We start from the raw sequence: 109,986 nt of genomic DNA on the forward strand, positions 1-109,986 counted from the left end.
TTCCCGATCCCTCCATTTCTCCAAGGCAGCAGCATGCCACCAACGGTTCGGTGAGGGGCGGGCCATCCCATAAGCATTCGCTCAACGCGGCGTGCGCCGATCCGGCGCGCGGGACGACAATACGACCGGGGGGACTTGATGATCACCAAGCAGTCATTCTTGAGGCTCGCGCTCGCTGCCACGATGCTGGCCGGCATCGCCGTGCCGGAGGCGCTCGCCGCCGGCGGCGACCTGATCGGTGTCGCCATGCCGACCAAGTCGTCTCAGCGCTGGATCGACGACGGCAACAACATCGTGAAGCAGCTGTCCGCCAAGGGCTACAAGCCGGACCTGCAATACGCCGACGACGACATCCCGAATCAGCTCGCCCAGATCGAGAACATGCTCACCAAAGGGGCAAAAGTCCTCGTGATCGCGTCGATCGACGGCACGACGCTCAGTGACGTGCTGTCGAAAGCCAAGGATGCCGGCGTCAAGGTCATCGCGTACGACCGCTTGATCAAGGGAACCCCGAACGTCGATTTCTACGCCACGTTCGACAACTTCCAGGTTGGCGTGCAGCAGGCCAACTCGATTGTCGACGCGCTCGGGCTGAAGGACGGCAAGGGCCCGTTCAACATCGAGCTGTTCGGCGGCTCGCCGGACGACAACAACGCCTACTTCTTCTACGACGGCGCGCTGTCGGTGCTGAAGCCGTATATCGACGCGAAGAAACTGGTCGTGCGCTCTGGCCAGGCCGGAATGGACAAGGTCTCGACCCTGCGCTGGGATCCGGCCACCGCCCAGGCACGCATGGATAACCTGCTCTCGGCCTATTACGGCAGTGCCAAGCTCGATGCGGTCCTGTCGCCCTACGATGGCATGAGGCACATGAAAGTGAGCCCTGCCGATCGTTTGTTTGCAACAACTTAGCCTAGCTGCAGCCCCCGCCCGTCCAAGCGCTGTCCAATAAGCCCATGTGGACTGAGGTGGAATGCCCTGCCCGCACGGGATGCGCGAGCGGCGTCTGCCAGGGAGCGATACCAACCCCGCACCTAGCGATTGAAACTTGCCGACCTTGCCCACCGTAGATTGCCTATCCATCCCAATGGAGAGGCGTTGCGTTGGTCGTGTTGAGTTTGGTCTGTTTGGTAGCCGGTACAGCCTTCGCGGGGGCCTCGTTGGTGTCCGAACGGCTGAAGATTATCTTTGAGGTTGCGAGCGGTATCCTCTTCCTCGTTGGCCTCTGCATACTTGGCTTAGGACTGCCATTGTTCCGCTAGGCCATCCACAACGTCCCATTGTTTGCAGGGTGCCGGTCATAGGTTGTCGACGAGTGGACCAGATGGCCGTATTTTCGACTGTCGACTCTCCAGCCGACCTTCCACGCCCGTCCCGAAGTACCCCTCAAAGCGCAGAGGGGCGGGCGTGGATGCTGCCTGGAGGCCAGCAACTCAACGTCAACCTCTCAGCGCTATCGTGTCTTCGTCGGGGCCCCCTCTCGACCTTCCACGTCCGCCGACGGTTTCACTTCGACGGTGGCGGCCCGGCGGGCGTGGATGCAAGGGGATCGCGAATTGCTACCCCCTAAGCTCACCGAGCTTTCGCCAACGTGGCGACTCCTCGGTCGAGCAAGTGGCAGAGTTTGCCACTTGAACCGATGCAAGCGCAGACTTTGCGAGTGCATCCGTTGCAGGCGCCAAGTTGGCATCTGCACCCGCTGGTGTGGCCAACCGGGCCATTACGTTTGGCTTTGCCAGCAACCGACAACCTGTCAGTTGCTCACCCTCGCCGCATCGAGGCCATCGACGGCAGGTCCGCCCGAGCGGCTAGAGCCTCGGCTCGTCGCACTCGCTCCCGGGATCGAGCGAACGCTGCATCCCCGTCCCGGTACAGCATGTCAGATCGGGCGAGATCGAAGCGGGCGAGCCGGAGCATCCGGACCGCGAGGAAGGCGTAGATCACGCGCATAGCACCTCCTTCGCCAGCCGGCTGATGTCCCTCAGAGCGTCGTTCTCGTACTGGCCGAGCGTCATCCCGATCCGATGCTTGAGCAGCATCGCCGGAAGGCTCACCATCGGCAGATCCATGAAGGGCGAGACGATTTCATCGACCTGATTGTCGAGGGCATCGGCTGGCTCACGGGCCATGAGATAGGCCTGCCATTCCGGACTGACTTCGATCCGTTGGTGAGCTTCCTTCTGTGCGGCCATGTCGAAGATCCGCGGATCCGGACGTGGATGCGCTGCCTCGGCAACGGTGTAGAGCCGGGTCGCTTCGGCCCAGAGCCGGTCATACTCGACCAGCTTCGGCAGCAGCATCGGCACAAGGGTCAGGAACCGGGCCTCGTGGTCCGGCAGGCCTCCGGATCCTGAAGGCAGGGCCATGACGGCCCCACCTGCGAGCGGGGCGACGAGGATGGCACCGAGCGCGGCGCGACGGGTGGAGGGGGTCATCGCGACACCTCCCGCAAGCCGCGCGACATGACGAATGCCGCGTTCCAATCTTCTTTGACCCGCTTCGCCACCGCCTCCATGGCGGAGCCGACAACCTGCACGCCCTCACGGTCGCAGTTGTCGGAGGAACCGAGGTCATAGACCACGGTCGCCCAGCGTAGCAGATCGGCTACGTCGCTCTCCATGTCGGAGATGAGGTTGGCCAGGTTATCTCGGCGATGATCGCGCTGGCTCATAAGCAGCCCCCGTAGCCCGGGAAGCCCTGCTCACCGATCGCGGCGAGGTCGGCGATGCCGTTGTCGTCGGTCAGGTCCTCGGCGTCATGACTGTCTTCGAGGTCGGCATCGCCAGCGAGCGCATCGAGCAGGGCCAAGTCCGCCTCGATCCGGTCGGCGATCTGGCGTCGCAGCTCACGAACTCGCTGACGGTCGGCATCGGCGAAGAAGCTCGCCAGACCGATCTGGATGTCGGCGATGGCCAGGTCAGCTGGATCAACGGGACGGCAAGCCCTTAGGGCCTGTGTAACCGGTCCTACCTGTGGTGAAGGCAAGCGGGGGCGTTCACCGCCGCCGAAGGGCGGTGTAGGGTGGTGGATAGCCATGTGACGGAGATCCCAGACGTTGCAGGGTCAGGGCCGGGAGGAAGTTACCGCTTCCGCTCGGCCTGCCTTTGTGATTAAATGTAGTCAGACAGCATGTCAACTACATTTAATGGACGCCATGGGCCGCCCACCTGTCGACACCCCCAAGTCCCTGCCGGTGTCCCTCCGGTTGCCGCCTGAGGTGAAAGCGGCTGCTGAGAAGGCCGCCAAGGACGACACGCGGTCGATGTCCAGCTTCATGGAGAAGCTCCTCACCGAGCACCTGAAGGCGAAGGGCTACCTAAAATGAGGCCGGAGCCCCTGGCGGTAGGTTTGGGCGTCATGGTCGTGACGGTGGCGTCGATCCGGCTCCTCCACGATGCGGGCTATCAGAAAGCCGGCCTCGTGATCCTGTTCATCTCACTGCTCTCCGGCGGCCTCATCACAGTGCTGGGAAGAGCGCGACCGAACTGATGGCTGCGTTCTCACAGGACGATGACTGCGATTATGAGCACTCGTCGCTATCTGGCCCGTTCACCCGCGACGGTGAGACGATCGACGTAGAGATCTACCGGTTCGCAGGCACTCAGGATCCCTGGCGGCTGGAGGTCTTTCATATGTCGCACGGAACCACGCAATGGCAGGAGCGCTTCGCGACTGAGGAAGACGCCTACCGGGCTTTCATGGCTATGGTCGAGGCGGATGGTATCGCTTCGTTCGCCGGCGCTTCCCCGAAGCTTCGTCACTGACCCCATCCGCCGCCTCGTGGAAGCGGCGCTGAAGGCGGAGCGGTTACAGCGTCTGGTTAGACGACGCGGGCCGAACGGGCGCGAATGCCAAATTCCCCGCTAGCGCGGCCACAAAGGCATCACGATCAATCGGCGCGGTGTGCCAATATGCGGTCATCAGGGCATTTAAGCGCTCACCGGGGTTACTAGACCTTCTGGCATCCCGGATGCGCCCTTCTGCCTTGCGCATGGCTTCAGTCACCGAGATATTTTCAGACATGGCGATTATCCGTGCCGACTGTCCACATTGCGGGACCCAACAGCTTGGGATGAGAGTCACTCATGCCTTTGAATGGCCGGTGACAAACTCTCGAAAGATGATGCCGAACCGATCGGCCGAAGAGCTTCGGTTGTCTGCCTCGGCTTATTGTTCGGAATGCAACCGTCCTGTTGGCTTCGTCCTTCGAATGAATGACCCGAATGCAATGCATCAAAATTTGACGCACATCCGTGATCGCTTAGTCAGAGATGAGACTGGCATTTCGCCTCTTGATCTGACCTTGGAGGAAACGCATCCTGCCACATCGCCGTACCGTATACCAGATAGTCTTCCCGAGAACGTCGCAGAAGATTTTAGGCAAGCAGAGCAAAACTATCGTCTGCATAATCCCTCAGCGGCGTCGGCAATGTACGGCAAGGCGCTTGAAACCGGTTTGAAATGGCGCTTCCCAGGCATTGTTGGAATGCTCGACAAGCGCATTAAAAAGCTTGTCGAAGATGGCCTGCTACCCTCAGAGATCGGAGATTGGGCGCATCAAGTTCGCATCGTCCGCAACGACGCTATTCATGATGAAACACCAGTTTCGGAGGGCGACATGGAGGATGCCCGCAACTTCGCGGACTCTGTTCTCCGTTACGTAATAACTCTGCCGACCGCGGTTGCAACCCGTCGAGGCAAGCCACCGGAGTCCATCCTCCCTGGTTGGAAAGACGTATCCGCTGATGCTTGAGACCTCTGAGTCGTCCAGCTGAGGTGGGCATCAGGTCTACACCGTCGCCGACTGCGCGTTCTGCAGCGCGAGGCTGTGCATGTTGCCGAACGCGCTCTCCATGATGCGGGCGGCATGCCGGGGGTTCTCGGCCCCGTTGATCGTGGTGTTCTGATTGAACGTCTGGTTCACCGACTTGCTGGTGGCACCCCCGTTGTTCACCACCGAGTTGGCGCCGGGCGGCAGGGGCGTCATCGCCTTCATCGCGTCGAAGTCCGGCATCTGCATCATCCGAGGCACACCAGGGATATGGATCTGCGGTGCAGCGGTCGAGCCGTCCGCGCCCTTCACCTCGATCTTTGGCGCCTTGAGTTCGATCGGCCGCCGATCCGCCGGCATCGTGGATGCCTTCGGGTCAACCTTGCGCATCAGCTCAACAGCGGTCGCATTTTTAGCGCCAACGAGCGACGCCCACTCGTTCTTGAGGCCCGTAGGATCGGCGCCACGCTGACGGGCGAGATTGGCACCGACACGATCCTGTAGCTTCTCGTCGTACAGGTCCGAACCCTTCAGGCCGAGCTTTTCCCTTTGTGCCCGGAGCGTCGTCCGCACGACCTGGTAGCGGCCGATGGCACTGCTGTTCCAGCGATTGGACGGATGGTTGAGCATCCCCGTCTGTAAGGCGTCGATTTGGTCGAGGGTCAGCTTCGTCAGATCCTGCTCCTTGCCACCGGGTAGGAGCAGGCCGTTCGCCAACGACGTGTTGTAGCCGCCGCCAGGGGCCTTCGCCGTGCCCTCGGATCGGGCGATGTGATCCAGCACGTCCTTGTAGGCGCCAGGATTGGCCGCCACGCCCCCAGACTGGTCTCCGCGCATCGCACGTGCTGCACGGGCGCGAAGGCCGCCACGGGCGTCCGCAGGCGCATTCGGGTCCGGCTTGCCACCGAGGATCGTCGGGGCGTGCCGCTCGTACCAGTTGCGCTTGTCCTGCACCGGCCCAGCGCTCGCACCCGGCGTGGCCACGACGCCCGGCGGAATGGGCTGCCCGGTTCGCATCGCGTCGAGGATTTGGGCGGTGCGCTGCCCGTTCCCCAGCACGGTGTTGGTGCCCGACGACCACGACAGGAAGCGGGCGATCTTCTCGATCCCGCTGGCTATGCGGTCCACGTTGTCGGCAAACTGCCGCATGCGGTCGCCGAACGCCTCCCACTTCTTCATGAACTCGTCGCCGTTCGAGCCGGTGAACAGCTTCAGCAGGTCGCCGAGCTTCGTCGCCAGCCAGATCGCCGCGTTGGAGATGCCGGTCAGGATCTCGTCCACCTTGCCGGGGTTGGCCGCGATCCAGTCGTTGAAGCCTTTCAGGATCTTCTCAAGCGCTGGCGCCAGGCTCACCATGAGCTTGTCGCTGAGCGCGGAAATCGTTGCCTGTAGGCGCGTCATGGTCCGCTGGAACGCCATCGAGGCTTCAGCCGACTTGGCCGAGTCGATCCCGAGCGCCTTGGTGGTGGCGTTGTACTCCGCGCGGAATTCCTTGATCTTGGCAGAGTACTGCGTGAGGAGCTTGAAATCCTCTTCGCTTATGCCGGCGATACCAGCCTTGCGGAAATCGACATCGTACTGTCCTGAGTTCGCTTTGTCCGCGAAGTCCAGAAGCTGTTCCTCGGCGGGCTTGGTCATGTCCACGCCCAGGCTCTGGACGTAGGACTTCACGCCCTGGTTCTCGCGGATGGCCTTGGAAAAGCTCTCGACCGCGCCGATGGCCTGCTGCGACGTGCCACCGACCTGCTTGAACGCGTAGGCCAGTGAGTTGAGTCCCTGGATCGAGCCTCCGGTCCGCTGAGACACGAAGCCGAGGTGGTCGAACGACTGCGCCACCCGGCTCGTGGCGTAGCCCACCGCGGTCGCCATGGCGGTCGCTGCCAGCGCCAGCTTCGACATGCCGGCCATGAAATCCTTGTGCCGGGCGTCCCGCTTCCGGGCGGCCTCCTGCTCGGCCTTCTCCTTCTGCTCGGCGGCAGCGAGTGCAGCCCGTGCCTCCTTGAGGTTCGTCTCCATCGTCAGCTTGGCGATGTCCTGCTCGGTCTTCGCACCCGCCCAGCGGGCGTCCTCGATCCGCTTCTCGGCGGATTTCACCGCAGCCTCGTAGTCAGCGATCGACTTCTTGGCGGTGTTGAGCTGGGCGGTGTTGACCTCGAACCCGAGGGCGACCGCGAAGGATGAGAGCCAGTTGTCGGCCATGGTCGTCCCCTCAGTGTAGCTTGTTCATGGCGGTGCGGATCTCGGCCGGCACCAGGTCGCCGCCTCCTTCGATCCACCGCTTGACCGTGAAGCCGAGGGCGCTGCCCATCAGGAGCTGCATCACGGCGCCATCGATGTCGGGGAAGGCAGGTTCCGGATCGCCCTTGGGCCAGACCTGGTGCCACTCGCCGCCGACCTCACGGGACAAGGTCCCCAGGCTCGCGCGCTCGATGATGTCCGTGTCGTCGTCGGAGAGCTTGCCCCAAGCGCCGAATACGGCTTGAGAGATCTTGATCATGTCGATGTTCGGCCGCAGTGCCAGCCGCGAGCCAGCAGCCAGCACAAGTGGCAGCGCCTCGGCGATCAGCGGGGCGAACCGGCGCTGGATCCGGGTCTCCGTCTGGGCCTTCATGCCGTCGAAGCGGTACCGGTGTCCGGCAATCTCGAACTCGGGCGCCATGGTCTAGCTCTCCAACTGTGCGGTTGCAGCGCGCAGGACCAGGCCGCGCAGCCGCTCAAGGCTTTCGGGCTCAAGGCCACCCGTGACCACGAAGGCGGTCAGCACCGACACGGCAACCTGTGTGCAGATCTCGTCATCGGCCTCGATGCCGTAGTGACCGAGGCCGACCCGAACGCCCTTCATGGCGCCGTCGAAAGAGCGCGGCTCAAGGTAGTCTTGGCTCTCACTGTCCATTGGTTGGGTATCCGATCCCTCTGGCGGCCATGGCGTAGGGGACTGACCCGGCGCTCAGCTTCACGCAGATGAAGTTGGTGAAGGACGGTTCACCTCGGGTGTCCCCGATGTGGCCGTTGTAGATGACCTTGTACCTTCCATCGGCCGCGATGCCGTAGAGATCCAAAAGCCTGTTGTTCGGCTCGCCCGTAATACTCGGATCGTACTCAGCCGCCTGGATAGATTTCTGATCGATCTGGACGACGCGCCCCGGATAGATCTCGCCATTCAGCAGGCAGACGCCCTCGATGCCGTTGACCGTCTGCATCGGCAAGCCAACCAGGCCCGTCTTGCTGTTCAGGACGATGTCACCGCCAGGCAGTGCATTCTTGTTGCCGAGGATCTGTAGCTTGCCCTGCTGGATTGACCACGAGGTCCCCGTCGCAAAAGCGATCTCGCGCAGATGGGTCTTGGCCCCACCATGCAGCGCGCAGCCTCGGGAGAACTTGGTCTTGGACAGCGCGTCCTTATCGATGTAGCCAATGCCGGCGCCGAGTTCCTTCATGGCATCCGCGCAGACCATGGCGCGATCATAGTAGGTGTGACCGGCAGACAAGGTCTTGTTCACGACGGCGAAGTTGCGCGGGCCGCTCTTATCGGTTGCCAGGATCGCCAGAACCTTGTCAGTGACATCGGCGCGGAGGTTGCGGGCTTGCTGGATCTCGCCCTTGAACAGCACGTAGGACTGACCGGTCACGTACCCGGCCGACACCGTCACGGTCTTGCCCCTGAAGAAGGCCGGATGGGTGCTCTTGTCCGCCAGATTGAAGATGCCGATCCGCGCCACGTTCGGCGTCGAGGTGTCCGCCATGGTGATCTCGAACGTCATGCGCAGGCCCTGCCCGCCGTTCTCGTCGCCACGGTAGGTCCAAGTCGCGCCGCCTTCGATCTCGACGGACATGTTGCGCAGGTACTGCTCAGACATCTCGCTTTCCCAGGAGGTGCCCCCGGCACGGCGTGCGCGCCGGAGGCTGTGTTGGGCGCGGGATCGAACATCGGCTGCTCGTCCCGTCTGCCGCCGGTTATTTGGAGAGCGCCACTCAGCGGCTGGGCGCCGTGCGGGTGAAGCTCACCCCGCACTCGCTGCGCGGCCGGTTCCCTCGCCCTGCGGGAGATCCCGGTGATCGCACTGCATTCAGGCAGCCGACCGCGGGGGCGGTTCGGCAAACACATCCTCCGGCATGGGCAGGCGGGCATCCGGATCGGAGGCGAGCCGGTCGCGAGCGGCCTGCCAGGGGCACGGCAGCGCATTGGTGCTGCCCGGCGAATAGCCGTCGCCGGGATCCGAGAGCCCGAAGGTGGCGTTGGCCGCCCGCCGGAGCATCGTCACCCGGGGCTGCAGCTGCTGAAGCTCGTCCAGCAAGGCGGCGCGGGCTGGATCGGCCTGCAACACGGCCGCGATCGCCTCATCGACATCCATCCGCGCCATCATGCACGGCGTGTCGAGCAACTGGATATCGTCCAGCAGCGCGGCTTCGGCCTTCCGCGACTGGACAAGCTCGGCGTTCACTTCGGCCAGTTCGGCACGAACCGTCTCGGCCATACCTTGATCGCCGACTTCGCCACGCAGGAGGGCTTCCCGGCGCGCGACCTCGCTCATGCCGCCCTCAGCACGGCGAAGATCGCCCTCCAGCGTGTCGCGCCGGCTCCAGATCGACCAGCGCCGTTCCTCTAGAACCTTGACCTCGGCGCGCTTGGCTTGGACCAGCGCGGCCCGGCGGTCGCGCTCGGCTATCGCGTCGGCCAGACGCTGCCGCGCGGGCGAGCGTGCCGGCGAGATCAGGGTGAGTGCTGGTTTCGCCATCGCTCAGTCCCCCTTGAACATATTGGGGAACGCCTTGCTGGCGGCGGCACGCTCGCTGGCCGTCATCGGCCGGCTCGGCTGCTTGGAGTGGATCACCTTGCCGGGCGGCACGGCACCGACTGCACTGCCGTCGCTGAGCCGGAACATGTCGGGCGTCAGCGCAACGATGGCGTCACGATCAGCGGCAATCGACATCAGGCCGCGCTTGTTCACGACGCTGTAGCCACGGGCCTGGCAGTCCATCGCCAGGATCTGCCGACCCTTGATGGCCGCATCGGCCGCCATCTCCTTCGCCGGCACGCCCTTCGCTAGCATATCGTGGAGCGCCAGCATGTCCTCGTCAGGGATCTTGCCGATGCAGAACTCCAGAAGGCGTTCCATGGTCTCAACGTTCATTGGTAGATCTCCTCAGTTGCTTGGCGGGGTCCACGGGACGAAGTTCGAGGCCGGCACATCGCTCGGCTTCTCGGTGACAGGGTACAGCTCGACCACACCGCCATCGGCCGGGTTGCCGGTCACCTGCGCGGCCGGGGCCCAGGCGGGCGACATGAGGTTCCCCGGCTGGACGATGGCGAAGTATCGCTGGTCGTTGGCGACGCCGGTGTAAGCAGCGGCAGGCCAGCGCCGGCAGGGACGGCCGTCGATAATCAGGGACTGTGCTGAGTAGAGGCAGACGCGATAACCCATAGTCAGTCTTTCACTCTCGAATATTGCGGCTCGTGACGACGTACTGGAACGACCGGCGATATTGTCCGGTATCCAGCAATGGCTTGGTGCCTGTCCGGCCGCGCCGGAGCCGCCCCTTGATCGTGCGCTCGGCGAGAGGCGCGAAGGCGCCCTCCGTGATCTGAGCCTGGACGGCGTTGACCGCGAGAATGCCGATTGCGTGCAGAGCCTTCTCGGGAGCCGCGAGGTCGCCGAGGAAGGCCGCCTTCAACCCGGCCTGGTATCGGGCGTGGGCCTGGTCGAGGATCGACTCGACGCCCGGCACGAGGTGCGGGCGGGCGGGCAAGTTTGTTTCAGGGTCGCCGTGCTCGAAGCGGTAGCCCAGCACAGCGTTGCTGATCGGCGCCTCGCCCTTCTCGGCAGCGTGCATGCTGTCGCCAGGAATGCCGATGACCACACGCTTGCTCAGCTCGCGAACCAGAGCCTTGGCGAACGGGTCGAGCGGGCCGGTCTTCTTCGTGAGCTTCGAGGTGATCGCCATGATCAGATCGTGCTCCCGTAGCGAAGGCGGCCGCGCGATCCGGGGGATCCGAACGCCGCTGCGATCTCGGGGGTGACGACGAGCGGCTTGGCCTTGCTGCCGATGCCGACCACCGCGCCGGCCACCGCATTCGCGAGGTCGTCGTGGGCGCCGGGAGCATGGTCGATGCTGTCCCGGCCGCCGCGGGCCGTGCGGCGCTCCAGGGTGATGAGCTGCGTCACCAGCAGGGGCACATCGAGGAGATCGACTTCGCCGCTGTTCAGCTTCGGCAGCAGGTCGAGGTAGAGCGCGCTCTTGGGCTTCTCGGCCGGCAGATAGCTGATGCCGTGGCGCTGGAACGCCTCCTTGGGCCACTCGCCCGCGTACCGGTCGCCGACAAGCTTGGTCAGGCGGTAGCGCTTCAGCAGGTCCGAGAACTCCGCGACCACCGCCTCAGGGCTGAACGGGGCCTTGCGCTCGCGGACGGCGTCTAGAACGATGCGGTCATCTTCACGGTGGACGATCGCCATCGTCATAGAGTCCGATGCGCCGCCGCTCGGATCCGCGAACGCATAGTAGGAGACCTTCGACAGGGGCGCCCGCTCGACAACACCACGCGGGATCGCGGCCTCGACCACCTCGCGGGTGATGAAGCTCTCAACGTCGGATCGGAACTCGGCCAGGTACTCCGCCGACGCGCTGGGCAGGTCTCGCTCCAAGGCCTCGTCGATCAGCCGCTGCGGCACGCTGGGGTTCATGGTGCGGGTCGCGGCACGCCATACCAGCGCGGGTGCGTCGTCCCGACCGTGGTAGCGCTGGAAGGCATCGTAGAGGGCGCCACGCCGCGCGTAGGGGCTGCTGGCGCACAGCATCATCCCGTTGGGGATCGTCGCCATCGCCGGGCGCAGGGCGTCCAGGATCTCGTAGTCGGGGCTGGCAGAGGTGTCGGAGGGCCAGAACGCCAGCTCGTCGCACAGGGCAGCTGCTAGGGTCCGACCGCGGACGGCGCGGTAGGAGGAGGTCCCGACCTCGATGGTGACGCGGTTGGTGAGGTCGAACTCGTCCGCCGTCTCCCGCTCGATCATGCGGGCTAGCATCGGCACTTCGGTCAGCAGGCCGCGGATGTACCGGAAGATGGTCCGAGCCTGCCGACGGTCCGTGGCGATGATCAGGATGGTCGCCCGCTCACCCGGGGCGAGGTACTGGCGATAGTCCCGGAAGCAGGCCAGATAGACGGCGATCAGGGCCAGCACGAAGCTCTTGCCGGCGCGGCGCCCGCAGATGAGCCAGGCTTCGGTGGAAGCGGCCTCAGGAGCCTCAGAGCGGCCCGTACAGGCCTGGTAGGTGGTCGCCTCGGCCTCGGACAGCGGCAGCCCGAACAGGGCGCCCACGAAGCTCCTCCAGGCCGACCAGGTCTCGGCGTCCTTGAACCAAGGCCCGAACAGCTTCGGGTCGGACATGGCCTTGAGCAGGTTCATGCTGCCGGCCTCGCGTCGATGTAGTCGCGTAGGTCAGGCGTCACGTCCCGGGGGCGGCGCTGCAGGCCGATGGCCTCCAGGAGTCGGCGCAGGTTGCCTGAAGTCCGCGAGTAGAGGTCGAGGGCATCGGCGTTGGCCTCGCCATCACTGGCGAACCGCTCCTCCATCCGCTCCAGCTCGACGGTCAACGTGGCGATCCGGCGAACCAAGCTCCTCTCCGCCGCGGACACCGCTGCGTCACCGCCGAGGTCTGAGAGGTGCAGGGCCATGAGGTCACGCATGCGACGCGCCCAAGCCGAGCGGCCGTCTGCGATCGTCAGCAGCGATGAGCCGTTCGTGACCCGGCTGCGATGTGCCGGCGAAAGTGCTGCGATGTGGGGACTATCTGCCACCGAACCACGTGCCTTATTGGACATTGGTTGGGTAAGATAGTGTAGATCGATCGCTAAGTCATTGGTGCGTAACGGTTCACTGCGATCCACTGAAGTGTTTGTTTGCCATGAGACGGCAATGCTTCGATCTCGGCAGCTTAAATCCGCGATTTTGACCTGATCTCGCGCCCCTAATCTCCGAACCACCCCCCTCCCCTTCAACCGACCGGACAAACCGGACAAAACGGACAAATGTCCCGGATGTCCGCTGTCCGTTTCCGGACGGACAGGACAAGGACACTAGGGAGTGTCCTGTCTGTCCGGTCTCGGATGTCCGGTTAGTCCGTGTCCGGCTGAAGCCAGAGGTGATCCACACCGTTGAGGGCCACCGACCCGATGAGGCTTCGGTTCAGACAGGTTTCCACCGCGCGCTTGAAGGCCTTGCGCTTCGCTTCCGCCCGCTTGGCTTCGTCGTCGCCATCCGCAGGGTAGATCGTGCTGAACCCCAGCTTCACCGATTGAAGGGCCACCGCACGCACCTCGGCACCCTCCTTGCCGAAGGGCCATGCTCGGATGCCATGTTCGTCCAAGGCGGTGGTCAGGGCCTGCCGAAAGACCTTGAGGGACGTGGGCCAGCGCTCTTTGGCGACCGCCGTCGCTGCGGCTGAGATCCGATCCGTCTGCCAGTTCACGATGCACGTTGTGATTGGCTCACGGTCGTAAGTCTCACCGACGGTGATCACCTCCAGTGCGTAGGGGATCTCGTAGCCGCACCGCCCTCCCCGCACCTTCCGGATTGCCATGCGAGTGTTGCTGATCGTGCCGGCCTCGTCCCGACTGGCGAGCATCGCCAACACCACGTCGGCGGCGGCTTCCTTGGCTGATGAGCCACGGGTGCCGGTCTCGACCGCCTTGCCGAAGTGATCGACGCCCAACACGAAAGCGCCGGTCTGGTGGCTCAGCGCTTCCATGGCGTTCATCACCCGCTGCGTCTCGGCGGCTGAGTTCTCGTCCATGAAGCCGGCGCCGGCCGCGACGGTGTCGATCACGATCAGGGCCAGCGGCAGGTCGAACGCCTCCAACAGGTGCTCGGCAGCCATCTTAGCCACGGTGACGAGCTGCGGCACGGCGTCGGCGTCGAGCAGGCGCGGGCACTCCTCGATCCAGGCGAACGGCAGCCGGTCCGGTGCGTCCGGCCCGAGCTTGCCTTGAACGATGCCCCGCAACCGGATCGGGATCTCGAAGGATCCTTCCGGCGCGATGAACAGGACACCGCCTTGCCGCATCACCCGCTTCCCCGCGAAGGGGCTGCCGGTCATCACGGACGCGCTGAGGTCGAGGGCCCCGAAGGTCTTGCCCCCGCCCCACTGGCCCGCCAGCAGTCCCTTGCCGGTCTCGAAGACGAGGTCCCGCACGAGCCAGGCCCGGTCGGCATTCGGGTCCGCGTCGCCGTGCCAGCGGATGCTGATAGCCGAAGTGGCTCGGGAGGCACCGCCCTCCTGTCGCTCAGTCCGCGGGCGCAGGCGCTCGATGGTATAGGCTGGCTCAGCCATGCCGGACCTCCATGGCGATGTCGTTGAGGTCGGCGCCGGCAACGGTCGAGCGGACGAGGAACACCTCCCGCCCGGCGCGGCGCCACCGATCGGCACACAGTTCGGACGAGGCATGCCCGGCCGGATCGTCGTCCACCGCGATCCAGAGGCATTCGATACCGGGCAGCGCCGGGAAGCTGGCGATCCCGCCCGCGTTCAGGACTGACCACACAGGTGAGGCGCCGAATTCTGGGACGCACCGAAGCGAGAGCGTCGTCTCGATCCCCTCGCCGATCCCGAGGCAGGTGGTCACCTCTTCGTCGGGCGTGAGTTTTACGGCGCCGCCGCCAATCGGCCCGAGGGCGAGGCGATCCTTGCCGTTCACCTCGACCTTCTGGCCGTCGAGGCTCAGCGCCGTACGGTGGACCGCCTGTGGCTCGTTGGTGACGATGTTCCGCACCAGCGCGACCATCGCCCGGGTCCGGTTCCCCGCGAAGGGACAGCCCGGATGAAACCGCAAAACCTCGTGGACATCGTTGACGAGGTCGAGGCCGCGACGAGCGAGGTAGCGGGCGACTGGTGACTCAGCCGGCTGCCGGGCTTCGCGCCAGATCCGCAGGGCGAGCGCCGAGCGGTCGGAAGCGGTAGGGGATGGTGTTTCACCACCCCCCTCACCCTGTTCCGGCGCCGGAACAATTCGGGAGGCGCCGCCCAATTCAGATCCGTTCGCCGGCGAACGGTTTCTCCCGGCGCCGGGAGAATTGAAAGTGTCCACCTTGTGAACACTTTGAAGCCCAAGCCGATCGCGAACGAAGTCCCGGCAGGCCCCGAAGTCGTCGCCGGCATGGCTGTGCAGGGTGAACCCGCCCGGCGCCGAGGCGTCGAACAGGATGCTGAGGGAGCGGTCCTGGCGGCTATGGTACGGGCCGGGGCAGAGGATGCCCCGGCCGACCACTTCGCCACCGAGCGCGCGCGCTGCGGAGCGAAGGTCCATCATGCCGAGCCTCCCTGATTGTGGAAGGCCTGCATTGCCCAGGTGAACCGATCTCCAGCCGCCGGGATATGCGCCGTGAGCGCATTCATCGCGGCAACCCCAGCGCCGGCATACTCGCGGTCGACGAGGTCAGGCGTCGTGGTGATGCCCTTCCCGACCTCTTGGGCCATACCGATCAGGCCCTGAGCGACGAAGTGCGGCGCGATCAGCACCGGTTCGCCATCGGCCTCGACCGTGTGGCAGGACTCCTTCCAGCTCTTCAGGAGCGCCGCTTTCAGGGCACGGCGCAGGTCGCGTGGCAGCGCGAGCGCCGCCAACAGTTCTTCATGGGCATGCCACGGCATGTCGGGGCCATCCGCTGGCCCACGGAAAAAGCGGACCGCGACGCCGTTGATGGTAGCAATGTGGATGGGACTGGCGGCCGTGATCATGCGCAGCCTCCCCGCAGGAAAGCCCGGGCCTCCACACGGCTCGCAAGCACACCAATCACCATGCCCTCACGGTCGAGGACTGCGGTCAGGGCGTTGGCGGGATGACGGCGGGGTGTTATATCGGAGGTGTCGGTCGAGCGAGCGACACTATCCGAGGGACGTGAGCGCTGGCCGGCGCTCCGTCCCTCAACTGTTTTCAGGGGCATGGTGCTACGCAGCCTCCTTCTGAGTGGCAGCTTCAGCGGCGCGCCGGAGCGAAGCCGGCAGCGGGGTCTCTTGGATGCTCAAGCGCCAAGCGGCTTCATCTTGCGGGAAGATGATGACTCGCCGTCCGATGCGGGTTGTTTTCGGCGCGCGGCCGATGGCCAGAAGATAGAAGTAAGAACTCTTGCCGATCTGATTGCGGTCGCAGAACTCAGAGACGGTCAGGGCCCGCGTGTCGTCTGACCGGATGACCTGAGCTGGACTGGCGACCGACGCGGCGGCGGTCTCCGTCTGAAGACGAATACTTGTCCGAGGCATTGGCTAACTCCGCAAACCCACGGAAGCCGTGGTGGAGTTGAGTTAGCCATCGCCAATCTCCCGCCGGAACGGAAGTAACAAAAATTCTTATTGGAGCCCCCTCAGTTACTGGGGGCACTCCGCTCCGGCGGCAGGTTCTTGCACCAATCGCGGACGCTTTCTTTCAGCTCGTCAATCTCGTCGTCGAGGTCGAGGCTGACAGCTACAAAACGAGCGACTGCTGAATGAGGGAAGTTGCCCGGGTCCGGATTGAAGAGGTCGCGGATCATCGTCGCAACCATCCGGGCATGCCCTCTCTTCTGATCAGAGACGTTCGGAAGGCGACGACCAAGGACTCGCGGATTGCTATTCATTTGCCGCATCTGACCTTGATCTTGGAAGTACTCTTCGACAAGGCGAAGAGCCGCAAGTAAATTGTCTCGTCCTTGGATCGTGATGTCAGAGGTGGGCGCTTCTTTGCACAGCCTAGCAGCATCCAAGAAAGGCTGCGCTAGTTTTTCGGCTTCGCTCTTGGTCCAATACGTCCTTTGAGGCTGATGAACCTCAATCATGACTTGGTAAAATAGGGCTGCAGACTGGCGGTCAAATGGTGTTAAGGCGCCTATGTCTCTTCCATAAGCGTCAGGAGAAAGACCTGCGCTGATCTTTGAAATCCGCTCCTGCATATCTGCTGCTTCAGGTACGCGCCGCAAATCTTTCCATGCCTGCTCCATTCGCGGGTCGGTCAAAAGCCGCACGGCAACATCGTTGGTCAGACCCGCTACGTCCTGCATCGCCTTGGCCCCGAGTGGCACCCATGTTGGAATGGAGACCTTTCGGCTCATCCGACGCTCCGAAGCTGCGTCGGTGCGGGTGTGACCAATGACACTGCTGCAAGCGCTGCCAACTCATCCAAAGCCGTGACGATGTAGGCCGAGTAGTGCGCCTCGATCATCGCGGTGGATGTGTCGTGGAGCGCAGCGACGAGGCGAACCGGTAGGTTGGCCCGGAGGCCGCGAACGATGCTGCTGTGCCGGAGCGCGTAGGGCACGAAATCCCGGGGCAATTCGGCTCTGTCCAGGATCGTCGCCCAAGCGGCATGCATCTCCGTGGCATTGGCCCAGAGGACGCGGCCAGTTTTCACAAACTTCCCTACCGTCACCAGTTGCCACCGAGGGCGCATGAGCAGCGTCTCTGTCCCGCGACGGCCAACCAGTGCCGGGCGCAGCGCGGCGATCACGTCGGGAGCGACACGGACCCCGATGTGGGAGGTGTGGCGGGTACCGGTGCCCTTGCGGCTCACAGGTACCATGAGCCGGTTCTGCTCGACCTGCACGTCCGCGACGGTCATCCGGGTGACCTGCGAGAACCGAAGGCCGGTCGCTGCCAACACAAGGACAAGGCGATAGAGATCGCCGTCCCATCCCCCGTTGGCATCTATTTCAACGGCGGCTGCGACGATCCGGCGAACATCGGCGTCTGGCAGGATCTGAGCTTCACGGGCGATGGGCGCGGAGGATGGCTCCGCCGTCAGGCCGTTGCGGATTGTCATGCTGATCGTTGCAGGCAGTTGAGCTGCGTGCCGCCGAACGACGGCGTTCAAAGCCGCCCGGAAGTCATTGGTGATGCGGCGGACGCTTCCGTCCTTCAGCACCGTGCCAGCCCCCGACCGCCACGTCTGTAGGTCATCGACCGAGAGCGCCTGTAGGGCTTTGTCCGCGATCCCATTCGAAAGCACATGCCTGGTTAGCCGCGAGCGAGTTTGCCGCCGCAGAGCGAGTCCGTTCCTATTCTTCGCCTCGCGGGCCTCGCATACCTCAATGTAAGCTAGGATGGCGCTGCGCACGCTGATCGCCGGGCCGAGTGCCGCGATCCGCTCCGCTTCTTCCACCTCCTTGATCCGCCCGCGCGCCCGGTCCTGCGCCTGCTGGAAAGTCAGGATCGTCGTGCCGTTCGCCGCCAGCCGATCGTCGGCCCGGCCGAGCGCCTCGACTGCGTACCGCTCGTCCCCGAGGTAGCGGCGGGCGACCCAGGTGCCTCCGGTCTTGCCCTTGCGGTAGCCGAGGTGAAGCCCGCGATCGATGGCCCGGAAGTAAGGTTTCGACTGCAGCTTCAGTTTCGCTCGCGCAGTCGGGCTATCCAGAATGGTGTCACGGACGCGCTTCGTCATCGACCACAACCTGTCCAATTTCCGTCCAATATGCAGGAGTGGACTTGCGTGAACAAGGGAGGATTACAGCAAGCTAAGTTATAAACTGCAGAGGAAAGCAGTGGACCTTAGTGGATCTACATTTTTCCCTACGATGGCATCTCGATCGGCATCATCTCGTCGCTCAAAGGCGTCGGCTACGGCTCCGGCAGCCTGAAGATGCCGGTGGTCAGCGGCCAGGATGCCGAGCTGCAATCGGTCAAGTCCATCATCGCCGGCGAACAATACTCGACCGTGTTCAAGGATACGCGCGAGCTGGCCAAGGTGACTGTGGCGATGATCGACGCCATCGAGAACGGCAAACAGCCCGAGGTGAACGACACCAAGACCTACAACAACGGCAAGAAGATCGTCCCGTCCTTCCTGCTGAAGCCGGTCGTCGTCACCAAGGACAACTGGAAGCCGGTCCTCGTGGAAACCGGCTACTACACGCTCGACCAGCTGAAATAAGCGCGGCGGGGCCGGGGTCCGGTCCCGATCGATCCTGGCCGATGCCGGCATCCCCGGCATCGGCTGCCGACATCTGAACGACGAGCCGGAATTGGTCGCATGCAGCCCGTCCTCGAAATGCGAGGGATTACGAAGACATTTCCCGGCGTCAAGGCGCTCTCCGACGTCAACTTGACGATCCGGCCGGCCGAGATCCATGCCCTGGTCGGGGAAAACGGCGCCGGAAAGTCGACGCTGATGAAGGTCCTGAGCGGGGTCTACCCGCACGGAACCTACGAGGGCGAGATCCATTACGAGGGCCGCCTCAGCGCGTTTCGGGACATCTCGGACAGCGAGCGCGTCGGGATCGTCATCATCCACCAGGAACTCGCGCTGGTTCCGTTCCTGTCGATCGCCGAGAACATCTTCCTCGGCAACGAGCCGGCCCGGTTCGGCATCATCGACCGGGACCGGATGTTCAGCCGGGCGGTCGGCCTCCTGAGGACCGTGGGGCTCGAGGAGAACCCCGAAACGCTGGTCACCCATCTCGGCGTCGGCAAGCAGCAGCTCGTGGAGATCGCCAAGGCGCTCTCGAAGAAGGTGAAGCTGCTCATCCTCGATGAGCCGACCGCGAGCCTGAGCGAAAAGGACAGTGACGCGCTCCTGCGCCTGCTCGTAAGCTTTCGGGAACAGGGTATCGCGTCGATCCTGATCTCCCACAAGCTCAACGAGATCTCCAAGGTCGCCGACCGGATCACGGTTCTGCGCGACGGCACCACGGTCGAGACGCTGAATTGCCGTGACGGCACCGTCGATGAGGACCGAATCATCCGGGGCATGGTCGGCCGCGAGATGGCGAACCGGTATCCGGCCCGCGAGCCGCGGCTCGGCGACGTGATGCTGGAGGTGCGCAACTGGACGGTGCACCACGCCGTCCACGCCGACCGGGCGGTGGTGCGCAACGTCAGCCTCACCGTCCGCAAGGGCGAGATCGTCGGGATCGCCGGCCTGATGGGCTCGGGCCGCACCGAACTCGCCATGAGCCTGTTCGGCCGCGCCTACGGCCAGGGCATCTCGGGCCAAGTCCGGATCGAAGGCCGGGACGCCGACGTCTCGTCCATCGGCAAGGCGATCGCGGCGGGCATCGCCTACGTCACCGAGGACCGCAAGCAGCTCGGCCTCGTGCTCGACGAGACCATCACCAAGAACACCACGCTGGCGAACCTGCCGGGCGTGTCCAGGGCCGCGGTGATCGACGAGGACAAGGAGCGCGGCGTCGCCACCGACTATCGCGCGAAGATGCGCATCCGCTCCTTCGGAGTCGCGCAGCAGACCGTAAACCTGTCCGGCGGCAACCAGCAGAAGGTCGTGCTGAGCAAGTGGCTGTTCACGCACCCCAAGGTGCTGATCCTGGACGAGCCGACTCGGGGCATCGACGTCGGCGCCAAGTACGAAATCTACGCGATCATCAACGAGCTGGCCGAGGGCGGCAAGGGCGTGCTGATGATCTCGTCCGAGATGCCTGAGCTACTCGGCATGTGCGACCGCATCTACGTGATGAACGAGGGGCGTTTCGTGGGTGAGTTCCAGCGCTCGGAGGCGAGCCAGGAGGCGATCATGCGCGCGATCATGCGCTCGAAGGAACTGAACGGATGACCGAGACCTCTGCGGCCAAGACGATGCCCCCCGGTCCCGAGTCCGTCCCGGACGCCAAGCCCGCTGCCGATGCGCGCGCCAAGCGCGGCTTCCTGGGAACCTCGCAGTTCCGGGATTACGGGCTGGTGATCGCCCTGCTGCTGATCACGCTGTTCTTCGAGTACACGACGAACGGCGTGCTGTTCCAGCCGCTCAACCTGACCAACCTGATCCTGCAGAACAGCTACGTCGTCGTGATGGCGCTGGGCATGCTGCTGGTCATCGTGGCCGGCCATATCGACCTGTCGATCGGCTCGATCGTCGGCTTCGTCGGCGCCCTGGCGGCCCTGCTCATGGTGCATTACGGCATCGACCCGTTCACCGCGACCATCGTGTGCCTCGCGGTCGGCGCCGCCATCGGCGGCCTGCAGGGCGCGTTCGTGGCGTATCTCGGGATCCCGAGCTTCATCGTCACCCTCGCCGGCATGCTGGTGTTCCGGGGCCTGACGCTCGCGCTGTTGCAGGGCGCCTCGATCGGGCCGTTCCCGGAGGTGTTCCAGCTCCTTTCCAAAGGCTTCCTGGTCAACTTCGCCGGGCCCTGGACCGCGATGCTGATGGGGCTCGTGCTCGCGCTCCTCCTGCTCGGCATGAACTGGCAGCGCCGCGCCGTTCAGGTCCGCCACGGAAGCTCGCCGGACAGCCTGGCCTCGTTCATTGCCCGCAACGGCATTATCACCGCGGTGATCCTGGCCTTCGCGTACCAGATGAGTTCGTATCGCGGCCTACCGAACGTGTTGCTGGTCATGTTCGTGCTGGTGATGATCTACCGCTTCGTCACCACCCGCACGACGATCGGGCGGCGCATCTACGCGCTGGGCGGCAACATCAAGGCCGCACGCCTGTCGGGCATCAAGACCGAGCGGCTCACTTTCCTGACCTTCGCCAACATGGGTGCCCTCGCCGGGCTCGCCGGCATGATCTTCGCCGCGCGCCTCAACACCGCGACCCCGAAGGCCGGCGTCGGGTTCGAGCTCGACGTGATCGCGGCCTGCTTCATCGGCGGCGCCTCGGCCGCGGGCGGCATCGGCAAGGTTTCGGGGGTCGTCATCGGGGCGTTCATCATCGGCGTGATGAACAACGGCATGTCGATCCTCGGGATCGGCATCGACTACCAGCAAGTCATCAAGGGTATCGTGCTGCTCGCGGCTGTCTGCCTCGACGTCTACAACAAGAAGAACCGGGCCTGACGCGACAAGGCTGCTGCTCCCCGGCGGCAAGGGCTCAAGACGTCCGCCCAGGCTGCAGGTCGTCGCTGCGCTCCGGCTGGGTTGGCGGGGCGGGGGGCTGCACGACCTGGGCCATGAGCAGCCGGTGGGGCTGCGGTCCCGACAGCGGGTCGATGGTTCGCGGCTCGGGCACCGGCGGACGCAACGGCGGCGCGGGTGTACGCCGCGTCGGCCTCTTCGGAGCCGGCAGCGCGGAGAAGCCGACACACAGGACGAGGCACGACAAGCCAGTCAGGACACCCTCCACGGAGGGGTCCGTGCGAGTCATCAGATAGCCAAGGCCGCCGAGACCCGAGCCGGCGGCCAGGATGCGGGAGAGCGACGGGTAGGCGGGCATGCCCGACGGTCGCGTCCGCGTCCTTGCCGGGCGGTCAAACCGATCCGTTCAATTGTCGCGAGCCGGCCGGCCCTGCGCCGAGCGCATGCGCAGCACCGGTTTGCGGGAAGCGGTTCAGGTCTTGCGCGCCACCGTGAAGCGGGCGGCGTCCCGCAAGGTCCGGGCGCCCTCGCCCCAGAGCGCCACAGCATCCTCGCAGACGCCGACCAGGCGGTCGCACTCGGCCCGGGCGCCGTCCAGGCCCAGGCGATCCACCAGGGTCGCCTTGCCGGCGTCCTTGTCCTTGCCGGTGGCCTTGCCCATCGCCTCGGGCGAGGCTTCCCGGTCGAGGATGTCGTCGGCAATCTGGAACGCCTGGCCCAGTGCCAGACCATAGCGCAGCAGCGCCGCCCGCTGACCCTCGTCGGCCCCGCCGACGATCGCGCCGGCTTCCACCGAGAAGGCCAGGATTGCGCCGGTCTTCATCGCCTGCATCCGCAGGGTGTCGTCCACGTCCATGGTGGCGGCGCCGAACCGCCCTTCGGCGGTGAGGTCGAGGAGCTGGCCGCCGACCATTCCGCCGAGGCCTGAGGCGCGGGCGAGCCCGAGCACGAGGTCGGCGCGGATTCGCGCGTCCGGCTGCCAGGTCGGGTCGGCGACGATCTCGAAGGCGAGCGTCTGCAGCGCGTCGCCCACCAAGATGGCGGTCGCCTCGTCGTAGGCCTTGTGCACCGTCGGCTTGCCGCGGCGCATGTCGTCGTCGTCCATGGCCGGGAGGTCGTCGTGCACGAGGCTGTAGCAATGCACCAGTTCGACACCGGCGCCGGCCGCGAGCGCTGCGGCCTCCGAGCCACCGAGCATCCGGGCGGTCTCGATGGCCAGGAACGGGCGCAGGCGCTTGCCGCCGCCCAGCACCGCGTGCCGCATCGCCTCCATCAGGCGCGGCGGCCGGGCGATCTCGCCGGGGCCGACCTCTGGTCCGAGGCGCTCGACCAGGAAGGTCTCGACCGTCTCGGCGACCTGCGTCAGCCTGTGGGAAAACCCGGCGGCGGGAGTGGCCGTCTTGACCGAACCGGTCTGAGCCTGCGTTGAGGGTATCGAGGTCATCGGGCGCTGCGTCCGGTCTTGGCCTGGCGAAATCAATCGGGCGTCGCTTTGCGCGGAGATGAAATCAAGATCAACCGAACCGGACCCAGGCGGATCGCGGCGGAGCGCGCCTTGCCACGCGCTCGCCCGAGGCGGTCCCGCCGTGTGCGCCGGATCGTGGGAGCGCTCCTGCTGCTCCCCGCCGTCGGATTCATCTCCACGCTCACGCTGGCGCTCGTCTATAGCGCGGTGACGCCGCCGTCGACTCTGATGCTCGGACGCTGGTTGACGCTTCAGCCCGTGAGCCGGGATGCGGTGCCGCTCTCGGCGATCGCGCCGGCGCTGCCCCAAGCGGTGATCGCCTCGGAGGACCAGCGTTTCTGCCTCGATTACGGCGTCGATTTCGGGGCCATCCGCGAGGTCGTGGAGGACGAGGATTCGCCGAGCCGAGGCGCCTCGACCATCGCCATGCAGACGGTGAAGAACGTCTTCCTGTGGCCGGGCCGGTCCTACATCCGCAAGGCGTTCGAGATCCCGCTCGCGCTGGCGCTGGACGCCCTCTGGGGCAAACGGCGGATGATGGAAATCTATCTCAACATCGCCGAATGGGGCGACGGCATCTACGGCGCGCAGGCGGCGAGCCGCCACTGGTTCGGCAAGGACGCGAGCCGGCTGAGCCGGGGAGAAGCCGCCCTTCTGGCCGCCGTGCTGCCGAACCCGATCACCCGCAGCGCCGGCCGCCCCTCCCCCGGGGTCCGCCGCCGCGCCGCGCAGATCCAGGCCATGATGGGACAGATCGAAGGGCTTACGGGCTGTCTCCGGCGATGACGGTCTCCCGTGCTTCGGTGCTGGTCCTGATCGACGCAAGCATGCGCCGTCGCAAGAAACCGCTGACGGGGCGGATCAGCAGCCAATACGGCATGAACTTCAGCCGCGCGGCGCGGCTCGCGCAGAAGACGCGGGTCTCGGTGACGAGCCGGGTCCGGCCGTCGGGGTCACGCCGGGTTTGGAAGGCAAGGGCGAGTTTCGCGATGTGCGTCGCATCGCAGGCCACGAACGCGGCGTCGTCGGCGATCGTCTCGAGCCCGTAATCCGGTCGCCAGAACCGGCCGACCAACCCATAGACGATCTCGCTCTCGCTCCGGCCGAGGAGCGTGAAGTCGTCGAAGCCGAATTGCGGACGCACCGCATCCGGCTTGCCAAGGACGCGCATCGGCCATTCCCGCAGGCCGATCATGAGCCGAAAGAATCGATCCGAATCCGGTCGATAGGCGGCAACGCGGTCGAGGATCGCGGCAGGTTCGGCAGCCACCAGGCAGGCATGCATCTCGCTGAACTGGTAGGTCGGCAGGTATCGGTCGAGGAGGCGCATGCCGGTGTCAGGTAGCGTCCGCTGAATGTGTTTGAGCCGATCGTCCCGCACAGTCATCGCGAGTGCAGCGAAGCGACCAAGTACAGCGCGCGCTCCCCGAACAAGGCGCTATCCTCGCTTGCTTCGCTGCGCTCGCGATGACCGCGTCGGTCGCCCCAAGCCGATCAATCGGAGACCACATTGGCCGCCAATCCTGTGCGTCCGGCTGGTTGCGTTCGACCATACAATCGTCGCCGACGCGTGGCCAATTCAAGAAAAAAGTATCCCGGCGCCCGCCCGGCGGCACCAGTACGCGGCTGCGGCCGATCTTGAGGATATCGACACGCCGTACGTCGACTGGAAAGGCCACAGCTTCAGGAAGCAACACCAACGGATCGTGATCGCAGGTGTGGACAGTCGAACCGGCCATGGGCATCCCCGATTCGCGAAATCAAACCCCATCTATGAGTGATCGGACGCCATGCGGGAACAAGGCCGTACCGGGCGGTAGCAGCCTCCGAATCGGCTCTGTAAGAGAGGCGCCAGAACCACGACATCCGGGACCGACCGACCATGAACGACGCCGTCTACGACCTCACCCTCGAGCGCATCGCCCTGATTCGCCGGATGGTGGTCGCCTGGAACGGCGCCGAGCCCGGCGCGCCGATGATTCACCCGGAGGCGCCCTACGGCAGCCACGACCGGGACGGCGACATCGCCAACGTCACCGGGGACGACGACGGCGCCGAGGAGGAGCATCGGGCGCTCGAGGATGGGATTGCGGTTTTCTCGCAGAACGCGAAGCTCAAGCCCGGCCGCTACCAATACCACAACCCGCTCGCCAAGCTGGATTGCGCGGCGATCACCGACGTCTTCCGGGATGCCGCCACCGGCGAGACGCCGGAGCACATCACCTTCGCGGTGACGGACGCGCATCTCGCGCTGATCCCGCAGCTCAACCACGTCTGGGACGCGGAACACGGCGTGCCGCGCATCGACCTGGAGCGGCCCTATGGCGGGACGGGACCGTACACGCACGCCATGGGGCAGCACATCGGCGGCGCCACCGATGACGACAGCCTGGCCCGGCTTCACCGCGAGATGCAGCCGGCCTTCCAGATCTTCCTGCGCTACGCCGATCTCGGGCCCGGCCCGTTCCGCAGGAATGCCGCGTCGGTCTGGGAGCCCGCCTGAGCGAGGCCCCCGGGGGCCGCTCAGGCGTCCCGCTTCTTGCGCTGCGCCAGGGTGCGCAGCCGGAGCGCGTTCAGCTTGATGAAGCCCGCGGCGTCGCGGTGATCATAGGCCACGGCGCCTTCCTCGAACGTCACGAGGTCCTGATCGTAGAGCGAGTGCGGGCTCTCGCGGCCGATCACGTGGACGCCGCCCTTGTAGAGCTTCAGCCGCACCGTGCCCGTGACCTTTTCCTGGCTCTTGTCGATCAGCGCCTGGATCATCTCGCGCTCAGGCGAGAACCAGAAGCCGTTGTAGATCAGCTCCGCGTATTGCGGCATCAGCTGGTCCTTGAGGTGGGCCGCACCACGGTCGAGCGTGATCGATTCGATCGCCCGGTGGGCCGGCAGCAGGATCGTGCCGCCCGGCGTCTCGTACATGCCGCGGCTCTTCATGCCGACGAAGCGGTTCTCCACGAGGTCGAGCCGGCCGATGCCGTTGTCGTGGCCGAGCTGGTTGAGCTTGGCCAGCAGGCTCGCGGGCGACAGGGCCTCGCCGTCGATCGAGACCGCGTCACCCCTCTCGAACCCGATGGTGATGATGGTCGGCGTGTCCGGCGCCTGCTCCGGGGAGATCGTCCGGGAGAAGACGTAGTCCGGCACCTCGACGGCCGGATCCTCCAGCACCTTGCCCTCCGAGGAGGCGTGCAGAAGGTTGGCATCCACCGAGAACGGGCTCTCGCCGCGCTTGTCCTTGGCGATCGGGATCTGGTGCTGCTCGGCGAAGGCGATCAGCTGCTCGCGCGAGCGCAGGTCCCACTCGCGCCAGGGGGCGATCACCGTGACGTCGGGCTTCAGCGCGTAGTAGCCGAGCTCGAACCGGACCTGATCGTTACCCTTGCCGGTGGCGCCGTGGCAGACCGCGTCGGCCCCGACCTTCTCGGCGATCTCGATCTGCTTCTTGGCGATCAGCGGCCGCGCGATCGAGGTGCCCAGCAGGTACACCCCCTCGTAGACCGCGTTGGCCCGGAACATCGGGAACACGTAGTCCCGTACGAACTCCTCGCGCAGGTCCTCGATGTAGATGTTCTCGGGCTTGATGCCGAGCAGCTCCGCCTTGCGGCGGGCGGGCTCCAGTTCCTCGCCCTGGCCGAGATCGGCCGTGAAGGTGATGACCTCGCAGCCGTAGGTGGTCTGCAGCCACTTCAGGATGATGGAGGTGTCGAGGCCGCCGGAATAGGCCAGCACCACCTTCTTCACGGGGCTCTTCGCGGGATCGGACATGCTGGTTCCGGAACTGGTGCAGGGTGTCGGCGGCTTATCGCGGGCATCATCGGCCTGCAACCGGCGTGCCGCCTCGCGCGTAGCCTGTTGCCGGACGATCGACAGCGTTTCGCCTCATGACGGCCTTGCGGCCGTGTGAGGTACGGCGCGGCGCGGGCATTGCCTGATCCCGGCCGCACGAGAGCATCGGAGAAGCGAAATCTATGGCGCGCCAGCCAACCTTGGAGTTCTGGTACGAATTCGCCTCCTCGTATTCCTATCTGGCGGCGATGCGGATCGAGGCGGCCGCCGCCGATGCGGGCGTGACCGTGCGCTGGCGGCCGTTCCTGGTCGGGCCGCTCTTCGCGGCGCAGGGCTGGACGACGTCGCCGTTCAACCTCTATCCGGCCAAGGGCAAGAACATGTGGCGCGACGTGGAGCGCGAGGCCGCCCGACTCGGCCTGCCGCCGCTCACCCGTCCGGCCCAGTTTCCGCAGAACAGCCTCAGCGCGGTGCGAGCCGCGGTCTACGGGCACGACCAGGATTGGCTGGTGCCGTTCTCGAAGGCGGTCTTCACAGCGAGCTTCGCCGAAGGGCGCTCCATCGCCGAACCGTCCGCGGTGGTCGAGATCCTCGATTCGCTCGGTCTCGACGGCACCCAGACGGTGCGTGCCGCCGCCGGCGAGGCCAACAAGACCCGGCTCCGGGTCAGCGTCGAGGAGGCGCGGTCCCGCGGCATCTACGGCGCCCCGACCTTCCTGGCCGATGACGGCGAGCTGTTCTGGGGCAACGACCGTCTGGACCAGGCCCTGGCCTGGGCGGTTGGCGACCGCCCGGCCGGGATCCGGTAGGGCGGCGTTCACGAACCGGCATCATCTGTCGGCGCAAGTTCCTGTTCCGGCCCCGCTCCGGCCGAACGATCCCCTCTGTCCCGCACGGATTCCATGGCGCTGTCCCGTCGTCACCTCATCGCCGCCGCGGCCGGCGCGTCCCTGGGCGCCGGGCTCGGGCACGCGGCCGCGCAATCCTACGGCCAGCGCGTCGCGGTGACCGGCGATGATGGCCGGCCGGTCGCGAACTCGATCCTGCCGGGTGAGATCACCGGGCAGATCCCGGACCTGCGCGGGGTCACCTATGCGGGGCCGCGCGAGGCCCAGACCACGCTCTACGAGTTCTTCGACTTCAACTGCCCGTACTGCCGAAAGGCCGCGGCCGATGTGGTGGCGTTGCACGAATCGGATCCGGACCTGCGTGTCGGCCTGGTCAACAATCCGATCCTGTCGCCGCAATCCGCTCAGGCCGCAAAGGTGATGCTGGCCGTCCAGCGCAAGCTCGGCGCTGCGGCGGCCTGGGGATTCTACCGGACGCTGCTGAGCAAGCCCGGTCGCATCGACGGACCCGGCGCCCTGACGGCCGCGGCCGCGCTCGGCATCCCGCAGGCGGACGTCGAGGCGATCGCGGACAGCGAGGAGGTCCGGCTGGCGCTCAAGAGCCAGATGCGGATGGCAGCCGACCTCGGCCTCTACGCGACGCCCTCGTACGTCCTGGGCAACAGCGGGATCCTCGGTCACCCCGGCGCCAACGCCATGGCGAAGATGATCGCCAGCACGCGGCGGTGTGATCGCCTGGCCTGCTGAAGCCGGCTACGTCACACTTCCGCCGCCGTAGCGCGCAGAGCCGCGCCGGTCCGTGTTGCGTGCGGCCATGCTGGCATGCTAGGCGGTCGCCGCGCCACAAGGGCTGGTCCTGGACCGTTCCCATTGCTGGCGCGATCCCACGTCCCGAACGGTATCCGCACCGTGCTCCCGGCCGGAGCGCGCGGATCGGGCGGGCAACAGAGAAGAGAGCGACGGGTGGCGCAGAACGGTTCCGAGGCTGGTCCCCTGGTCGCAGGCGTGGCGGGCCGGTACGCTTCCGCCCTCTTCGAGCTCGCGCGTGACGAGCGCCAGGTCGACGCAGTCGCCGAAGCACTCAATCAATTCGATGGCCTGCTGAAGGAGAGCGCGGACCTGCGCCGCCTCGTCCGCAGCCCGGCCTTCACCCCCAACGAGCAGGTCGCCGCCATCGGTGCCGTGCTCGACCGCGCCGGGATCGGCGGACTGGCCGGCAACTTCATCCGGCTCGCGGCCTCGAACCGGCGCCTCTTCGCCCTGCCGGGCATGATCCGCGCCTTCCGGTCTCTGGTCCAGGACTTGAGGGGCGTCGTGCGCGCCGAGGTGCGGGTGGCCGAACGGCCGTCCGACGCGCTGATCGAGGAGATCAAGGCGTCCCTGCGCGACATCGCCAAGTCCGATGTGGACGTCGATCTGGTCATCGATCCGAGCCTGATCGGCGGCCTCGTCGTCCGGATGGGCTCGCGCATGATCGACGCGTCCCTGAAGACCAAGCTCAACGGTATCCGCCTCGCGATGCGGGCCGCGCGTTAAGCGCGCCCCCATCCGATCCGAACATGCACTGACGATTTAGCGACAGAGGCCGAGTATGGACATCCGCGCCGCCGAGATCTCCGCGATCCTGAAGGACCAGATCAAGAACTTCGGCGAAGAGGCCGAGGTCTCCGAGGTTGGGCAGGTCCTGTCCGTTGGTGACGGCATCGCCCGCGCCTACGGCCTCGACAACGTCCAGGCCGGTGAGATGGTCGAGTTCGAGTCGGGTGTGCGCGGCATGGCGCTCAACCTCGAGCAGGACAACGTCGGCATCGTGATCTTCGGCTCCGACCGTGAGATCAAGGAAGGCCAGACCGTCAAGCGTACCGGCGCCATCGTGGACGTGCCGGTCGGCAAGGGCCTGCTCGGCCGCGTGGTCGACGGCCTCGGCAACCCGATCGACGGCAAGGGTCCGATCGAGTCCACCGAGCGTCGCCGCGTCGACGTGAAGGCGCCGGGCATTATTCCGCGCAAGTCGGTGCACGAGCCGATGGCCACGGGCCTGAAGGCGATCGACGCCCTCATCCCGGTCGGCCGCGGCCAGCGCGAGCTGATCATCGGCGATCGCCAGACCGGCAAGACCGCCATCGCCCTCGACACCATCCTGAACCAGAAGCCCGGCCACGCCGCCGGCGGCGACGAGAAGGCCAAGCTCTTCTGCATCTACGTGGCCATCGGACAGAAGCGCTCCACGGTCGCCCAGTTCGTGAAGGTGCTCGAGGACCAGGGCGCCCTGGAATACTCGATCGTCATCGCCGCCACTGCCTCGGACGCCGCGCCGATGCAGTTCATCGCGCCGTTCGCCGGCTGCGCCATGGGCGAGTATTTCCGCGACAACGGCATGCACGCCGTGATCGTGTATGACGATCTGTCCAAGCAGGCCGTCGCCTACCGCCAGATGTCGCTGCTGCTGCGCCGCCCGCCGGGCCGTGAGGCTTATCCGGGCGACGTGTTCTACCTCCACAGCCGCCTGCTCGAGCGCGCCGCCAAGATGGGCGACGCCGCCGGCAACGGCTCGCTGACCGCGCTCCCGGTCATCGAGACCCAGGCCAACGACGTCTCGGCCTACATCCCGACCAACGTGATCTCGATCACCGACGGCCAGATCTTCCTCGAGACCGACCTGTTCTACCAGGGCATCCGCCCGGCGGTGAACGTCGGCCTCTCGGTGTCGCGGGTGGGCTCCTCGGCCCAGACCAAGGCGATGAAAAAGGTCGCCGGCAAGATCAAGGGCGAGCTGGCGCAGTACCGCGAGATGGCGGCCTTCGCGCAGTTCGGCTCCGATCTCGACGCCTCGACCCAGCAGCTCCTGAACCGCGGCTCGCGGCTCACCGAGCTCCTGAAGCAGCCGCAATTCTCGCCGCTGAAGATGGAAGAGCAGGTTGCGGTGATCTACGCCGGCGTGAACGGCTACCTGGACAAGCTGCCGGTCAACAAGATCCGCGCGTTCGAGGACAGCCTGCTCAGCACGCTGCGCACGAAGCATCAGGACCTGCTCGGCGCCATCGCCACCTCGAAGGACCTGTCGGACGAGAGCGCCGGCAAGCTGAAGAGCGTGGTCGAGGGCGTGGCCAAGTCGATCGGCAACTGATCCGACACGAACCTTGCGACCTCCCCGCGTACGGTGGGGAGGGACGGGGTTGGACGCCGGTGCTGACCGCACCGTCGGGCGCTTGACCCGGCACCACCCCCACCTTCGGCTCCTTCCCACATGGGGGAGGAGAGGCCCTGGAACGGATCTGGACGCGGCCCGATGGCGAGTTTGAAGGACCTGCGCAACCGCATCACCTCGGTGAAGGCGACGCAGAAGATCACCAAGGCCATGCAGATGGTCGCGGCGGCCAAGCTGCGCCGGGCGCAGATGGCCGCCGAGGCCGGCCGTCCCTTCGCGGAAAAGATGGCCCAGGTGCTCGGCAACCTGGCGGGCAACCTGGTCGGTGGCGTGGGCGCCCCGAAGCTGCTCTCCGGGACCGGCGCCGATCAGACCCATCTTCTGGTCGTCTGCACCGGCGATCGCGGCCTCTGCGGCGCGTTCAACTCCTCGATCGTCCGCTTGGCGGTCCGGGAATACATTCTGAAGCTCACCGCCGAGGGCAAGACCGTCAAGATCATGACGGTCGGCAAGAAGGGCAACGACCAGCTGCGGCGCCTGTATCGCGACCAGATCGTCGAGAGCATGGATATCCGCGGCAACCGCCCGGTGGACTACGAGTTCGCCGCCGAGATCGCCAGCAAGATCCTGACGCGCTTCGAAGCCGGCGAGTTCGACGTCGCGACCCTGTTCTACTCCGAATTCCGGTCGGTGATCTCGCAGATCCCCACCGCGCAGCGGTTGATCCCGGCGGAACTGCCGGCGGTCGATACCTCTGCGAAGGCTGGGATCGGCAACGCCGCGCTGGAATTCGAGCCGTCCGAGGAGGCGATCCTGGAGACGCTCCTGCCGAAGAACCTCACCGTGCAGGTCTATCGGGCGCTCCTGGAGAACGCGGCATCCGAGCAGGGGGCGCGCATGAGCGCCATGGACTCGGCAACCCGCAACGCCGGCGAGATGATCAAGAAGCAGACGCTGATCTACAACCGTACGCGTCAGGCCATGATCACCAAAGAACTCATCGAGATCATCTCGGGCGCGGAAGCTCTCTGAGGCACCGCGACCTGAACGCACAGCTTGAAGGGTAGGTTTACAATGGCGAACACCGCAATCCCCGGCGCCGGCTCCAACAAGGTCGGCAAGATCATCCAGGTCATCGGCCCCGTGGTCGACGTGCAGTTCAGCGACGGCCACCTGCCGGAGATCCTGAACGCCCTGGAAACCAAGAACAACGGCGCCCGCCTCGTTCTCGAAGTCGCCCAGCAGCTCGGCGAGAGCACCGTCCGCTGCGTCGCCATGGACACGTCCGAGGGCCTCACCCGCGGTCAGGAGTGCACGGACACCGGCGAGCCGATCAAGGTTCCGGTGGGCATGAACACCCTCGGCCGGATCATGAACGTCATCGGCGAGCCCATCGACGAGGCTGGCCCGGTAGTGTGTGACACCTACCGCGCCATCCACCAGCCGGCCCCGTCCTACGCCGACCAGTCGACCGAGGCGCAGATCCTGGTGACCGGCATCAAGGTCGTCGATCTGCTCGCCCCCTACGCGAAGGGCGGAAAGATCGGCCTGTTCGGCGGCGCCGGCGTCGGCAAGACCGTGCTGATCATGGAGCTGATCAACAACATCGCGAAGGTGCACTCGGGCTACTCGGTGTTCGCCGGCGTCGGTGAGCGTACGCGTGAGGGCAACGATCTCTACCACGAGATGATCGAGTCCAAGGTGAACCTGGACCCGAAGGAGAATGGCGGCTCGGCCGCGGGCTCCAAGTGCGCCCTGGTCTACGGTCAGATGAACGAGTCGCCCGGCGCCCGCTCGCGGGTCGCGCTCACCGGCCTGACCATCGCGGAGCAGTTCCGCGACGAAGGCCAGGACGTGCTGTTCTTCGTGGACAACATCTTCCGCTTCACGCAGGCCGGTTCCGAGGTGTCGGCGCTTCTCGGCCGCATCCCGTCGGCCGTGGGTTATCAGCCGACGCTCGCCACGGACATGGGCGCGCTGCAGGAGCGCATCACCACCACCAACAAGGGTTCGATCACCTCGGTGCAGGCGATCTACGTGCCGGCCGACGATCTGACCGACCCGGCGCCCGCCGCCTCGTTCGCCCACCTCGACGCCACGACGGTGCTGTCGCGCTCGATCGCCGAAAAGGGCATCTACCCGGCCGTGGATCCGCTGGATTCGACCTCGCGCATGCTGTCGCCGGCCATCCTCGGTGAGGAGCACTACGACGTCGCCCGCCGGGTGCAGCAGACCCTGCAGCGCTACAAGGCGCTCCAGGACATCATCGCGATCCTGGGCATGGACGAGCTGTCCGAGGAGGATAAGCTCACCGTCGCCCGCGCCCGCAAGATCGAGCGCTTCTTCTCGCAGCCCTTCTCGGTGGCCGAGGTGTTCACCGGCTCGCCGGGCGTGCAGGTGCAGTTGGAAGACACCATCAAGGGCTTCAAGGGCCTGGTGAACGGCGACTACGACGACCTGCCGGAGGCTGCCTTCTACATGGTTGGCACGATCGAGCAGGCTCAGGAGAAGGCCAAGAAGCTCAAGGCCGCGTAAGGCCCGCCAACCCCCTCCCCCTCGCGGGGAGGGGCCGGGGTGGGATGGCCGCGGCGAGGCTCGCCGGTGCTGCCCGAACCACCCCACTTCCACCTGCGCCCCACGATGGGGCGGAGAGCGCGTTGCGGTTCCGGGATCGTCCTGAGATGGCCACCTTCCACTTCGATTTCGTCGGCCCCGAGCGGACGCTGTATTCCGGCGAGGTGACGGCCGTTCAGCTCCCCGGCACCGAGGGCGAGATGACTGTGATGCCGGGCCATGCCCCGGTCCTGACGTCCTTGCGGGTCGGCGTCATCGTGATCACCGAGAGCCAGGGCAGCGGCAAACGGATCTACGTCCGCGGTGGCTTCGCCGATATCGGCCCGACCGCCGTGACCGTCCTCGCCGAGCGCGCCGCGCCGATCGAGGAGCTCACCCACGAATCCCTGGACCGGGATATCGAGGCGGCCGAGTTGCAGCGCGACGCCACCGAAGATCTGCAGAAGCGCGAAGATCTGAACGGCCAGATCGTGCAGCTCCAGGAGACCAAGGCGCTCCTCAAGCTCTGAGAGAGAACGCGCGGGCACTCGCCAGCGCGCGCTCCAGCAGCTCGGTCCTCGCCGCGGTATCGGTCGGGCAGCCGCGCTCCAACCAGAGTTCCCGGGCCGCTGCCAATCCACGGCCGATGGCCGGACCTGCCGGGAGGCCCGCGGCCACGAGATCCGCCCCCGCGAGCGGGAAGCGCGGCGCACCGCCTGCACCGCTCAGCGAATCCAGCGCTTGCCGCGCCTCATCCTCCATGACAGGCCGGGGCTCGCCCGACACGATCGTCAGCGTTTCCTTGAGGAGCGGCAGGCCGTGCTCGGCCACGAGCGCCCGGGCCGTGAGTGGGTCGATGTCGGCGCGACCGTGGAGGTCTGCCAGCGCATCCGCGTAGCCGCTGAGCAGCGCGTGCTCCTGCTTTGACAGGCGCAGCCGTTCGCGCAGCCGGTCGACATCGTGCCGCCCGCCGACCGAGAGGGCCGCGAGGCGCATCACCGGCGAGAGCGCTGCGGCGAACGCCCGATCCAGGCGCCCCAGTTCTGCGACGCCGCCGGTGATCCGCTGAAGGAGCCCGGTGGCGCTCAGGACTGCGACCATTTGGGTGCCGTTGCGGGCAGCCAGCAGTTTCACGAATTCGGCCCGGACCCGCTCGCGGGACAGCCGGTCGAGGGCGTCCCGGGCGGCGACGCAAGCGGCGAGCCCCGCCTGATCGGGAGGGCCGGCGCCAAATCGGGCGTGGAAGCGGAAGAAGCGCAGGATCCGGAGCGCATCCTCGTGGATCCGGGTCCCGGGATCGCCGATGAAGCGCACCCGCCCGGCCTTCAGATCGGCGAGACCGCCGACCGTATCGTACAGGCGCCCGTCGGCTCCCAGGGAGAGGGCGTTGACGGTGAAGTCGCGCCGCTCGGCATCCCGGGCGAAATCGCCACCGAACCGGACCACCGCATGGCGGCCATCGGTCTCGACATCCTCGCGCAGGGTCGTGACCTCGACCGGCCCGTCCTCTGTCACCAGGGTGATCGTGCCGTGCTCGATCCCGGTGGGCACCGCCTTGAGGCCTTGCGCCTTCCGGGCGGCATCCATCACGGCGTCCGGCAACAGCGTGGTCGTGAGGTCGATGTCGGCGGACGGGCTGCCCAGCAGCGCGTCGCGCACGCAGCCGCCGACCAGGCGGGTCTCGGCGTGCGGAACATCGAGTGCGGCGAGTGCCCGGCGTACGCCCGGCTGGCCCAGCAGGGCCGCGAGCGCGCCGTAATCGAGGGCGGCCTGGCTCACTTGAAGCCGCCCGGTACCAGACGGCCGTTCTCCATATGGGTCGGCACGTAGCCGCCGGCCCTGCGCTCCGAGAACAAGCCCTCGTAGACCAGCGTCCCGATGACGATGGCGAGGCCGGCGAGGACCAGACGGACGAGGTGCGGGTCCCAGTGCACCCGGCGCATCGGGTTGCGGCCCACGAGCACCAGGTAGGCCATGAACAGCACGAACGGGATGAGGAAGAGGCCGAACTCTTCGATGAGGCGGCGCAGCATGATGGTCGGTTGCCTTATCCCGCGGGGTGGGGGCCGGTTTCCGGGTAGAGGCGCTCCCGGAGGTTGTTCAGGATCCCGGCGGTGACGCCCCAGATCAGCCGGTCCTCGAAGGTCAGGGCATAGTACCGGCGGGTGCGTCCCTGCCAGACCCGCGCCTGCAGAACATAGCGGTCCCGGTCCATCAGCACCGGCATCGGCACCTCGAACACGTCCGCGACCTCGCTGGGGTTCGGCGTGAAGGCGGCGTCGGCCGGGACCACGCCGATCACCGGCGTGACGAGGAACCCTGTGCCGGACAGGTAGGGGTCGAGATAGCCGAGCAGGCGGACCGAGTCGGGTGCGAGCCCGATCTCCTCGTGGGCCTCCCGCAGGGCGGCGTCCGCGGGTCCGGGATCGGCCGGGTCGATCTTGCCGCCCGGCAGCGCGACCTGCCCGGAATGGTCGCGCAGGTTGGCCGCCCGCTGGGTCAGGACCAGCCTCAGGCCGTCCGTCCGGAACACCACCGGCACAAGGACTGCCGCCCGCCGGTGCGGCGGCGGCGGGATCACCGCGCTGCCGTCCGGGTCGAGACTGTGGTCCCCCCGGGGATTCGAGGTCGGGTCGTCCGGGCCTGGCGGGTCCGGGGAGAGGTGGGACGCGGCGCGGGCGAGGAATTCGGCGAGCGGGTCGCTCACGCGGCCTCGGCCGGGGCGATCGTGTGGAAGGTGCCGCCGGCCCAGAGGCCGAGCCAAGGCCGCCCGTCGATCACCCGCTCCTCGGCGAGTTCCACCAGATCGTAGGTGAGCGCGCGGGTGACCAGGGCCGAGAGCCCGCGCCGGACATGAAGATAGGGCTTCAGAGCCCCATCGGGCTCCTGCTCGAAGCGCAAGGCATGTTCCGAATCGACGCTCACGAGATCGTCGACATTGGTCCGGAACGAGATCCGCCGGTCCTCCCCGCCTCCGTCCACCGCCATCTCGACGGCCACGAAGGCGGCGTCGTCCACGGTGATGCCGACGCTCTCCACGGGGGTCACCAGCACCGTCCGCCCATCCGGCTCGCGCCGCAGGATGGAGGCGAACAGCTTCACCATCTTATCCCGGCGGATCGGCGAGCCGTTGTGGTGCCAGGTGCCGTCCGCGGCGATGCGGATGTCGATGGGCCCGCAATAGGGCGGGTTCCATGTCTCGACCGGCGGCAGCCCACGCTTGGGCAGGTCGCCCAAGGCGGCGCCGAGGCGGCTCAGGGTCGGGTCGGGGGCGGGATCCTCACTCATGCCGGTTACAGATAGCGTCCCGGGGGCCCGGCAACCACGGGTGCTTTCCTGCCTTCTGCCGCTGACTGTCGTCGTCATCGTTCATGCGGGCGCCAGGATCCACAGGGCCGAGGGATTTCGATCCGTCGGCCGCATCCCGACGCACGCCGGGGCGTGCGCATCAGGCTCAGGTGGAGAAGGGACATCCAGCCTCATGCGGTTCCGCATCTGGTTGGCGTCGGCCCTCACCCGCGTTCAGGCCGGCCCCGCCCCCTGCGTGTTCACATAGACCGCGTAGAGCGACTGGCTCGCGGTCATGAACAGGCGGTTCCGCTTCGGGCCGCCGAAGGTGAGGTTGCCGCAGACCTCGGGCAGGCGGATGCGGCCGATCAGCTTGCCCTGCGGCGACCACACCGTGACACCGTTGTAGCCGACCGCCCGGCCCGCGTTGCTCGCGACCCAGAGGTTGCCGTCGACATCGGCCCGCATGCCGTCCGGTCCGCACTTCACGCCGTCCACGACGCAATCCGAGAACAGCCGCTGGTTCGACAGCTTGGGGCCGTCCCCGACATCGAAGGCGTAGATCTCGCCCTTGCCGCCGGCTCCGGTATCGCCGGGGCCTTTCCCGGTGGAGGACAGGTAGAGCGTCTTGTGGTCGGGCGAGAAGCACAGCCCGTTCGGATTCGGCACCTGCGCGTCCGTCAGGATCTGGTCGATCCGGCCGGTCGGGTCGATGCGGTAGAGCGCGTTGGGGAGCGCGCGCTTGCCGACGGCGATCCCGGCCGCCTGGCCGAGCCGTGGATTGATCCGGCCCTGCGGGTTCGAGGGGCCGCCCGCCTCGTCCGGCATCCCCTCGTACAGGAGACCGCCATAGGGCGGATCCGTGAACCAGTACGATCCGTCGGCGTGCTGCTCGACGTCGTTGGGTGAATTGAACGGCTTGCCGTCGAAGCGGTCGGCCAGGATCGTGGCTGAGCCATCGAGCTCGTAGCGCACCACCCGCCGGGTGATGTGCTCGCAGGAGATCTGGCGGCCCTGGCGATCGAAGGTGTTGCCGTTCGAGTTGTTGCTGCGGCTGCGGAAGACGCCGACATGCCCGTCCTCCTCGAGCCACCGCATCTGGCGGTCGTTCGGGATGTCGCTCCAGATCAGGAAGCGGCCGAGGCTGTTCCATGCCGGCCCCTCCGCCCAAAGTGCGCCGGTCCAGAGGCGGCGGATGGCGCTGTTGGGAACCACGTAGGGGCCGAAGGCCGGATCGACCGTGATGACGTCGGGATCGGTGAAGTAGGTGGTCGGGGCCGCGCCGGGACGAAAGTCGCGGGGCGGGTCGGTCACGGTGCTCGGCGGCTCCGGCTGACCGAGAGCCGCCGTGGTCGAGGCAAGGGCTGCGCCAGCACCGACGAGCATCGCGCGACGGGACGGTCGCGCGAGTCCAGTTCTGACAGCGTCATCCTGTGATTGCCGCACGATAGTCCTCCCCGTACGCCGACCGATCGTCGATCTAACTCTTGCCGATCTCGGCAGTATGACTGGGACCGCGTTTCGATCAACCGGGTTTGCGGCGCAGGATCTTCCAAACACCGTCTGCTGTCGCCACCAGGCGCGGGCCTTCGCGTATCTCCCCGCGCATGAAGACCAGGGAGCCGGTGCGCTTCACCACCCCGGGGTGCACGGTGAGCCAGTCGCCGAGGCGGCCGACATCGATGAACTTCATCTCGAGCTGGATCGTCACGCAGTTGGCGCCGTCGGCGGCCCGCATCGCGGTCTCGCCCAACGCGCGGTCGGCGAAGCTCATCAGCATGCCGCCATGGACCACCCCGATCAGGTTGGCGTGCTTCTGCTCCGCACGGAACGCGTAGGCGCCGTCCGCGGCGCGGACATGGAGCGGGCCGACATGGGCGATGAAACCCTCGTCCTCCACCAGCGCCCAGCCCTCGGATGCAGGATCGAAGGGTGTCGGGTCAGTCGCCATTGCGTCTCGTCCCTCGTGTCGTTGAAGGGTATCGGGCCTGCCGAAACTCAGGTGCCACGGGGCTTTGCCCGCCGGGTCGGCGCCTCGGCCAACGGGTCTTCCGGCCAGGGATGGCGCAGGTAGCGCCCGCGCATCTCTGCACGCACCGCCGCCCAGGAACCGCGCCAGAAGCCCGGCAGATCCCGGGTGATCTGAATCGGGCGATGCGCCGGCGACAACAGGTGCAGCACGAGGGGACGGCCGCCCGCGGTGGGATGGCGGTCCAGGCCGAACAATTCCTGCACCCGGACCGCCAGCACAGGCTCGGCCTCGGTGTAGTCGACCGGGATGCGCGAGCCGGTCGGCACCTCGACATGGGTCGGCGCCTCCCCGTCGAGCCGGCCGCGGAGCTGCCAGGGCAGCAGGCCCTGGAGGGCGCCGCCGAGGTCGTCCGGGGTGATCGCCGCGAGGGAGTTGCGTCCGACGAGCGCCGGCGCCAGCCAAGCTGCGGCACTGGCCCCGAGGGCGGCGTCGGAGAGATCCGGCCAGGTCGTATCGCCCTCGGCGGCGTGCAGGAACTGCACGCGGGCCCGCCATTGCGACAGTCCCGGCGTCCAGGGCAGCCGATCGATCCCGAGGCCGACGATGCCGCTGGCGAGGATCTCCGCGGACGCGGTGTCGGCCGGGACAGGCAGCGGCCGCTCTCCGAGGCTGACCGCACCCAGGCGCCGGACCGCTCTGGCCCGCAGGGCGGCGGCCTGCGAATCGAAGGTCACCTCGGTGCGCGCCTCGATCCGGTCGGAGAACAGCCTCTCGATCGCGTCGGCACCGATGGAAGCCGCCGCCAGGATGCGAGCGTTGCCGGCGGCGCCGGCCAAGTCGGCGATGACCAGGTAGGTCTCCCGGGCGAGTGGACTCGCCGGATCGAGTCGGCCGGCGCGGCCGCTCGCCATCACGAACTCGCCCTCCCGTCCCCGGGCTCGGGCGACCCGGTCCGGATAGGCCAGGGCGAGCAGCAGGCCGGCGGCTTCCGGGGCGTAATGTTGCGCGCCGCCAGCGATCCGCGCCCAATTCTCGGCCAGGCGGCGCATATCCGCGGCCCGGGCTCCTCGGTCTCGCCGGAAGCGCTCGACCCGCTCGTCGAGGTCGATGCCGTCGCCGCCCAGCCCACGTTCGACCAGAACTGCCGCGAGATCTGCGGCGGCGCGGGCGTGGCCGGTTCCGGCCGCCGCCGTCACCATCCGGGCGAGCCGGGGCGGCAACGGCAGGGCGCGCAGTCGCGTGCCGACCTCGGTCAGGCGACCGTCGGCGTCGAGCGCCCCGAGGGCGGCCAGCATGGTGCGGGCCTCCGTGAGCGCCGGGGCGGGCGGTGGATCCAGAAAGGCGAGCCTGCCCGGATCGGTCACGCCCCAGGCTGCGCAGTCGAGCAGCAGGCCGGCGAGGTCCGCCGAAAGGATCTCCGGGCGGGTGAACGGCTCCAGCGCGTTGGTGCCGGCCTCCGACCACAGCCGCCAACACAGCCCCGGCTCGGTCCGCCCGGCCCGCCCCCGGCGCTGGTCGACCGAGGCGCGCGACGCCCGGGCGGTGACCAGCCGGGTCAGGCCGAGGCCCGGCTCGTAGACCGGCACGCGGGCCAAGCCGGAATCGACCACGATCCGGACGCCCTCGATGGTCAGCGAGGTCTCGGCGATGCTGGTGGCCAGCACCACCTTGCGGGTACCGGCCGGCGCCGGCGCGACGGCGCGGTCCTGCTCTGCCGGGGTGAGTGCGCCGTAGAGCGGGGCGAGCTGGACCTCCGGCCCGATCTTCGCGGCCAGGATGTCGTGCGTCCGCCGGATCTCGGCCTGTCCCGGAAGGAACACCAGCACCGACCCGGGATCGGCCCGGAGCGCCCGCAGCGTGACCTCGGCCACCGAATCCTCGATCCGCCGGTTCGGGTCGCGCTCGGCGTACCGGGTCTCCACCGGGAAAGCCCGACCCTCGGACGCGACCACGGGGGCGTCGCCGAGCAGCCGCGCGACGCGGGCGCCATCCAGGGTCGCGGACATGACCAGGATCCGCAGATCCTCGCGCAAGCCGCCCTGTGCATCGCACGCGAAGGCTAAGCCCAGATCGGCGTCGAGGGACCGTTCGTGGAATTCGTCGAACAGCACGGCCCCGATGCCCGCGAGCTCCGGATCGTCGAGGATCATGCGGGTGAACACGCCCTCGGTCACCACCTCGATCCGGGTCCGCGCCGAGATCTTCGAGCCGAGCCGCACCCGCAGGCCGACCCGTTCGCCGACCGGCTCGCCCAGGGTCTGCGCCATCCGGGCGGCGGCGGCCCGGGCCGCCAGGCGGCGCGGCTCAAGGAGGATGATCTTACGCCCCTCGAGCCAGGGGGCGTCGAGCAGGTCGAGGGGGACGCGCGTGGTCTTGCCGGCGCCGGGGGGCGCTACCAGCACGGCGGCATTCCGGGCGGATAGCACCCGACGCAGTTCGGGGAGTGCGGCCTCGATCGGCAGCGCGGAGGTTGGACCGGCCATCGCCTCCGCTGATGGCCCGGCCCGGCGCGGGGCGCAACCGCCCGGCGCTCCCCCGTGACGCCGAGGCGCGATCGAAACCGATCGGCCGCCCCTGCCCTGGCCGGCGCCGCAGGCCGAGGCGAACGTACGCGTAACGATTTGGGAGTGAAACGATGCGCATCCGCCTCGCCGCCCGCGCCCTGGCGCTCGCGGCCCTGTTCCCCACCCTCTCGATCGCGGCCGAAGAGCGCCTGCCGACCATCCCGCCGCAGGTTTATACGCCCGAGCAGAAGCAGGCCGCCGAGGCGTTCGAGCAGGCCCGCGGCAAGCCGCCGTTCGGCCCGTTCCAGCCGCTGATGCACTCGCCCGAGGTGATGACCCTCGCCCGCGCGATGGGCGACTATCTGCGCTTCAAGCCCAAGATCGGCACGACGCTCTCGGAACTGGTGATCCTGCTCACGGCCCGGCGCTGGACCCAGGATTACGAATGGTATGTCCACGCCCCCATCGCCGAGAAGGCGGGCATCGTCCCCGAGATCGTCGCGGCGATCCGCGATGGGCGCCGGCCGGCCCGGATGAGCGAGGACGAGACGATCGTGTACGACTTTACGACCGAACTGCAGGATACGCGGCGCGTCTCGGATACCACCTACGCCCGGGCGGAGGCCCGGTTCGGGAAGGCCGGTATCGTCGATCTGGCCGCCATCTCGGGCTACTACACCTTGCTCGCCATGGAGCTGAACACGGCACGCTATCCGATTCCCCAGGACGGTCAGCGCCTCCCGAGGCTTCCGGAGTAAACAGGGTTCTCCACAGCGCTCCGGCATCCGGATCCCCGTTATCCACAGGGTTTGCCGACGCCCTCGCGCGTTGGCGGCCATGCGTTGACGAAGCGTTAACCCTTCTGAATTGTTCTCCCTTCGTTCCGGCGTGTGACGAAGGAGACCCCGATGCTGACCCAGGCCCTTGCTGCACAGGCGGATCATGCCTGTCCGGTCGACGCGATCAGCCGCGCCTATCTCAGCTTCACCGGCGGCGATGCCGTTATCGCGCTCCGCTGCGCCATCGCCGACGCCCTGTCCGACCTGATGGAGGCCGAGCGGCGCACGCGCGAGCGCAGCCGCCTGATTTCCCGGGGCTACGTCCGAGAGGCGCCGATGGTCGCCGTCGGGACTGAAAGCTGAACGGTGGCTGCAGGCGGACTTCAGAGCCGATGCAGCGACGCCCAGGCATCCTGTCTCCTGTGATCGGGATCGCCCTGGTGATCCCGCGCTTCATTCGGAGTCAGGCCATGAAACGGATCGCTGTGCTTTCGGCCGCCGCGCTGATCGGCGCGGGGACCCTCGCATCCACGACCGCCGAGGCACGCGGCGGTGGCGCCGTGGTGGCCGGCATCATCGGTGGCTTGGCGGCCGGTGCCCTGATCGGTGCTGCCGCCCAGGCCGCGCCGGGCTACGGCCACGCGTACGGCATCCAGGACGACGGCTACGCCCCGATCCCCGTGGTCGTCCGGCCGCGGCCGGCCTACCGCGCCTACGACGCCGTCGAGCCGGTCTACGCGACGCGACGCGTGGTCACCTACGAGCGAGTCCCGGTGGGCTACGGTCACCGCCGCTGGCGCGACGATGCGGATTACGACGACGAAGGCGGCTACGGTCGCCACCTCGGTGGCGACGATCGCGGCTGGTGAGGACGGGACGGCGCGACGATCCCGGCGGGCGACCCGAACGGTGATGTCCGGATCGGCCCGGGTGCCGTGGCACCGGAACGGTCTCGTCCCGCGCGCCCGTCCGTCGATGGCTACGCCTGGTCCACGGAACCGATGCAGGGCACCGCTGCGCCGTGGTCGCGTACCCGATCGGGGGCGGGTCGGGTACGAGTACCGACTCAATCCGGACTGACCCAACGGCATCGGCGATTCCATGCTTGTCCATGAAGGCGAGACGCGCACCCGCGATGCCGACCTGACCCTGTCCTGGTCCCTGGCGGCGGTGGCCGGCGCCCTGAATACGGCGGGCTTCTACGCCGTTGGGTTCTACGCCTCGAACATGACCGGCAACGTGTCGGCGATCTCGGACCGAGCCGGGACCGGCGACCTGATCCTCGCCGCCCAGGCGCTGCTCCTCGTCATCCTGTTCGTGCTGGGCGCCGCGACCTCGACTCTGCTGATCCGCCGGCGCCGGCGCCACGCCCCCTCCGGGGCTTACGCCTACGGCATCCGGGCCGAGGCCCTCCTGCTTGCTGCGATCGGTCTGGTCGCACTCCCCATGGCCGAGCCGGCGCGGGGCGAGGCTCTGGTGTTCGGCCTGAGCTTCGTCCTGGGCCTGCAGAACGCCGTGGTGACGAAGATCACGGATGCCCGGGTGCGGACCACGCACGTCACCGGGATGATCACCGATATCGGGATCGAACTCGCGCGCTGGCTCGATCGCAAAGCCGGCGATCCCCTGGCGAAACGCCACGACCCCGACAAGCTGCGGCTTCACCTGATGACGGTCGGCGCGTTCCTCGGCGGTGGCCTCCTGGGTGTGGTCGCGTACCGCGCGATCGGCGTCGGGCTGCTGTTCGCCGCCGCCGCGATCCTGGCGCTCCTGGCGGCCCCCACGATCGGCCCGCGCCGCTCGGCCCCGGCCGAGTGAGCGCGTCGTCGCGCGGGCCTCAGGCGGTGATGTCGAGAAGCTGGCCGCTCATGCGGTCGGCGGTGCGCGCCACCGCGGCGTTCAGGGCGAAGGATGTCCGCGACCCGATCAGATCCGCGACGGTGCTCGACAGATCGACCTGCGCGGCGGGCGGCAGTGCCGCATCGCCGACCGGTACGCCGATCTCCGCGATGCGCTGCGCCGCAGTCCCAAGCCGGTCGGTGGCCCGGGTCATCCCGGTGGTCGCGGTCTGAAGCGCGTCGATCATCGTGGGCTCTCCTCCCACCGATCCTCGCACGGACTCGAGAGACAAGGGTTTCGCGGATCGATCAAATGCAACGGATTGCGCCGATCTCATCCGCGCAAAGTCGACGGTCGATCGGCGTTGGTATGCGGGTTGCCCGTGCAAGTTCGTACGGGATCGGCCGACCCGAGCCGAACCGGCCTGTCACCATCCGCAATTGGGCATGGGCGGCTGCGGCTTGGCCAAGGCCGCCTTCTCGATCGCCACCACCGGCCCCCAGGCGTATTTCTGCGCGTGCGGCGTGACGTTGGCGAACAGGCAGCCGAGCTGGAAGTGGCTGGCGCCCATCTCGCCCGAGAAGCCCATGCAGTCCAGGAAGGTCCAGGTTTTCGGGGCCGGAATCATCGAGCGCCAACGCGGCATCGCCACAGGCGCGCAGACCTTTACGGCCCCGGTGCCATCGTCGGCGTTCAGGGCGCTGTCGGGCGTCTGCCCCCGGGCCGGGGCGGCGGCCAGACTCGCGACGAGCAGGGCGGCCAGGATGGCGCGGCGTGATCTGGGCCGGGTCCATAGGGGTGCGTTCATCGGTCAGTGCATCGTCCGCCACAGGGTCGCGAGGATCGCGAAGCCGATCACGTTGTACAGGATCGCCCAGATCCAGACGCCCATCACGGCGCGGCTCGGCTGCCGGGGGCGCTGACGACCGAGGCGCAGGCGATCCCGATCCTCGGGCGTCGGCCAGATCGCGCTCTTGGGCGCTCTCAACAGCCGGGTCAGGGCGTCGGGCAGATCGGTGCCGGGCGGTCGTTCGCCGCTCATGACGGCCTCCGATGCGGCGGTGGGACAACCGGCACCTGCGGCCGGGGCTCGACCTTCTAAGGGCAGCCGGCCGGCGTCGGCAATGCGCCCGGTCGCCGCCTACAGCACCGTCCCGGGCGCCTCGGGATAATACTGGTAGGCCCAGGTCTCCGAGAGAAGGCGGTCTCCATCCTTGAGCTGCAGCCGCATCTCGATCGGCTGCGGCCCTTCGGCGTAGACCTTCAGGAAGACGCGCCAGGGACTCGGTTTGCCGTAGGGCGCCCAGGTCGCCCCGACCTCCTCCGCGGTGCCGCGGGACAGCGTGAGTGCCACCTGCGCCTTCTCCGGGTCGCGGCCGGCCAAGGCCGCGCCCTCGAACGCCAGCACGAATTGGCGCACGAGGTTCGCCCGGCCAGGCCGCCGGTCCGCGTCGGACAGCCAGGACGCCTTGGTCGCCCGCGTCGCGACGCAGCGGGCGAGATCGGTGGCGACCGGCTCGGCCACCGGCCAGTGCAGGCGATAGGCAAAGCTGCGCTCGGCACCCGCGGCGGGCGGGTCGGCCGGGACCCACATGGCGCCGATGTTGTCGTCGGTCTCCTGGTGCGTCGGGATCTCGACCAGCTGCACGCTGCCCTGTCCCCAATCGCCCTGGGGCTCCACCCAGATGTGGGGGCGGTTCTCCTCGAAGCCGTCGTCGATGTAGTTGTCGAACGCCCGGTCGCGCTGGAGCAGGCCGAACCCCTTCGGCGACGTGTCCGCGAAGGCGCTGACGCTGAGGCGCGGCGGGTTGTTGAGCGGGCGCCAGATCAGCTCGCCGGTGCCGGTCTGCATCAGCAGGCCATCGGAATCGTGCACCTCGGGCCGCCAGTCGCTGGCGAGGAACCGGCTCATCCCCTCCGAATACCACAGCATCGAAGTCAGGGGCGCGACGCCGAACCGCTCGACGGCCTTGCGGATATACAATGTGCAGGCGACGTCGATCACCACGTGCGGCTCCTTCCGCGCGGTGAACCGGTAGGCGCCGGTCAGGCTCTGGCCTTCGAGGAGCGCCAGCACCGAGACCGCCCCGTCCGCGGCGGGGGAGACGTAGAAGCGGGTGAAGACTGGGAATTCTTCCGGTTTCCCCGGCCCCGCCGCCGTATCGATGGCGATTCCCCGAGCCGAGGCGCCGTACTGTGCCCCGTCACCGGCGGCGCGAAAATAGGAGGCGCCGAGGAATGCCAGCCAGTCGCCGTCGTCACCGAGCCGGCCGGCCGGGACCTTCTGGAAGCGTACGCCGGCAAAGCCCGAGCCGTCCGGCAGATCCTGGCCGGGATTGCCGGAGGGATAGGCGAAGAGATCGCGCGAATACAGTACCTCCCGGGCCTGGCCGCCTTCCAGGGCGAAGATCTTCACCGGGTGACGGAAGAAGTTGCCGAGGTGGAAGAAGGTGACCGGGTACGGGCTCTCCGGGAACAATGCGTGCGCTGGCGGGTAGCGGATCTCCTGAAGCGGCCCGTAGGTCAGCGCGTCGAGGGTCGGCGACGGGGGTGCCTCGTGGGGCGGCATGTAGGGACGATCGCGCAGTGTGCGCGCCAGATCCTTCAGGCGTTCGAAATCCATCGGCTCCGGCGGCGCCAGGCGCGGACCGCCGGATGCGGCCTCGGCTGATCGCGCGAGCGGCGAGAGGGCCAGCAGGCCTACGGCTGTCAGGGCGCGTCGCGTGATCAAGCTGAAACCTCCGGGAATCGCCCCTCCGACGACCCGCCGCGTCCTCTAGCCACGCTGGAATGAGCGCGCCATTGACGGCTCAGCCGGCTGAGGTTCAGCTTCGCGGGCCGCAGGCGTTGGTCGGACCGTTGGTCTCCCAGAGCGCAGCACCGCCGCCGGGCGCGCATTGGCCCGGCAGCGCCAGCGTGATCAGCTTGGACAGCGTGCGGTCCTCATCCTCCCCGTAGCCGATCTCCCCGACCATGCGGCCGGTCTTGTCGAACAGGCCGACCGTGGCGGAATGCTCCATCGTGTAGTCGCCGCCCGGGACCGGCACGCGCTTGTAGGCGACGTGGTAGGCATCGGCCATGCGGGCGACCTGATCGGGCGTCCCGACGAAGCCGCGAATCCTGGGATCGAACGCGGTCAGATAGTCCCGCAGGCTGTCGGGGGTGTCCCGCTCCGGGTCGAGCGTGACGAAGACCACGTTCAGCCGGTCTGCGTCACGCCCCATGCGGCCGAGTGCGCCGGACAGGGTGGACAGCGTCGTCGGGCAGACCTCCGGACAATGGGTGAAGCCGAAGAACAGGGCCGACGGCTTGCCAAGCAGGTCAGCCTGGCTCACCGGGCGCCCGTCGAGATCCGCCATCGCGAAGGACCCGCCGACCCGGCGCGGATGGCTGAACCGCGATCCCTGCTGCAGGACGATCGCCCCCGTCCCGGTAACGACCAGGGTGACGATGGCGGCGGAGGCGATGAGGGCGACGGGACTCGGTGCCATGCTCGAACCTGCGACGGGTGCGTCGGTCGTCGCAATATGGGGTCTGCCACACCGCGCGCGAAGACTCTGCGGCGAGGCGGACGTCATCGCCGAGCGGGAACCCGCCTCGGGAAGCCCGGTTTGCGGTACAGGGGCGGCCAACGCGCCTCACGCCCGGACCGCAGAGGGCCGCGGCGTTGAAATCCTCACGGTCGCAATGACTTGAGCGGGTCCCTCGATGCCGGCCTGCTCGGGCACCTGGCAGGAGAGCCGCCCGACATGGCCCAGCAGATCCCGGTCGATCCGAAGGCCCGCGCCGATGATCCGGCCCGTGACGCAGAGCGGGACGATTCCACGCACGCCATCACGGCCGACGTCGCGTATCGGCGGCTCGTGCTGGTCAACACCGTGTTCGTCGGCGCGCCCGGGGCGGGCGATCGCGGGTGGGTACTGGTGGATGCGGGCGTGCTGGGCGCGAAGGGCGCGATCAAGGCCGCCGCGGAAGCACGGTTCGGCGCGGGCGCGCGGCCGGCCGCGATCGTGCTGACACACGGCCATTTCGACCATGTCGGCGTGCTGGAGGATCTCGCCGCGGAGTGGGACGTTCCGGTCTTCGCGCATGCGCTGGAGCGTCCGTATCTGGACGGCAGCGCCTCCTACCCGACCCCCGATCCGAGCGTCGGCGGGGGATTGCTGGGTCGCCTGTCGCCGCTGTACCCGACGCGGCCGGTCGACGTGTCCGATCGGTTGCAGGATCTGCCGGCCGACGGGTCCGTTCCGCCGATGGGTGGCTGGCGCTGGATCCACACGCCCGGGCACGCGCCGGGTCACGTCTCGTTCTGGCGCGAGGCCGACCGCACCCTCATCGCCGGCGATGCCTTCGTCACCACGGCGCAGGAATCGGCCTATGCGGTGGCGACACAGGAGCCGGAACTGCATGGGCCGCCCATGTACCTGACCCTCGATTGGACAGCTGCGCGCGACTCGGTCCGGACCCTCGCCGCTCTCGAACCGGAGCGCGTCATCACAGGTCACGGCCGTCCCCTGGAGGGACCCGAGATGCGGCGAGCGCTCCACGCCTTGGCCGACACGTTCGACGCTGTCGCCGTTCCGAAGCAGGGTCGCTACGTGGAAGAGCCGGTCAGGGCCGCGGACGGCTCGGCCTACGCCCCGCCGGACTAACTCGCCCCGCACGCGCGCGAACGAAACTGCCGACGATCCCGATGCTAGAAGATGTCGCCCCGCGTGCTCGTGTTCGCGATGGGCGGAACCGATATGGTCGGAGTGGCCGGACTTGAACCGACGACCCCCTGTCCCCCAGACAGGTGCGCTACCGGGCTGCGCTACACTCCGACGCCACATGGGCACGGCGCTCTTAGCCGTCGCGCTCCGCCCGCGCAAGCCCTCCGTGCCGGATCGTCGACCCTGGCCCTCCCCGGCCGGGGCGGTTACGGGGAGCCTCCGCTCCGCGTCTCACCACGCCGAACGCTCGCGCCACGCCCTCGAGGACCATGACGGACCGACCGATCGCCTTCGATCTCACGCGCCTCGTCACACGCCTGCGCCATGCCAGCCCGTCGGGAATCGACCGGGTCGACCTCGCCTACGCGCGCTTCTATCTGGGGCGGCCCGGACCGGCCGTCGGCATAGTCTCCACGGCGTACGGACCGCGGGTGCTCGACCGGGAGCGTGCCCTCGCCATCGTCGACGCGGTGGCGGCGGGCTGGGTCGAAGACCGGGACGCGCTCTCGGATCCGGTCTATCGCGGTCTCGCAGCGCGGCTCGGCGCCCCGCTGGCCTCCGCCCCGCCTGCGCAGGCCACCCCGGTCGAGGGTGTGCAGCGCCGTCGGATCCAGGCCCGGACCGCGGCCGACATCGCCGCGCGCGGCCGGTCGCTCGCCGCCCTGCCCCGCGACGCGCTTTACCTGCACACATCGCACCTGCGCCTCGACAACCCGCGCCGATTCGATTGGCTCTACGACCGGCGCGACGTGCGCGCGGCGTTCTTCGTCCACGACCTCATCCCGATCACCCATCCGGAATACGGGCGTGCCGGCGAGGCCGACCGGCACCGGCTCCGGATGCGCACGATCGGCCGGCACGCCGCCGCGATCCTGGTCAACTCCGCCGATACCGGCGCCCGCACCCTCGACCATCTCACCACCGAGGGCTTCGGACGCCCACCCGTGGCGGTGGGGCATCTCGGCGTCGAGCCCGCCTTCGGGCGCGCGGGGCCGCGCCTCCAGCCCGACCGGCCGACCTTCCTGGTCTGCGGGACGATCGAATCCCGCAAGAACCACCTGCTGCTGTTCCAGATCTGGCGGCGGCTCGCCGAGCTGCACGGCGCCGCGACGCCCCGCCTCGTCGTCGTCGGGCGCCGGGGCTGGGAGGCCGAGAGCGCGATCGACATGCTGGATCGCTGCCCCGGCGTGCGCGCCCACACGGTCGAGGTCACGGGCCTTTCCACACACGGCCTGGCAGCACTGTCCCGCAGCTGCACCGCGCTGCTGATGCCCTCGTTCACCGAAGGCTACGGCATCCCGATCGTCGAGGCGGCGGCCTCCGGTCTCCCGGTGGTGGCCTCCGATATCCCCGTGCACAGGGAGATTGCCGACGGCTTCGCGCTGTTCCGCGATCCCCTCGACGGGCCGGGCTGGGCCGACGCCATCGAGAACCTCGCCCGACCCGACGCCCCCCTGCGCGCGGAACTCGCCGGGCGCCTCGACGGCTACGTGCCGCCGACCTGGGACGCGCATTTCGCGGCGGTCGGCCCGACGCTCGCGGCGATCTGACGGGAGCGAGCCGGTCACCGCGAGTTGCGCGGCCCCGCCCTGACGAATAAGGGAAAGCGTCAGTCCATAGGGCTGGCCCTAGGGTGGACGGAACGGAGATCCGCCGATGCAGGTGGTCGACCTCGATCGTGAAACGGTCAAACGCGGGTTGAGCGACGGCACGATGCTGGTCATCGACGTGCGCGAAGACCACGAATACGAGGCCGGGCACATCCCCGGCGCTGTCCTGCATCCGCTGTCCACGTTCGATCCCCAGGCCGTGGCCGCCCTCATCGCGGCGGACGGCCGGCGGCCGGTCCTGTCGTGCGGGTCCGGCGTTCGTTCGGTCCACGCGCTGATGGCTGCCCAGCAGGCGGGCGTCGACATCTCCGAGCACTACAAGGGCGGCTTCAAGGATTGGTACGCCGCAGGCGAAGCAATCGAGTAGCTCGCCGAAACAATCCGGCCGTCCCGGGCCGTGATGTGCGCTCTCGCACAATAAGCAATCGGGCGCGTAGGTTACGGCGCGTCTGACAAGGACACGTCGTCAAGCTCGGTTCGACCGACGGGTCGGCCAACGGACAGCAGGACCCGATGCGCAGCCGGCTTTCCAGCCTCTTCCCCGTGCTCTCCGGTCTCGCGGCCGGCTTCCTGTTCGCGGGGCCGCTCGCCCCGATCGCGTACGCCCAGGCACCCGGCGGTCCGCCGCCGAAGGTCACCGTGGCCAAGCCGGTGGTGCGCGAGATCGTCGAGCAGGATCAGTATACCGGCCGCTTCGATGCGATCGATTACGTCGAGGTCCGGGCCCGGGTGACCGGCTACCTGGAGAAGATCAACTTCATGGACGGCCAGACCGTGAAGAAGGGTGATCTGCTGTTCGTGATCGACCGGCGCCCCTACAAGGCGGCCCTCGAGCAGGCCCAGGCCGCCCTCGCGTCCGCCAAGGCGCGCCAGACGTTCTCGCAGACCGATCTCGAGCGCGCCCAGACCCTGTCGCGGAGCGGCAACATCTCCGAGCAGGTCACCGATCAGCGCCGGCAGGCGTCGCTGACCGCCCAGGCCGACGTCGACAGCGCCCAGGCGGCACTGAACAACGCGCAGCTCAACTACGACTTCAGCGAGGTGAAGGCCCCGGTCAACGGCCGGATCAGCCGCCGGCTGGTCACCGAGGGCAACATCGTCAGCGCCGACCAGACCATGCTGACGACGATCGTGTCCCTCGACCCGATCTGGTTCAGCTTCACGGTCGATGAGAAGTCGTTCCTCAAGTACCAGAACAGCCTCGGCATCGGCATGGGCCAGACCCAGCAGGGCAAGGGCGTGCCGATCATGATCGCGCTGTCGGGCGAGGCGAAGCCCACCCGCAAGGGCACCCTCGACTTCGTCGACAACCGCGTCGACAACGCCACCGGCACGATCCTGCTGCGCGCCACCGTCCCCAACGCCGACCAGTTCATCAAGCCCGGCCTGTTCGGCATCGTCGCGATGCCGGCGACCAAACCGTTCCAGGGCGTGATGATCCCCGACGAGGCGGTCGCGGCCAACCAGGACAAGCGCATCGTCTACGTGATCGGGCCGGAGAACGTGGTCCAGCAGAAGGACGTGGTGCTGGGCCCCAAGGTCGATGGTTACCGGGTGATCCGCAGCGGCCTGAAGGGCGACGAGACCGTGGTGGTCAACGGAGTCGCCCGCATCCGTCCGGGGGCCAAAGTCACCCCGGAGACGGTCGAGTTGCCCCCGAGCAAGACGTGAGCCTGACCGGCTCGACACGACTGCATTCGTGCGCGCCGCGCCGCGTGCGCCGCACCGACGACGCAGGGCCCCGACCGGGTGACCGGCGGGCCTCAGAGGTTTGACCGATGCGTTTCGCCCACTTCTTCGTCGACAGGCCGATCTTCGCGTCCGTCACGTCGATCATCTTCCTGATCCTCGGCTTCGTGGCCTACGAGAGCCTGCCGGTCTCGCAATATCCCGAGATCGTGCCGCCGACCGTGACCGTGCGCGCCTCCTATCCGGGCGCCAACGCCGAGACCGTGGCCGCTACGATCGCGACGCCGATCGAGCAGGAGGTCAACGGCGTCGACAACATGCTGTACATGACGTCGTTGTCGACCAACGACGGCAACATGCTGCTGACCGTGACCTTTAAGGTCGGCACCAACCTCGATATCGCCAACGTGCTGGTGCAGAACCGGCTTTCGGTGGCGCAGCCGCGCCTGCCGCCGGACGTGCGCAACCTCGGCGTTACGGTGCGCAAGGCCTCGCCCGACCTGATGCTGGTCGTGCACCTGCTCTCGCCGAACAAGACCTACGACCAGAACTACCTGGCGAACTACATCTACCTGAACATCCGCGACGAGCTGCTGCGCCTCGACGGCGTCGGCGACATCACGGTGTTCGGCGGTAACGAGTACGCCGAGCGCATCTGGGTCGATCCGAACAAGCTCGCCGCCTACGGCCTCTCGGTCACCGACGTCACCACGGCCCTGCAGGAGCAGAACGTGCAGGTGGCGGCCGGCCAGCTCAACGGCCCGCCCGCCGCCAAGGGCGAGGCGTTCCAGCTCGTGGTCCAGTCTCAGGCGCGCTTCAAGACGCCTGAACAATTCGCCGAGGTGATCATCAAGGCCCAGGACGGGCGCCTCGTCCGGGTCAAGGACATCGCCCGCGTGGAGATGGGCCAGAAGGATTACACCACCAACTCGTACCTCAACGACACGCCCGCGGTCGGCATCGGCGCGTTCCAGCGGCCCGGCACCAACGCCCTGGAGGCGGCAAGCTCGGTCAAGCAGGTGATGGAGGTCGTCAAGAAGAACTTCCCGCCGGACGTCGAGTACCGCATCGCCTACAACCCCACCGAGTTCATCGAGGAGTCGATCCAGGAGGTCTACAAGACCCTGTTCGAGGCGGTCGGCCTCGTGGTCATCGTGGTGCTGGTGTTCCTGCAGAGCTGGCGCACGGCGCTGATTCCGGTGATCGCGATCCCCGTGTCCCTCATCGGTACCTTCGCGGCGATGGCGGCTTTCGGCTTCTCGCTCAACAACCTGACCCTGTTCGGGCTGGTGCTGGCCATCGGTATCGTGGTCGACGACGCCATCGTCGTGGTGGAGAACGTCGAGCGCAACATGGCCGAAGGGCTTTCGCCCGGCGATGCCGCCCACAAGACCATGGACGAGGTCGGCGGCGCCGTCATCGCCATCGCGCTCGTGCTGGCGGCGGTGTTCGTGCCGACGGCGTTCATCCCGGGCATCTCGGGCCAGTTCTACAAGCAGTTCGCGCTCACGATCGCGGCCTCGACCCTGATCTCCGCGTTCAACTCGCTGACCCTGTCCCCGGCGCTGTGTAAGCTGCTGCTCGTGCCGCATCACGCGCGCAAGGAGCCGAAGTTTTTCCTGACCCGGTTCGTGAACTGGCTTGCCAACGGCTTCAACCGCGCCTTCGACGCCACGTCGAACGCCTACGGCCGCTCGATCCGTGTCTTGACCGGCGGGATCGTCGGGCTCGGGGCGATGCTTCTGGTCTACGCGGCGGTGATCGCCGGCACCCTGCACCTGGCGCAGACGACGCCAACGGGCTTCATCCCGGACCAGGACCAGGGCTACCTGATCGGCGTCGTCCAGCTTCCCTCCGGCTCGTCGCTCGACCGCACCACGGACGTGATGCTGCGCGCCGCCAAGCAGGCCCGGACGGTCAAAGGCATCGCCAACGCCGTCATCATCGCGGGCTTCGACGGGGCGACCTTCACCAACACCACCAATGCCGGCGTGATGTTCCTGACGCTCACCGGAGCCAAGGAACGCGCCGGCGAGGGGCGCAGCGCCGCGGTGCTCACCGGCGAGGTGCTCAAGGCGACGTCCGACATCCAGGAAGCCCGGGTGATCGTGATCCCGCCGCCGCCGGTCCGCGGCCTCGGCAACGGCGGCGGTTTCAAGCTGCAGATCGAGAGCCGCCAATCCTCGGAGATCGGGCCGCTTATGGCCGCGGCCGGCGAGGTGATCGCCCAGGCGAACCAGAGCGCGGACGTGCAGCGGGTGTTCACGACCTTCGACAACGCGACGCCGCAGCTCTTCCTCGACATCGACCGCACCATCGCGCGGATGCTGAACGTACCGCTCGCCAACGTGTTCTCGTCGGTCCAGGCGGATCTTGGCGGCACCTATGTGAACGACTTCAACACCCTCGGCCGCATCTACCAGGTGCGCCTGCAGGGCGATGCCGCCTATCGTTCGTCGATCCAGGACATCTCGCAGATCAAGGTGCGCTCCTCGACGGGGGCACTGGTGCCGATGGGTACCCTCGCCTCGGTGCGCGACGTGACCGGTCCGCAGATCGTCCAGCGCTTCAACCTGTACTACTCGGTCCCGATCCAGGGCGTGGCCAAGCCCGGCGTTTCGACCGGTCAGGCGCTGACCGCCATGGAGGAGATCGCCAAGAAGGCGCTCCCCGACGGTTATTCCTACGACTGGACCGAGATCGCCTACCAGCAGAAGGCCGCGAGCGGGACCGCCGGCGCCGTCTTCGCCCTGGGCGTGCTCCTCGTCTTCCTGGTGTTGGCCGCGCAGTACGAATCGTGGGCCCTGCCGCTGGCGATCCTGCTGGTGGTGCCAACCGGCGTGCTCGCGGCGCTCGCCGGTGTGCAGTTCCGGGGGCAGGACAACAACATCCTGACCCAGATCGGCCTGATCGTGCTGATCGGCCTCGCGGCCAAGAACGCGATCCTGATCGTCGAGTTCGCGCACGACATCGAACTGCGTGAGCGCCGGGGCCCAGTCGAGGCGGCGGTGGAAGCCTGCCGGCTTCGCCTGCGCCCGATCCTGATGACCGCCTTCGCGTTCATCCTCGGCACCCTGCCGCTGGTGATCGCCACCGGCCCCGGCGCCGAGATGCGCCAGGCCCTGGGCACCGCGGTGTTCTTCGGGATGATCGGTGCGACCTTCTTCGGCTTGTTCCTCACCCCGGTCTTCTACGTCGTGATCCGCCACTTCTCGCTCTGGCTCGGCCGCCTGCGGGGCAAGTCCTCGCACGGTGACCACGGCGGGGCTGCCCCCGCCCACGGCTGAGGCGTCCCGCCGGCCGTCGGATCGAGAGAGCCGCGCATCCCACAGCCGCGCCCGACCCTGACCGGTCGGGCGCGGCTTCTTTTACGAGGGCCCTACGCTTCGGTGTATGAGCTTGCCATGCACCTCCTCGGCCGCCTGATTCTCGGAGCCTTCGCCCTTCTCCTGGCCGTACCGGCCGGCGCGGGGATCCTCGTACTGGCGCTGCTGATCGATCCGACCGCGAATGCCTGGCTCACCGGCGGTGCGCTCGCGGGCGTCGACATGGCCCTGTCGGACCTTTCGGCGGGCCTGCCGCCGGAGGCGCTGGTTCTCCTGGTCGCCGGTCTCGCTCAGGCGCTGTTCGTCGTGCTGTTCGTGCCGCCGGCCGTGGTCGGGTTTGCAGGCGAGGCGTTCGGGCGCCGCAGCCTGCTCTGGTACGGCGCCGGAACCGGACTGCTGACCGCCGCCCTCCCCTGGCTCGCCCGCGGCGGCGTGCGTCCGGCGGCCAGCTCGGATCCGGGGCTTCTCGCCGCAGAAGCGCGCCTGACGCTGATCCTGTTCGTCGTCGGCGCGAGCGCGGGCCTCGTCTACTGGCTGGTTGCAGGACGCGGCGCAGGGTTCTCCCGGCGCCCCGCACAGGCCGCAGGCGGATGATCGTTCGGGGCAGGTTGCCTAACCGGGCGCGCTTGGCCGCTGACGCCTCTGCGCGCTAGAGGAGGACCGCCACGAAGCGGATTCCGATGCTCGCCCTGCGCTCCCTCGCCTTCAACGTCTGCTTCTACGCCATGACGACGCTTCTGGCGTTCGGCGGCCTGCCCACGCTGGTCTCCCGCCGCGCTGTGTTACGGCTGGCCCGCCTTTGGAGCCGGCTGACGCTGTGGCTGCTGCGCGTGGTCGCCGGCATGAAGGTCGAGTTTCGCGGGCTGGAGAACATCCCGGAGGGGCCGCTTTTGATCGCGGCCAAGCACCAGTCGGCCCTGGAGACCCTGGCGCTCTGCACCGTGTTCCCGGAATTCGCCTACATCCTGAAGCGTGAGCTGCTGCTGATCCCGCTGATCGGCTGGTACCTGTCGCGCAGTGGCATGGTGGCGATCGACCGCTCCAAGGGCGCCCGGGCGATGAGCCTCATGAATGCGGCTGCCGCCACGGCGATCCAGGAGGGCCGCCAGCTCATCATCTTCCCCGAAGGCACCCGCCGTGCCGTCGGAGCGCCCCCCGCCTACAAGCAGGGCCTGTCGCACCTCTACATGGCCCTGAAGGTGCCGTGCGTGCCCGTGGCGTTGAACACGGGCCGGTTCTGGTCTCGCAACAGCCTCATCCGCCGGCCCGGAACCGCCGTGATCCACTTCCTCGAACCCATCCCGCCGGGCATGGGTCGCCCGGAGTTCCAGGCCCTCGCCCAAGAGCGGCTGGAGGCCGCCTCGAACGCCCTCCTGGAGCCAGACGCCGCGGGATCGACCATGGGGGCGGAGCAGCCCGCCTCCGCGGCTGCCGGGCACACCGCGGCGGCGGCCCAAAGACGCTGACGAGCCCGGCCTCGACGGACCGGCTCAATCGGCTTTGAGCCGGTGCTTCGGTCGATCTGCGTCGCTTGTGGATAACGTCGCCCGATACCACATTCCTACTCAGGAATGTTGTGCTTGACGCCTGTGGATATCGCGCGGTAGGTTGGAACAAATGGCGAACAGAAGAGCCCTGTCCTGGTCGGCCGCGCTACGCGACCTGAAGGACGATCGCACGCGGAGACAGGATGTGCGTGAAGAGCGCCTCAAGACGACCGCAGGCCTGCGCGGCACGCCGGCCCTTCCGCTCTCGGCATGGCGCGGGCATTCCGGCCGTCGCTACGTGGTCGGGATCCATTCGGCCGGTGCCTTCGACCTCGACGAGATGGCGGAGGCGGTCGTGATCGCGGTGCGTCGCGACGATACTGGCATCGCCGAGATGGTCTCGGTGGCGACCTCCAACGAGAGCCCGCGCGACCACCTCCGGAGGACCTGGCTCGACCGGGTTCGGAGAAGCGGCGCCACCGAGCTGCACGTGCATCGCCTCGCCGAGGGTGAAGCCGAGCGGGCGGCGATCGTCAGCGACCTGCGGTTCGACACGATCGAGCCGGCCCAAGTCTGAAGCGGGATCTGCCCCGGAAGCGGCGTTCCCCGCGGCGGATCGGTGGTCGACTGGTCGATCGATGCCGGCGCTGCCCCAGTTTTGCCCCGTGCATGGCTTCAAGGCGGAGCCTGCAAGCCCTCTGAGCGGGGCGGAGACGGGAAACAGGACGCATGACGCAGGATCGGACGCGGCCGGACGGTGCGGCGCAGGCTTCCCTGACACGAACCGCACGACGGTTCCGGCTCGGATTGTTCCTGCCCTACGTCCTGCTCGCCCTGATCGTCGTCGCGTGGTCGGTTGGCTGGTTCTGGCTGCGGGGACGCGCGGCGACGGAGATCGACGGCTGGATGACCCGCGAGGCGGCGGCAGGGCGCACCTGGACCTGCGCCGACCGATCCCTCACCGGTTACCCGTTCCGGATCGAGCTGCGCTGCAACGCGGTCACGCTGGAGCGGTCGGACGGCCGGTTCCGCCTCGGTCCCTCGACCGCGGTCGCGCAGGTCTACCAGCCGCGCCTGGTCCTGTTCGAGAGCGCCGGGCCGTTCCATGTCGAGCAGGGTGCGCTGACCGGCGATGCCGCCTGGAGCAAGCTTCAGGGGAGCGTCCACGGAGCATCGGACGGCTTCACCCGTGCCTCGCTGGTGGTGGATAGCCCGAACGTCACGGTCACCGGTGCCGATCCGGGCCCGATCGCGGTGTCAGGTCAGCACTTCGAACTGCATGCGCGGCCGACCCCCGGCCGCTTCGACTCCGAAGGCGCGGTCGACGTGAGCCTGCGGCTCGCCCAGGCCGCCGTACCGCAGCTCGACGCGCTCACCGGCAACCCGGCCCCCGCCGACCTGTCGCTCGATGCGACGCTGACCCAAGCGACGGTGCTGCGCACCGGGCCGGTGCCGCGGGAACTCGAGCGCTGGCGCCAGGCCGGCGGCACCCTCGACCTGACGGCGCTCTCGTTGGCCAAGGGCGCCCAGCGCGTCCAGGCGAAGGGCACGCTCGCCCTCGACGACGCGCACCGCCCCGTCGGACAGCTCGATCTGCGGGCGGCCGGCGTCGATGCCCTGGTGGGCAGTGTGGTGGGCCAGCGCTTCGGTTCGGAGAAGGGCGCGCTGGTCGGCCAGCTCGTGGGCGGCCTCCTGGGCCTGGGCCGGCGGCCTGAGCCGGGCGAGGCGCAGGGCGAGTCCGCGCCGCTCAAGGCCCTGCCGCCGTTGAAGCTCGTCAACGGGCGGGTGGTGTTCAGTGGGTTCCCGATCCCGAACGTCTCCCTGCCGACCCTGTACTAGATCGGCTATACAACGCCCATGTCCGCTCCGATTTCACCGGCCCGCGTCAAGATCTGCGGGCTCAGCACGCCAGCTACCCTCGACGTTGCGCTGAAGGCTGGCGCGGATTGGATCGGACTCGTCCACTTTCTTCGCAGTCCCCGCCACGTAGACTTCGCGCAGGCTTCGCGTTTATCGGCGCAAGCCCGCGGCCGGGCCCACCGCGTGATCCTTCTCGTCGATCCGGACGACGCCCTCGTGCGGGCTGCGGTCGAGGCCGTCGATCCGGATCTGATCCAGCTGCACGGTCGCGAGAGTCCGGAGCGGGTGGCGGCGATCCGGGCGCTCGCCGGCCGGCCGGTGATGAAGGCGATCGGCGTCGCGACTCGGGCCGACCTGGCGCCGATCGCGGCCTATGCCGGCGTGGCCGACCGGATCCTGCTCGATGCCAAGCCGGCGCCGGACGCCGCGCTCCCCGGGGGCAACGGACACCGATTCGACTGGACGATCCTGGAGGGTGCCGATCTGCCCGACGGGACCATGCTGTCCGGGGGACTGGACGCCGGCAATGTCCGGGATGCACTGGCCCGAACCGGCCTCGGTGCCGTTGACGTGTCGTCGGGCGTCGAATCGGCGCCCGGGCAGAAGGATCCGGACAAGATCGCGGCCTTCCTGGCCGCGGCGCGGTCCGCCTCCTGAACGCTTCCGCTCAGCGTGGCGCCGGCAGGGCGGTACGGCCCGTATTGGGGACCGTGTAGGCGCCGTTTTGCGTCTCGCTATCCGGGGCGTAGGCGCGCAGCCGGTTCGCCTCACGCTCGTACCGGGTCGCCTCGCGGCGGTGGTGGCGCACGTTCGCGCGGGTCTTGCCCTGGCCGAGCCACGTGAAGACCCCGCCGACCACGATGCCCAACGCCACGGCGCCGAACAGGATCGCGTAGAGCGGCAGGTTCACGCTGAAAACGGGCGCCTCCGCGTTGAACGGATCGAACGAGAGCGGCACCGGCGCCCGGTTGGCGACCGCCAGCAGGATCACCAAGGCCGCGATCGGCAGCAGCACGAGGCTCTTCAGGAAACGGATCATCGTGCTCACAGACCTCTTCCTACTCGGCGGCCGACGCACTCTCGCCGATGCCGGCGGCATTGAGACGCTGACGCATCTCCTTCCCGGTCTTGAACACGGGAATCGCCTTCTCGGACACGGCAACGGCTGCGCCTGTGCGCGGGTTGCGTCCCCGCCGCGCTTCTCGACGCTTGACCGAGAAGGCGCCGAAGCCGCGCAGCTCCACCCGGTCGCCCCGGGCCAGCGCATCCGAGATGGTGTCGAGGATCGCGTTGACCAGGATCTCGACGTCGCGCTGGTAGAGATGCGGGTTCTGCTCGGCGATCTTGAGGACGAGCTCCGACTTGATCATGGCGTCTGGTCTTCTCGGGGGATCGGGGCGGGCGACTGGACGGCCTTGTCCGGCGGCGCTCAGGGCTCCGGGCGCCACAGGACCAAGAGGCCGCCGCCGGCGGTCTCGGCCTGGGCGCCGGCGACGCGGAGCCGTCCGGCGAGACCGTCGAGGCCGAGCAGGTCCGCGCCGATGCCGGCGGCCGACCAGAGGGAGAAGTCACTCTCCTTGCTGGGCTTCCAATCCTTGATCGGCAGATCCTTCGGGACGCCCTTGTCGTTCTCGAGCCAGACGACGGCCTGCCGCTCGCCGCCCAGTTCGTCCACCAGCTTCAGGGGCACGCTTTGGCGGCCGCTGAAGACCCGCCCGTCCGAGACCACGGCGAGCTGGCCGGCATCCATGCCCCGGCGCTCGGCCACCAAGTTCTTGAACCAGGCGTAGGTGTCGCCGACCACCGCGGCCAGGGCGGCGCGCGCCTCCGGGGTGGTCGGTGTGAAGCCCGACGGCTCTGCCTTGAGCGGCGAAGACTTCACCGACTCGACCTTGACCCCAACCTTGTCGAGCAGGCCCGAGAGGTCCGGATACTGGAACAGCACGCCGATGGAGCCCACCAGGCTGGTCTCGCGCGCGACGATATGATCGGCCGCGATGGCGGTGATGTAGGCGCCCGAGGCTGCCGTGCCGTCCACGAAGGCGACCATCGGCTTCTTGGCGGCGAGCGCACGCAGGTTGCGGAAGATCTCCTCCGAACCCGTGGTGGTGCCACCCGGTGAGTTGATCGAGACGATCACGCCCTTCACGGCGTCGGACTCGCCGACCCGCTTCATCAGCTTGGCCGTCGACTCGCTGCCGGCGATGAAGCCCGAAACCGAGATGCGGGCGATCTGCGGCCGCACCGCGAAGGCGCCGTCGGCCCCGGCCCGGGCCCGGTAGCCCAGCGCACCCACCGCTACGATCAGGCCGCCGATCCCGAGTACCCGCCACAGGGACAATCTGCGGCGCAGGCGCCGGCGGTCGATCAGCAGTTCGGCGTCGGCTGCCATACGGTCACTTCCCCTAGCCTGCCCCGAGATGGCGTGCGGGGGCGAGGTCCCGCACCGGGCAAGTCCTTGGTTTCCTTCGCCTCGCGCGGCTGGAGCCGCCCGAGGCCGGTGTTCTAGAGCATTTTCCGCGGACCTGGATATGGGCCACGCGAAGAAAATGCGGTGGCACCCCGCAGACCCTCAAGCCGGGCCGTCGTCAGGTGGCCAGCAGCGTCGGGATCCCGGCGAGTTCCTCGGCCACCTGAGCTTCCAGGCGCCGCAGATCGTTGACCCGCTGCCGGTTCTGCCAGAACGCGGTCTCGTTCCCGAACAGCTTGCCGAGGCGCAGCGCCATGGCGGCCTTCGCTGGCTGCCGCTCGGCCATCAAATCGTGGAGCGCCCGGCGCGACACGCCGAGCCGTCGGGCGATTGAGCAAAATGTGCGGGCATGAAGCCTCTCGCGAACTGTCGGCGACTTCGCCTCACGGCGTCCCCTTCCAAGGATTGATGACGGTCGGGCCGGCCGCTTCGAACGGACCGACGTGGCGGGCGGCGACCGTCATTTCGTGCGCGGCGGCCGTGGCGGCGATGTAGCCGTCCGCCCGGCCGATGCCTCTGCCGGCCGCCCTCGCCCGCGCCATCAGGGCCGCGTACGCCTGGGAGGCGGCCAGATCGAAGGACAGGATCCGCCCCGAGAAGACGGGCAGGACCTCGCCTTCCAGACGCTCCTGATAAATCCGGCGCTGATTGCCGTCCGGCATCGTCGCCAGGCCGAAGCGCACTTCAGCGACGGTGATCGTGGACGGGTAGAGAGTCTCGACCATCTGCGCATCGGTCCAGGCGATCACCGTGTGGTCCGGCTGGGACTTCCAGGGTTCCGCGATCACATTGGTATCGAGGACGATCATTCGAAGCGCATCGGCTCGACCGGTGTCCGTTGGCACAAAGCCTCGATGTGCTCCGCTTCGGCTTCGGTCATCCCGCCGGCGTCGCGCGCGATGGACGCCAGCAGCGATCCGAGCTTCAGGCGGCCCTCGGGCTTAGCGGCCTGTTCGGGGGTGCTGCGGATTTCAGCCTCGGTGCTGCGACCGCGCAATGCGGCCCGCGCACGCAGGGCGCGATGCTCCGCGTCGAGAACGTTATGGATCGTGATGGCCGGCATCGACCCAACCTCCGACGCCGGACGGTAATGATTGCATTCCATCATGATGCAATCACGTCGCGCGACCCAGCGGCCTGGGAGCCATGCGGATCAGCTGGATGATGACTTCGCCGCCGGCGACGGCATGAAAAAGCCTGCGTGGGACTGGTGTCCCGCGCAGGCTTTTTTATTGATCCGAAGCCGCCCGGTTGAACCGGGCGGCGAAACCATCGGGTCTCACTCGTCGTCGGTGCGGGCCTTCTTGAAGGCCGCGCCGAGGATGTCGCCCAGCGAGGCACCGGAATCGGCGGAGCCGAACTGGGCCATCGCCTCCTTCTCCTCTGCCACTTCCAGAGCCTTGATCGAGACCTGGACGCGGTGGGCCTTGCGGTCGAACTGCACGACGCGGGCATCGAACTTCTCGCCGGCGGCGAAACGCTCGGGCCGCTGGTCGCCGCGGTCGCGGGCGAGTTCGGCGCGGCGGACGAAGGTGGTCATGTCGGTGTCGACGATCTTCACCTCGACGCCCGAATCCTTCACCTCGACGACTTCGCAGGTGACGATCTGACCCTTCTTGATCTCGCCGGCCTCGGCGAAGGGGTCACCGCCGAGCTGCTTCACGCCCAGCGAGATCCGCTCCTTCTCGACGTCGACGTCGAGAACCTGGGCGCGGACCATGTCGCCCTTCTTGAACTCCTCGATGACCTGCTCGCCGGGACGGTTCCAGTCGAGATCCGACAGGTGGACCATGCCGTCGACATCGCCTTCGAGGCCGATGAACAGGCCGAACTCGGTCTTGTTCTTGACCTCGCCCTCGACCTCGGAGCCGACCGGGTGCTTCTCGGAGAAGGCCTCCCAGGGGTTCTGCAGGGTCTGCTTGAGGCCCAGCGAGATGCGGCGCTTGACCGGATCGACTTCCAGGATCTGGACCTCGACCTCCTGAGAGGTTGAGACGATCTTGCCCGGATGGACGTTCTTCTTGGTCCAGCTCATCTCGGAGACGTGGATCAGACCCTCGATCCCCGGCTCCAGCTCCACGAAGGCGCCGTAATCGGTGATGTTGGTCACGCGGCCCTTGAGCTTGGCGCCCTCCGGGTAGCGGGCGGCGATGCCCTCCCACGGATCGGCGAGCAGCTGCTTGATACCGAGCGAGATCCGGTGCGTCTCGTGGTTGATCTTGATGATCTTGACCTTGACCGTCTGGCCGATGGTCACGACCTCGGACGGATGGTTCACGCGGCGCCACGCCATGTCGGTGACGTGGAGCAGGCCGTCGATGCCGCCGAGATCGACGAAGGCGCCGTACTCGGTGATGTTCTTGACGACGCCGTCGATGACCTGACCTTCCTCGAGGTTGGCCACCAGCTCCGAGCGCTGCTCGGCTCGGCTCTCTTCGAGCACGGTGCGGCGCGACACGACGATGTTGCCGCGGCGGCGATCCATCTTGAGGATCTGGAACGGCTGCGGGGTGCCGAGCAGCGGGGTGACGTCGCGAACCGGACGGATGTCGACCTGCGAGCGCGGCAGGAACGCCACGGCGCCGTCGAGGTCGACGGTGTAGCCGCCCTTGACCTGGTTGAAGATCGTGCCGGTGACGCGGTCGTTGTTCTCGAACGACTTCTCGAGCTTGACCCAGCTCTCCTCGCGGCGCGCCTTGTCGCGCGAGATCACGGCTTCGCCGAGCGCGTTCTCGATCCGGTCGACGTAGACCTCGACCTCGTCGCCGACCTTCAGCTCGCCTTCCCGGCCGGGGCCGGTGAATTCCTTGAGTGCGACACGGCCTTCCGTCTTGGCGCCGATGTCGATGACGGCCACGTCCTTCTCGATCGCGACGACGCGACCCTTGACGACGGACCCTTCGGTGATCTCGTGCTCGAGGAAGCTCTCCTCGAGGAGGGCGGCGAAATCATCGCGGCTCGGGCCACGCCCCAGAGCGGTACCTGCGGTCATTCTCTCTCCTGAACGGCCCCCATCGGAGGCCCTTTGCGTCGGCGGCTCGCGTTGCACGCACCCCCGGTTCGCCGCGGCCGCTCCCGAAACCTTGAGGGAGAGGCGGCCGGTCCCGCGGGATCCGGCTTGCCGACGCGTCGATACGGATGACGAGGGCGATCCAGCCGGCGACGCGGCGGGCGCACAGAAAATGAGCGCGCGCGAGCGGAATCCGGGAGGACGCGCGCTCCATACAGCATCGGCTTAACGACTTCAACCGAGCGGGATTTCCTGCTCGCGGCCGCTCCAGTCAGGCCGCCTGCGCCAAGACCGCCTGGGTCTCCTCGACCGCGTCGGTATGGGCGTCGAACCGAACGAGGCAGGCAGTCCCCGAAACGGGGTCAGCGCTCAATCGGTAGCGTCGCGGCCCCGGGCCATCACGATCCGCGGCTGGTCGGCCGGGCGTCGTACATGTACCGGCAGCCGCCCTTGGGGCCTTCCAGATAGACGTCGCGCGATAGACCTCTAACCACGCAGCAAAATCCATCGGCGCCGGGTCCTTCGGCACGTCGATCTGCCAGTGGTTCCGTTCGCTCGACTGTTGTCGTCCATCGACAGTGCTTGAATATGCAGCACGCGATGCCGTCCGTCCGGGTGGTCTGCTCCGGATGCACATCCGCGGCGCAGACCTGCCGTGCCCGGCACCATGTTGCATCGCACAGGGCAGAACCGTAACGCTGCCCGCGATGCAGATCTGCGGATCGGCCCCGGCGCTGCGGCGCGCGACCGTACCGCCGCCGGACGAACGATGCCTATGACGCTCGACAAGCTCTCCCTGCCCAAGGACAAGATCCGGATCCTGCTGCTCGAAGGCATCAACGACAGCGCAGTCGCGCTGATGCAGGCGGCCGGCTACACCAACCTCACCCGGCTGCCGAAGGCGCTGGACCGCGAGGCGCTGCACCAGGCCCTCCAGGGCGTGCACATGGTGGGCATCCGCTCGCGCACGCAGCTCGACGCGGCGGCCTTCGAGGTCGCGGACCGGCTGCTGGCGGTGGGCTGCTTCTCGGTCGGCACCAATCAGGTCGATCTGGAGGCCGCGCGCCATCGCGGCATCCCGGTGTTCAACGCGCCGTTCTCCAACACCCGCTCGGTGGCGGAGCTGACGATCGGCGAGATCGTGATGCTCCTGCGCCGGATCGTGCCGCGCTCCGTCGGCGCCCATGCCGGCCGCTGGGACAAGTCGGCGGTGGGCTCGCTGGAGGTTCGCGGCAAGACGCTGGGCATCGTCGGCTACGGCAATATCGGCACGCAGCTCTCGACGCTCGCCGAGGCGATGGGCATGCGGGTGCTGTTCTACGACCACACCGACAAGCTGCGCCACGGCAACACCGAGCCGACCAAGACGCTGCACGATCTGCTGGCCCAGTGCGACGTGATCTCGCTCCACGTGCCCGAGACGGAGGCGACCGCCAACATGATCGGCGCGGCCGAGATCCGGGCGATGAAACCCGGCGCCTTCCTGATCAACAACGCCCGCGGTACCGTGGTCGACCTCGACGCCCTCGCGGCGGCCCTGCGCGACGGCCATCTCAAAGGCGCGGCCATCGACGTTTTCCCGGTGGAGCCCGGCTCCAACACGGAAACCTTCGACAGCCCGCTGCAGGGCATCGAGAACGTGATCCTCACGCCCCATATCGGCGGATCGACCGAGGAGGCCCAGGAGCGCATCGGCGCCGAGGTCGCCCGTAAGCTGGTGGATTACTCCGATATCGGCTCGACGGTGGGGGCGGTGAACTTCCCGCAGGTCCAGCTTCCGGCCCGGCCGACCGGCACCCGGTTCATCCACGTGCAGCGCAACCTGCCCGGCATGCTCGGCCGCCTGAACGATGTGTTCTCCCGCAGCCACGTGAACATCGCCGCGCAGTTCTATCAGACCGACGGCGAGGTCGGCTACGTGGTGCTGGAGACCGACGCCACCAATGCCGACGCCGAGACGCTGCTCACCGAGATCCGCGCCATCCCGGGCACGATCCGGGCGCGCCTGCTCTACGAGCGCCGCTGAACCCAAGCCGATTTCGCGCCAAGCCGATTTCGCGCCAAGCCGATTTTGCGCCGGCCGCATCGAACGCGGCCGCTGTTGCCGCGTTCGCCTTGCGTGGCGATGCCGGGCGTTGTTCAAGTCACGCCCGGCCGCGTTGCTGATGGATCGGCCGATCGGCGGAGGATGTGCGGTGACGAAGCGTATTGGATGCGGATTGACCGGCGTCGCGCTCGGTCTGGTCGGACTGGTGGTGACCGTCTCCGATGCGTCCGCCGATTGCCTGCGCCGGATCTACAACCGCTCGACCTACGTGCTGGTCGCCCGCCAGGACGGCTCTCCGCCCGCGACCCTGCTGCCGGGCCGGTCCCTGCCGGTGCGGCTGTCGCGGCCCGGCCAGATTGCGATCTCGGCGTATTGCGGGCTTCCGGAGGCCGGGGGCAGCCCGGTCACCCAGGCGACCTTCGATTACGAGGCCGTGCTCGATCGCTGCTTCGTCCGGTTCGGCAGCGACGAGTTCTTCGCGACGCAGCTCGGCCGGGGCTTCTTCGGGACGCAGGAGACCGCCCCCTTCACGGTCAACAACCCGCAGCAGGGCGACATCGTCCTCGGTCCCTCGGCCCTGCCCGCCTGCACGGTGCCGCGCGTGGTACTCGACCGGCGCGGCTGAACCCGCGGCCGGCTCCCGCCCGCCGGGTCGATGCGTCAGAGGTAGTGCCGGAAGACGACCCGCCGGTCCTCGGCGGCGCCGGGCGGCGGAGCCGGCGTCAGAAACGGGCTGGCGAGCCGCAGCGCGATCAGGCTGAGCCCTGCAAGCACCGGGGCGACGTATCGGAACGGGCGAGCGAGCATGTGCGCCTCCGCCGCGACGTTGACGACTCAGGCGGAGACCTGAGTGCAGCCCTGACGCGTGCCGAAAGCATTGCACTCAACCGCCCGATCCGGCGTGCCGAAGCGCACATGCGGCGTCACGCGCGCGCACACGATCACCTGCGTGCCCTGGCTGCGTCCCGTGCGCGACGCTCGTCCCTACGGTGACGGTCATCCGTTTGCGTCGGCGGCATCGCTGGCGCGTATCGCAGTGCCCTCCTATGGTAGCCCGATGGGGGACTTCGCCGCGCGCGCCGCGACGATGCTCCCCTGCGCCGAACCAACAGCGTGAACGAGGACGCGCGTATGCTGACCCAGACTGGCAACACGATCCTGCGTGGGGATCTCGGCGTCGAGGAGACCATCGAATCCGACAACATCGTCCGGTGGGATGGCGAGCGGCTCTACGTCGAGCAGGACGTATTCCACAACGGCCAGCTCGTTCACCGCAAGTACCGCCGCACCGTGTCGGAGCCGGTGGCTCAAGCGCTCTGGGCGATCATCAACCGCGCCAAGCAGTGAGCGTTCGCCGGTAAGGCCAGCGCCGCGGGCGCAAGCATTCCAGGGCGGGCGCGCCACACGACTGCGCCCGCTCTCCCCTGCTTCCGACCACGCACGCAGCGTCGCCGTGCGGGACTTGGTGTCCTGGTAGACGTAGCGACGATCAGGCGTCTTGGAAGCGACTTACCGTCTGGTTCGGCGCTCGCGCAGTCCTGCTTACGCAGCGACCACGTTCAGGGGCGCAGCCGCGGAGAGCACGTCCGTCTGACGGGCGTCGAGGCGGCTGTGGGCGTTGTCGAACGCACTCCGCACCGTCGCGCTGGCATCCTCGACCGCGACCAGCACGGCCAGCTTCTGGGCGCTGGCACGATCCGCGAGGCTGCGGGCCGCCGAGAGCAGCGAATGTTCCAGGCTCTGGAATTCAGCCGTCGCCTCTTTTCCAGCCTCGCGGGTCGCCGCTGCCAGACGCTCGAGCGCCGCCTCTAGGGCATGACGCAGGACAAGCGTTCGCACGCGCTCCTGAAGGAGCGCCCTCTCGTCGAGTTTCATTGGGCCAAGTCCGCGACTGGGAACAGAAAGAAGATCTCACACTTTCCCGAACCGCGCAGCCACCTTTTTGCAACAGCGAAATACAGTTCCTCTTTTCGAGAATCGATCAGTGTGGGACACGATCGCTTCACGGTCGAATTTGATATTGTCGATTGATCGATATCTTATCAGTCAACGACGAAAAAATAGGCTTATGAGAAGGATTCGTCCCTAAGATCTCTGGGCGCTCGGCGCATTCGCCCCGCAGAAAGTCAATGGCGAACGGGGGCCGATGGCTTTGGTGCCCCGCCGGTTCGTGCCCCGTCCTGTCGGATGCGAGCCCGCGGAGATGACCCGTTCGCTACAGGAAAAGGCCACCTGTGTCCGGACCGGATTTTCGGATTTGCGTAGGTCGCGCGACGACCTTCGAAGGCCGCGTATTGCGCGATGGACGTTCAGTAAGGAGTCCCGCGCAGACGCCGCGCGTGCAGGGCCTCGGCATACCACTCCAACTCGTCGAGGAACCGTCCGGCCGCCTTCTCGACCCAGTCATCCGCCGGCGTGCCGTCCTCCCCGATCACCTTCTGCAGTCGCGGGATCGGCAGCAGCGATGGAATGCTGGGCATTCCCAGCTCGGCGAGCATGGCGCGGAGCGGCATCGCCGCCCGGACTCCACCGAACTGTCCGGCCGAGTAGCAGCAGATCGCCGACGGCCGCCAGTAATACTCTTCGAGGAAGTGGTCGAGAGTGTTTGAGAGAGCCGGCGGAACGCCGTGATTGTACTCGGCCGAGACCATCAGGAAGGCGTCCGCCTGGCGATAGAGGGTGGCGAGACGCTCCAACGGCTCCGGGGCGGTGCCGGCTGGATATTCCTTGTACATCCGGTCGAGCAGCGGGAGCTTGAGTTCGGCGGGATCGACCAGCGGGGCGCTGTGGCCGCGCGCTTCGAGCCGGGCGATCAGGAACCTTGCCGCACGGATGCCGATGCGGTCGGTGCGGACGCTGCCGAGGATGACGGGAACGGTGAGAGGCATGGCGATCTCCGGGCCGGCCGACGATGCCTGAAACCTAGTTCACCATCCCGGATGCCGCATCCCCGCTGCTGCGATGCGGTATCGATCGTCCCGGGGAGGCGTCTTGGCGAACTGCCGCTCCGCTTCGAGGCGATGCTTGCGTCGTCTCCGGTCTGCGATCAAGACCGGGGACGTCACGGAGCGCGCGGCCCGTCCGATCAGGTCTTCGACGTGGTCGAGAGGGCGGAGGCCGCGAGGCCGACCGGCCCGGCTGCGGTGTAGGCGGCAATCGCCTTCGTCACCTGCTGCAGCAAAGCCTGCAGGCCATCCTGGATTCCGCCGGACGCATCGGTCTCGCCTGTCGCCGCACCGGAATTCGCCGCGACCGCGGCGCTGCTGGACGCCGCGGAGCCGGAGCCATCGGGGCCGGCGGCGCGGGTATGATGCCCGTGTTGGCGATGGGCTGGCGCGGCATCGCCCTGGCTCTGGCCTCCATCCGAACCGTCGCTCGATGCCTCGGTGATGCTCTGCGCGGACGCGGGTGCCGCGAAGCCGCCCTGCGCGCTGATCTGGCTGAAGTCGGACTGCACCTTCAGCAGCGACGCCATCAGGTCGTTCGACAGCCCCGGGCTGGACGCCGTGCTGCCGGAAGCGGTCGTGGCCGCCGTGCCGGCTGACGGGCTCGCGCCGTCGCTCGGCACCGCGAACGCGCTCGCGTCGGTCTGCTGGGCCGACGCACCGCGCGTTTGACGCAGGGCGCTGATGAGGTCCCGCTGGAGGCTGCTGCTCGTGACCGAACCGACCGACATAATACGTCCTCGTGAAATCCTTTCTCGGGACGATGCACGCCGCGGTCCAGATATTTGCCTGTGATTTCAACGATTGAGACGGGCGGTGGGCCGGCAGGATTCGCCACGCGGCAGCTTTTGCCGGCTCGGGGGCAGCGGCTTGGCTCGGGCGGACCGCCCAGCGCGCGTCCCCTCTCCTTGCAAACACGCGGCTTCACAGAACGCGGGCCGGATGATTCTGCACCAGGAGAGAAGTGGTTCCGAAGGGGGCACGCCCTCTCCCCCTTTGCGGGGAAGGATGCCCTTGGGGCCACCGGGATTAAATCCCACAAGTGGGGAGCGACGGCGCAGACCCCCCGCAAAGGGTGGGGGGAGACGCGCCCGCGGTTAGCCTTGGCCCCCTCCGGCAGTGATGGGTGAACCCGACGGCCCGCACGGGAGAGCGGGCCATCCGCGGCCCGCGGGCCCGATGAAGGCACTGCCCCACCCCGCCGATCCTCATGCGATCCTAATAAGATCGCCCGCCTCTCCATCTCGAACCCTAACGCGGTTCCCGCCCACAATCCGGGTCGGCCGGGATCGGTCGCGGCATGGCCGCCGACCGCCCGCAGAACCGAAACGGACCCCTCATGCTCGACCTAATCTTCATCGCCGCGGGACTGGCCTTCTTCGCCCTCAGCGAAGGCTACGCCGTCCTCTGCGACCGCCTCTGACGAGGCGTCCAATGACCTTTGCCATGACCCTCGACCTGACCCTCGGCGCGCTCGTGACCCTCGGTCTGCTCGGTTACCTCACCTACGCCCTCGTCCGCCCCGAGCGGTTCTGAGCGGCACGGACGGACCCCTCCCATGACCCTCAACGGCTGGATGCAGATCGCGCTGTACTGCGCGGTCGTCTTGGCGCTCGTGAAGCCCCTCGGCCTCTACATGACGCACGTCTTCAACGGGGAGCGTACGCTCCTGTCGCCGATCGTTGCGCCGGTGGAGCGCGCCCTCTACCGCGTCGCCGGCATCGACGCCCGGCAGGAGCAGCACTGGCTCGCCTATGCGGGCGGGGTGATCCTGTTCCACCTGCTCGGCTTCGCGGTGCTGTACGCGATCCTGCGGCTGCAGGCGTTCCTGCCGCTCAATCCGGCCGAGCAGGCCGCCGTGGCGCCGGACCTCGCCTTCAACACGGCCACGAGCTTCGTCACCAACACCAACTGGCAGGCCTACGGGGGCGAGACCACGCTCTCGTATCTTGCCCAGATGCTCGGGCTCACGCACCAGAACTTCCTGTCCGCCGCCACCGGCATCGCGGTCGCGGTGGCGCTGATCCGCGGCTTCGCCCGGGCCTCCACCGGCACCATCGGATCGTTCTGGGTCGACGTCACCCGGGCGACCCTCTACGTCCTCGTGCCGCTCTGCATCCCGTACGCGCTGTTCCTGGTCTGGCAGGGCGTCCCGCAGACGCTCGGCGCCTCGGTCGACGCCACCACGCTGGAAGGGGCAAGGCAGACCATCGCGATCGGCCCGGTGGCGAGCCAGGTCGCGATCAAGATGCTCGGCACCAACGGCGGCGGCTTCTTCAACGCCAACGCCGCGCATCCGTTCGAGAATCCGACCGCGCTGTCGAACTTCGTCCAGATGGTGTCGATCTTCGCGATCGGGGCCGCCCTGACCAACGTGTTCGGCCGCATGGTCGGGGACGAGCGCCAGGGCTGGGCGATCCTCGCCGCGATGGGGATCCTGTTCCTCGCGGGCGTCCTCGTTACCTACTGGGCGGAGGCTCAGGGCAGCCCGGTGCTCAACGGCCTCGGCTTCGCGGGCGGGAACCTGGAGGGCAAGGAGATCCGCTTCGGCATCGCTGCCTCGGCGCTGTTCGCGGTGGTGACCACGGCGGCGTCCTGCGGCGCGGTCAACGCCATGCACGACAGCTTCACGGCGCTCGGCGGCATGATCCCGCTGATCAACATGCAGCTCGGCGAAGTCGTCATCGGCGGCGTCGGGGCCGGCCTCTACGGCATGCTGGTCTTCGTCATCGTGGCGATCTTCGTGGCCGGCCTGATGGTCGGGCGCACCCCCGAATATCTCGGCAAGAAGATCGAGGCACGGGAGGTGAAGATGGCCATGCTCGGCATCCTGTGTCTGCCGCTGATGATGCTCGGCGGCACCGCCCTGGCGACCGTGCTGCCGGCGGGCCTCGCCGGGCCGGCCAATGCCGGGCCGCACGGTTTCACCGAGATCCTCTACGCCTACACCTCGGCTTCGGCCAACAACGGCTCGGCCTTCGGCGGGCTCACGGCCAACACGCTGTTCTACAACAGCACCCTGGGCCTCGCGATGCTGGTCGGCCGGTTCTTCGTGAAGATCCCGGTGCTCGCCATCGCAGGCTCTCTCGCCGCCAAGAAGACGCTCCCGGCCTCGGCGGGCACGTTCCCGACCCATGGCGGGCTGTTCATCGGGCTGCTGGTCGGCGTGATCCTGATCGTCGGCGGACTGACCTTCTTCCCCTCCCTGGCGCTGGGACCGGTGGTCGAGCACCTCGCCGGTTCGGCCGGCCAGACCTTCGCCAGCGGAGGCTGAAATGCCGCGCACGCTCCCGACCCGGCGGATGCCGCGCCATCACCGCCTGCTTCACCGGACATCCCCGCTCCGGCACGGGGCCGGTGCGCCGCCGCCGCGGACCTCCGACCTCGTCCTGGCGCTGCTCGGCACCCTCCTGCTCGCCGCCTTCGCCCTGATGGCTGCCTGCGCGCTGACCGCTGGCACCCCCGCCCCCTGACGCATCCCGAGGCTCGCGCGACGGGCCTGCCCGCCCCGCTTCGGACACCCGACCCATGTCCCGCCAGACCGCATCCCTGTTCAGCCCCGCCCTCGTCGGGCCGGCGCTCATCGGCTCCGTCAAGAAACTCGATCCCCGCGCCATGATCCGCAACCCGGTCATGTTCGTGGTCGAGGTCGTGGCCGCGCTCACCTCCGTGCTGTTCGTCCGCGATGTCGCCACTGGCGGCGGCGACCTGCTGTTCTCCGGCCAGATCATCCTGTGGCTGTGGTTCACCCTGGTCTTCGCCAACTTCGCCGAGGCCCTGGCCGAGGGGCGCGGCAAGGCCCAGGCCGACAGCCTGCGGCGCACCCGCACCGAGACGATGGCCAAGCGCCTCACCGGTCCGGGCGGTCGCTACGAGACCGTCCCGGGCACCAGCCTCCGGGTCGGCGACGTGGTGCTGGTCGAGGCCGGCGACCTGATCCCCTCCGACGGCGAAGTCATCCAGGGCGTCGCCTCGGTCAACGAGGCGGCGATCACCGGCGAGTCCGCCCCGGTCATCCGCGAATCCGGCGGCGACCGCTCGGCGGTGACCGGCGGCACGCAGGTGCTCTCCGACGAGATCCGGGTCCGGATCACCGCGGCGGCGGGCTCGACCTTCGTCGATCGGATGATCGCCCTGGTCGAGGGCGCTTCGCGGCAGAAGACCCCGAACGAGATCGCCCTGAACATCCTGCTTGCCGGGCTCACCCTCGTGTTCGTCTTCGCGGTGGCCTCGATCCCTAGCTTCGCGTCCTATGCCGGCGGTGCGATCCCGCTGATCGTGCTCGTGGCACTGTTCGTCACCCTGATCCCGACCACGATCGGCGCCCTGCTCTCGGCCATCGGCATCGCCGGCATGGACCGGCTGGTGCGCTTCAACGTGCTCGCCCTGTCGGGCCGCGCCGTCGAGGCGGCGGGCGACGTCGACACCCTGCTGCTGGACAAGACCGGCACGATCACCCTGGGCAACCGCCAGGCGACCGCGTTCCGGCCCGTGGCCGGCGTCACCGAGCAGGACCTGGCGGACGCGGCCCAGCTCGCCTCGCTGGCCGACGAGACCCCGGAGGGCCGCTCGATCGTGGTGCTGGCCAAGGACGCCTACGGCATCCGTGCCCGCGACATGGCCGGCCTCAACGCCAGCTTCGTGCCGTTCACCGCGCAGTCCCGCATGAGCGGTGTCGATCTCGACGGAATCTCCATCCGCAAGGGCGCGGTCGAGGCGGTGATCGCCGCGGTCTCGGCGCAGCCGATGGCGAGCCGTGGCTCGAACGCCGCCCTGGCCTATCGGCCGGAGGCGGAACCCGAAGCCGTCGCCGAGATCCGCGCCATCGCCGAGACGATCGCCAAGGCCGGCGGGACGCCGCTCGCGGTCGCCCGCGACGGCCGGCTCCTGGGTGTTGTCTACCTGAAGGACATCGTGAAGGGCGGCATCCGCGAGCGCTTCGCCGAGCTGCGCCGGATGGGCATCCGCACGGTGATGATCACCGGCGACAACCCGATGACCGCCGCCGCCATCGCCGCGGAGGCGGGCGTGGACGACTTCCTGGCCCAGGCCACCCCGGAGGACAAGCTGGCGCTGATCCGCCAGGAGCAGGCGCAGGGCAAGCTCGTCGCCATGTGCGGCGACGGCACCAACGATGCCCCTGCCCTCGCCCAGGCCGATGTCGGCGTCGCCATGAACACCGGCACGGTGGCGGCCCGCGAGGCCGGCAACATGGTCGATCTCGACAGCGACCCGACCAAGCTCATCGAGATCGTCGGCATCGGCAAGCAGTTGCTGATGACCCGCGGTGCCCTGACCACCTTCTCCATCGCCAACGACGTGGCGAAGTACTTCGCGATCATCCCGGCGATGTTCCTCGGGCTCTACCCGCAGCTCCAGGCGCTCAACGTCATGGGCCTCGCCTCGCCGCAGAGCGCGATCCTGTCGGCGATCATCTTCAACGCGCTGATCATCGTGGCGCTGATCCCCCTGGCGCTACGGGGTGTGACCTACCGGGCCGTCGGCGCCGCCGCGCTGCTGCGCCGGAACCTGCTGATCTACGGGCTCGGCGGCGTCCTGGTGCCGTTCGCCGCCATCAAGGCCATCGACCTCGCCGTCACCGCCCTGCACCTCGCCTGAACCGGTCCATCGGAGATCCGCCATGCTCAGCCAGCTTCGCCCCGCCCTCGTGCTCCTCACCATCCTGACGGCGATCACCGGCCTCGCCTACCCGCTCGCCGTGACCGGCCTCGCCGGCCTCATCTTCCCGGCCCGTGCCGCCGGCAGCCTGATCGCACGCGACGGTCAGGTGATCGGCTCGGCCCTGATCGGCCAGAGTTTTACCGGCGCCGCCTACTTCCACGGCCGCCCCTCGGCCACCAGCGCGCCGGACCCGGCCGACCCGTCCAAGACCGTGCCGGCGCCCTACAACGCGTCCAACTCCTCCGGATCCAACCTCGGCCCGACCAGCGCGGCGCTGGCCGGGCGGGTCAAGAGCGACCGGGATGCGCTGACTTCGGAGAATCCGGGCCACCCTGTCCCAGTCGATCTCGCCACGGCAAGCGGTTCGGGCCTCGACCCGGATATCTCGCCCGACGCCGCCCTGTTCCAGGTGCCGCGGGTCGCCAAGGCCCGCAACCAGCCCGAGGACCGCCTGCGCCAGCTCGTCGCCGCGCAGATCGAGGGCCGCACGCTCGGGCTGCTCGGCGAGCCACGGGTGAACGTGCTGGCGCTGAACCTCGCGCTGGATGAGTTGGGTCGGCGCTGAACGGCCATCCAGGACGCTCGGCATCGTCCCCGATCCATCCCGGCGGGACGATGCATCTGCTTCGACGGCCGTCGGCCTGACGGATCGGATGGCCGAGACAGCTCGAGAGGCGACATCTCGTGAGCCGGTTTCTCGAAGCGACCTCACTCCAACCCTCGGGCTGAACGGTATTTACAGGCGACCCACATTGGTATCGTGGTCGATGGACGGGCGCCCCAGGCTTTCCCGCCCGGATGCGCGTACGGGTGCCTGGCGCGTATCCGCCGCGATCGTCAGCACTCTCGGGGTGTCATGAGCGACCTTGTGCAGAGAAAGGCGGACGTGATCGCCTTCTACGAGCTGATGTTCAACGATTGCCGGCCGCGGGAGGCGATCGAGCGTTACGCTGGGGCCGAGTACGTTCAGCACAATCCGCATGTGGCCACCGGCAAAGACGGGTTCATCAGCTATTTCGAACGCATGGCGCGGGAATGGCCTGGCAAGCGCGTCGCGATCAAGCGCGCCGTCGCCGAGGGCGAGTTCGTGGTTCTCCACTGCCTCCAGCAGTGGCCGGGCGGGGATGACTACGCCACTATGGATATGTTCCGGCTCGATGCTGGTGGGAAGATCGTCGAGCACTGGGACGTGCTGCAAATCCTGCCGGAAACCGCCGCCAATCCCAATGGCATGTTCTGACGAGGCGACACGACTTTTTACCCCACCTCCACCTGCCCTACGACCTGCAACGTGGAAGGGGTTGTCGGGTGCGAGACCGGAGCGGCGGCAATCCGGCCCGTTGCGGACCCCATACGCGTCGCGCTGACCGCGGTCACGCCTGAAGGAACCATGCCCGAGACCGGCCGAGACCCGTCCCGTCCCACCCCCGAGGCGCTGCTGGAGACGGCGCGCCGGGAGACTCCGACTCGCGGACGGCTGAAGGTTTTCCTGGGGGCTGCCCCCGGGGTCGGCAAGACCTACGAGATGCTCACCATCGGCCGCGCTCGGCGCGAAGCCGGCATCGACGTGGTGGTGGGCGTCGTCGAGACCCACGGCCGGGCCGAGACCGAGGCGCTGCTCGACGGGTTTACGATCGTTCCGCGCCGCACCGTGCCCTACCACGGCACCACCCTCGACGAGATGGACCTCGACGCCCTGCTGGCCCTCAGGCCGGCCCTCGCGCTGGTGGACGAGCTTGCCCACACCAACGCCCCCGGCTCGCGCCACCCGAAGCGCTATCAGGATGTCGAGGAACTGCTCGACGCCGGCATCGACGTCTACACGACGCTCAACATCCAGCACGTCGAGAGCCTGAACGACGTGGTGGCGCAGATCACCCGCATCCGCGTGCGCGAGACCGTGCCGGACGGCATTCTGGACCGGGCGGACGACATCGAGGTGGTCGACCTCAACCCGGACGACCTGATCCAGCGGCTCAAGGACGGCAAGGTCTACGTGCCGACCAACGCCGAGCGCGCCCTGAAGCACTACTTCTCCCGGGGCAACCTCACGGCCCTGCGCGAGCTCGCCCTGCGCCGCACCGCCGACCGGGTCGACGACGAACTCGTCAGCCACATGCAGGCCAACGCCATCGCGGGGCCCTGGAGCGCCGGCGAGCGGGTGCTGGTCTGCATCAGCGCCGATCCGCGCTCGGCCGGCCTGGTGCGCTACGCCAAGCGCGTCGCCGACCGGCTGCACGCGCCCTGGACAGCCCTGTTCATCGAGGCACCGCGCGGCGGCTCCGGCAGCGAGGCGGCGCGCGACCGGATCGCCGAGACCCTGCGGCTAGCCGACCGGCTCGGTGGCGATGCCGTGACGCTGCCGGGCGGCCGGCGCGTCGCCGACGACATCCTGGCCTATGCCCGCTCGGCCAACGTCAACCACATCGTGGTCGGCAAGGCGGCGCGCTCCTGGATCTTCGAGCTGGTCAACGGCTCGGTGGTCCACGACCTCGTGCGCCGCAGCGGCAACATCAGCGTCCACGTGGTGCCGGGCGAAGCCGTGCCGGCCGAGGCTCCGGCGCGCCGGCCGGTCGCCACCGCCGCCCCGGCCGCGACCTTCGAGCCCGGCCCCTACGGGATGGCTGTCCTCGCTTCCGCGGTGGCGCTCGGGGCGGCACTCGTGCTCCAGCCCTATACCGGCATCGAGAATGCCGACCTGATGCTGCTCACCGCCGTGGTTGCAGTCGCCGTGCGCTGGGGGCTCGGGCCGTCGCTCGCCGCGGTGGTCACGGCCTCGCTGGCCTACAACTTCTTCTTCCTGCCGCCGGTCTACACCTTCACCATCGCCGACCCGACCAACGTCGCGGCGTTCCTGCTGTTCACGCTGGTGGCCGTGCTGGTCTCGAACCTCGCCGCCCGGGCCCGCCGCATCGCCATGATCAGCCAGGGCCGGGCCACCTCAACGGAGCGGTTGTTCGGCTTCTCGCGCAAGCTCGCGGGGTGCGGCACCCTGGACGACGTCCTCTGGGCCACCTGCGCGCAGGTGGCCGCCATGCTCAAGGTGCGGGTGGTCCTGCTGCTGCCGGACGGCAAGCCCGTCACCGTCCGGGCCGGCTACCCGCCCGAGGACCGGCTCGATGCCGCCGACCTCGCGGCAGCCCAATGGGCCTTCGACAACGACCGCCCGGCCGGGCGCGGTGCCGACACCCTGCCGGGCGCCAAGCGGCTGTTCCTGCCGATGCGTACCGGGCGCGGCACGATCGGGGTGATCGGCCTCGACGCGGACGGCAACGGCCCGATCCTGACCCAGGAGGGGCGCCGGCTGCTCGATGCGCTGGCCGATATGGGCGCCCTCGCCATCGAGCGGGTGCGGCTGGTGGAGGATCTCGATCGGGCCGAGCGCGCCGCCGAGACCGACCGCCTGCGCCAGGCGCTCCTGACCTCGATCAGCCATGATCTGCGGACCCCGCTGGCCTCCGTCCTCGGGGCCGCCAGCACGCTGCGCGACCTCGACGCCGACCTCGGCTCCGAGGCCAAGGCGGAGCTGCTGGCGACGATCATCGCGGAATCCGAGCGGCTGAACCGTTTCATCGCCAACCTGCTCGATATGACCCGATTGGAGGCGGGCGCGGTGGCCCCGAACCTCGCCCCCCAGGACGTCGCCGAGACCGTCGACACCGCCCTGCGCCGGGTCGAGCCGGTGCTGGCCGACCACCGGGTCACGGTCGACCTCGCGCCCGATCTGCCGGTGCTCCGCTTCGATCCGGTCCTGTTCGAGCAGGTGCTGGTCAACCTGCTCGACAACGCCGCCAAATATGCACCGGCCGGCTCGACCGTGACGGTCAGGGCCCGCCGAGAGGGCGACCGGGTGCGGCTGGACATCATCGACGAGGGCGACGGCCTGCCCGAGACAGAGGTCGAGCGGGTGTTCGACAAGTTCTACCGGGTGCGCAAGAGCGACCGGGTCCGGGCCGGCACCGGGCTCGGGCTGGCCATCGCGCGCGGCTTCGTCGAGGCGATGGGCGGCACCGTCACGGCCGCCAACCGGCGCGACCGCCTGGGGGCGGTCTTCACCGTGACGCTGCCGGTCCCGGCCCGGACCACGCCGAAGGACATCGCCGCATGAGCCCGACCATCCTGGTCATCGACGACGAGCCGCCGATCCGGAAGTTGCTGCGCACGGGGCTGTCCACGCAGGGCTATGCGATCCTGGAGGCGCCGAACGCCGCGACCGCCCTCGACGTGCTGGGGCGCGAGCGGGTGGATCTCGTCATCCTTGATCTCGGGCTCCCCGACATGCGCGGCCACGACCTGCTGCGGGCGATCCGGGCCCGCCATCCCGAGCTGCCCGTGGTGGTGCTGTCGAGCCGCACCGACGAGGGCGGCAAGGTCGACGCCCTCGACCTCGGCGCGGACGACTACGTGACCAAGCCGTTCGGCATGGCGGAGTTGCTGGCTCGGCTGCGCGCCGCCCTGCGCCACCAACTCGCCGTCCAGGGCGAGCGGCCGATCTTCCGGGTCGACCGGCTCTCGATCGACCTCGTGCGGCGGATCGTGAAGGTCGACGATGCCGAGGTGAAGCTCACCCCGCGCGAGTACGATTTCCTGCGCGTGCTGGTGTTGCATGCCGGCAAGGTGCTCACCCACGCGCAGCTGATGCAGGCGGTCTCGGTCTCCTCCGATCCGCAATACCTGCGCGTCTACATGCGCCAGCTCCGGCAAAAGCTGGAGGCCGACCCCGAACGCCCGCGCATCCTGCTGACCGAGACCGGTGTCGGCTACCGCCTGCGCGCGCCGGAGGACGAGCCGACCGTCTCTGAGAGCGGGCGGTCGCGCACCGGCGGCGCCTGAGAACGGGGCTTCGACCGGCTCAGAGCCGAAGCGCGATCCGTTCCGCCGAGACCTGCACGGCATCGGGGCGGTGATCGGTCTCCCCCGCCGCATAGTCGTACGCCGCCTCTCGGCTGCGGAACAGGCCACCGGCCCGCCCGTGGATCTCGATGGCGACCCAGCGCCCCTCCGGGTCCTGGCCGACGATGAACCGGGCGGTGTCCCCCGCGGGGGCGACGATGGGGATGGTGGGCGACATCGGCTGACTGGGGTTCCCGCGATCCTCCAGGGATCGCACCCGGACGGTGGACCCGAACGCATGAGGGATCGAGCGGGCCGCCCGGCCGATCTCATAAGGGTCGCGTTAAGATTCCGGGCTGGGCCCGCCTGCGCCGCCCGTTGAGGGCGTGATCGGGGCCTCAGGTGACTCCGCCCGGAGCGGCGCCGGTCACAGTATGCGGCTTCCGGGTGGTCGTCTCGCGCGGTCCTGACAGCAAAGACGCGGCATCGCCTGCCGCAGTAAAGCCGTCGAAAGCTATTCGCGCAACGTCTTCAGGAGGTTAACTGGGTGATGGCTCCCCGAGCAGGACTCGAACCTGCGACAAGGCGATTAACAGTCGCCTGCTCTACCAACTGAGCTATCGGGGATCACGAGCGGGTCTCTACACACCAAGATCGCGGGACGCAAGACCCTGAATGACGCGATCGGCACCGATCGTCTGGGCGCCCCCTGAGCGCCCCTGGAGAAAGGTGGTTTGCCGGCGCTCGACCGGGCGCGGCGTGGCATTTTTACAACGGACATTTCGGGGGCGACGCAGCGGGAGGTGCCGGCAGAAGGTGCGGCGGCGGCAGCATGCCGAGGCCCATGGGAATTCGCGGGGTCATCCCATCGTCATGGCGGCCGCCTAGACGATGGGGCCGTCGCCATGCGCGCCTCGATGCCGATCCCGCGCCGTCCCGAACCGCAAGGCGCCTGTGCCGTGCCGTCCGGTGATGCCGCGTTCGCCCCGACTTCCGGCTTCCGTCGCGTGCGGGCCTGCCTGTCACGTACTGAGAGTTCTCACGATGTTTCGGGATCCCGACGGCCTTCCAACAGGCGACGCCCTCGGCCCGAAGCGTGACAGCCGCATGCCCGACTACATCGGCGTCGCTGTGATCGGTTTTCTGATCGTCGCTGCTGCCGCGCGCGTGATCCTGGCGCACACCGTTTGAGGTGTCTTCCGCACAATCCGACGACCAGGCCGTCCCGCCGGGAACAGGTTCTGGCGCTGGGCATCGATGGCAAGACCGAAGATTTTTCCCTGAGTTCAATGATTGTAGCCTCTCGTCTGCACTGAGCGGTGAGAATATATCTGGGCAAGAGTACATTTAAATTCGTGGGTTTGCCGGCTATATTTAGTGTCGGCGCAAGATTTGCTATCGTAAGGCTCTCCCCCACGATTCTCGCGGACAGCGGTTCTCTCCTCATGCGCATTTCTCTCGGCTTCAAGCTGGCGGCGGTCGTCGGCCTGCTGGGCTTCGTGGCGGTCGGCATCTCGGCCTTCGCCATCCGGCAATCGCTGTGGGAGCAGGAGCGCGCCGCCGCCACGGACAGGATCTGGAATGCCGGGCTTCAGGCGGGCGCCCTTGGGCAGGCGATCGAGCACGCGGTCGTCCAGGCCACCGCCCTCTACACCGCCGAGGACACCAAGGAAGCGCGCACGCGGCTGTCGGCGCTGCACGACGCCCTGGCGGCGGTGGAACAGGTCCGGGGCCCGTTCCTGGTGGCGATGGAGGATCAGCTGCCGTCGGACCGGCGCCGCCGGTTCGATCTGTTCGTGAAGGAGTTCATCGCCTACCAGAACGACACCGCTGAGCTCGGCCTGACCATCTCGCCCAAGGCCGCCCTCATCCAGGCCACCGACGAGGCGACGGTGAGAAACCGGGAGCACATGATCGCGGAGATCGGCCTGCTTGGCCGCGAGGTGCTCACCCGGCTCAACGAGCGGCGCGCCGCTGACGCCGCGGATCGCAGCACCGCCCGCCTGGCGCTGATCGTCGTGCCCGCCGTGGCCCTCGCCTTCGGGCTGCTCGCCGCGATCTGGATCATAATCAGCCAGGTCCAGAAGCCGCTCGGCCGGTTGAAATCCAGCATGACCGCGCTGGCGGCCAACGACCTCGGCCGTACGATCCCGTTCACCCACCGCCAGGACGAGATCGGCGAGATGGCCAGCGCCATCGCGGGCTTCCAGACGGCCCTGATCCAGAAGCGGAAGCTCGATACCGAGGCGCAGGCCCGCCGTGATCGCGACCGGGTCCGGGCCGAGCAACTGGCGGAGGCGACCCGCGCCTTCGAGGGGGAGACCCACCGCGCCGTGGCGGATCTCGCCGGATCGGCCGATTCGATGCAGGATGCTGCCGCGACGCTCACCGGAACGGCCGGCGACATGGCGTCCCGGGCCGCCGTGGTAGCGGGTGCCTCGAGCCAGACCGCCGACATCGTCGACAGCATCGCCGGCGCGGCCGAAGAGTTCGCAGCCTCCGCCCGGGAGATCGAGGGGCGGGTCCGCCACACCAGCGAGATCGCGGCCTCCGCGCTGACCGACACCAAGCAGCTGGAGATCACGGTCTCGAGCCTGTCGCAGGCGGCTGCCGAGATCGACGCCGTCGTCACCCTTATCCGCACGGTGGCGGAGCAGACCAACCTGCTCGCCTTGAACGCCACCATCGAGGCGGCCCGCGCCGGCGCGGCCGGGCGCGGCTTTGCCGTGGTCGCCGCCGAGGTGAAAGCGCTCGCCGGCCAGACCGCGCTCGCGACCGACCGGATCACCGGCCAGGTCGGGTCGATCCAGGGGGCAGCCGCCAACACGGTCGGCGCCATCGCGTCGATCGGCGAGACGATCGCCCGGATGAGCGTGATCGCCTCAGAGGTTGCCCAGGCGGCAGACCAGCAGGGCGCGGCCAGCCAGGAGATCGCCCGGGCCATCGCGGATGCGGCGGCGGACTCGCACAAAGTCTCCGAGAGCGTTGGAGGCGTGCGCGCCGCGGCCGCCTCCAACGAGGTGCAGGCCGAGCAGGTGCGCGGCAGCGCCTCCCGGGTGAGCACCGGGACCCGGACCCTGCAACAGGCGATCGAGACCTTCCTGGGGCAAGTCCACGCCGCGTAGCGTTCGACCGGGCGCACGAAACGGCGTTTCGCGCGCCTGGTGGAACAGCCAGAGTGCGCGCGGCCGTCCGGGAGGCCGATCTGCGAACGTCCGGCTCGCGGCTCGTAACGGATCCGGACCGCTCCCACGCCGACCGGCAGAGACTGGCGCTTCTGCAGCGCGCGATGGAAACGCCCGGCGATGTCCGGGACCTACCGGCGTTTCCGACCTCGTCGTTCAGCTCAAGCGGGCCAGCGCGCGAACGGCATCGCCCAGGGTAGCGGAACAGGCCTGCCGCAAAGGCATGATTTCGTCTGCGCGCGTTCTGGATGCGAGCGCAGGGGGTCGCGTTGCCGATAGTTTCATAGCCGGGTGCACAAGCGCGGGATTGTTTCCGAATGCAATAAATAACATCCCGCGAGTTCTAACTTTCGGCTTCTATCTACCGTATATTTGAGCATGATCATTAAATAAAATCAGTATTGACAACTTTGGCGTGTATTGACGGATTGATCCTTCGGCCCGTATCTTTATCCGAACAGCTGAAGAAACGTCGTCGAACCGTCCCGCCATTCCATGTTTGCAGCGTCGATTTCTGATCCGGCGGGCTCGCGCCGTCACGGCCGCGCGTCGCCATACCGAAGGCGCTGAGGTTCGGCCCGGCGATGCGGCGGCGCTGAGGCTGCCGCACGTCGATGCAACGCTTGGCGCATCGTCCCGAGCGCCGGATTCGCCCCGAACTGGCTTCGCCCCGTACTCGGCCACATGCCCCGCGCTCTCGATCGCCCAATGGTCTCCTCGACCCTTTCGACTTCCAAGCTTCCGCCTTCGACAAGGCACCTTGCCGCGACGCGATCGTGCGTCGGTCCAGAAGAGAACAGTATCGTGCTTCAGATGCGCAATTCCTTCGGCTTCAAGCTGGCGGCGGTCGTCGGCCTGCTGGGCTTCGTGGCGGTCGGCATCTCGGCCTTCGCCGTGCGGCAATCCCTGTGGGAGCAGGAGCGCGCCGCAGCCACGGACAGGATCTGGAATGCCGGGCTTCAGGCCGGCGCCTTGAGCCAGGCGATCGAGCACGCGGTCGTGCAGGCCACCGCCCTCTACACGGCCGAGGATACGCAGGAAGCGCGGACGCGTCTCTCCGGGCTGCAGGACGCCCTGGCGGCGGTGGAACACGTCCGGGGGCCGTTCCTGGTGGCGATGGAAGATCAGCTGCCGCCGGACCGGCGCCGCCGGTTCGACCTATTCGTGAAGGAGTTCATCGCCTACCAGAACGACACCGCTGAGCTCGGCCTGACCATCTCGCCCAAGGCCGCCCTGATCCAGGCCACCGACGAGGCGACGGTGAAGAACCGCGAACGCATCATCGCGGAGATCAGCCGACTCGGGGGCGAGGTGTTGGCCCGGCTCAACGACCAGCGCGCAGCAGGCGTCATCGAGCAGCGCCATGCGATCGTCGCGCTGATCGTGGCGCCGGCGGTTGCGCTCGCCCTGGCATTGGCCGCCGCGATCTGGATCGTCCTCTCCCAGATCCAGAAGCCCCTGAAGCGCCTGAAGGCCGCCATGCAGGCACTTGCGGCGGACCGGCTCGACGACGCGATCCCGTTCACGCAGCGCCAGGACGCGATCGGCCAGATGGCGCATGCCATCGCGGCGTTCCAGGCGGCGATGATCGAGCGGCGGACGCTCGACCACGACGCCCGGGCGCGGACGGCGCGCGACCTCGTCCGGGCCGAGCGCCTGGCCGCGGCGACCCAGGCCTTCGACGACGAGATGCAGCGGACGGTGGCGGATCTCGCCGCCTCCGCGGACGCCATGCAGGCCTCGGCCGACGCGCTATCGAGTCTCGCGGGCGAGACGACCACGCAGGTCGCCGTCGTGGCGGAGGCATCCGATCAGACCGCCGGTGTCGTAGTGAGCATCGCCAGCGCTGCCGAGGAGCTGTCGGTTGCGGCCCGGGAGATCGAGAGCCAGGTCCGGCATACGAGCGAGATCGCCTCGACGGCCCTGTCGGATACGCAAGGGCTGGTGGCGACGGTGACGACCCTCTCGCAAGCAGCGGACGACGCCGGCGCCGTTATCGCGCTGATCCGCGCCGTCGCTCAGCAGACCAACATGCTGGCGCTGAACGCCACCATTGAGGCCGCGCGGGCCGGTGCGGCGGGACGGGGGTTCGCCGTGGTCGCCACCGAGGTCAAGGATCTGGCGGCGCAGACCGCGCAGGCGACCGACCGCATCGCCCATCATATCGGGGCGATTCAAGCCGCCGCCGCCGACACGGTCGGAGCGATCGGCTCGATCGGCACGGTGGGCCAGACGATCGCGCAGATGAGCTCCATCGCCGCCGAGGTTGCGGTCGCAGCGGACCAGCAGGGCCAGTCGAGCCAGATGATTGCCCGTGCCATCACCAGCGCGGCGACGGATTCCCGGAAGGTCTCCGACAGCGTGGCGGGCGTGCGCGCCGCTGCGGCCTCCAACGAGGTGCAGGCCAAGCATGTCCGGACAAGCGCCCTGCAGGTGAATGCCGGGACTCATAGCCTTCAGCGGGCGATCGAGACGTTTCTGGCCCAGGTCGCCGCGGCCTGACGGCATCGTCCTGGAAGGCAGGGCCTCCGAGAGGGTCTAGGGAATCGTGGGTGCCGGCCGCCATGCCGGCGCCTGCGACGCGGGACATCCGCCATATCGACGGCATCGAGACCGGTCGGCGGAAGCGTGCGCGCTGTATCTCGGATGATCGATGGAGGCCTCGCCCGGAATCGAACCGGGGTGCAAGGATTTGCAGTCCTCTGCGTAACCACTCCGCCACGAGGCCCCTCGTCGCGACGCCGCGGCGTCGCCATCGGAGCCTGGCGGCCGGCTCCGGGTGGGGGTCTCTAGCAGAGGTGGGCGGCGACAGGCAACGGTCGCGATGCGGCTTCCGCGCAGGAATATGCAGGTCGATCGGCGCTGGACCGGCCCGCGGCCCGAAAGCAGCCGGTCAGCTCTGCCAGACCCGGGGCATCGGCCGATCGCGATAGTTGGCCAGGACCCGGCTCACGAGGCCGCGCAAGGGCTCGACCCCGTCGGCCAGGGCGCGGATGACGAGGTGTCCGTTCCAGGCGCTCGCCGCCGCCTCGATTCCGGGGACGACGGCCTGTTCGAGCAGGGCGCGGGCTTCCTCCAGACGCCCCTCCGCGTTTGCTGAGACGTCCAGCAGGGTCGCGCAGGCCCGGGCACCGCCGCCGATCGCCGGTCGCGTGAGAAGATCCGAGATCGGGCCTTCCAGGACGAGGCTGTCGGCATAGACGAGCCGCCCGGCCCGGCGCACGCGCCAGGTATCCGCGAACAACCCCGCCGCGATCCGCTCGCCCCGGGCGGCGCGGCCGAAGGCCACGATCTCGACGGCCAGCAAAGCGGCGCCCTCCGCGAGGTCGGCCTCGAAGCGCCGCCGGACCCGGGCGCGATCGAACAGGATCGTCTCCTGCGGCAGCCAGGCCAGCCGGGCGTGCGCCGCCAGGGTTATCCGGTTCTCGATCCGGCTGACCGGGCCATCCGAGCGGTAGATCTTTTCCGCTGCCGTGGTCGTCAGCACGAGGTCGGCCGACGGGGCGAGGTCCAGCGCGATCGTGAAGGCGTCGCCGCACGCGACACCGCCGGCGGTGTTGACCAGCACCGCCTCAAGCGCCCCCTCCCCGCGTGGGAAGCGCAGCCGCGACGGGCCGGATTCAGCGAGGTCGAGGATGCGGGTCGGGCCCGTTCCCCCGGCCGGACCGGCCCACAGGTGGACGCGCCCCTCCGAGCGCTGGCGCGCGGGCGCCCCGGCCGCCGGAAGATCCTGAACCTGCGTCGCGCCGTCCGGCATTAGCGGCGGCCGCCCTGATCGCTCGAGACCGCCTCGATCGCGGGCGTCGGCCGGTCCAGGATGCGCCGGCCGAACAGGCTCGCCACCAGTTCCACCAGCACCCGGGCGCTGCGGCCCCTTTCGTCGAGGAACGGGTTCAGCTCGACCACGTCGAGGGATCGCACCAAGTCGGAATCGTGCAGCATCTCCATGATCAGGTGCGCTTCCCGGAAGGTCGCGCCCCCCGGCACGGTCGTGCCGACGCCGGGTGCGATCGATGGGTCGAGGAAATCGACGTCGAGACTGACATGAAGATGCGCACCGTCGCGTGCGACGCGGTCGAGGACGCGGCGCAGGGGCGCGACGACGCCGAACTCGTCGATGGTGCGCATGTCGGTGACGCCGACCCGCCGGGCCGTCACGAGGGCGCGCTCGCCGGCATCGATCGAGCGCAGGCCGAACAGGTGGACGTTGGCCGGCGGCAGCGGCGCCGGCGCCGGATCGGCGAACAGGCTCGGGAAGCCCGGCTCGCCGCACAGGGCCGCCAGCGGCATGCCGTGGACGTTGCCCGACGGCGAGGTTTCCGGGGTGTTGAAGTCGGCGTGGGCGTCGAGCCAGAGCACGAAGAGCGGCCGACCCTCCCGGGCGCAGTGGCGCATCGCCCCATCCACCGAGCCGAGCGACAGGCTGTGATCGCCCCCGGTGGCGAGCGGCAGGGTGCCCGCCCCCAGAGCAGCCTCGACCGACCGCGACAGGGCGCGGGTCCAGGCCGTGACGGCGGGCAGGCCCCGCGCATCCGCCGGCCCGTCGGGGACGACGTCCCCCTGATCGACGACCGCGTGGCCGAGATCGGACAGGGTCCGGACCAGTCCGGCGGTGCGCAGGGCCGCAGGCCCCATGAGCGCGCCGGGCTCGCTGGTCCCGACCTCGATCGGCGCCCCGATCAGCGCGATCCGGCGCGCATCCCCTCGGCTGGTGTCGCTCGTCATCCGGTCCCCTCGAGTCCAGGTGGAGGCTCGTGCGCCCGTTCGATGCTCTAGGCGCACTCGAAGGGCCGGCCAACGATTCGCTTGCGCTTCGCCCGCAAGCCGCGGGCCGCGCTTGCGTCGGCGCGGTGGTGCCCCGCACGCGGGCAGGTTCCAGACCGGTCGGCTCACGGGACAATCCGGCATGGCGGATGCTAAATCGCCTCGTTGACCCTAATATTGCCTGGCAGTTCTGGTGTGGATTTAAGTGTCCGGGAGGATCCGAATGTCTCTACGTAGATACTTAGTTCCTCAAAATATTGAATATCTCGATGTTACGATAGATTGAGTTTTGCGCCATAATGCCCGGCTTTGCCGCCGAAGTTTACCGGATCTTAGTGCCATTGCTCTAAGGTTGCGGCGCTCTCTCTAAGAAAACGATGTAGGATAGCCATGGTGGTGCTTTCGCGGCTGAGTTCTCGCCTGCCGGCGATGACGATCGGCTTGGCCCTGCTCAGCGCCACCGCGATGGGCGGCTTCAGCTGGTATTCCGCCAGGTCCGGCCTGATCGACGCGGCGAATGAGCGCCTGCAGCTCGCCGCCGCGGCCCGCCGCGACGGGATCGAGCTGGTGGCGGACCGGATGCAGGCCGACTTCCTGGCCGCGTCCGCGCATCCGCAGATCGTCTCGAACTTCCCAGACCTGATCGAGAACCTCGATCCGGCCAAGCCGGACACCGCCGCGGTCATCGCGGCGTTCCAGGCGCCGCCGACCGTCGAGGCTCGGGTCGCCCTCGACGGCACCGGCATGTATGGGCGCCGGCACGTGAAGGTGCAGGAGACGGCGCGCAAGCTCATCGCGCAGGCCGGCTACGCCGACTTGCTGTTCCTCGATGATGCCGGCCGCGTCGTCTACACGACCACGAAGGGCAAGGATTTCGGCCAGTCGGTGACCGAGGACGGGCTGAAGGATACGGCCCTCGCCCGCCTCGTCCAGCGTCTCAAGGCCGCCGACCCGAGCGCCGTACTCTACGAGGATTTCGCGGCCTATCCCGTGGACGGTGTCCCGGCCGCCTTCATCGGCCGCGCCATGACCAAGCGGGCGAACGTCGCCATGGGCACGGCCCAGGCCGCGGAGCGGATCGGCTTCATCGCCCTGCGGGTGACGCCGACGCTGTTCGATCAGGCCCTGGCCAAGCGGACCGGCCTCGGCGAGACCGGCCAGGTCATGGCCGCCGGCGCGGACGGGCGCCTGCGCAGCAACCCGCCCCTTAACGCGACCGTGAAGGCCGGCAACGAACTCACGCCGCTCGGGATCGAGGCGGCCCAACTCAAGGCGGGCGGAAGCTTCGACTTCACCGCCGCGGACGGCCCGCACATGGCGGCGGCCTCGCCGGTCAGCGTGCTCGGCGCCCCCTGGACCGTGGTGGCGGAGCAGTCGCAGGCGGAGGCGATCGACGCCGTGCGCGCGCTCTCCCGCAACCTGCTGCTGATCGGGCTCTGCGTCCTCGCCGGGACGGCCGTGCTCGGCCTGCTGCTGGCGCGCTCGATCGTGTCGCCGCTCGGCGCCCTCACCCGCGCCCTTAAGGCGCTCGCCGAACGCCAGGCGCTCAGCGACGTACCGGGCAGCCGGCGCCGGGACGAGATCGGCGATATCGCCCGCGCCGTGGTCATCATCCGCGACGTGTCGCTGGAGGACGCGGCGCGGCAGCTCCAGACCACCGAGGCGGCGCGGCTGCGCGAGGAGCAGGCCCGCCGCGCCATGCTGCAGGATCTGGCGAGCGGCTTCGAGACGTCGGTCGGCGGCATCGTCGATGGGCTGACTCGGGGCGTGGCGGCCCTGCAGGGCGCGTCCGGAACCATGCGGGTCGCCGTTAGCGGCACGTCGGAGCGCTCGACCAGCGTCGCCAGCGCCGCGCGCCAGACCGCCGACAACGTCGATGCCGTGGCTGCGGCCGCCGAGGAACTCGGCGCCACCGTGCAGGAGATCGGGCGTCAGGTCGAGCAGGCAGCCGGCATGTCGGCCACCGCGGTCGGCGAGGCCAAGCGGGCCGAGGGCACGATGGCGGATCTCGCCGCCGCCGCCACCCGCATCGGCGACGTGGTCGGGATGGTCTCGACCATCGCGGGCCAGACCAACCTGCTCGCTCTGAACGCCACGATCGAGGCCGCCCGCGCCGGCGAGGCCGGCCGCGGCTTCGCGGTGGTCGCGGCCGAGGTCAAGGAATTGGCGACCCAAACCAGCCGGGCCACCGAGGAGATCGGCCGGCAGGTCGCGTCGATCCAGGCGGTGACCGGCGGCGTCTCCGAGGCGATCCAGGGCATCGTGTCCCAGATCGAGGCGATGAACCACGTCTCCACCAGCATCTCGGCGGCCGTCGAGGAGCAGGGCGTCACCACGCAGGACATCGTCCGCAGCATGGGCCAGGCCTCGACCGGCACGAGCGGGATGACCGCCGACATCGCCGAGGTCGCCCGGGTCGCCAGCGATGCCGGCGAGGCCGCCGCCTCCGTGGCGCAGGCCTCGGACGAACTCGCCGCCCAGTCGGAGCAGCTCCGGGCCGAGGTCTCGCAGTTCCTGCGCAACGTCCGGGCAGCCTGAGCATCAATCCGAACGGTGGCCACCGGCGTTCGGACATCGTCGATGGGGATCAGAGAGCGAGCGCATCGTGCCGGTCACCGGCACGATGCGCGAAGCAGACCGAAGGCGGTTGGGCTCGGACGGCCGTCAGGCAGCCCGGGCCGGTAGCGGGCCTTGGGATCTCTGTGCCGCCCGGCTCGCATAGGCCTGCGCCGCGAGCGGCAGCTCGATGGCGGCGCACAGGCCGCCCTCGCGCCGGTTCTCCAGGGTCAGGCGGCCGTTATGCGCCTCGACGATCGCCAGCACGATCGACAGGCCGAGGCCGAAACCGCTGGCCTCGTTGAGATTGCGGGCGCGGTCGCCGCGCACGAAGGGCTGCAGCATCGCGTCGCGTTCGGTCTCCGGGATGCCGGGGCCCTGATCGAGTACGCAGATGCGGATGCCGCGCTCGGAGGATTCCATCTGGACCTCAGCCCCTCCGCCGTACTTGACGGCGTTGTCCACCAGGTTGGTGATCGCCCGCTGCAATTCCTCCGGGCGGCCCTGCACCAGGACGTGCCGGCTGCGGGCGACGCTCACGGGCGCGCCGAAATCCGAGAAGTCGTCGCAGACCGTCTGAACCACCGAGGCGAGGTCCACGAGGCTCAGGCTGCTGGCATCCCGCGTCTGCCCGTCCCGCACGAAGGACAGGGCCGCCTCCACCAGGCCGTTCATCTGGTCCAGGTCGCGCAGGGTGGCCGTGCGGGTGTGCTCGTCCTCGATGAACTCGGCGCGCAGGCGCAGGCGGGTGATCGGCGTGCGCAGGTCGTGGCTGATCGCCGCCAGCATCTGGGTGCGGTCGTCGATCAGGCGGCGCACCCGGGCCCGCATCCGGTCGAGCGCCCGGGAGACGGCCAGCACCTCGCGGGGGCCTGCCGTCGGAAGCGCGACGTGGTCGTCGTGGGTGCCGAACGCCTCGGCGGCTCCGGCCAGCCGCGCCAGCGGCGCCGTCAGCGCCCGGGTCGCCCAGACGCAGAGCAACGCGAGAGTGAGGGCCAGGAACACGACCGTGAAAATCAGGGCCCCCTGCCGGGGCGGGCGCAGCGGCGCGTTCGGCAGCGTGGCCTGCAGGGTCGCGCCCTTGGGCGTGATCATCCCGATATGCAGCTGCCCGTCCGACTGCGTCTGTGCCGGATCCTGCGTGCTCAGATCCACCAGGGTCACGTGCCGGCCGGCGCCGACGCGCAGGCGACGGATGACCGGGAGGTCGGGCACGGGGGCCGCGTCCGGCGGAACCGTCCCGTCCCAAGCCTCGACCCGCATCAGCGGGAGGCTGCGCCCGCTCGCCAGCAGGGCCGGCCGCGCGGCTGGGTCCGCCTCGTCGAGGAGCCGCACCAGCGTGGAGAGCCGGCCCGCCGCGACGCCCGGCAGCGTGTCCGGATTCTGCGGCTCGTGCAGGAGGAGGAACGCCGCGGTGGCGACCATGTGGGCCACCGCGATCCCGGCCACGACCAGCAGGGCGATCTGCCCCGCGATGCTCTGCGGACGCAGGCGGGCGCGCAAGGATCGGAACGCGCTCATGACCGGGTCACTTCGGGGGTGAACAGGTAGCCGCCCGAGCGGATCGTGCGGATGAATTCGGGATTGCGCGTATCCCGCTCGATCTTCTGGCGGATGCGCGAGATCAGCACGTCGATGCTGCGCTCGAACGGCCCTGCCGTGCGGCCCTGTGTCAGGTCGAGCAACTGGTCGCGCGACAGCACGCGGCCCGGCCGCAGGCAGAGCGCGTGCAGCAGCTCGAACTCCGCGCCCGTCATGGCGATGCGGGCGCCTTCCGGCGACAGCACCTGCCGGAGCGACACGTCCAGCGTCCAGCCCGAGAAGTGCAGGCGGCGGCGCTCGTCCGGGTCGGGTGCCTCGGCGGCCACCCGGCGCAGGATCGCCCGGATCCGGGCGAGCAGCTCGCGCGGATTGAACGGCTTGGCCAGGTAGTCGTCGGCCCCGAGTTCCAGGCCGAGGATGCGGTCGACCTCCTCGGATTTCGCGGTCAGCATCAGGATCGGGATCTGAGAGGCGCTGCGCAGGCGGCGGCACAGGCTCATGCCGTCCTCGCCCGGCAGCATCAGATCGAGCACGATCAGGTCGATCCGAGCCTCCGCCAGCGCCCGGTCCATCTCGTTGCCGTCGCCCGCAAGCGTCACGCGGCAATCGTTGCCGCGCAGGTAGCGGGCGACCAGGGCCGAGATCTCGCGATCGTCCTCAACCACGAGGATGTGGGGTGTGGCGGGTGCGTTCATCGCGAAGGATTCGGCGAGCGGATCGGCGAGCGTCATCAGGTTATTATGCGCCGACGCGGCGATTATTCGAAGATGGTTGCGGGAACCATTTTGTAAGCGCGTGTTTCCAGCTTTGCCGTGCCGCGTGGCCATGAATGCAGCGGTGGGTGAAAGCCGGGGGAACGCATGAGCACGATGGCGCACAAGCCTGATCCGATCGCCCCGAAGCCACCCGAGCTGGCCTCGCCCTGGCACGATCCGGCCCGGGCCGCGCTCCAGGCCGAGGCGCGCGCCTTCGCGCACGACGTCGTCCTCCCGCTCGCCGACGAGCTCGATCCGCAGAAGGCCGAGATGCCCCGCGGGCTCATCGAGGCCATGGCCGAGAAGGGCTGGTTCGGCATCACGATACCCGAGGCGCAAGGCGGCCTCGGTCTCGGGGTCTTCGAATATTGCCTCGTCTCGGAGGAGCTGGCCCGGGCCTGGCTGTCGGTGGGCAGCATCCTGGCCCGGGGCCAGGGCCTCGGCACCCAGACCCTCGACCCCGAGCGCCGGGCGGATCTGCTGCGCCGCTCGGCCCGGGGCCACTGGATCGGCTCGATCTCCCTGTCGGAGCCCAATGCCGGCTCGGATCTGGCCGGCGTGCAGACCCGCGCGGTGCGGGACGGCGAAACCTGGGTGATCACCGGCACAAAGCGCTGGGCGGGCTTCGCCAAGGGCGCCGACTTCATCGAGGTCCTCGCCCGCACCCGAGACCCGGAGCCCGGCGAGTCCCGCTCGGCCGGTCTGGAGCCGTTCCTGGTGGTGAAGGAGCGCGACAGCTTCCCGCCCGGGGTGACCGGCCGGGTGATCGACAAGATCGGCTATCACGGCTTCCAGACCTTCGAGCTCGCCCTCGATGGTGCGCGCGTGCCCGAGAGCGACCGGCTCACCGGCCTCTACGGCGACCAGGGCGCCGACGCGGATTCCGGCGGCTTCGCCTCGGTCCAGCGCGGCCTCAACATCGCCCGGGTCCACACGGCGGCCCGCGCCGTCGGCGTGGCGCGCGCGGCGGTGGAGGACACCCAGGCCTACCTGCAGGAGCGGGTCCAGTTCGGCCACCCGATCGGCGATTTCCAGGCCCTGCGCTTTGCGCTCGCCGACATGGCCGCGGAGGTCGCCCAGGCTCGGGCGTTCTGGCAGCAGGTCGCCCACCTGCTCGACCAGGGCGAGCCCGCCGAGAGCGAATCCGCCATGGTGAAGCTTCTGGCGACCGAGATGGCGGTGCGCGTGACGAACCAGGCGATGCAGCTGCACGGCGGCAACGGCTACACCACCGAGCGGCGGGTCGAGCGCTACTGGCGCGACGCGCGCCTGACCACGATCTTCGAGGGCACCAGCGAGATCCAGCGGCGGATCATCAGCGACCGGATGCTGCCGCGGCCCAAGGCCTGATCGGTCGCTCCTGGCCTTTGACCCGTGCGGCGAATCGTCGAGCGGGACTCCCCGCCCGGGGTCGTTTGGCTAACTCACGATAGGTTCGTTCCATGCCGTACCAGCGGCGCGATCGCCTTTCGGAAGCCCTGTGTCCAAGCCCATCAGCGATTACGCCCTCATCGGCGACACCCATTCCTGCGCGCTGATCGCGCGGGACGGCTCGATCGACTGGCTGTGCTGGCCGCGCCACGACTCGCCGGCCCTGTTCCTGAAGCTCTTGGACGACGACAAGGGCGGCGCGTGCAGCCTCGCCTTCGACGGGCTCACCGGGACCGTGCGCCGCTACGTGCCCGACACCAACATCCTGGAGACCACCTTCACCACGTCGACCGGGCGCGCCCGGCTGATTGACGTGATGCCGGTGAATCCGCCAAGCCCCGAGCCCGAAGAGGGGCCAGACGGCGAGGGCGAGAGCCGCCTGATCCGGCTGCTCACCTGCGAGAGCGGGCGGGTCGCCGGCCGGTTCGTGGTGCGGCCGACCTTCGACTACGCACGCCGGCCCTGCACGCCGATCGTCGAGGACCGATCCGTGCTGTTCGAGGCCGGGGATTGGCGCCTGCGCGTCAACGCCTTCCCGGAGCCGCAGCTGCAGGGCGATACGTCCGAGGTCCTGTTCGACCTCGCCGAGGGCGAGACCGCCTACCTGGTCCTGACCCATGGCGAGGACCAGGAAGATGCCTGCATCGAGGATTTCGCCGGGGCCCAGCGCCGCATGGAATCCACGACCGAGTATTGGCGCCGCTGGAGCGCCCGCAGCAGCTACAACGGCGCCTACCGGGACGCGGTGATGCGCTCGGCCCTGTGCCTGAAGCTGCTGACCTACTCGCCCTCGGGCGGCATCGTGGCGGCGGCCACCGCCGGGTTGCCGGAGGCGGTGCCGGGGGACCGCAACTACGATTACCGCTTCACCTGGATGCGCGACGCGGCCTTCACGGTGACGGCCTTCGTGATGCTGGGCTACGTCCGCGAAGCCTCCGAATTCCTGCGCTTCCTGCGCGAGCGCGACGGCTCGTACGGGCGCGAAACCAAGCTGATGTACGGCATCAGCGACGGCATGCCGCCCGAGGAGGTGCTGGAACATCTGGCCGGCTGGGGCGGAGTCGGACCTGTCGTGATCGGCAACCTGGCCGAGGCCCAGGACCAGCACGACATCTACGGCGAATTGCTGCGGGCGCTGTGCGTGTTCCTGGAGGCCGTCGACTACGACCCGCCCGAGAAGGTCAACGACCGCCTGCCCGAGGTGCTCGACAACCTCACCGCCCGGGCGATCCGTCACCGCCACGACGCCGATCACGGCATCTGGGAATTGCGGACCGGCCCGCGCCAGCAGGTCCACACCAAGGCGATGATCTGGGTCGCGCTCACCGACGCGGCCCGGATCGGCCGCAACATCGAAGGCGTCCCCGCGGAGAAGATCGCCGAATGGGAGCGGATCGCCGCCGAGATCCGGGCTGAATACCACGACAAGGGCTGGAACCCGGAGAAGCAGGCCTATACCGGCGCCTACGATTCCCACCACCTCGACGCGGCGGTGCTGCGGGTCGTCCTGTTCGGCGCGCTGGATCCGAGCGACTCGCGTACCCGCTCGACGCTGGCGGCGATCGAACGCGAGTTGGGCGATGGCGACCTGATCTACCGCTACCGCATGGATGACGGGCTGAAGGGCGACGAGGGCACCTTCACGGCCTGCGCGTTCTGGCGGGTCGGGTGCCTGGCCCTGGATGGACGGACCCGCGAGGCCAAGGCGGCGTTCGAGCGCCTGATCGCCCGCGGCAACGATGTCGGCCTGTTCGCGGAGGAGATCGACCCGGCCACCGGCGAGCAGCGCGGGAACACGCCGCAGGGCTTCTCTCATATGGCGCTGATCAACGCGGCCCTCCGACTGGAGGACAGCATCGAGCGCTTCGGCCTCGTCGACGCGATCGAGCAACGGGCGGCCGAATAGGTCCATTCACGGACGCATCCGTCAGCCCGCCTGCGTCAGGCGAGATCCGATCTTCCCGGGCGTCGGAAGCGGCACGGATGCGTCAGGTGTCATCGCGTCATTCCGGGCTCGCCTGCCGCCCCGGAATGACGGGGCGTTTGCATGAACGGCGCCAAGCTGTTCGCTTCGATCAGGCTGCGATCCTGATCTCCTCGTCCGACCCGGTATCCGCGCCGGCGCGGCTCGCCTGGAACTCGTCCAGTAGGTCGGCGCCGAGCCCGTCGAGGACCTCTTGCATGGCGGCCTGGACCACCGGATCCTCGTCCTTCGGCTCCGTGCGGTACCAGGCCAGGATCTGTTCGGGCAGCGCGTCGAGGATCGCTCCGACCGGGTTGCGCGGTTCGGCCATGGCCGGCGCGCCATCCGCACGCGCCGCGATCGCGGGCTCGACCGTGGCCTGATCGGGCATCTCCACCGGCGCGGCGATCCCTTCCGCGACGATCTCGACGGCGCTCGCTGGCGCGAAGGCGGTACGCCGCTGGCTTTCGAGGGCGGCGCGCCAGGCGGCGTCCGCAGCCTCGGCCTCGCGGCGGGCGGTCTCGCGCGTCATTGCCTCGGCCGCGACGGCGCGGGCGACCTCCCGGGCCTCGTCGCGGGCGGCCTCGGACTCGTAGCGGGTCAGCAGGGCGACCACGGCGTGCATCTCGGGCGCCGGCAGGTCCGTGCAGGCGTCGATGGCGGATTCGATCATCCGGCGCGACAGGCCGGCGCCGCGCAGGCTGCCCGCGGCCGCGTGCCGGGCCGCGAGCGCCGCCTGCATGGCCGGCAGCAGAGCCTCCGGCAGCCCGGCCTTGCGGTGCAACTCCGCGAAGGCACGCGGATCCCGCGAGGAATCCCGCATGGCGCGGGTGATCCCGGCATAATCCTGTCCCGAAAGGTCGGCGAGGGCGGCGTGGACGAAATCGGTCCGGCCCGACAGGACGGCCCGGAGGATCAGGCCCGCGGTGAGCTGCCGGGTGGTGCGCAGATGCGCCACCAGGCGCGCCACCGCGGCGACCCCCGAATCGTCGCAGGTCTCGAGGGCCACGCGCTCGCCCGCCTCGCGGCTCATCCGGTCGCAGCGCTCGGTGCCGATCCAGCCGCGCGCGATCACGAACTGGGACAGCGCCTGGGCCACCGCGAGGCCGATCGTGTAGCGCACCTCCGGCGGCAGATCGGACCGGCGCAGCAGCGCCTCGCGCAGGCGGGCTTCGGTGCCGTGGCGCTCGATCATGCGCAGCATCCGGCCCGCGGTGATCTTCGCGGTGGGATTTCCAGCGAGCACCACCAGGGTCTCCAGCTCGCCGATCTCGGCGAGTGCCCCCGACACCGGCGGGGACAGGTGGTGCCGGGCAGCGATCACCGCGCGGGTGGTTTCGTCGCCGAGCGCGGCGGCGTCGACCAGGTCCGCGTCGGTGAGCACCGGCGAGCGGGCCAGGACCAGGCGCGCCACCTCGGGCACGTCGCAGGACAGGGCGACCACCAGCGGCCGCGGCGTGCGGGCCGAGGCGGCACAGGTCTCGGCGAGCGCCCGGCGGACTAGGGGCGACGGGTCGTCCAGCAGCGACAGCAGCGCGGTCTTGGCCTCCCAGGCCTCGTCGGCGGAGAGGTCGCCGTACAGGAAGGCCCGCGCCAGCGCGGTGGTGGCCTCGGCCCTGCGGCCGGCCGAGGCGTTCTGGGTCCAGGCCAGGAACTCGCGGATGATCATGGGCCGCTCCGGGGGGCGAACAGGCTGTTCCTGATGCCGGTGGTGGATCCCGCGGCGGCGAGATCGGCCGGGCGGCGGGGCGGCAGCGGCGGGTTGGCCAGGGCGAGGCCTGCCGGCGTCGGCGCCGGTTCTGCGAGCGCGCCGGTGGTCGCGGGCTCGGCGACGGAAGCGACGAGCGGCGCCTCCGCGCCGGAGCGCGGGAAGTAGGTGGGCAGAGGGTGCTGGGTCGGCGGCGCGGCGTTGCGGGCCTGCCAGAGGCGCGCTGCGGCGTCGGAGGCCGCTCCGCGCTGCTCGGTCTGGAACAGGCTGCGCAGGTCGGAGGTGCCGCCGAACGCGGTGGCGGTGCTGGCATAGGCCGTGGCCGCCTGCGTGGGCGGGGCGCCGTCCTGGCGCAGCACGGTCAGGTCGGTGGCGGCGGTGGCACTCTGCACGGCGCCCTGCGCGGCGGCTGCGAGGTTGGCGTAGAGTTCGGCGGCGCTGCGCGGCCGGCCCGTCCGGTCGTAGAACAGGGATCGGTTGGCTGCGGCCGCCTCCGGCAGGTCGAGGGCCGCGGCCCGGGCCGGGAAGGCGCGGGCGGTGGAGATCAAGGCAGCTGCGCCCTTCGCGCCGAGGACATGCGCGGCGTAGAGGTCACCCGCAGTGGGGTCGCGCCCGAGGGCTGACGCGAGGGCGTCGGAATTCTGCTGGGTCAGGGCGCCGGCGAGCGTCGCGGAGATCTTCGGATCGCGCCGCAGGTCGAGGATCGCCTGGCGCTGCTCGGCATCCGGGACCGCGTAGGTGCCGTCGGATTGCCGGGTTATGGCGTCCGCCTGCGCCTGGAGGCCGAGTTTCGGCCCGGCATTCTTCATCACCCCGAGCCAGGTCTGCTCGATGAACTGGAACAGGCCGGTGGCGGAGGAGGTCCCGGCCTTGGCCGCCGGATCGAGGGCGGATTCCCGCCGGGCCGTCGCCAGCAGGTAGTCGAACCCGACGCCGCTCGCCATCGCGCCGTCGCGGATCGCCTGGACCACCGGCCCGGAGGCGGCCGAGCCCGCGGCCGCCCGTGCCTGGGCGGGCGGGCTGCTTTCCGATGGGCTGGACGGCGTGGTGAACAGGAACATCCGGGCGCGCACGGGGTCTGAGGACACCGTGAACCTGCGCCGCTTATGGTAAACAACTCCTCAATCGATGTTGCGCTATGTTATGCGCGCTTCTCCATCATTGACGGAGAACCACGCCACACTCCTGGACGCCGGGAACGTCAGTGGACGGGGATCCGCGACACGGCACGGAACGTGCCGCGGCGAACACGCCGCCCGCTGTCCCGGCCCGGATCCCGGGTCGCATCCCGCCGGCGCCGCATGCGTGCGGGAAGGGGCGGCGCAAAACGTCCACCCCTCGGCATCGTCAGGTTCAACGGCGGCTTCAGGATCCGCTGAACTCCGCCGCACCCTTGGGCCGGCGCATCTGGAAGCGGGTTTCCGCGGTGGCGTGGAAATAATCGAAATACCCGCCGCGCATGATGGGATGCATCGCGGCGGTGTCGACCATGCCGTCCGAGACGAACCGCTCATCGACGTAGATCGACACGACCTGGCCGATCACCAAGAAGTTCTCCGCCTTGCCGCCGCCGAGCGGCACCAGCGGGACGGTCTGGAGCCAGCGGCACTCCAGGGCGGCGGGCGAGGCCGCCACCCGGGGCGGGCGCACCTTCTGCGATGGGGCGGTCTCCAGGTTGGCGAACGCGAACTCGCTTTCGCCCCGCGGCAGGGGCGCCGAGGAATCGTTCATCCCGTCGCGCAAGTCCCAGGTCGCCAGGCTGCACACGAACTCCGCGCCCTCCTCGGCGAAGGTCATGGCGTCCTTCCGACCCGAGGACGAGAACGCCACCATGTCGTCGGCGACCGCGTTGAAGAACGAGTAGGGCGCGAGGTTGAGCTTGCCCTCGCGGCTCATGGCGCTGATCCAGCCGATCGGCCGCGGCGCCACGATCGCCTTGAGGGGGTTGTGGGGAAGCGCGCGGTTCTCGCGCGGAATCTCGAGATCGTAATGCACGAATGCGCCTTCTGAGACGGACCGCACTCAGAGATAGGTCACGATCTCGGAAAGACTCGGCCGCGGGCGATCTGACGGCACCTCGCGGGCCTGGCCGATATGCACGAACCCGGCGAGCTTCTCGGACGGCGCAAGGCCCAGCCCATCCAGCACGCGGCGATCGTAGGCGTACCATTCCGTCAGCCACGACGTGGCGAAGCCCGAGGCGTTGGCCGCGACTACGAGGTTCATGGTGGCGGCGCCGACCGAGAGCAGCTGCTCCCATTCGGGGATTTTCACGTGCGGGCCGGTGCGGGAGACGACCGCGACGGTCAACGGCGCGTGCATCAGGCGGCCGCGCTCCTGGGCGAGGCGCTCCGGGCTCGCTTCGGGATTGTCGGCCGCGAACGTGGCCGCGATGACGTCTCCGACCCGCTCCCGCGCCGCCTCGGCGATCACGATGAACCGCCAGGGCGCCAGCTTGCCGTGGTCGGGCACCCGGGAGGCCACGGTCAGGATGGTCTCGAGCTGCGCGCGGTCCGGCCCCGGGCCGTTCAGCAGCAGCGGCGGGACCGAACGGCGCGTCTTCAGGAGGTCGAGGGTGGCAGTCATGCGTCCTGTCCCGCGGATGAATCGGGACCCGGATGTGGCACGCAGGGGCACCCGGGGGAAGACCATGCGGCCTTGCCGCCGCCATGGTCCCGAGGCACAGGCGGAACCGGACCGGGACTGGATGAGGATTCAACGGATGCGCACGAGGCTTGCCGCGATGGCGTTGGCAATTCTCTCGCCCTCCCTCTTGCCCGCGGATGCGCGCGCGCAGCAGGGCGTGTTCCAGAACCGCCTCGGCGATCCCCTGCCATCCCCGTCGATCACCAGCCCGACCCTGCCGCCCAACATGCCACCGGCCGAGCCCGAGGCGCAGCTGTCGCTGTCGGCGCTGCTGTCCGGAGCCGGGGTGCCGCTGCGCAAGGGCCTGGCTTGGCGCATCTATGAGGATCGCGGCGACGGCACCCGGCCTTCGATCGTGGGCCGCTCCACCGAGGCCGAGCCGAACTTCACCCTGCCCCCGGGCGCCTACGTGGCGACCGTCACGTACGGCTTCGCCAGCGCCTCGAAGCGCATCGTGATGGGCGGACAGCCGGCCACCGACACCCTCCGGGTCGCGGCCGGCGCACTGAAGCTCGCTGGGGCCGTGGGCGACCAGAAGATCCCGCCCGCCCAGGTCGTGTTCTCGGTGTTCGTGCCGGTGGGGACCAATTCCGAGGGCCGCCTCGTACGCTCCGGCATCAAGGCCGGGGAGATCCTGCGACTGCCCGAGGGCACGTATCACGTGGTCTCGACCTACGGGGAGTCCAACGCGATCCAGCGCGCCGACCTGCGGGTCGAGAACGGCAAGGTCACCGAGGCGACGCTTAATCACCGCGCCGCCACCGTCACCCTCAAGCTGGTCGCAGCCTTCGGGGCCGAGGCCTATGCCGGCACCGCCTTCTCGGTCCTCACCCCCGGCGGCGACACCATACGCGAGGCGATCGGCGCATTCCCGCAGGTGACCCTCGCCGAGGGCGACTACGTGCTGATCGCCCGGCATGACGGGCAGGTCTACACCCGCGAGTTCAAAGTCGAGAGCGGGCTGGACCGGGACATCGAGGTGGTGGCGAAGTCCGGCTGAGCGGTCTGTTCAGGCCATACGCCGCGCCAGGGCCACGCAAACCGCGACTGCGAGGGCCGCCCCGATCATCGCGGGCTCGATCCGCTCGCCCAGGACCAGTGCGGCCACCCCCAGCCCCATGAACGGCTGCAGAAGCTGGAGCTGCCCGATCGCCGCGATGCCGCCCCGGGCCAGCGCCCGGTACCAGAACACGAACCCGATGAACATGCTGAACAAGGCGACGTAACCCAGGCCGACCCAGGCCGGCAGCGGGATCGCGCCGGGATGTGCAGGGCTCAAGACCAGCGCCAGCGGCAGGGAGAGCGGCAGAGACAGGACGGTGGCCCAGGCGATCACCTGCCAGCCGCCGAGCCGCCGTGCCAGCTTTCCGCCCTCCGCATAGCCGAGGCCGCAAACCAGGATCGCCGCCAGCATGAAGGCGTCGCCGGTACCCGGCGGCCCGTCGAGCCCGCGCGCCGCGAACCCCACCGTCACGAGGGCGCCCAGGATCGACAGGATCCAGAACGCCGACGAGGGGCGCTCGCCCGACCGCAAGGCTCCGAACAGGGCGGTGGCGAGCGGCAGCAATCCGACGAAGACCGTCCCGTGGGCCGCGTTGACGGTGCGCAGGGCGAGCGCCGTCAGGAGCGGGAACCCGACCACAACACCCGCCGCCACGATGGCGAGCGCCCCCATGTCGCTCCGGCGGGGCCAGGTCTCCCGCAGGATGAGCAATGCGGCTGCCCCCGCGAGCCCGGCCAGGGCCGTCCGCGCGGCGCTGAGGAACAGCGCGTCCATGCCGGTGAGCGCCAGCCGGGTCGCCACCAGGGAGCCGCTGAAGATCGCGACGCCGACCAGTCCGTCGATCCACGCGCCCGGTTTTGCCGAGGCCAGGTTTCGCCCGGTGCCTGGGTTGGTCAATGCCGTCGATGCTTGCCCGGATCGTGCCACGACTGTCCCCTCGGTCTTGATCCGCCGGGACATGCGCCTGCTGCGCGTGCTCAGATAGGGACGGTTCGGGCCGGACGAGCCGAACTGTACCGGCCGCGCGGCAGGACACGCGCGCTGACCGGGCGATAGGGCCCCATTGTTCCATGTTCCGGCGATTAACATTTCTGCGATCTCGCGGAACGATGCGTGCAGGCAGGCCCTTTCCCCGCGCCCATCCCGGGCCGCTGGAGATCTCGATGCGCCGCCTCGTCCTCGCTACCCTCGCCGCCGCTGCCCTCGCCGGACCCGCCCTCGCGGCGAATACCACGCCCCCGACGGTGGCCCCCAAGTTCGAGAGTGTGCCGCAGGATGCGGTGCTGAGCTACAACCTGATCGGCCTCAACATCACCGACGCGCAGAACAACACCGTCGGTGAGATCAAGGACATCGCGATCCACAACGAGAAGGTCGTCGGCTACATCGTCTCGGTCGGCGGCTTCCTCGGCATGGGCGAGCATTACGTCGCCGTCTCCCCGGCCTCCGTGGCCCTGGGCTACGATGCCGACGCGAAGAAGTGGAAGGCGATCATCGGCGCGACCAAAGAGCAGCTGAAGTCCGCGCCGGAGTTCAAGTACGACGGCAAGTTCAAGCGCTGAGCGTCTGACGGGGCTGCCGGCGGTACGAGCTGGCCGGCGGCCTCGGTTCTTCTGGCTGATCCCGGCGATTTATCGCAGCGGATGCTTCGAAACTGCCGTCAAGCATGGTGCAGGCAGATAGGCGCCCGATCTAGTGCGTCACCCGATCCGCTTGCAGCGCCTCACGCGCCATCCGGTTGACCAGCGCGTCCCGCTTGGCCTGGCGCAAAATGATGCGGGCCGCTGCCCTGGCGTTGGCCGCGCGTAGCGTCGCCTGCGGCCCGCCTTCGCGCATCACGCGACAGGCCAGAGCCCGAAACCATTTCACGTTGGCGAGCGCGGCGGCTCTCCGGCTGATCGGGCCACCAACGTCGAGTGGCTTCTCTACTGTGGCAGCGGCCATTGGCTCAATCCTGGACTGCTTTTCGCCGCTTGTCCGCGAATGAGACAAGAAATGGCGATGCTGCTCAGACTCGGCAATAGTGGTGCCGGCCGATGATTTTAGAAAACGACACAGATCAGGGTTCCCGACGGTGCGCGGACGCACGCGCCCATCCGATGCCGCTGGAGGCTGACTCAGGCGGTTCGGCGAGCGATGCAGCCCCCGAGCGACCAGATGGCGCGCAGGCGGAACCTTTACCTCGACGCGCGGTAGGACCCGCAGTGCAGAATGCGATTTCATGACGAGGATGCGTGTGTCGGAGAACTTCCCGCGCTCGACTGCCAGCATCGCCGGGCATCCCATTCACCCGATGCTTGTGCCGATCCCGATCGTCTGCTTCGTCGGCACCTTTGTCACCGATATCGCTTATTGGGCGACCGCCAACATGCAATGGGCGAATTTCTCGGCCTGGCTGTTAAGTATCGGATTGATCGCCTCGGTGTTCGCGGGCCTCGCCGGCGTGATCGATTTCCTCGGCAGCCGGTCGATCCGGCGCCTGCGACCGGCTTGGATCCATGCGGTCGGCAACGTCCTCGTACTCGCTCTGTCGATCGTCAACGTGTTCGTGCACAGCCGGGACGCCTACACCTCGGTGGTGCCGACCGGCTTGGCGCTCTCCGGAACCGTGGTCGTGCTCCTGCTGGTGACGGGCTGGAGCGGCGCGGACTTGATCCATCGCCATCGCGTGGGCGTGCGGCCGGGAACACGAGCATGAGCCGGAAACGCTATCTCCTCGCCGCAGCCGCGCTGCTGCCGCTGTCGGCTTGCGGACCGGATCCTATCGATCCCCAGACCCAGGTCGGCCCGAATCCGCCCCTGCCGGACCTGCACCAGTACCTGTTGCCGCCGATGCACGTATCCCGGTCGGTGGGCTGGAAGGACGGTGAGGTTCCGCAAGTCGCAGCGGGTCTGCAGGTGAAGGCTCTGGCGACCGGCCTGAAAGGCCCGCGCTCGCTCCTCGTCCTGCCCAACGGCGATGTCCTGGTGGCCGAGAGCGGAGGCCCGACGCCGCCGATCAACCGGCCGAAGGAGATCGTCATGGGCTGGCTGGAGAGCCTGTCCCATCCCGCCGGCGAAGCGGGCCAGCGCATCACCCTGCTCCGCGATACCGACGGAGACGGCGTGGCGGAGACGCGGACCGTCCTGCTCGACAAGCAGAACGCGCCCTTCGGCATGGTGCTCGTCGACGACGCGCTCTACGTCGCCAACACCGATGCGGTGATGCGCTTCCCGTACACGACCGGCACGACCCAGATCACCGAGCCCGGCGTCAAGCTCACCGAGCTGCCAGCGGGCCGGATCAACCATCACTGGACCAAGAGCCTGACCGCCAGCCCGGACGGCACCAAGCTCTATGCCGGCGTCGGCTCGAACAGCAACATCACGGAGAACGGCATCGACGAGGAGAAGGACAGGGCCGCGATCTGGGAGATTGACCGCGACACGGGCGCCCACCGGCTCTACGCGACCGGCTTGCGCAATCCCAACGGTCTCACCTTCGAGCCGCAGACGAAGACGCTGTGGTGCGTGGTCAACGAGCGCGACGAACTCGGTCCCGACTTGGTCCCTGATTACATGACCTCGGTAAAGGACGGCGGCTTCTACGGCTGGCCGTACAGCTACTGGGGCAGCCATCTCGATCCACGGGTGATGCCGCAGCGCCCCGACCTGGTCGCCCAGGCGATCATGCCCGATTACGCGCTGAGTTCGCACGTCGCCCCGCTGGGGATGGCATTCGCCACCGGAACGGGCCTGCCCCAGGCCTACCGGAGCGGGGCGTTCGTCGGCGAGCACGGCAGCTGGAACCGCGATCCGTTGAACGGCTACAAGGTGGTCTACGTCCCGTTCGAGAACGGAAAGCCCGCCGGCAAGGCTCAGGACGTGGTCACCGGCTTCCTCAACGCGGACAAGCAAGCGCGCGGCCGACCGGTCGGGCTGGCGATCGACGGCCAGGGTGCCCTGCTCATCGCGGACGATGCCGGCGGCACGGTGTGGCGGGTCACGGGATCAGGCGCGCGCTCCGGGGCGCAGCCGCCCGCAATCGTACGATGATCCCGGCCTCGTCGTCCCGGAGCTCCCGTTACGTGGCGTGGGAAGAATCCATGACCGGGAGGACTGCATCGTGATGCTATCTAGCCGGTCGCCAACCGCGATCAGCGATGAGGGGCGCCACGCGCGGGACCGCGGAGAGCCGCTTTCGGCCAATCCCTATCCCGAAGGTTCGAACGAGCACCGCACCTGGGCGCGGGGGTATCGGATCCCCGATCACGAGGCGTCGGATCCGGCGTCCGATCGGCAAACCGAAGACGTTGGGCGCACGCGGTCGTCGTAATCGCGCGTTGTAATGAGGCGCGGCGTCGCTGACCCGTTTGTCCGCGGTGCCGCTGTTACAGCTTGTGCGTCAGGGTCTTGGCGGACCCGGCTCTATGGACTCGTCCTCGCCGCGTGCCGCGAACGGGGCTGCAGCTCCGAAGCCGATGACGGCATCGTCGAGAAGCGTATCGAGCGTGTCGGCGACCCAGGTCGCGCCGTCGAGCATGGCTATCAGGATGGCGTGCATCGCTTGCCTCCCCGCACAGGGGTTTTGGGCTGGCAGGGGCAACGGAGCACCGGGTTGCTGGGCGTTCCGTCGCCGGGTCCGATTAGCATCAGACGAAGTGGTTCGGCAGGGCGAGGCTCAAGGCCTGCACGTACGAGCCGGCCAGGACCGCAACGGTGGCGATCGTCGCGGCGGCGGCAATGGTGAGGCGGGATGCGAGGGGCATTGATAGTCTCCATCAGGTCCGCGACTGTGTTCGCGGTGTGACCCTGATGTATGCCTAAGCTTTACAGGCGGACGTGCTTCGGCACACCTGGGTTGCGATCGGGTTCGCCCGCAAATGGTTCAGCGATTGCGCTGAAGCAGGCTCGCGGCGGCGCCCAGGCTCGAGCCGACCGCGAAAACCGCCAGCAACGTCGCGACGCGTGCTCCGGTCGGGTTCTGCTGCAGCGTCAGCAAGTGAAGCAGATCCCGGACGATCAGCAAGCCGCAGGCGACCGATCCCAGCGCGGCCAGGAACGCCAAGACCTTGACCATTGCGGGATCCGCGTAGCCGCTGAGCGAAGTCCGCAAACTGGCTCTGGCGCCCTCCGGGACGAGCGGCTGGCTGTCGACGTGGTCAACCGATCGTTGCTGGGAACGCGAGACTTCGCTGGGGCCGACACGCGCACCGGATCGGACTGCGCGCATCCGGCCTGCGATCCTGGCGGCCCCGCCGTTCGTTCAGGCCGCGCGCACGGTGGCGAGGAAGCGGCCCACCTCGGCTGAGAGGTGCTCGGACTGGCGCGAGAGTTCCGATGCCGCGCCCAGGACCTCGCTCGCCGCCGATCCGGTCTCCTCCGCGGCGCTGGCGACGCCGGTGATGTTGCTGGTCACCGCCCCGGTCCCCATCGCGGCCTGGCTGACGTTGCGAACTATCTCCTGGGTCGCCGCGCCCTGCTGTTCCACGGCGGCGGCGATCGAGGTCGTCACGCCGCTGATCTCCTGGATCCGCATTGCGATCGAACCGATCGCCGTGACGGCCTGGCCGGTGGAAGCCTGGATACGGGCGATCTGACCCGAGATCTCCTCGGTGGCCTTGGCGGTCTGCTCGGCCAGCGCCTTCACCTCGGAGGCGACGACGGCGAAGCCGCGTCCGGCAGCGCCGGCCCGGGCCGCCTCGATGGTGGCGTTCAAGGCCAGCAGGTTGGTCTGCCCGGCGATCGACGAGATCAAGCCGACCACGTCGCCCACCCGGGCCGCCGCCGTACTGAGCTCCTGCACCAGGACGGCGGTCTGATCCGCCTCGCTGACGGCGCGCTGCGCCAGGCTGGCCGAGCCGTCGACCTGGCGGCCGATCTCCTGGACCGACGAGCCGAGCTCCTCGGCGGCCGCCGCCACGGTGTTGACGTTGCTGGCGGCCTCCTCGGCCGCGGCCGCCACCGCGCCGGACTGCGCCGAGGTCTGGCCGGCCATGGCCGACATCGCCTCAGCGGTTGCCTGAAGCTCGGTGGCGGAGGCCGAGACCAGGCCGATGATGCCGCCGACCGCCTGCTCGAAGGTTTCGGCCATCTGGCGCATGCCGGTCTTGCGCTGCGCCTCGGCGGCGAGCCGGGCCTCGGCCGTCTCGGCCTCCAAGGCCTTCATCTGGATCAGCCCGTCCTTGAAGACCTGCACGGCGTCCGCGATCGTGCCGACCTCGGTCCGGGCGCCCTGGTGCGGGATCGTGACCGACAGGTCGCCGGCGATCAGGGCCTGCATCGGCTGCACAACGGACTGGATGCCGCGCGTGACCCCCAGGACGATCACCGCCCCCGACAGCACCGAAAGAATCAGGGCGAGCCCGATCGCGATCAGGGTCACCGTGCGGGTCTCCTCGAAGACCGTCAGACCCTGGGCCTCAGCGGCGCTGGCGCCTTCGTTGTTGAGGGCGATCAGCTTCTCGAGCGCGGTGGAGACGGCACGACGGGGCGCGAGCCCGTTCGTCTCGTAGAGTGCGTAGGCCTGCGCCTTGTCACCCCGGCGCGATAGGGCCAGCACCTGGTCCCGGACAGCCCGGAAGGCGTCAGACGCCCGGCTCAGCGTCGCGTCCAATGCCTGCTCTTCGGGTGAGCTGATCAGGGTGCGATAGAACTTGGCCTTTTTGTCCACGGATCTGTCGAAGCTGCCAATGTCCTTCTCGATGGTGGCCAGCAGCGCCGGATCAGTCGCCTGCGTGTGACGCAGGAGAAGCCCACTGCTCCGGGCCGTCAGCGTGTTGATCTCGCTGAGCGTCCTGATGCTCGGCAGCCAGTTCGTTTCGATGGCGACGGTCTGATCGCGCAGCTTTTGCGTGCTCACGAGCCCGAGTATGCCCAGGCCGACCACGAAAACGGTCAGAGTGGCGAACGCCACAATCAATTTTGTGCGGATGGAGACAGATTGCAGCGTCACGGCACCCTCGAAATGCAGCGGAATAGGAACATTGCGCAAGCTGCAGCCGCGAATGCTTAACCAACAGATCTTAACAACCGCTGATTGCTCTGCACTTGGAGTTACGATGAGGCCCGGTGCGGGATCCGCGGGGTCATCGACGACCGACCGATCTGCGGTTGAGAAGCCAGCCCTGCGCGGCCGGATCACCGTTTCGGGATGCCAGGATCGGCCAGATGCCGGAACGCGCTCGGTGCCATCCCGTATCGATCCCTGAACCGCCGGGAGAAATGCGCCTGGCTGGCGAAGCCGCAGCCATAGGCCAGGGTGCCGAGGGACAGATGTCGACACCCCGGGTCGGCCAGGCGCTTGGCAGCGGCCTCCAGCCGGCGCTGCCAGATCCAATCGGAGATGTGCTGCCCGTGCTCGTGGAACAGTTCCTGCAGGCGGCGCAGCGAAACGCCGACGATGGCCGCGAGCTGGGGCGGGTCCAGGGTCAGGTCACCGAGGTTGGCCTCGACATGGGCTTTGGCCCGCTGGACCACGACGGTGCCGTGCAGTGGCCGGGGCACCTCCTTGGCCAGGCGCTCAGCGATGCTGGCCGCGATCAGGTCCACGACGATGGCCGACATCCGCTGGGCGACGTCGGCCGTGAGCACGTTCTCGAGTTGTAGCAACGTGTCGAGGAACGTCGTCACGAGGCGCGCGCTGCCGAGATGCTCTCCGATGGTCAGGGCCGTGAAGTGACGGGCATCACCGAGCAGGTTCTCCAATCGGTCCCGGGGGATTTCCAGGAGCAGGGATCGGGACGATCCGGACGTCTGGCGGACGGACGGGCTTGCCCGATCCAGGACGGTGATTTCGCCGGGCTGCAGCACGGCCTGGCGCCCGAACTGCTCGCACATCGACGTTCCGGACAGCTTGACCGTGACGGCGAGGGTATCCCGCTTGTGGTTTCGCCGGAGCGTGGCCGGGGTCGATTCCACCCTTACGGCACTGGACGTCGAGCGGGTGATCAGCAGCGAGCCGAGATCTGTCCCTTCAAAAAGGCCGCGGAAGTGGCCATCGTCTACCCGATACAGTTCGGCCGGCATCAAGCGGCTCGTGGCGAAATCTCTCCAGAGATTGAAATTTGTATTCGATTGATCGCCGACCGCCGAGAAAATGGTTTTCATTGATGCGCAGATCGATCCGGTAGCCCTCATCGAGGATTGTCGGATTATCCATCATCGCAAACAGAAATGGTAGGTTTTATAATCGACGTGACAAATTAGGGTTGATTCGCTGCATTCCCGTTCTTAGACTATATAGATGTGTTTTAGTCACAAAAATATAAACTTTAATCTGATCAGCGAAGCATGATTAAAAACGATTAAAGTATCTCATTTGTATGAGTTAAAAAGTCGCGCCGCATCGACCTGTGCGCCGCGCGGCTTTCGGCAGCGTTCCAGGACGATGCCGTTATCCAACCTATCGCGGTATGTCGGTCGATATCGGGCTCAAGGCTGGCCGTTATCAGACAGCGGCAGGGGGGGGCGCGGCGCTGGCGGCGGCGCTGACGGGACGGGCTCTGGCCCCGTTCGAGTTGCGATCGCGGCGCCGCGATCCATCAATCCGCAATCGGTGGTCCGGCGTCGTCTGGGGCTGGCCGCTGCGCCGGCCTGGGCTTGCGCGCCGGCTTGGCCGGTTGGACGGTCCGGGCCTGCGGCGGCGTCCGCACGGCAGGCCGTTGCGGTGGCCTCGGTGGCCGAGCGATCTGGACGTTCTTCGGCGCGGCATCGGGCGTTCCAGTCGGCGCGGCGCTGGGGTTCGGCGGCGGCGCGACGGCGGACCGGTTGTTCGGCGCCCCTCGCGGCGGCTGAGCCGCGCTCCCGGCCACCTGAGGCGCTGCCTGCCCGGCCGGTAGCGCGCGCGCAGCAGCGGCGGCCGCCGCGGGCTGCGGTGCGGCCTCGCAGGTCTGACCGCAATTGCTGACGACCGCCTCTACAGTCTTGCCGTCGATGGTCGCCGACACGATGCACCGGCTCGGATGATAGACGAGTTCGTACTGGAACCTGCCCTTCTCGTCCGACTCGGTGCGGAACTTATCCTCCAGCACCACCGGTACATGCGGCCGCTCCGTAGTTCCGACG

The 109,986-nt window shown here is 68.4% G+C and carries 113 protein-coding genes, 3 tRNA genes and 2 pseudogenes (1 of these 118 only partly in view); 53 read left to right on the forward strand and 65 right to left on the reverse strand.

The annotated features are described in order from the left end of the window. Positions 1–183: 183 nt before the first annotated feature. Positions 184–864: pseudogene (locus tag AC0IY0_RS16300) on the forward strand (substrate-binding domain-containing protein); the annotation flags it as partial. 1,076 nt (positions 865–1,940) lie between these two features. Here AC0IY0_RS16300 and AC0IY0_RS16305 read toward each other — a convergent pair. The 3 genes from AC0IY0_RS16305 to AC0IY0_RS16315 are packed head-to-tail and all read right to left on the reverse strand — an operon-like array spanning position 1,941 to position 3,036. Then, a complete protein-coding gene (locus AC0IY0_RS16305; protein ID WP_471764624.1) occupies positions 1,941–2,435 on the reverse strand; it encodes a hypothetical protein in 495 nt (164 codons plus the stop codon). Then, on the reverse strand, positions 2,432–2,671 hold the full coding sequence (locus AC0IY0_RS16310; protein ID WP_471764626.1) for a hypothetical protein: 240 nt from the start codon (positions 2,669–2,671) through the stop codon (positions 2,432–2,434). Before AC0IY0_RS16310 ends, AC0IY0_RS16305 begins: the two co-directional genes overlap by 4 nt. Continuing rightward, positions 2,668–3,036, reverse strand: coding sequence for a hypothetical protein (locus AC0IY0_RS16315; protein ID WP_471764627.1), 369 nt, complete (start codon positions 3,034–3,036; stop codon positions 2,668–2,670). The genes AC0IY0_RS16310 and AC0IY0_RS16315 overlap by 4 nt, the downstream gene beginning before the upstream one ends. 118 nt (positions 3,037–3,154) lie before the next feature. On the opposite strand from AC0IY0_RS16315, the gene AC0IY0_RS16320 reads away from it, so the two are divergent. The 3 genes from AC0IY0_RS16320 to AC0IY0_RS16330 are packed head-to-tail and all read left to right on the forward strand — an operon-like array spanning position 3,155 to position 3,764. After that, positions 3,155–3,325 carry a hypothetical protein gene (locus tag AC0IY0_RS16320; protein ID WP_471764629.1) on the forward strand — a complete coding sequence of 57 codons (171 nt, stop codon included), beginning with the start codon at positions 3,155–3,157 and terminating at the stop codon, positions 3,323–3,325. Further along, the gene (locus AC0IY0_RS16325; RefSeq protein WP_471764630.1) at positions 3,322–3,489 is read left to right on the forward strand and encodes a hypothetical protein; all 168 of its coding nucleotides are present in this window, start codon (positions 3,322–3,324) and stop codon (positions 3,487–3,489) included. Before AC0IY0_RS16320 ends, AC0IY0_RS16325 begins: the two co-directional genes overlap by 4 nt. Further along, complete coding sequence (locus AC0IY0_RS16330) at positions 3,489–3,764, forward strand: hypothetical protein (RefSeq protein ID WP_471764631.1); 276 nt, start codon at positions 3,489–3,491, stop codon at positions 3,762–3,764. The genes AC0IY0_RS16325 and AC0IY0_RS16330 overlap by 1 nt, the downstream gene beginning before the upstream one ends. 43 nt (positions 3,765–3,807) lie before the next feature. On the opposite strand, the gene AC0IY0_RS16335 is transcribed toward AC0IY0_RS16330, so the two are convergent. Further along, entirely contained in the window at positions 3,808–4,023 is a 216-nt protein-coding gene (locus AC0IY0_RS16335; protein ID WP_471764632.1) for a hypothetical protein, read from the reverse strand. Here AC0IY0_RS16335 and AC0IY0_RS16340 point away from each other — a divergent pair. Continuing rightward, on the forward strand, positions 4,022–4,753 hold the full coding sequence (locus AC0IY0_RS16340; RefSeq protein ID WP_471764633.1) for a DUF4145 domain-containing protein: 732 nt from the start codon (positions 4,022–4,024) through the stop codon (positions 4,751–4,753). The two genes, AC0IY0_RS16335 and AC0IY0_RS16340, sit on opposite strands and share 2 nt — an antisense overlap. A gap of 36 nt (positions 4,754–4,789) precedes the next feature. Here AC0IY0_RS16340 and AC0IY0_RS16345 read toward each other — a convergent pair whose 3' ends face one another. The 16 genes from AC0IY0_RS16345 to AC0IY0_RS16420 all read right to left on the reverse strand — a co-directional run bounded on the left by AC0IY0_RS16345 (position 4,790) and on the right by AC0IY0_RS16420 (position 18,170). Next, a complete protein-coding gene (locus AC0IY0_RS16345; protein WP_471764634.1) occupies positions 4,790–6,970 on the reverse strand; it encodes a hypothetical protein in 2,181 nt (726 codons plus the stop codon). Positions 6,971–6,980: 10 nt separating this feature from the next. After that, positions 6,981–7,430 carry a hypothetical protein gene (locus tag AC0IY0_RS16350; protein WP_471764635.1) on the reverse strand — a complete coding sequence of 150 codons (450 nt, stop codon included), beginning with the start codon at positions 7,428–7,430 and terminating at the stop codon, positions 6,981–6,983. Positions 7,431–7,433: 3 nt separating this feature from the next. Continuing rightward, a complete protein-coding gene (locus AC0IY0_RS16355; RefSeq protein ID WP_471764636.1) occupies positions 7,434–7,664 on the reverse strand; it encodes a hypothetical protein in 231 nt (76 codons plus the stop codon). Next, on the reverse strand, positions 7,654–8,628 hold the full coding sequence (locus AC0IY0_RS16360) for a hypothetical protein (protein ID WP_471764637.1): 975 nt from the start codon (positions 8,626–8,628) through the stop codon (positions 7,654–7,656). Before AC0IY0_RS16360 ends, AC0IY0_RS16355 begins: the two co-directional genes overlap by 11 nt. Before the next feature lie 210 nt (positions 8,629–8,838). Further along, positions 8,839–9,507 (reverse strand): hypothetical protein, encoded by a 669-nt coding sequence (locus AC0IY0_RS16365; RefSeq protein ID WP_471764638.1) that lies wholly within the window; start codon positions 9,505–9,507, stop codon positions 8,839–8,841. Between the two features lie 3 nt (positions 9,508–9,510). Further along, positions 9,511–9,903, reverse strand: a complete 393-nt coding sequence (locus AC0IY0_RS16370; protein WP_471764639.1) for a hypothetical protein — start codon at positions 9,901–9,903, stop codon at positions 9,511–9,513. Positions 9,904–9,915: 12 nt separating this feature from the next. After that, positions 9,916–10,194 (reverse strand): hypothetical protein, encoded by a 279-nt coding sequence (locus AC0IY0_RS16375; protein ID WP_471764640.1) that lies wholly within the window; start codon positions 10,192–10,194, stop codon positions 9,916–9,918. 10 nt (positions 10,195–10,204) lie between these two features. Further along, positions 10,205–10,714 (reverse strand): hypothetical protein, encoded by a 510-nt coding sequence (locus AC0IY0_RS16380; protein WP_471764641.1) that lies wholly within the window; start codon positions 10,712–10,714, stop codon positions 10,205–10,207. 2 nt (positions 10,715–10,716) lie between these two features. Next, positions 10,717–12,171 carry a hypothetical protein gene (locus AC0IY0_RS16385; protein WP_471764643.1) on the reverse strand — a complete coding sequence of 485 codons (1,455 nt, stop codon included), beginning with the start codon at positions 12,169–12,171 and terminating at the stop codon, positions 10,717–10,719. Next, the gene (locus AC0IY0_RS16390) at positions 12,168–12,452 is read right to left on the reverse strand and encodes a hypothetical protein (protein WP_471764645.1); all 285 of its coding nucleotides are present in this window, start codon (positions 12,450–12,452) and stop codon (positions 12,168–12,170) included. Before AC0IY0_RS16390 ends, AC0IY0_RS16385 begins: the two co-directional genes overlap by 4 nt. Positions 12,453–12,880: 428 nt before the next feature. Beyond that, entirely contained in the window at positions 12,881–14,137 is a 1,257-nt protein-coding gene (locus tag AC0IY0_RS16395; protein WP_471764647.1) for an ATP-binding protein, read from the reverse strand. Further along, positions 14,088–15,071, reverse strand: coding sequence for a DUF7146 domain-containing protein (locus tag AC0IY0_RS16400; protein WP_471764648.1), 984 nt, complete (start codon positions 15,069–15,071; stop codon positions 14,088–14,090). The genes AC0IY0_RS16395 and AC0IY0_RS16400 overlap by 50 nt, the downstream gene beginning before the upstream one ends. Continuing rightward, positions 15,068–15,499 (reverse strand): hypothetical protein, encoded by a 432-nt coding sequence (locus tag AC0IY0_RS16405; RefSeq protein ID WP_471764649.1) that lies wholly within the window; start codon positions 15,497–15,499, stop codon positions 15,068–15,070. Before AC0IY0_RS16405 ends, AC0IY0_RS16400 begins: the two co-directional genes overlap by 4 nt. Positions 15,500–15,709: 210 nt before the next feature. Continuing rightward, positions 15,710–16,021: a hypothetical protein gene (locus AC0IY0_RS16410; protein ID WP_471764650.1), complete on the reverse strand. Its 312-nt coding sequence runs from the start codon at positions 16,019–16,021 to the stop codon at positions 15,710–15,712. A gap of 101 nt (positions 16,022–16,122) precedes the next feature. Continuing rightward, positions 16,123–16,845: a hypothetical protein gene (locus AC0IY0_RS16415; RefSeq protein WP_471764651.1), complete on the reverse strand. Its 723-nt coding sequence runs from the start codon at positions 16,843–16,845 to the stop codon at positions 16,123–16,125. Next, positions 16,842–18,170, reverse strand: coding sequence for a tyrosine-type recombinase/integrase (locus AC0IY0_RS16420; RefSeq protein ID WP_471764652.1), 1,329 nt, complete (start codon positions 18,168–18,170; stop codon positions 16,842–16,844). Before AC0IY0_RS16420 ends, AC0IY0_RS16415 begins: the two co-directional genes overlap by 4 nt. 126 nt (positions 18,171–18,296) lie before the next feature. On the opposite strand from AC0IY0_RS16420, the pseudogene AC0IY0_RS16425 reads away from it, so the two are divergent. From AC0IY0_RS16425 to mmsB, 3 genes and pseudogenes are all read left to right on the forward strand, one after another. Continuing rightward, positions 18,297–18,659 (forward strand): annotated as a pseudogene (locus AC0IY0_RS16425) (sugar ABC transporter substrate-binding protein); the annotation flags it as partial. Positions 18,660–18,758: 99 nt separating this feature from the next. Then, positions 18,759–20,294, forward strand: coding sequence for a multiple monosaccharide ABC transporter ATP-binding protein (gene mmsA, locus AC0IY0_RS16430; protein ID WP_471764653.1), 1,536 nt, complete (start codon positions 18,759–18,761; stop codon positions 20,292–20,294). Next, positions 20,291–21,520: a multiple monosaccharide ABC transporter permease gene (gene mmsB, locus AC0IY0_RS16435; RefSeq protein WP_419829513.1), complete on the forward strand. Its 1,230-nt coding sequence runs from the start codon at positions 20,291–20,293 to the stop codon at positions 21,518–21,520. Before mmsA ends, mmsB begins: the two co-directional genes overlap by 4 nt. Before the next feature lie 490 nt (positions 21,521–22,010). Here the strand turns inward: mmsB and AC0IY0_RS16440 are convergent, their stop codons facing one another. Further along, entirely contained in the window at positions 22,011–22,982 is a 972-nt protein-coding gene (locus AC0IY0_RS16440) for a polyprenyl synthetase family protein (protein WP_246692235.1), read from the reverse strand. A 111-nt stretch (positions 22,983–23,093) separates the two neighbouring features. Here AC0IY0_RS16440 and mtgA point away from each other — a divergent pair, with 111 nt between their 5' ends. After that, positions 23,094–23,789, forward strand: a complete 696-nt coding sequence (gene mtgA, locus AC0IY0_RS16445; protein WP_419829512.1) for a monofunctional biosynthetic peptidoglycan transglycosylase — start codon at positions 23,094–23,096, stop codon at positions 23,787–23,789. Here the strand turns inward: mtgA and AC0IY0_RS16450 are convergent. After that, the gene (locus AC0IY0_RS16450; RefSeq protein WP_147905668.1) at positions 23,767–24,333 is read right to left on the reverse strand and encodes a hypothetical protein; all 567 of its coding nucleotides are present in this window, start codon (positions 24,331–24,333) and stop codon (positions 23,767–23,769) included. The genes mtgA and AC0IY0_RS16450 overlap by 23 nt on opposite strands. A 552-nt stretch (positions 24,334–24,885) precedes the next feature. On the opposite strand from AC0IY0_RS16450, the gene AC0IY0_RS16455 reads away from it, so the two are divergent. Next, on the forward strand, positions 24,886–25,506 hold the full coding sequence (locus AC0IY0_RS16455; RefSeq protein WP_147905667.1) for a hypothetical protein: 621 nt from the start codon (positions 24,886–24,888) through the stop codon (positions 25,504–25,506). A 20-nt stretch (positions 25,507–25,526) separates the two neighbouring features. On the opposite strand, the gene AC0IY0_RS16460 is transcribed toward AC0IY0_RS16455, so the two are convergent. Continuing rightward, positions 25,527–26,765: an argininosuccinate synthase gene (locus tag AC0IY0_RS16460; protein ID WP_147937659.1), complete on the reverse strand. Its 1,239-nt coding sequence runs from the start codon at positions 26,763–26,765 to the stop codon at positions 25,527–25,529. Between the two features lie 203 nt (positions 26,766–26,968). On the opposite strand from AC0IY0_RS16460, the gene AC0IY0_RS16465 reads away from it, so the two are divergent. The 7 genes from AC0IY0_RS16465 (at position 26,969) to AC0IY0_RS16495 (ending at position 33,865) form a co-directional block, all read left to right on the forward strand. Then, entirely contained in the window at positions 26,969–27,595 is a 627-nt protein-coding gene (locus AC0IY0_RS16465; RefSeq protein WP_147905665.1) for a 2-hydroxychromene-2-carboxylate isomerase, read from the forward strand. 93 nt (positions 27,596–27,688) lie between these two features. Next, a complete protein-coding gene (locus AC0IY0_RS16470; protein ID WP_471764655.1) occupies positions 27,689–28,381 on the forward strand; it encodes a DsbA family protein in 693 nt (230 codons plus the stop codon). Positions 28,382–28,597: 216 nt separating this feature from the next. Then, complete coding sequence (locus AC0IY0_RS16475; protein ID WP_471764657.1) at positions 28,598–29,170, forward strand: F0F1 ATP synthase subunit delta; 573 nt, start codon at positions 28,598–28,600, stop codon at positions 29,168–29,170. Positions 29,171–29,225: 55 nt separating this feature from the next. Then, positions 29,226–30,761, forward strand: a complete 1,536-nt coding sequence (gene atpA, locus AC0IY0_RS16480; RefSeq protein ID WP_147905662.1) for a F0F1 ATP synthase subunit alpha — start codon at positions 29,226–29,228, stop codon at positions 30,759–30,761. 162 nt (positions 30,762–30,923) lie between these two features. Further along, positions 30,924–31,814 carry a F0F1 ATP synthase subunit gamma gene (locus tag AC0IY0_RS16485; RefSeq protein ID WP_147905661.1) on the forward strand — a complete coding sequence of 297 codons (891 nt, stop codon included), beginning with the start codon at positions 30,924–30,926 and terminating at the stop codon, positions 31,812–31,814. Between the two features lie 42 nt (positions 31,815–31,856). Then, a complete protein-coding gene (gene atpD, locus AC0IY0_RS16490) occupies positions 31,857–33,317 on the forward strand; it encodes a F0F1 ATP synthase subunit beta (protein WP_147854040.1) in 1,461 nt (486 codons plus the stop codon). Positions 33,318–33,463: 146 nt separating this feature from the next. Further along, a complete protein-coding gene (locus AC0IY0_RS16495; RefSeq protein ID WP_058190458.1) occupies positions 33,464–33,865 on the forward strand; it encodes a F0F1 ATP synthase subunit epsilon in 402 nt (133 codons plus the stop codon). Here AC0IY0_RS16495 and AC0IY0_RS16500 read toward each other — a convergent pair. The 7 genes from AC0IY0_RS16500 to hrpB all read right to left on the reverse strand — a co-directional run bounded on the left by AC0IY0_RS16500 (position 33,855) and on the right by hrpB (position 41,078). Further along, entirely contained in the window at positions 33,855–35,114 is a 1,260-nt protein-coding gene (locus AC0IY0_RS16500; protein WP_471764659.1) for a CCA tRNA nucleotidyltransferase, read from the reverse strand. The genes AC0IY0_RS16495 and AC0IY0_RS16500 overlap by 11 nt on opposite strands. Further along, on the reverse strand, positions 35,111–35,368 hold the full coding sequence (locus AC0IY0_RS16505) for a DUF6111 family protein (RefSeq protein ID WP_147905659.1): 258 nt from the start codon (positions 35,366–35,368) through the stop codon (positions 35,111–35,113). Before AC0IY0_RS16505 ends, AC0IY0_RS16500 begins: the two co-directional genes overlap by 4 nt. Positions 35,369–35,382: 14 nt before the next feature. Further along, complete coding sequence (locus AC0IY0_RS16510; RefSeq protein WP_419829507.1) at positions 35,383–36,042, reverse strand: CoA pyrophosphatase; 660 nt, start codon at positions 36,040–36,042, stop codon at positions 35,383–35,385. Continuing rightward, on the reverse strand, positions 36,039–36,623 hold the full coding sequence (locus AC0IY0_RS16515; protein WP_147905657.1) for a DUF1285 domain-containing protein: 585 nt from the start codon (positions 36,621–36,623) through the stop codon (positions 36,039–36,041). The genes AC0IY0_RS16510 and AC0IY0_RS16515 overlap by 4 nt, the downstream gene beginning before the upstream one ends. A gap of 234 nt (positions 36,624–36,857) precedes the next feature. After that, complete coding sequence (locus AC0IY0_RS16520; RefSeq protein ID WP_246692561.1) at positions 36,858–38,009, reverse strand: SMP-30/gluconolactonase/LRE family protein; 1,152 nt, start codon at positions 38,007–38,009, stop codon at positions 36,858–36,860. 139 nt (positions 38,010–38,148) lie between these two features. After that, complete coding sequence (locus AC0IY0_RS16525; RefSeq protein ID WP_147905655.1) at positions 38,149–38,574, reverse strand: PaaI family thioesterase; 426 nt, start codon at positions 38,572–38,574, stop codon at positions 38,149–38,151. 47 nt (positions 38,575–38,621) lie between these two features. Next, on the reverse strand, positions 38,622–41,078 hold the full coding sequence (gene hrpB / locus AC0IY0_RS16530; protein ID WP_471764662.1) for an ATP-dependent helicase HrpB: 2,457 nt from the start codon (positions 41,076–41,078) through the stop codon (positions 38,622–38,624). 152 nt (positions 41,079–41,230) lie between these two features. On the opposite strand from hrpB, the gene AC0IY0_RS16535 reads away from it, so the two are divergent. From AC0IY0_RS16535 to AC0IY0_RS16550, 4 genes are all read left to right on the forward strand, one after another. Beyond that, entirely contained in the window at positions 41,231–41,857 is a 627-nt protein-coding gene (locus AC0IY0_RS16535) for a carboxymuconolactone decarboxylase family protein (RefSeq protein ID WP_147905653.1), read from the forward strand. Positions 41,858–42,007: 150 nt separating this feature from the next. Next, positions 42,008–42,241: a hypothetical protein gene (locus AC0IY0_RS16540; RefSeq protein ID WP_471764664.1), complete on the forward strand. Its 234-nt coding sequence runs from the start codon at positions 42,008–42,010 to the stop codon at positions 42,239–42,241. Positions 42,242–42,348: 107 nt separating this feature from the next. Further along, positions 42,349–42,747, forward strand: coding sequence for a hypothetical protein (locus AC0IY0_RS16545; protein ID WP_147937668.1), 399 nt, complete (start codon positions 42,349–42,351; stop codon positions 42,745–42,747). Positions 42,748–42,979: 232 nt separating this feature from the next. Then, entirely contained in the window at positions 42,980–43,696 is a 717-nt protein-coding gene (locus AC0IY0_RS16550) for a YoaK family protein (protein ID WP_147905651.1), read from the forward strand. A 19-nt stretch (positions 43,697–43,715) separates the two neighbouring features. On the opposite strand, the gene AC0IY0_RS16555 is transcribed toward AC0IY0_RS16550, so the two are convergent. From AC0IY0_RS16555 to AC0IY0_RS16575, 5 genes are all read right to left on the reverse strand, one after another. Then, on the reverse strand, positions 43,716–43,964 hold the full coding sequence (locus tag AC0IY0_RS16555) for a flagellar protein (protein ID WP_419829501.1): 249 nt from the start codon (positions 43,962–43,964) through the stop codon (positions 43,716–43,718). Between the two features lie 180 nt (positions 43,965–44,144). Then, the gene (locus tag AC0IY0_RS16560; RefSeq protein ID WP_471764666.1) at positions 44,145–44,525 is read right to left on the reverse strand and encodes a hypothetical protein; all 381 of its coding nucleotides are present in this window, start codon (positions 44,523–44,525) and stop codon (positions 44,145–44,147) included. A 3-nt stretch (positions 44,526–44,528) separates the two neighbouring features. Continuing rightward, positions 44,529–44,759, reverse strand: coding sequence for a hypothetical protein (locus tag AC0IY0_RS16565; protein WP_471764668.1), 231 nt, complete (start codon positions 44,757–44,759; stop codon positions 44,529–44,531). 99 nt (positions 44,760–44,858) lie between these two features. Beyond that, positions 44,859–46,448, reverse strand: a complete 1,590-nt coding sequence (locus AC0IY0_RS16570; RefSeq protein ID WP_471764670.1) for an OpgD/OpgG family glucan biosynthesis protein — start codon at positions 46,446–46,448, stop codon at positions 44,859–44,861. A gap of 94 nt (positions 46,449–46,542) precedes the next feature. Further along, positions 46,543–47,208: an SCO family protein gene (locus tag AC0IY0_RS16575; protein ID WP_461231020.1), complete on the reverse strand. Its 666-nt coding sequence runs from the start codon at positions 47,206–47,208 to the stop codon at positions 46,543–46,545. Positions 47,209–47,466: 258 nt separating this feature from the next. Here AC0IY0_RS16575 and AC0IY0_RS16580 point away from each other — a divergent pair, with 258 nt between their 5' ends. Next, positions 47,467–48,369 (forward strand): MBL fold metallo-hydrolase, encoded by a 903-nt coding sequence (locus AC0IY0_RS16580; RefSeq protein WP_471764672.1) that lies wholly within the window; start codon positions 47,467–47,469, stop codon positions 48,367–48,369. A gap of 94 nt (positions 48,370–48,463) precedes the next feature. Here the strand turns inward: AC0IY0_RS16580 and AC0IY0_RS16585 are convergent. Then, positions 48,464–48,540 (reverse strand) — tRNA-Pro (locus AC0IY0_RS16585). A gap of 158 nt (positions 48,541–48,698) precedes the next feature. Here AC0IY0_RS16585 and AC0IY0_RS16590 point away from each other — a divergent pair. From AC0IY0_RS16590 to AC0IY0_RS16630, 9 genes are all read left to right on the forward strand, one after another. Beyond that, positions 48,699–49,979, forward strand: coding sequence for a glycosyltransferase family 4 protein (locus AC0IY0_RS16590; protein WP_471764674.1), 1,281 nt, complete (start codon positions 48,699–48,701; stop codon positions 49,977–49,979). 106 nt (positions 49,980–50,085) lie between these two features. Next, positions 50,086–50,406 (forward strand): rhodanese-like domain-containing protein, encoded by a 321-nt coding sequence (locus AC0IY0_RS16595; RefSeq protein ID WP_147906073.1) that lies wholly within the window; start codon positions 50,086–50,088, stop codon positions 50,404–50,406. A gap of 146 nt (positions 50,407–50,552) precedes the next feature. Then, a complete protein-coding gene (locus AC0IY0_RS16600) occupies positions 50,553–51,710 on the forward strand; it encodes an efflux RND transporter periplasmic adaptor subunit (RefSeq protein WP_147906074.1) in 1,158 nt (385 codons plus the stop codon). A gap of 107 nt (positions 51,711–51,817) precedes the next feature. Beyond that, on the forward strand, positions 51,818–55,015 hold the full coding sequence (locus AC0IY0_RS16605; RefSeq protein WP_147853723.1) for an efflux RND transporter permease subunit: 3,198 nt from the start codon (positions 51,818–51,820) through the stop codon (positions 55,013–55,015). Between the two features lie 117 nt (positions 55,016–55,132). Beyond that, entirely contained in the window at positions 55,133–55,648 is a 516-nt protein-coding gene (locus AC0IY0_RS16610) for a hypothetical protein (protein WP_147906075.1), read from the forward strand. A gap of 86 nt (positions 55,649–55,734) precedes the next feature. After that, positions 55,735–56,520, forward strand: coding sequence for a lysophospholipid acyltransferase family protein (locus tag AC0IY0_RS16615; protein WP_471764677.1), 786 nt, complete (start codon positions 55,735–55,737; stop codon positions 56,518–56,520). A gap of 151 nt (positions 56,521–56,671) precedes the next feature. Next, positions 56,672–57,118, forward strand: a complete 447-nt coding sequence (locus AC0IY0_RS16620; RefSeq protein WP_147906077.1) for a hypothetical protein — start codon at positions 56,672–56,674, stop codon at positions 57,116–57,118. Between the two features lie 152 nt (positions 57,119–57,270). Then, a complete protein-coding gene (locus tag AC0IY0_RS16625; protein WP_471764678.1) occupies positions 57,271–58,380 on the forward strand; it encodes a DUF2125 domain-containing protein in 1,110 nt (369 codons plus the stop codon). Between the two features lie 18 nt (positions 58,381–58,398). Beyond that, positions 58,399–59,058, forward strand: coding sequence for a phosphoribosylanthranilate isomerase (locus AC0IY0_RS16630; RefSeq protein ID WP_471764679.1), 660 nt, complete (start codon positions 58,399–58,401; stop codon positions 59,056–59,058). A 10-nt stretch (positions 59,059–59,068) separates the two neighbouring features. Here AC0IY0_RS16630 and AC0IY0_RS16635 read toward each other — a convergent pair whose 3' ends face one another. The 7 genes from AC0IY0_RS16635 to rpsA form a co-directional block, all read right to left on the reverse strand. After that, a complete protein-coding gene (locus AC0IY0_RS16635) occupies positions 59,069–59,440 on the reverse strand; it encodes a LapA family protein (RefSeq protein WP_147906155.1) in 372 nt (123 codons plus the stop codon). Positions 59,441–59,459: 19 nt separating this feature from the next. After that, the gene (locus AC0IY0_RS16640; RefSeq protein WP_091785957.1) at positions 59,460–59,771 is read right to left on the reverse strand and encodes an integration host factor subunit beta; all 312 of its coding nucleotides are present in this window, start codon (positions 59,769–59,771) and stop codon (positions 59,460–59,462) included. Positions 59,772–59,830: 59 nt separating this feature from the next. After that, positions 59,831–60,793: a signal peptide peptidase SppA gene (gene sppA / locus AC0IY0_RS16645; RefSeq protein WP_147937677.1), complete on the reverse strand. Its 963-nt coding sequence runs from the start codon at positions 60,791–60,793 to the stop codon at positions 59,831–59,833. 196 nt (positions 60,794–60,989) lie between these two features. Next, on the reverse strand, positions 60,990–61,157 hold the full coding sequence (locus tag AC0IY0_RS16650; RefSeq protein WP_187278304.1) for a hypothetical protein: 168 nt from the start codon (positions 61,155–61,157) through the stop codon (positions 60,990–60,992). A 97-nt stretch (positions 61,158–61,254) separates the two neighbouring features. Then, positions 61,255–61,680, reverse strand: coding sequence for a PIN domain-containing protein (locus tag AC0IY0_RS16655; protein WP_471764681.1), 426 nt, complete (start codon positions 61,678–61,680; stop codon positions 61,255–61,257). Further along, positions 61,677–61,934, reverse strand: a complete 258-nt coding sequence (locus AC0IY0_RS16660) for a FitA-like ribbon-helix-helix domain-containing protein (RefSeq protein ID WP_419829492.1) — start codon at positions 61,932–61,934, stop codon at positions 61,677–61,679. The genes AC0IY0_RS16655 and AC0IY0_RS16660 overlap by 4 nt, the downstream gene beginning before the upstream one ends. Before the next feature lie 216 nt (positions 61,935–62,150). After that, a complete protein-coding gene (gene rpsA, locus AC0IY0_RS16665; RefSeq protein ID WP_147853718.1) occupies positions 62,151–63,863 on the reverse strand; it encodes a 30S ribosomal protein S1 in 1,713 nt (570 codons plus the stop codon). Positions 63,864–64,656: 793 nt separating this feature from the next. Between rpsA and serA the strand changes: the two genes are divergently transcribed. Together serA and AC0IY0_RS16675 are read left to right on the forward strand one after the other, a co-directional pair. Next, the gene (gene serA, locus AC0IY0_RS16670) at positions 64,657–65,907 is read left to right on the forward strand and encodes a phosphoglycerate dehydrogenase (protein ID WP_471764774.1); all 1,251 of its coding nucleotides are present in this window, start codon (positions 64,657–64,659) and stop codon (positions 65,905–65,907) included. 169 nt (positions 65,908–66,076) lie between these two features. Beyond that, positions 66,077–66,553 (forward strand): hypothetical protein, encoded by a 477-nt coding sequence (locus tag AC0IY0_RS16675; protein WP_461231012.1) that lies wholly within the window; start codon positions 66,077–66,079, stop codon positions 66,551–66,553. A 35-nt stretch (positions 66,554–66,588) separates the two neighbouring features. Here the strand turns inward: AC0IY0_RS16675 and AC0IY0_RS16680 are convergent, their stop codons facing one another. Continuing rightward, positions 66,589–66,735 (reverse strand): hypothetical protein, encoded by a 147-nt coding sequence (locus tag AC0IY0_RS16680; protein ID WP_187193566.1) that lies wholly within the window; start codon positions 66,733–66,735, stop codon positions 66,589–66,591. A 324-nt stretch (positions 66,736–67,059) separates the two neighbouring features. On the opposite strand from AC0IY0_RS16680, the gene AC0IY0_RS16685 reads away from it, so the two are divergent. After that, the gene (locus AC0IY0_RS16685; protein WP_461231011.1) at positions 67,060–67,275 is read left to right on the forward strand and encodes a hypothetical protein; all 216 of its coding nucleotides are present in this window, start codon (positions 67,060–67,062) and stop codon (positions 67,273–67,275) included. Between the two features lie 195 nt (positions 67,276–67,470). Here the strand turns inward: AC0IY0_RS16685 and AC0IY0_RS16690 are convergent, their stop codons facing one another. The 3 genes from AC0IY0_RS16690 to AC0IY0_RS16700 form a co-directional block, all read right to left on the reverse strand. After that, positions 67,471–67,767 (reverse strand): hypothetical protein, encoded by a 297-nt coding sequence (locus AC0IY0_RS16690; RefSeq protein WP_246692231.1) that lies wholly within the window; start codon positions 67,765–67,767, stop codon positions 67,471–67,473. A 470-nt stretch (positions 67,768–68,237) separates the two neighbouring features. After that, positions 68,238–68,816, reverse strand: coding sequence for an NADPH-dependent FMN reductase (locus AC0IY0_RS16695; RefSeq protein WP_471764683.1), 579 nt, complete (start codon positions 68,814–68,816; stop codon positions 68,238–68,240). Positions 68,817–69,013: 197 nt separating this feature from the next. Then, complete coding sequence (locus tag AC0IY0_RS16700) at positions 69,014–69,604, reverse strand: cell wall anchor protein (RefSeq protein WP_471764684.1); 591 nt, start codon at positions 69,602–69,604, stop codon at positions 69,014–69,016. A gap of 569 nt (positions 69,605–70,173) precedes the next feature. Here AC0IY0_RS16700 and AC0IY0_RS16705 point away from each other — a divergent pair. The 9 genes from AC0IY0_RS16705 (at position 70,174) to AC0IY0_RS16745 (ending at position 79,388) form a co-directional block, all read left to right on the forward strand. Then, positions 70,174–70,296 (forward strand): hypothetical protein, encoded by a 123-nt coding sequence (locus tag AC0IY0_RS16705; RefSeq protein ID WP_471764686.1) that lies wholly within the window; start codon positions 70,174–70,176, stop codon positions 70,294–70,296. A gap of 11 nt (positions 70,297–70,307) precedes the next feature. Continuing rightward, entirely contained in the window at positions 70,308–70,409 is a 102-nt protein-coding gene (locus AC0IY0_RS16710; RefSeq protein ID WP_210247817.1) for a K(+)-transporting ATPase subunit F, read from the forward strand. Positions 70,410–70,431: 22 nt separating this feature from the next. Then, the gene (gene kdpA / locus AC0IY0_RS16715) at positions 70,432–72,147 is read left to right on the forward strand and encodes a potassium-transporting ATPase subunit KdpA (protein ID WP_471764688.1); all 1,716 of its coding nucleotides are present in this window, start codon (positions 70,432–70,434) and stop codon (positions 72,145–72,147) included. Between the two features lies 1 nt (position 72,148). After that, entirely contained in the window at positions 72,149–72,346 is a 198-nt protein-coding gene (locus tag AC0IY0_RS16720) for a hypothetical protein (RefSeq protein WP_471764689.1), read from the forward strand. A 55-nt stretch (positions 72,347–72,401) separates the two neighbouring features. Beyond that, on the forward strand, positions 72,402–74,492 hold the full coding sequence (gene kdpB, locus AC0IY0_RS16725; RefSeq protein ID WP_419829487.1) for a potassium-transporting ATPase subunit KdpB: 2,091 nt from the start codon (positions 72,402–72,404) through the stop codon (positions 74,490–74,492). A gap of 22 nt (positions 74,493–74,514) precedes the next feature. After that, entirely contained in the window at positions 74,515–75,120 is a 606-nt protein-coding gene (locus tag AC0IY0_RS16730) for a K(+)-transporting ATPase subunit C (RefSeq protein WP_471764691.1), read from the forward strand. 291 nt (positions 75,121–75,411) lie between these two features. Continuing rightward, on the forward strand, positions 75,412–75,795 hold the full coding sequence (locus tag AC0IY0_RS16735; RefSeq protein WP_471764693.1) for a nuclear transport factor 2 family protein: 384 nt from the start codon (positions 75,412–75,414) through the stop codon (positions 75,793–75,795). 150 nt (positions 75,796–75,945) lie between these two features. After that, on the forward strand, positions 75,946–78,663 hold the full coding sequence (locus AC0IY0_RS16740) for an ATP-binding protein (RefSeq protein WP_471764694.1): 2,718 nt from the start codon (positions 75,946–75,948) through the stop codon (positions 78,661–78,663). Continuing rightward, positions 78,660–79,388, forward strand: coding sequence for a response regulator (locus tag AC0IY0_RS16745; RefSeq protein WP_419829483.1), 729 nt, complete (start codon positions 78,660–78,662; stop codon positions 79,386–79,388). Before AC0IY0_RS16740 ends, AC0IY0_RS16745 begins: the two co-directional genes overlap by 4 nt. A gap of 19 nt (positions 79,389–79,407) precedes the next feature. On the opposite strand, the gene AC0IY0_RS16750 is transcribed toward AC0IY0_RS16745, so the two are convergent. Together AC0IY0_RS16750 and AC0IY0_RS16755 are read right to left on the reverse strand one after the other, a co-directional pair. After that, positions 79,408–79,626 carry a hypothetical protein gene (locus tag AC0IY0_RS16750; protein WP_419829482.1) on the reverse strand — a complete coding sequence of 73 codons (219 nt, stop codon included), beginning with the start codon at positions 79,624–79,626 and terminating at the stop codon, positions 79,408–79,410. 313 nt (positions 79,627–79,939) lie between these two features. Further along, positions 79,940–80,015 (reverse strand) — tRNA-Asn (locus AC0IY0_RS16755). A 417-nt stretch (positions 80,016–80,432) separates the two neighbouring features. On the opposite strand from AC0IY0_RS16755, the gene AC0IY0_RS16760 reads away from it, so the two are divergent. From AC0IY0_RS16760 to AC0IY0_RS16770, 3 genes are all read left to right on the forward strand, one after another. Further along, a complete protein-coding gene (locus tag AC0IY0_RS16760) occupies positions 80,433–80,579 on the forward strand; it encodes a hypothetical protein (protein WP_187193565.1) in 147 nt (48 codons plus the stop codon). A 254-nt stretch (positions 80,580–80,833) separates the two neighbouring features. After that, positions 80,834–82,513 carry a methyl-accepting chemotaxis protein gene (locus AC0IY0_RS16765; RefSeq protein ID WP_471764695.1) on the forward strand — a complete coding sequence of 560 codons (1,680 nt, stop codon included), beginning with the start codon at positions 80,834–80,836 and terminating at the stop codon, positions 82,511–82,513. An 873-nt stretch (positions 82,514–83,386) separates the two neighbouring features. After that, positions 83,387–85,075: a methyl-accepting chemotaxis protein gene (locus AC0IY0_RS16770; protein WP_471764775.1), complete on the forward strand. Its 1,689-nt coding sequence runs from the start codon at positions 83,387–83,389 to the stop codon at positions 85,073–85,075. A 152-nt stretch (positions 85,076–85,227) separates the two neighbouring features. Here AC0IY0_RS16770 and AC0IY0_RS16775 read toward each other — a convergent pair. From AC0IY0_RS16775 to rocF, 3 genes are all read right to left on the reverse strand, one after another. After that, positions 85,228–85,301, reverse strand: a tRNA-Cys gene (locus AC0IY0_RS16775). 165 nt (positions 85,302–85,466) lie between these two features. Continuing rightward, entirely contained in the window at positions 85,467–86,330 is an 864-nt protein-coding gene (locus tag AC0IY0_RS16780; RefSeq protein WP_471764696.1) for an urease accessory protein UreD, read from the reverse strand. After that, complete coding sequence (gene rocF, locus AC0IY0_RS16785; protein ID WP_471764698.1) at positions 86,330–87,298, reverse strand: arginase; 969 nt, start codon at positions 87,296–87,298, stop codon at positions 86,330–86,332. Before rocF ends, AC0IY0_RS16780 begins: the two co-directional genes overlap by 1 nt. 429 nt (positions 87,299–87,727) lie before the next feature. On the opposite strand from rocF, the gene AC0IY0_RS16790 reads away from it, so the two are divergent. Continuing rightward, entirely contained in the window at positions 87,728–89,875 is a 2,148-nt protein-coding gene (locus AC0IY0_RS16790) for a methyl-accepting chemotaxis protein (RefSeq protein ID WP_471764699.1), read from the forward strand. A 126-nt stretch (positions 89,876–90,001) separates the two neighbouring features. On the opposite strand, the gene AC0IY0_RS16795 is transcribed toward AC0IY0_RS16790, so the two are convergent. Both AC0IY0_RS16795 and AC0IY0_RS16800 read right to left on the reverse strand, forming a co-directional pair. Then, a complete protein-coding gene (locus AC0IY0_RS16795) occupies positions 90,002–91,414 on the reverse strand; it encodes an ATP-binding protein (RefSeq protein ID WP_147937695.1) in 1,413 nt (470 codons plus the stop codon). Continuing rightward, the gene (locus AC0IY0_RS16800) at positions 91,411–92,166 is read right to left on the reverse strand and encodes a response regulator (protein WP_187278305.1); all 756 of its coding nucleotides are present in this window, start codon (positions 92,164–92,166) and stop codon (positions 91,411–91,413) included. The genes AC0IY0_RS16795 and AC0IY0_RS16800 overlap by 4 nt, the downstream gene beginning before the upstream one ends. Positions 92,167–92,295: 129 nt before the next feature. Here AC0IY0_RS16800 and AC0IY0_RS16805 point away from each other — a divergent pair, with 129 nt between their 5' ends. Together AC0IY0_RS16805 and AC0IY0_RS16810 are read left to right on the forward strand one after the other, a co-directional pair. After that, positions 92,296–93,540, forward strand: coding sequence for an acyl-CoA dehydrogenase family protein (locus AC0IY0_RS16805; RefSeq protein ID WP_471764701.1), 1,245 nt, complete (start codon positions 92,296–92,298; stop codon positions 93,538–93,540). A 130-nt stretch (positions 93,541–93,670) separates the two neighbouring features. Continuing rightward, positions 93,671–95,527, forward strand: coding sequence for a glycoside hydrolase family 15 protein (locus tag AC0IY0_RS16810; RefSeq protein ID WP_471764703.1), 1,857 nt, complete (start codon positions 93,671–93,673; stop codon positions 95,525–95,527). Positions 95,528–95,696: 169 nt separating this feature from the next. Here the strand turns inward: AC0IY0_RS16810 and AC0IY0_RS16815 are convergent, their stop codons facing one another. From AC0IY0_RS16815 to AC0IY0_RS16830, 4 genes are all read right to left on the reverse strand, one after another. Next, a complete protein-coding gene (locus AC0IY0_RS16815; RefSeq protein WP_471764704.1) occupies positions 95,697–97,253 on the reverse strand; it encodes a DUF2336 domain-containing protein in 1,557 nt (518 codons plus the stop codon). Then, positions 97,250–98,353 carry a lytic transglycosylase domain-containing protein gene (locus AC0IY0_RS16820; protein ID WP_471764776.1) on the reverse strand — a complete coding sequence of 368 codons (1,104 nt, stop codon included), beginning with the start codon at positions 98,351–98,353 and terminating at the stop codon, positions 97,250–97,252. The genes AC0IY0_RS16815 and AC0IY0_RS16820 overlap by 4 nt, the downstream gene beginning before the upstream one ends. 304 nt (positions 98,354–98,657) lie before the next feature. Continuing rightward, the gene (locus tag AC0IY0_RS16825; protein ID WP_147906102.1) at positions 98,658–99,287 is read right to left on the reverse strand and encodes a flavin reductase family protein; all 630 of its coding nucleotides are present in this window, start codon (positions 99,285–99,287) and stop codon (positions 98,658–98,660) included. A gap of 27 nt (positions 99,288–99,314) precedes the next feature. After that, positions 99,315–99,878 (reverse strand): nitroreductase family protein, encoded by a 564-nt coding sequence (locus AC0IY0_RS16830; protein WP_471764706.1) that lies wholly within the window; start codon positions 99,876–99,878, stop codon positions 99,315–99,317. Between the two features lie 136 nt (positions 99,879–100,014). Here AC0IY0_RS16830 and AC0IY0_RS16835 point away from each other — a divergent pair, with 136 nt between their 5' ends. Then, positions 100,015–100,938, forward strand: a complete 924-nt coding sequence (locus AC0IY0_RS16835; RefSeq protein WP_147906104.1) for a hypothetical protein — start codon at positions 100,015–100,017, stop codon at positions 100,936–100,938. A gap of 9 nt (positions 100,939–100,947) precedes the next feature. Here AC0IY0_RS16835 and AC0IY0_RS16840 read toward each other — a convergent pair whose 3' ends face one another. After that, complete coding sequence (locus tag AC0IY0_RS16840; protein ID WP_471764708.1) at positions 100,948–101,838, reverse strand: DMT family transporter; 891 nt, start codon at positions 101,836–101,838, stop codon at positions 100,948–100,950. 266 nt (positions 101,839–102,104) lie between these two features. Between AC0IY0_RS16840 and AC0IY0_RS16845 the strand changes: the two genes are divergently transcribed. Continuing rightward, positions 102,105–102,503, forward strand: a complete 399-nt coding sequence (locus AC0IY0_RS16845; protein WP_147906105.1) for a PRC-barrel domain-containing protein — start codon at positions 102,105–102,107, stop codon at positions 102,501–102,503. A gap of 130 nt (positions 102,504–102,633) precedes the next feature. On the opposite strand, the gene AC0IY0_RS16850 is transcribed toward AC0IY0_RS16845, so the two are convergent. Then, a complete protein-coding gene (locus AC0IY0_RS16850) occupies positions 102,634–103,029 on the reverse strand; it encodes a hypothetical protein (RefSeq protein ID WP_246692229.1) in 396 nt (131 codons plus the stop codon). Positions 103,030–103,162: 133 nt separating this feature from the next. Between AC0IY0_RS16850 and AC0IY0_RS16855 the strand changes: the two genes are divergently transcribed. Together AC0IY0_RS16855 and AC0IY0_RS16860 are read left to right on the forward strand one after the other, a co-directional pair. Next, a complete protein-coding gene (locus AC0IY0_RS16855; RefSeq protein ID WP_419829472.1) occupies positions 103,163–103,639 on the forward strand; it encodes a DUF2231 domain-containing protein in 477 nt (158 codons plus the stop codon). Further along, positions 103,636–104,976, forward strand: a complete 1,341-nt coding sequence (locus tag AC0IY0_RS16860) for a PQQ-dependent sugar dehydrogenase (protein WP_471764709.1) — start codon at positions 103,636–103,638, stop codon at positions 104,974–104,976. The genes AC0IY0_RS16855 and AC0IY0_RS16860 overlap by 4 nt, the downstream gene beginning before the upstream one ends. A gap of 349 nt (positions 104,977–105,325) precedes the next feature. Here AC0IY0_RS16860 and AC0IY0_RS16865 read toward each other — a convergent pair whose 3' ends face one another. From AC0IY0_RS16865 to AC0IY0_RS16885, 5 genes are all read right to left on the reverse strand, one after another. Next, positions 105,326–105,484 (reverse strand): hypothetical protein, encoded by a 159-nt coding sequence (locus AC0IY0_RS16865; protein ID WP_471764711.1) that lies wholly within the window; start codon positions 105,482–105,484, stop codon positions 105,326–105,328. 324 nt (positions 105,485–105,808) lie between these two features. Further along, on the reverse strand, positions 105,809–106,153 hold the full coding sequence (locus AC0IY0_RS16870; protein WP_471764712.1) for a hypothetical protein: 345 nt from the start codon (positions 106,151–106,153) through the stop codon (positions 105,809–105,811). Positions 106,154–106,186: 33 nt separating this feature from the next. Next, a complete protein-coding gene (locus AC0IY0_RS16875) occupies positions 106,187–107,875 on the reverse strand; it encodes a methyl-accepting chemotaxis protein (protein WP_471764714.1) in 1,689 nt (562 codons plus the stop codon). Positions 107,876–108,060: 185 nt separating this feature from the next. Further along, a complete protein-coding gene (locus AC0IY0_RS16880) occupies positions 108,061–109,029 on the reverse strand; it encodes a helix-turn-helix domain-containing protein (protein ID WP_471764715.1) in 969 nt (322 codons plus the stop codon). 434 nt (positions 109,030–109,463) lie between these two features. Then, positions 109,464–109,986, reverse strand: partial view of a hypothetical protein gene (locus tag AC0IY0_RS16885; protein ID WP_471764716.1) — the 3' portion only. It continues 236 nt past the right edge of the window; 523 of the gene's 759 nt are visible here — the last part of the coding sequence; its start codon lies beyond the right edge, outside the window — the gene reads right to left on this strand; it ends in the stop codon at positions 109,464–109,466.

This window comes from Methylobacterium sp. AC315 (assembly GCF_979253755.1).

Bases quoted from the DNA above. Each gene is read 5' to 3' on its own strand.
- AC0IY0_RS16660 (WP_419829492.1), bottom strand. From the start codon at position 61,934: ATGCCGGCCATCACGATCCATAACGTTCTCGACGCGGAGCATCGCGCC.
- AC0IY0_RS16770 (WP_471764775.1), top strand. From the start codon at position 83,387: ATGCGCAATTCCTTCGGCTTCAAGCTGGCGGCGGTCGTCGGCCTGCTG.
- AC0IY0_RS16330 (WP_471764631.1), top strand. From the start codon at position 3,489: ATGGCTGCGTTCTCACAGGACGATGACTGCGATTATGAGCACTCGTCG.
- AC0IY0_RS16350 (WP_471764635.1), bottom strand. From the start codon at position 7,430: ATGGCGCCCGAGTTCGAGATTGCCGGACACCGGTACCGCTTCGACGGC.
- AC0IY0_RS16590 (WP_471764674.1), top strand. From the start codon at position 48,699: ATGACGGACCGACCGATCGCCTTCGATCTCACGCGCCTCGTCACACGC.
- AC0IY0_RS16515 (WP_147905657.1), bottom strand. From the start codon at position 36,623: ATGAGTGAGGATCCCGCCCCCGACCCGACCCTGAGCCGCCTCGGCGCC.
- AC0IY0_RS16390 (WP_471764645.1), bottom strand. From the start codon at position 12,452: ATGCGTGACCTCATGGCCCTGCACCTCTCAGACCTCGGCGGTGACGCA.
- mmsB (WP_419829513.1), top strand. From the start codon at position 20,291: ATGACCGAGACCTCTGCGGCCAAGACGATGCCCCCCGGTCCCGAGTCC.
- AC0IY0_RS16455 (WP_147905667.1), top strand. From the start codon at position 24,886: ATGAACGACGCCGTCTACGACCTCACCCTCGAGCGCATCGCCCTGATT.
- AC0IY0_RS16605 (WP_147853723.1), top strand. From the start codon at position 51,818: ATGCGTTTCGCCCACTTCTTCGTCGACAGGCCGATCTTCGCGTCCGTC.
- AC0IY0_RS16580 (WP_471764672.1), top strand. From the start codon at position 47,467: ATGGCCCAGCAGATCCCGGTCGATCCGAAGGCCCGCGCCGATGATCCG.
- AC0IY0_RS16340 (WP_471764633.1), top strand. From the start codon at position 4,022: ATGGCGATTATCCGTGCCGACTGTCCACATTGCGGGACCCAACAGCTT.
- AC0IY0_RS16630 (WP_471764679.1), top strand. From the start codon at position 58,399: ATGTCCGCTCCGATTTCACCGGCCCGCGTCAAGATCTGCGGGCTCAGC.
- AC0IY0_RS16485 (WP_147905661.1), top strand. From the start codon at position 30,924: ATGGCGAGTTTGAAGGACCTGCGCAACCGCATCACCTCGGTGAAGGCG.
- AC0IY0_RS16520 (WP_246692561.1), bottom strand. From the start codon at position 38,009: ATGCTCGTCGGTGCTGGCGCAGCCCTTGCCTCGACCACGGCGGCTCTC.
- AC0IY0_RS16525 (WP_147905655.1), bottom strand. From the start codon at position 38,574: ATGGCGACTGACCCGACACCCTTCGATCCTGCATCCGAGGGCTGGGCG.
- AC0IY0_RS16320 (WP_471764629.1), top strand. From the start codon at position 3,155: ATGGGCCGCCCACCTGTCGACACCCCCAAGTCCCTGCCGGTGTCCCTC.
- AC0IY0_RS16870 (WP_471764712.1), bottom strand. From the start codon at position 106,153: ATGCGCGCAGTCCGATCCGGTGCGCGTGTCGGCCCCAGCGAAGTCTCG.
- AC0IY0_RS16735 (WP_471764693.1), top strand. From the start codon at position 75,412: ATGAGCGACCTTGTGCAGAGAAAGGCGGACGTGATCGCCTTCTACGAG.
- AC0IY0_RS16760 (WP_187193565.1), top strand. From the start codon at position 80,433: ATGTTTCGGGATCCCGACGGCCTTCCAACAGGCGACGCCCTCGGCCCG.
- AC0IY0_RS16440 (WP_246692235.1), bottom strand. From the start codon at position 22,982: ATGACCTCGATACCCTCAACGCAGGCTCAGACCGGTTCGGTCAAGACG.
- AC0IY0_RS16410 (WP_471764650.1), bottom strand. From the start codon at position 16,021: ATGCCTCGGACAAGTATTCGTCTTCAGACGGAGACCGCCGCCGCGTCG.
- AC0IY0_RS16860 (WP_471764709.1), top strand. From the start codon at position 103,636: ATGAGCCGGAAACGCTATCTCCTCGCCGCAGCCGCGCTGCTGCCGCTG.
- AC0IY0_RS16610 (WP_147906075.1), top strand. From the start codon at position 55,133: ATGCACCTCCTCGGCCGCCTGATTCTCGGAGCCTTCGCCCTTCTCCTG.
- AC0IY0_RS16700 (WP_471764684.1), bottom strand. From the start codon at position 69,604: ATGTCGGTCGGTTCGGTCACGAGCAGCAGCCTCCAGCGGGACCTCATC.
- AC0IY0_RS16545 (WP_147937668.1), top strand. From the start codon at position 42,349: ATGAAACGGATCGCTGTGCTTTCGGCCGCCGCGCTGATCGGCGCGGGG.
- AC0IY0_RS16335 (WP_471764632.1), bottom strand. From the start codon at position 4,023: ATGTCTGAAAATATCTCGGTGACTGAAGCCATGCGCAAGGCAGAAGGG.
- AC0IY0_RS16845 (WP_147906105.1), top strand. From the start codon at position 102,105: ATGCGCCGCCTCGTCCTCGCTACCCTCGCCGCCGCTGCCCTCGCCGGA.
- AC0IY0_RS16495 (WP_058190458.1), top strand. From the start codon at position 33,464: ATGGCCACCTTCCACTTCGATTTCGTCGGCCCCGAGCGGACGCTGTAT.
- kdpB (WP_419829487.1), top strand. From the start codon at position 72,402: ATGTCCCGCCAGACCGCATCCCTGTTCAGCCCCGCCCTCGTCGGGCCG.
- AC0IY0_RS16790 (WP_471764699.1), top strand. From the start codon at position 87,728: ATGGTGGTGCTTTCGCGGCTGAGTTCTCGCCTGCCGGCGATGACGATC.
- AC0IY0_RS16685 (WP_461231011.1), top strand. From the start codon at position 67,060: ATGCTGACCCAGACTGGCAACACGATCCTGCGTGGGGATCTCGGCGTC.
- AC0IY0_RS16865 (WP_471764711.1), bottom strand. From the start codon at position 105,484: ATGCACGCCATCCTGATAGCCATGCTCGACGGCGCGACCTGGGTCGCC.
- AC0IY0_RS16315 (WP_471764627.1), bottom strand. From the start codon at position 3,036: ATGGCTATCCACCACCCTACACCGCCCTTCGGCGGCGGTGAACGCCCC.
- AC0IY0_RS16740 (WP_471764694.1), top strand. From the start codon at position 75,946: ATGCCCGAGACCGGCCGAGACCCGTCCCGTCCCACCCCCGAGGCGCTG.
- serA (WP_471764774.1), top strand. From the start codon at position 64,657: ATGACGCTCGACAAGCTCTCCCTGCCCAAGGACAAGATCCGGATCCTG.
- AC0IY0_RS16805 (WP_471764701.1), top strand. From the start codon at position 92,296: ATGAGCACGATGGCGCACAAGCCTGATCCGATCGCCCCGAAGCCACCC.
- AC0IY0_RS16540 (WP_471764664.1), top strand. From the start codon at position 42,008: ATGCTGACCCAGGCCCTTGCTGCACAGGCGGATCATGCCTGTCCGGTC.
- AC0IY0_RS16750 (WP_419829482.1), bottom strand. From the start codon at position 79,626: ATGTCGCCCACCATCCCCATCGTCGCCCCCGCGGGGGACACCGCCCGG.
- AC0IY0_RS16565 (WP_471764668.1), bottom strand. From the start codon at position 44,759: ATGAGCGGCGAACGACCGCCCGGCACCGATCTGCCCGACGCCCTGACC.
- AC0IY0_RS16625 (WP_471764678.1), top strand. From the start codon at position 57,271: ATGACGCAGGATCGGACGCGGCCGGACGGTGCGGCGCAGGCTTCCCTG.
- mmsA (WP_471764653.1), top strand. From the start codon at position 18,759: ATGCAGCCCGTCCTCGAAATGCGAGGGATTACGAAGACATTTCCCGGC.
- AC0IY0_RS16380 (WP_471764641.1), bottom strand. From the start codon at position 10,714: ATGGCGATCACCTCGAAGCTCACGAAGAAGACCGGCCCGCTCGACCCG.
- AC0IY0_RS16635 (WP_147906155.1), bottom strand. From the start codon at position 59,440: ATGATCCGTTTCCTGAAGAGCCTCGTGCTGCTGCCGATCGCGGCCTTG.
- AC0IY0_RS16640 (WP_091785957.1), bottom strand. From the start codon at position 59,771: ATGATCAAGTCGGAGCTCGTCCTCAAGATCGCCGAGCAGAACCCGCAT.
- AC0IY0_RS16535 (WP_147905653.1), top strand. From the start codon at position 41,231: ATGCGCATCCGCCTCGCCGCCCGCGCCCTGGCGCTCGCGGCCCTGTTC.
- AC0IY0_RS16680 (WP_187193566.1), bottom strand. From the start codon at position 66,735: ATGCTCGCTCGCCCGTTCCGATACGTCGCCCCGGTGCTTGCAGGGCTC.
- AC0IY0_RS16730 (WP_471764691.1), top strand. From the start codon at position 74,515: ATGCTCAGCCAGCTTCGCCCCGCCCTCGTGCTCCTCACCATCCTGACG.
- sppA (WP_147937677.1), bottom strand. From the start codon at position 60,793: ATGGCAGCCGACGCCGAACTGCTGATCGACCGCCGGCGCCTGCGCCGC.
- AC0IY0_RS16795 (WP_147937695.1), bottom strand. From the start codon at position 91,414: ATGAGCGCGTTCCGATCCTTGCGCGCCCGCCTGCGTCCGCAGAGCATC.
- AC0IY0_RS16365 (WP_471764638.1), bottom strand. From the start codon at position 9,507: ATGGCGAAACCAGCACTCACCCTGATCTCGCCGGCACGCTCGCCCGCG.
- AC0IY0_RS16560 (WP_471764666.1), bottom strand. From the start codon at position 44,525: ATGAACGCACCCCTATGGACCCGGCCCAGATCACGCCGCGCCATCCTG.
- AC0IY0_RS16705 (WP_471764686.1), top strand. From the start codon at position 70,174: ATGGCCGCCGACCGCCCGCAGAACCGAAACGGACCCCTCATGCTCGAC.
- AC0IY0_RS16800 (WP_187278305.1), bottom strand. From the start codon at position 92,166: ATGACGCTCGCCGATCCGCTCGCCGAATCCTTCGCGATGAACGCACCC.
- AC0IY0_RS16695 (WP_471764683.1), bottom strand. From the start codon at position 68,816: ATGCCTCTCACCGTTCCCGTCATCCTCGGCAGCGTCCGCACCGACCGC.
- hrpB (WP_471764662.1), bottom strand. From the start codon at position 41,078: ATGGCCGGTCCAACCTCCGCGCTGCCGATCGAGGCCGCACTCCCCGAA.
- AC0IY0_RS16460 (WP_147937659.1), bottom strand. From the start codon at position 26,765: ATGTCCGATCCCGCGAAGAGCCCCGTGAAGAAGGTGGTGCTGGCCTAT.
- AC0IY0_RS16355 (WP_471764636.1), bottom strand. From the start codon at position 7,664: ATGGACAGTGAGAGCCAAGACTACCTTGAGCCGCGCTCTTTCGACGGC.
- kdpA (WP_471764688.1), top strand. From the start codon at position 70,432: ATGACCCTCAACGGCTGGATGCAGATCGCGCTGTACTGCGCGGTCGTC.
- AC0IY0_RS16830 (WP_471764706.1), bottom strand. From the start codon at position 99,878: ATGACTGCCACCCTCGACCTCCTGAAGACGCGCCGTTCGGTCCCGCCG.
- AC0IY0_RS16550 (WP_147905651.1), top strand. From the start codon at position 42,980: ATGCTTGTCCATGAAGGCGAGACGCGCACCCGCGATGCCGACCTGACC.
- AC0IY0_RS16575 (WP_461231020.1), bottom strand. From the start codon at position 47,208: ATGGCACCGAGTCCCGTCGCCCTCATCGCCTCCGCCGCCATCGTCACC.
- AC0IY0_RS16765 (WP_471764695.1), top strand. From the start codon at position 80,834: ATGCGCATTTCTCTCGGCTTCAAGCTGGCGGCGGTCGTCGGCCTGCTG.
- AC0IY0_RS16465 (WP_147905665.1), top strand. From the start codon at position 26,969: ATGGCGCGCCAGCCAACCTTGGAGTTCTGGTACGAATTCGCCTCCTCG.
- AC0IY0_RS16325 (WP_471764630.1), top strand. From the start codon at position 3,322: ATGAGGCCGGAGCCCCTGGCGGTAGGTTTGGGCGTCATGGTCGTGACG.
- AC0IY0_RS16310 (WP_471764626.1), bottom strand. From the start codon at position 2,671: ATGAGCCAGCGCGATCATCGCCGAGATAACCTGGCCAACCTCATCTCC.
- AC0IY0_RS16450 (WP_147905668.1), bottom strand. From the start codon at position 24,333: ATGCGCCTCCTCGACCGATACCTGCCGACCTACCAGTTCAGCGAGATG.
- AC0IY0_RS16405 (WP_471764649.1), bottom strand. From the start codon at position 15,499: ATGATCACGGCCGCCAGTCCCATCCACATTGCTACCATCAACGGCGTC.
- AC0IY0_RS16375 (WP_471764640.1), bottom strand. From the start codon at position 10,194: ATGGGTTATCGCGTCTGCCTCTACTCAGCACAGTCCCTGATTATCGAC.
- AC0IY0_RS16880 (WP_471764715.1), bottom strand. From the start codon at position 109,029: ATGAAAACCATTTTCTCGGCGGTCGGCGATCAATCGAATACAAATTTC.
- rocF (WP_471764698.1), bottom strand. From the start codon at position 87,298: ATGACGAGCGACACCAGCCGAGGGGATGCGCGCCGGATCGCGCTGATC.
- AC0IY0_RS16555 (WP_419829501.1), bottom strand. From the start codon at position 43,964: ATGATCGACGCGCTTCAGACCGCGACCACCGGGATGACCCGGGCCACC.
- AC0IY0_RS16595 (WP_147906073.1), top strand. From the start codon at position 50,086: ATGCAGGTGGTCGACCTCGATCGTGAAACGGTCAAACGCGGGTTGAGC.
- AC0IY0_RS16370 (WP_471764639.1), bottom strand. From the start codon at position 9,903: ATGAACGTTGAGACCATGGAACGCCTTCTGGAGTTCTGCATCGGCAAG.
- AC0IY0_RS16655 (WP_471764681.1), bottom strand. From the start codon at position 61,680: ATGATCGTCCTCGATACCAATGTGATCGCGGAACCCTGGAAGTCCCAG.
- AC0IY0_RS16620 (WP_147906077.1), top strand. From the start codon at position 56,672: ATGGCGAACAGAAGAGCCCTGTCCTGGTCGGCCGCGCTACGCGACCTG.
- AC0IY0_RS16400 (WP_471764648.1), bottom strand. From the start codon at position 15,071: ATGATGGACCTTCGCTCCGCAGCGCGCGCGCTCGGTGGCGAAGTGGTC.
- AC0IY0_RS16415 (WP_471764651.1), bottom strand. From the start codon at position 16,845: ATGAGCCGAAAGGTCTCCATTCCAACATGGGTGCCACTCGGGGCCAAG.
- AC0IY0_RS16820 (WP_471764776.1), bottom strand. From the start codon at position 98,353: ATGTTCCTGTTCACCACGCCGTCCAGCCCATCGGAAAGCAGCCCGCCC.
- AC0IY0_RS16420 (WP_471764652.1), bottom strand. From the start codon at position 18,170: ATGACGAAGCGCGTCCGTGACACCATTCTGGATAGCCCGACTGCGCGA.
- atpD (WP_147854040.1), top strand. From the start codon at position 31,857: ATGGCGAACACCGCAATCCCCGGCGCCGGCTCCAACAAGGTCGGCAAG.
- AC0IY0_RS16855 (WP_419829472.1), top strand. From the start codon at position 103,163: ATGACGAGGATGCGTGTGTCGGAGAACTTCCCGCGCTCGACTGCCAGC.
- AC0IY0_RS16505 (WP_147905659.1), bottom strand. From the start codon at position 35,368: ATGCTGCGCCGCCTCATCGAAGAGTTCGGCCTCTTCCTCATCCCGTTC.
- AC0IY0_RS16650 (WP_187278304.1), bottom strand. From the start codon at position 61,157: ATGGCCGAGCGGCAGCCAGCGAAGGCCGCCATGGCGCTGCGCCTCGGC.
- AC0IY0_RS16720 (WP_471764689.1), top strand. From the start codon at position 72,149: ATGCCGCGCACGCTCCCGACCCGGCGGATGCCGCGCCATCACCGCCTG.
- AC0IY0_RS16835 (WP_147906104.1), top strand. From the start codon at position 100,015: ATGCGCACGAGGCTTGCCGCGATGGCGTTGGCAATTCTCTCGCCCTCC.
- AC0IY0_RS16815 (WP_471764704.1), bottom strand. From the start codon at position 97,253: ATGATCATCCGCGAGTTCCTGGCCTGGACCCAGAACGCCTCGGCCGGC.
- AC0IY0_RS16710 (WP_210247817.1), top strand. From the start codon at position 70,308: ATGACCTTTGCCATGACCCTCGACCTGACCCTCGGCGCGCTCGTGACC.
- AC0IY0_RS16745 (WP_419829483.1), top strand. From the start codon at position 78,660: ATGAGCCCGACCATCCTGGTCATCGACGACGAGCCGCCGATCCGGAAG.
- rpsA (WP_147853718.1), bottom strand. From the start codon at position 63,863: ATGACCGCAGGTACCGCTCTGGGGCGTGGCCCGAGCCGCGATGATTTC.
- AC0IY0_RS16305 (WP_471764624.1), bottom strand. From the start codon at position 2,435: ATGACCCCCTCCACCCGTCGCGCCGCGCTCGGTGCCATCCTCGTCGCC.
- AC0IY0_RS16360 (WP_471764637.1), bottom strand. From the start codon at position 8,628: ATGTCTGAGCAGTACCTGCGCAACATGTCCGTCGAGATCGAAGGCGGC.
- atpA (WP_147905662.1), top strand. From the start codon at position 29,226: ATGGACATCCGCGCCGCCGAGATCTCCGCGATCCTGAAGGACCAGATC.
- AC0IY0_RS16385 (WP_471764643.1), bottom strand. From the start codon at position 12,171: ATGAACCTGCTCAAGGCCATGTCCGACCCGAAGCTGTTCGGGCCTTGG.
- AC0IY0_RS16615 (WP_471764677.1), top strand. From the start codon at position 55,735: ATGCTCGCCCTGCGCTCCCTCGCCTTCAACGTCTGCTTCTACGCCATG.
- AC0IY0_RS16345 (WP_471764634.1), bottom strand. From the start codon at position 6,970: ATGGCCGACAACTGGCTCTCATCCTTCGCGGTCGCCCTCGGGTTCGAG.
- AC0IY0_RS16470 (WP_471764655.1), top strand. From the start codon at position 27,689: ATGGCGCTGTCCCGTCGTCACCTCATCGCCGCCGCGGCCGGCGCGTCC.
- AC0IY0_RS16780 (WP_471764696.1), bottom strand. From the start codon at position 86,330: ATGCCGGACGGCGCGACGCAGGTTCAGGATCTTCCGGCGGCCGGGGCG.
- AC0IY0_RS16600 (WP_147906074.1), top strand. From the start codon at position 50,553: ATGCGCAGCCGGCTTTCCAGCCTCTTCCCCGTGCTCTCCGGTCTCGCG.